We start from the raw sequence: 112621 nt of genomic DNA on the forward strand, positions 1-112621 counted from the left end.
GACCGGGTTGCGCGCCGAACACGAGGAGCAGATCGACGAGGAAGCTCGCGCAGCCTACTGCGCGAAGATCGAGCAGGCCGCCAGGTCGGCCGTGCCAATCAAGGCTTAGAGGTTGTCTCACGTGACTTGATGTTCGTGCGGCATGATGCCGGTCGTGGGTGCTGATCTATCGAAGCGTCTGGTTCCTGATGAACTCCGGGAGCTGATCGCCCCGTTGCTGCCGTCGTTCGCTGCTCGTCCGCAAGGTGGTGGGACCGCTCCGTGTGACGAGCGAAGGAGTCGAGTGCGCGCGGCAGTTCCCGGCTGCGCACGGCCGTAGCCGTCGGGGTCCGGGGCGCGGCGGGTGGCTGCGTGCGGCCCATGCCGTGCTGTGCCGAGCGGCGGCGGAAGCCAGCCAAAGCGGTAGTCGGACCTCTCATCAGCGTCTCCAGCGGCACCCCTCGGGCCCGGTGACACCCCCCAGGTCATGCGTTCGACAGGGGAACGGCCATGCCGGGCCCGGAGGCCCTCTTGCAGGACCGCGGAAAAAACATAACGGGGGAACGGGCGGCTACGCGCCATGGGCCCTTCTGGAGATCACGAAGGCGATCCTGTCCAGTGCCGGGCCCGCAACGCAGTTGTGCCCGGCGCGAATCGCCGTGGACCCGGTACTGCGTGCGTCCGGCGCGGTTCGGTAGCAGACTCGGCACGGACCGCGGTCGCAGGACCGTCGCCCGGGGGCCGTGAAGGAGGGACCATGCTCAGCACCGCCTACGTCACCGGCTCGCCGAACTGGATCGACCTCGGCACCCCCGACCTCGATGCCGCCACCTTCTTCTACGGCAGGCTGTTCGGCTGGGAGTTCGCGTCCGCCGGTCCGGACGCGGGCGGCTACGGCATGTTCCGCCTCGACGGCAGGACCGTCGCCGCCGGCATGACCGTCCCCGCCGACCGGGCGCCCGCCGGCTGGAGCGTCTACTTCCAGACACCGGACCTCGACGCGACGGCCGAGGCGGTCGAGGGCAACGGCGGCACGGTGGTGCACGCGCCGATGGACGTCTTCGACCAGGGCCGCATGGCGGTCTTCATGGACCCGTCGGGCGCGGGCTTCTCCGCCTGGCAACCGGGGAGGAACAAGGGACTCGACGTCGTGGGCCACCCCGGCACGCTGTGCTGGCTCGAGCTGTACACACCCGAGCCGGACTCCGCGCTCGCCTTCTACTCCACCGTCCTCGGGTGGGAGACGTCCACCATGCCGCTCCCGGACGGCAGCGGCGACTACACCCTGATCCGCCCGGGCGGCTCGGACCCGGAGGCGGCGTTCGCCGGAGCCGTCCCACTGACGGCGGACCCGTCGGAGAAGGACCTGAGCCCGTTCTGGCTGCCGTACTTCGAGGTCTCCGACTGCGACGCGGCCGTGACCACAGCCCAGGAACTCGGCGGCGAGATCAGGATGCCCCCGACCACGATGGAGGGCGTGGGCCGCTTCGCCCGCCTCGCGGACCCGGCGGGAGCGCGGTTCGCGGTCCTGCGGGGCGTCGAACAGCCGGGCTGAACGGAAGCGGTGGGGGTCGTTGACGCGTCATTGATCGACTGTTTATCGCCACGGGGCAAGGTGACGTGCATGGCGATCAACACCATCACCGACCCGGAACTGGCCTGGCAGGAGACGGCCCTGTGCGCCCAGGCGGGCCCGGAGTTCTTCTTCCCGGCCCCCGGATCCTCCACCCGCGAGGCGAAGCAGCTGTGCGGAGCGTGCGAGGGGAGGGTGGCGTGCCTGGAGTACGCGCTGACGCACGACGAGAGATTCGGTGTGTGGGGCGGGCTCTCGGAGAAGGAACGCCAGCGGTTGAAGCGGGGGCGTGGCTGACTGGAGGGCCGTTCAGAACCAGCGCCGCAGGTACCGGCCGTCCCTGGCCAGACCTGCGGCCTCGGCCCGTGCGTCGGCGGCCTGCACATCGGCGGACGGTTCCTCCCAGAGCGCAGGGTTGACGGCCCTGACCGGGAAGTGGCCGCCCACCGGCGACAACACGCCGCCGCATGCGGGGTCGCCCGCGAACCAGATCCTGTCGGGGTACGCGTTGTGCTTGTGCTTCAAGTCGCAGCGGAACGGGGTGGTGTGGAGCATGACTTCCTCTCCGGTCGGCAGGTGGAGTGCGATAAGGAAGTCCCTGCGTTGCCCACGCGGCTGATATCGGCAGGGGTACTCCCGCCACGGGTAGTTCCGGAGGATCCGGGTCGACCTCGGCGCCAGAGCCAACGCTGGCATGGCGATCAGGAATGCTGCCAGCGACAGGAAGAGAGCCAGGACAACGAGAGGGATGCTCCAGGTGCGGAGGGGCACGAGCCGAGCGGCGGCGAAGATCAGAAGCGGGGCCGCCGCCGAAGCCACGAGCCATGCCACGCGGCGGCGGAGCCCCTTGCTCTGGGCCGCAGCCGTGGACGGGTGGTCAAATGCAGATCCGGCCGAAGACCACGCTTCGTGGGACATCACAGTGCCAGCTCCGCAAGCCTGCTTCGTGGTGGAGCGGTGTCCGGCTGCGGAGTCGGGGGATGGAAGGCGACGGTACGCCCGACGCCGAGGAGGATCTCCGTGTAGTCGTCGCTCAGGCCAACAGCTGTCGTGGTCAGGTCGATGATGATGATCTGCGGACCAGACGGACGCGGCACGCTCAGGCGGGCCTGGAAGACACCCTGGGGCACGGGAGCGATGGCTGTCGAGTTGCCTCTCGCAGGAAACGGTGTCGGTAGCAGGCACGTCACAAGAGCCGCGCCGGCACTGCACGGCAGCTCAACCAGCTGGCGTCGCACGACGGTACCGAAATGTGTCTCTGCCAGCCGGAGCGCACTGTGAGCGCCGGCCAGTGTGCTCGTACATGCCCCGGCCGTCACCTCCGAAAGTGACAGGAGGCTAGTCGAGACACCCTCGTCATCGTCGGCATGCACTCCGAGCGCGGCGAACATCGTGCCCTGTTCACGGAGGTCGCCGAGCAGGCCAAGGGCCCTCCCGGGTTCACCGTCCAGCTGGTCCTGGAAGGCTGAGCCCGAACTGAGAACGGCCACATCGTCGCGGAGTTGCCCAGCCAGGTGTTCGAGGTCGTCGAGGTCGATATCGATGTATCCGGGCGGCAGCTGGAACCAGGTCCGGGTCATGGTTGCTCCTAGCGTGTGAGGTTCGCCCACGTGCGGGCTGCGGCGATGCCAGCTCCTGGCCCGTCGGACACGGCGAGGCGAGTGGTGTCGACTGTCGTCGCCGCATTCCTGACGCCGTCGTTGCCACTGGCCGGGGTCAGACTCACGGCAGATGTCGCAACTCCTGCGCCGGACATGCCCGCTTGTAATGGCTTTTCCAAGCGGGGGTCCGTGTGGCGAACGACCCAGTCCAGGACGGGTTTCGGAGCGTCGTTGATCTCCCTCATTGCTGCTACGGAATCCGAACGCAGGGCATTGGTGCCGCCGCGGAGCGCGGCTGACGCACCTTGCTCAGCAGCGATGCCGGACCTCGTGACGGCAGCCATTCCCTTGGCACCTTGGGCGACGGCACCCACACCAGGGAGCGCACCGAGCGCATCTCCCGTCAAGGTGACCGCGCTCGACCAGAACCGGCCGTCGAATTGCCCTGTGGTGAATCCCGCCTTGAGCGCGGCACGGTGTTGTGGGTCATTCGCGTGCGACGCGAAAGCGGCGAGGCTCAGGCCGGCAGCCGCGAAGAGCAGCGGGATCGCGAAGGGACCGGCCACAAAGATCGCGGCGAGTCCAAGCCCGGCCGACAGCAGCGCCAGCGTGTCACCCAGATGGTCGTCGACCCAGCCCAGCACCTTGTCCAACGCCCCCGGCTCGCGCGGTGCCAGTCTGTCCGTCGCCTCGTTCAGGGACTTCGCGATGCGCGCCGCCTCCGCCGCGTGTGTCGCCTCCAGTTCATGGGCCAGCGCGCGGACCGACGCCAGTGCCGTACGCGCGCGCGTCACCGCGGACGCCGCCGTGCGGAGGTCCGGTGGCGGGGCGTCCGGGGTCGCGGCGAGGGCGTCGTGGTGGGACTCCGCGCGCCGCAGTTCCGCCGCGGACAGCCGCGCCCTCGTCTCGTACGTCCGTGCCGTCGCCTGGTAGCCGACCAGGTCCTCGTGCCACGACAGCAGTCGCGCCGACGCCTTCGACACCGAGCGGTGCGCGTTCCTCAGGTACCGGGGCAGGTCGCCGTCCAGCGCGCCGCGGAAGGCCTGCGCCGCCTCGCCCCTCCAGTGCGCGCTCTCCCCGAGGAGGCGGTTCACCAGCGCGTGCGCCGTGCCCAGGGCCGTCGCCGAGGCGTGCAGTTTCCTCTGGAGCGCCGCGATCTCCGCCGGGCTGCCCGGGGCCGGGTCCCAGCCCAGGTGCGGATACTCAGCCATGCCGCGCCGCCACGGCCTTGAACGCCGCCTCGACCGCCCGCTCCACCTCCGCGAACCCGGCCCGCGTGGCCTGCACGCCGTCGCGGACGGACGTGATGCGGCCGTCGAGTTGTTCGGCGCCGTACTTCCAGCGCTTCTGGAAGCCGTCGCACGCCTCGTCGAGCGCGGCGGTGCCCAACTGGTCCGCCCGTACGTGTTCCAGCGCTCGGCGCGCCTCGCCCAGTGACGTCAGGGACTCGTCGAGGGCCCGGCAGAACCGGGCCAGCTGACGGCCGTTCACCTCGAGATCGGGATCCATGGCCGCTCACCCTGGCAGACCGTCGGCCGTCGGGGACAACTGCCGTACCCCGCACGAGTGGGGGGATATCCGGATGCCCCGATTGACGGGCTGTCGTTAGGATCACCGGACTCGGCAGGGGTGGGACGACGACATGAACGACCAGGTCACGGACGACGAGTTGGACGCCTTCGCGCTCATGGCGCGCAAGCTGCGCGCGCTGCCGCTGGGCGATCCCCGGCGGATGAGGGGCGAGTCGATCGCCGCGTCGTTCGCGCGCGAGAGCCGCAATCTGCGGCGCAAGGCCGTGCGGCGCGCCCGGTCCGAGGCCGATGCCGCACTCGCGGCCGGGACCGCCACGGGTGCCCTCGACCGGCGGGAGGACGCGCCGCTCGCGGCCGTGGAGACGGGCCGGGACGTCGAGCACTACGAGCGACCCCGGCATTGCTATGTCTGCAAGGCGCTCTACCGACAGGTCGACAGTTTCTACCACCGGCTCTGCCCGCCCTGCGCCGCCGACAACGCCGCCCGGCGCTCGCTGAGCACGGACCTGCGCGGACGGCGGGTCCTGCTCACCGGCGGCCGGGTGAAGATCGGCTTCCAGCTGGCGCTGATGATGCTGCGGGACGGTGCCGAGCTGCTGGTCACCAGCCGGTTCCCGGACGACACGCTGCGCAGGTTCCGGGCCGTGCCAGGCAGCCGCGACTGGCTCGGCCGGCTGACGGTCGTCGCCGTCGACCTGCGTGACCCGCGGCAGGTGCTGGGCCTGTGCGAGCGGCTGCGCGACAGCGGCGAGCCGTTGGACGTCCTGGTCAACAATGCCGCGCAGACGATCCGCCGCCCGCCCGAGGCGTACGCGCTGCTGGCCGCGGGGGAGAGCGGCGCCGAGCGGCCCGGCGTGCTCATGGCGCCCGGCTATGCGCCGATGGCGGCCGTGGGGGCACCGGACGGCGCCCTCTCACTCGTCCTGCCGGAGGCCGAGGCGGAGGCGTCCGAGCAGACGGGCCTGCTGCCCGACCTCGCGCCGGAGAACTCCTGGTCGGCCCGGCTCGGCGGCCTCGACCCCGCCGAGCTGCTCGAGACCCAGCTGGTCAACGCCCTGGCGCCGGCCCTGCTCGCCGACCGCCTGCTTCCGCTGCTGCTGGCCTCGCCCAGGCCGCGGCGGTACATCGTCAATGTGACGGCCGTGGAGGGCCGGTTCGCGGTGCGCAACAAGACGGCCCGCCACCCGCACACCAACATGGCCAAGGCGGCACTGAACATGCTCACGCGCACGAGCGCGGCGCAGCTCGCCGCCGAGGGCGTGCACATGTGCAGCGTCGACACCGGATGGATCACCGACGAGAACCCCGCGCCGCGCAAGGCGCGGATCGCCGCCTTCGGCACCCGCACGCCGCTCGACGTCGTCGACGGCGCGGCGCGGATCTACGATCCGATCGTGCGCGGTGAGGCGGGCGACCCGGTCGCAGGCGTGTTCCTCAAGGACTACCAGGAGGCCGCGTGGTGAGACCGGGCCCGCACTCCGGGGCCGGCCGGCCCCGGCGTCACTTCCCCGCGCGGGCCGCCATGCGGGCCTTGCGGGCGGCGAGCTTCTCGTCGAACTTCCTCGCCTCGGAGTCCAGCCCGCCCAGGTACAGGCCGAGCTCCTCCTGAGCCTTGAGGCCCTCGGGGCCCAGACCGTCGATCTCCATGATCTTCAGGAAGCGGAGCACCGGCTGGAGGACGTCGTCGTGGTGGATGCGCAGGTTGTAGATCTCGCCGATCGCCATCTGCGCGGCCGCGCGCTCGAAGCCGGGCATGCCGTGTCCGGGCATCCGGAAGTTGACCACGACGTCGCGGACGGCCTGCATGGTCAGGTCGGGGGCGAGCTCGAAGGCCGCGCTCAGCAGGTTGCGGTAGAAGACCATGTGCAGGTTCTCGTCGGTCGCGATGCGCGCCAGCATCCGGTCGCAGACGGGGTCGCCCGACTGGTGGCCGGTGTTGCGGTGCGAGACGCGGGTCGCGAGCTCCTGGAAGGCGACGTACGCGACGGAGTGCAGCATCGAGTGGCGGTTGTCCGACTCGAAGCCCTCCGCCATGTGCGCCATGCGGAACTGCTCCAGCTTGTCCGGGTCGACCGCGCGCGAGGTGAGCAGGTAGTCGCGCATGACGATGCCGTGCCGGCCCTCCTCCGCGGTCCAGCGGTGCACCCAGGTGCCCCACGCGCCGTCGCGGCCGAAGAGGGTGGCGATCTCGTGGTGGTAGCTCGGGAGGTTGTCCTCGGTCAGCAGGTTCACCACGAGGGCGATGCGGCCGATGTCGGTGACCTTGGACTGGTCCGGCTCCCAGGCCTCCCCGTCCTCGAAGAAGCCCGGGAAGTTCCGGCCGTCGCCGAAGGGCACGTATTCGTGCGGCATCCAGTCCTTGGCGACCTTGAGGTGGCGGTTGAGCTCATTCTCCACGACCTCTTCGAGTGCGTACAGCAGCCGGGCGTCGCTCCAGGCGTCCGAGCTGCCGAGGTGGGGAGAGGTGATCGTCACGAGTGCTCCTGGGGGACGGGAGAGGTACCTACGGATTCGTAGGTTACGAAACCGTAGGTTAAGCACGCGATAAGGCCTCGGCCAAGCCCGGCTCCGCAATGGCCCCTTACATACGGTTATGTGGCCAGGTGGTGCGGGGCCAGGGAGAGGCAGGTCACTTCCGGTTCCAGCCATGCCCCCTCGCACCGCGCCCTCCTCAGCCCTCCGGGAACGCCTCCGCGCCCAGCTCGTCGGCCGAGATGTCCCGCAGCCCCTCGCCGTCCAGCAGCAGCCGGCGCGTGACGCCGATCGACTCCAGGAACGTCACATCGTGGCTCGCCACGATCAGGGCGCCCTCGTAGGACTCCAGCGCCGCCGTCAGCCGCCGCACGCTCGCCATGTCGAGGTTGTTCGTCGGCTCGTCCAGCATGAGCAGCTGCGGCGCGGGCTCGGCCAGCAGCAGGGCGGCGAGGGCGGCCCTGAAGCGCTCACCGCCCGACAGCGTCCCCGCCGGCTGGTCGGCCAGCGTCCCGCGGAACAGGAAGCGCGCGAGTTTGGCCCGGATCGCGTTGTTCGTCGCGCCCGGCGCGAAGCGGGCCACGTTCTCGACCACGCTCAGGCCGTCGTCGAGCAGATCGAGACGCTGCGGCAGGAAGCGCAGCGGAACCTGTGCCACCGCCTCGCCGGCGACCGGCGCGAGCTCCCCGGTGATGGTGCGCAGCAGCGTCGTCTTGCCCGCGCCGTTGCGCCCGACCAGGGCGATGCGCTCGGGCCCGCGCACCTCCAGCTCGCCGGGGATCTCGGCGCCGTACCGCAGGCGCAGTCCGCTCAGCCGCAGCACTCCGCGCCCCGGGTGGACGGTGGTGTGCGGCAGCTCGATGCGGATCTCGTCGTCGTCGCGTACGGCTTCCGCGGCCTCGTCGAGGCGTTCCCGTGCCTCCGCGAGCCGTTCCGTGTGCATGATGCGGTGCTTGCCCGCCGACTCCTGAGCGGCGCGCTTGCGGGCGCCCATCACGATCTTGGGCTCGCGCTTGCTGTCCCACATCTTCTGTCCGTACCGCTTGCGGCGCGCCAACTTCACCTGTGCGTCGGCCAGTTCGCGCTTCTGTCGCTGCACGTCGGCCTCCGCCACACGCACCATCCTCTCCGCCGCGTCCTGTTCGACGGCGAGCGCCTGCTCGTACGCCGTGAAGTTGCCGCCGTACCAGCTCACCTCGCCGTCGCGCAGGTCGGCGATCTGGTCGACGCGTTCGAGTAGTTCGCGGTCGTGGCTGACGACCACCATGACCCCGGACCAGGCCGTGACCGCGTCGTAGAGCCTGCGGCGCGCGTACAGGTCGAGGTTGTTGGTCGGCTCGTCGAGCAGCAGTACGTCCGGCCGGGCCAGCAGCAGGGCCGCCAGCCGCAGCAGGACGCCCTCGCCGCCGGACACCTCGCCGATGGTGCGGTCCAGGCCGATGTGAGCGAGACCGAGCTGGTCGAGTGCGGCGCGTGCGCGCTCCTCCACGTCCCAGTCGTCGCCGACCGCGGTGAAGTGCTCCTCGCTCGGATCGCCGCCCTCGATGGCGTGCAGCGCCGCGCGGGTCGCGGCGATGCCCAGCACCTCGTCGACGCGCAGGCCCGTGTCGAGGACCAGGTTCTGTGGCAGGTACCCGACCTCGCCCGCGACCCGGACCGTGCCCGAGACAGGGGCGAGATCGCCGGCGATCAGCTTCAACAGGGTGGACTTTCCCGAGCCGTTGAGGCCGATCAGGCCCGTACGGCCGGGGCCGACGGCGAGGTGGAATTCGTCGAACACCTGCGTGCCGTCCGGCCAGGCGAAGCCGAGGGAGGAGCAGGTGAGGAAAGCGGGGGTGAGTGGCATACGGGTCTCCGGGTCGCGTGGAAGGGGCGGGGCAACGGTGGAGACACCGGGACACGTGGCGACGGAGCCGTACGGGAACGAGAAGAGGTCCCGGTCGGGCGGAAAGCGGACGGCAGAGCGTCGAGGTCGCACACGTGCGCGCGGGCAAAGGCCGGGCCGCACGGTGTCTCGTGACCTCAGACGAGCAACGTCCTACTCCGATCGACGACAACAGAACCGTCGTACACGGTAGGGACCGGCCCGTCGGGCTGTCAAAGCATTTACGGGCCGCCGGGCCCGCCCGCGTTGATGTCGGAAAACTGCCGGCCACCGCGGGGGAAGCACTGATTGAGTGCGGGCATGACGAACCTTCGTGACCTCGCCCGCCGCTTCCACTCCCTGCACACCACCGGCCGTCCGCTGCTGCTCCCCAACGCCTGGGACACGGCGAGCGCCCGGATCATCGAGGACGCGGGCGCCGCGGCGATCGCCACGACCAGCGCCGGCGTCGCCTGGGTCCTCGGCACCGCCGACGGCGACCGGCTGGAGGGGGCCGCGGCTCTCGCCCAGGTGGCGCGTATCGCCTCGGCCGTCGGCGTGCCGGTCACGGCGGACATCGAGGGCGGCTACGCGGCCGACGCCGACGGCGTCGCCGCCACCGTGCGCGCCGTGCTGGACGCGGGCGCCGTGGGCGTCAACATCGAGGACGGCCTGCGCCCGGCCGACGAGCACGTCCGCCGGGTCGCGGCGGCGCGGGCCGCCGCGGACGCGGCGGAGGTCCCGCTCTTCGTCAACGCCCGCATCGACGTCTACCTCGCGGGAATCGGCGCGGAGGCGGACCGGCTGGACGAGACGCTCCGGCGGGCCGCGGACTGCGTCGCCGCCGGAGCGGACGGGATCTTCGTGCCGGGCGTGGTCGACCCGGGGACCGTGGAGGCGCTGGCCAAGGGGATCGACGCGCCGCTGAACGTGATGGCGGGCCCGGGCGCGCCCGACGCCGCCGAACTGGGCCGGCTCGGGGCGGCGCGCGTCAGCGTCGGGTCGGGTATCGCGCAGGCCGCCCACGCCGTGGTGCGCCGGGCCGCCGCCGAGCTGCTGGAGACGGGCACGTACACGGCGCTGACCGGCGGCGAGGACTACGGGCGGCTCAACGCCCTGATGGGGGAGCGCCGGAGCGACCGCTAGGCCGTTTTCTGAAAGATCGCCGTCCTTCGTGATGATCTCCGCGTGGGGTGGGGAGATCTGAGGGGATCCCGCGAGGCGTGATGAGTCCTGCGGCGGTCGGCGGTCATAGTGTCGAACCAGTTCCCGAGGAGGACTTCTGATGCGCAGCGTGACCTATTCGATGGGCGTCTCACTTGACGGCTACATCGTCGGGCCGGACGGCGACTTCGACTGGACGGCGCCCGACGAGGAGGTCTTTCGCTTCTGGATCGACGAGATTCGACAGGTCGGCGTCCACCTGTTGGGACGACGGCTGTACGAGACGATGCTGTACTGGGAGACCGCCGACCAGGATCCATCGCTCGACGACTCCATGCTCGAGTGGGCCGCGCTGTGGAAGCCGCTGCCCAAGGTGGTGTTCTCCACCACGCTGTCGACGGTGCAGGGCCATGCCCGCCTGGCCTCCGGCGGCCTGGCGGAGGAGATCGAGCGGTTGCGAGCCGAGCCGGGGGAGGGCGACATCGCGATCGGCGGGGCGACTCTCGCCGCCGAGGCGGCCGCGTTGGGTCTGATCGACGAGTACCGGGCCATGGTCTACCCGGTGCTGGTCGGCGGTGGCATTCCGTTCTTTCCCCGGCGCGAGCGCCGGGTGGACCTCGAACTCGTCGAGACCCGCACTTTCGGCTCAGGAGTCGTCTACCTCCGCCACCGCGTGGCGCGCCAGGCCTTGCTTTAGCATCGGGCGGATTGCCCGCGACCGCGGCGACCTGCTAGCCCGCCACCGTCCTGGGCCGGCCTGGAACACCGACCCGTCCCCCGCGCCCGCAAGGCGTAGGGGGAGGGTCAGCGGGCGTCGCGCAGCAGCTCGGCGAGGTCGTGGTCGAGGTCCAGGTGCAGATGCTCGCTGCCCGCCGGCACCAGGGCCTGCGCCCGTTCGAGGAAGCGGAGCAGCTCACCGGTGCGGATGTGCACCACCGCGGTGCCCTCGGCTGCGTGGAACTCCAGCACCGTACGGTCGTAGCCGTACGGCCGTACGCGGACGTCCCCGACGCCGGTCGCCGCGCGGACGCCCTCGGCCAGCAGCTCGCGCGAGAAGGACCACGAGATGTCGGCGCCCTCCAGCGTCGCCGGGGCCGGGAAGTCGATACGCACGGCGAAGGGGTCCCGGCGGTCGTAGTGCAGCGTCGCCGGAACCGACTCCATGCGGGGTGCGGAGGCGACGAGGCGGGCCTGAACGGCCTGCTCGATGACGGTGGGCAAGGCCCGCTCCTTCGTGTGCGGCTCGGTCGGATCGTCCTGCCCGGGGCTCCCGGGCACCACGGAAGACGCTGGAGCAACGGAATCCGTGCATCCGGGGGGCGAGTGAGCTGTGTCACCGCCCCGGCCCCGTGCCGTACGCCGTCTCGCACTCTGGACGGCATAAGGCCCGTGGGCTAGCTTCCAGCGCCATGACGTCCAAGGGGAAGACGAGACGAATGGTGTCGGTGGGGCTGTGCGCGGCTGCGGTTTCCGCGGTGCTCGCCGTACCGGCACAGGCGGCCCGGCCGGCCGCGGAGGCGAACACGCGCGCGGCCGCGGCGACGCCCGCCTGGAAGCTGAAGGAGACCGGGGCCGACGTGCGGTTCCGGGGCCTCGCGCCGGTCAGCCGCAAGGTGGCGTGGGTGGCGGGATCCAAGGGGACGGTGCTGCGCACGGGGGACGGCGGCCGTACGTGGCTGAACGTCTCGCCGCCGGGGGCGGGGGAGCTGGAGTTCCGGGACGTCGAGGCGTTCGACGCCCGCCGGGCCGTCGTTCTCGCCATCGGCGAGGGGGAGGCGTCCCGTGTCCTGCGCACCGACGACGGCGGGGAGACCTGGACCGAGTCGTTCCGCAACACCGATCCGCGAGCCTTCTACGACTGCGTCACCTTCTTCGACCACCGCCACGGGCTCGCCATGAGCGACCCGGTCGACGGCAAGTACCGGATCCTGTCCACCGGTGACGGGGGCCGGTCCTGGAAGGTGCTGCCGAGCGACGGCATGCCGGCCGCACTGCCGGGCGAGGCGGGCTTCGCCGCGAGCGGCCAGTGCCTGGTCTCCTCCGGTCCGAAGGACGTCTGGCTGGCCACCGGGGGAGGCGCCACGGCCCGGGTCCTGCACTCCGCCGACCGCGGACTGAACTGGAGCGTCGCCGAGTTGACCGTGCCGGCCGGGGATCCCGCGCGCGGAGTCTTCGCTCTCGCCTTCCGCGACCGCGAGCAGGGCATCGCCGTCGGCGGCGACTACCGCAGCGGCGAGGCATCACCCCGGGCCGCGGCCGTCACGGCGGACGGCGGGCGCAGCTGGCGCCAGGCGGCGACACCGCCGCCCGCGTATCGCTCGGGCGTCGCGTGGCTGCCGCACCTGAAGTCGGCGGCCCTCGCCGTCGGCCCGACCGGTACGGATCTCACGGTCGACGGCGGCCGCACCTGGCGCACCGTGGACAGCGGATCGTTCGACACCGTCGACTGCACGCCGGACTTCGGGTGCTGGGCGTCGGGCGAGAAGGGCCGGGTCGCGCGCCTGGAGTTCTGACCGGGCGCCGCTACGACGGCAACTGCTGCCGGTAGGGGGCGAGTTCGGGAGCGGTCTTGGTCGCGATGAACTCCGTGATCCGGTAGGTGCACACCTCGCCCATGACGAAGGGGTCGGCCGCGGCGATCTGCTCGATCCGCTCGCGGTCGTCCCCGACGGCGAGGATCACGCCACCGTCGCGCGGGTTCTTCCGTCCGGAGGCGATGAACACGCCCTCCTCGTAGAGCGCGTCCAGCCACTCGACGTGCGCGTCGAGGAGCTCCTCGACGCGCTCGACGGGAGCGGTGTAGGTCAATTCCATTACGAACATGATCGCCAGGTTACCCGGGCGCGGCTTAGGCTGATCGGACCATGAAGATCGTCGACATTCCCGCGGGCTGGCCCGAGACCGAGGAGGCGGCCCTGGCCGTCCAGGACGAACTGCGCACGCGCGTCGTCCTCGACGAGGCCGGGCCGCCGCCCGGCACGGGGCTGGTGACCGGTGTCGACGTGGCGTACGAGGACGAGCGCGACATCGTCGCCGCGGCGGCCGTCGTGCTCGACGCCGCGACCCTGGAGGTCGTGGCGCGGTCCACGGCGATCGGCCGGGTCTCCTTTCCTTACATCCCCGGGCTGCTCGCGTTCCGAGAGATCCCGACGGTGCTGGCCGCGCTGGAGTCCCTGCCGGTGGGGCCCGGGCTGGTCGTCTGCGACGGCTACGGACGGGCCCATCCCCGGCGCTTCGGGCTCGCCAGCCACCTCGGCGTGCTGACAGGGCTGCCGGTGATCGGGGTCGCGAAGAACCCGTTCGTCTTCTCCCACGGCGAACTGGGCGACCGGCGCGGGGACTTCGCGCCGCTGCGCGCCGAGGACGGCGAGGAGGTGGGGCGGGCGCTGCGGACGCAGTCGGGTGTGAAGCCGGTGTACGTCTCGGTCGGCCACCGGGTGACGCTGGACGCGGCCTGCGCGCATGTGCTGCGCCTGGCGCCGCGCTTCCGCGTCCCGGAGACGACCCGCCACGCGGACGCGCTGTGCCGCCGGGCCTTGCGCGAGGCGACGCCGTAACTCCCGGGGGCGCTGCCCCCGTGCCCCTGCGCCTCAAGCGCCGGCGGGGCTGCGTATCGCGCGGCGACGCGCCGGCCCCGGGGCCGTCTGCCCTTTCCGGGGCTCTGTCCCGGGCCTTGCGCCTTCAATCGCCGGTGGCTGCGTGTGCGCGGCGCTCCTGTCGGGGCTCTGCCCCGAGCCCCGCGCCTCAATCGCCGGCGGGGCCGGGTGGGCCTGGGGTCCCTCCCACGGCCGCCAGGCAGTAGGGGAGTTTGAGGACACCGCGCGGAGCGCGGTACCGGGGCCGGGCGGAGCCCGGTTCAGGGAAGGGGCGGGGTGGGGAAACGGCCCCCGCGCAGCGGCCCCACCCCGCCGCGCCCCCTACCGCACCGCCGCCACGCGGAACCGCACCCCCCGCACCCGCAGCCGGTCCACCAGCGCGTCACCCATCGCCACCGCCGTCGTCAACTGGCCACCGCCCACCGTCAGTTCGTCGAAGGCGAGACACAGCGCCGACTCCGCCAGGATCTTCGCCGTCTCGTCGTACCCGGGGTCCCCGCCCGACACTTCCGTGAACACGCGGCGGCCACCGCCCTCGCCCACGAAGCGGACCGAGAACCAGCTCTTCGCGCGGCGCTGCGGGCTCGGGCCCTCGCCCGGTGCGTAGCGGCTCATCAGCCACCTGCGCGCCGCCGGGATCTGGGCGAGGGCGAAGCCCGCGCCCACCGCCGCCGGGCCGCCGAGCGCCACCGGCAGCGACGCGACCGCCGCGTAGTGGCGGTAGCGGAAGTCGGGGCCGTAACGCTCCAGCGCGCGCGCCGAACGCGCCACGATCTGCGGGTCGATCGTCGGCAGCGGCAGCGCCCACGCGCCCGTCTCCCGGTTGAAGTGCGGCGCCCCCAGCGGTGCGCGGGCGCGCCGCCCGACCAGCCGCGGCTCGTGCAGCCGGCGCTCGTGCGCGGCGCGCAGCGTCTCGCGGCCGCGCGCCATCGCCGTGAGCGCCGAGGCCATGGTCCCGCCGGAGAACATCGCGTTGGAGCTGACGAACCCGTCGACCTTCAGCGGCACTCCCTCGGGCAGCTGCCGCACCGTGAAGAAGGCGCCCAGGTCGTGCGGGACCGAGTCGAAGCCGCAGGCGTGGACGAGGCGCGCGCCGGTCTCGCGGGCGCGCGCGTCGTGGCGTACGAACATCGCGTCCACGAACTCCGGCTCGCCCGTCAGGTCCGCGTAGTCCGTCCCGGCGTCGGCGCACGCGGCCACCAGGGCCTCGCCGTACAGGACGTAGGGGCCGACCGTCGTCGCGACGACCCGTGCCGACTCGGCCAGTTCCCGCAGCGCGCGGGGATCGTCCGCGTCGGCCTCGACCAGGGGAAGGTCCGCGCATGAGGGAGCGATGACGGCGAGGCGCTCGCGCAGCCGCTCCAGCTTCGCCCGGCTTCGGCCCGCGATCGCCCACCGGCAGTCGGCCGGCGCGTACCGCGCCAGGTACTCGGCGGTGAGCTGTCCGACGAACCCGGTCGCTCCGAAGAGCACGATGTCGTACGGGCGCTGCGCGCGACCGGTCCCGTTCTGGCTGTCCAATGGCTCCTCCGCCGTCGGGGCTGTCCGGCGGATCAGGGCACGGGGCCAGAACGCCGATGTCGGTGGCTGAGGCTAGCGCGCCGCGCGGCCCCGCAGAAGAAGCGTTTCCCATCGGTAACCTGGCGTTGTCCGCGCTTCTAAGCGCTTGCTCTCCCGAAGCCCTTGTGCGGAGTGGAACACGTTCTTACCATCACTGGTGTTACATCAGTTGTGTCACACTGCTGGGGGCTGGATGACAGCGTCAATGAACGGCCCGCTGGCCGGGGTTCGTGTGGTGGAGCTGGCGGGCATCGGGCCGGGCCCGTTCGCCGCCATGCTCCTGGCCGACCTCGGGGCCGACGTCGTGCGGATCGACCGCCCCGGCGGCGCGGGACTCGGCATCGATCCGGCCTACGACCTCACCAACCGCAACAAGCGTTCGGTGCTGATCGACCTCAAGGCCGAGGACGGCCCCGGCCAGGTCCTCGACCTGGTCGAGCGGGCCGACGTGCTGATCGAGGGCTACCGCCCCGGCGTCGCCGAACGGCTCGGCGTCGGCCCGGACGTGTGCCTGGCCCGCAATCCGCGGCTGGTCTACGGGCGGATGACCGGCTGGGGACAGGACGGCCCGCTCGCCCACCGGGCCGGCCACGACATCGGCTACATCGCCCTCACCGGCACGCTCTCCATGATCGGCAAGGACGGCGAGCCGCCCGTCGTCCCGGCCAACCTGGTCGGCGACTACGCGGGCGGCTCGCTCTATCTCGTCATCGGCGTGCTCGCAGCCCTCCAGCACGCGCGCACCGAGGGCGGCACGGGCCAGGTCGTGGACGCGGCCATCGTCGACGGCGCCGCCCACCTGGCCACGATGATCCACGGCATGATGGCGGCCGGCGGCTGGCAGGACCGCCGCGGCACCAACCTGCTCGACGGCGGATGCCCCTTCTACGGCGCCTACGAGACGGCCGACGGCGGGTACATGGCGGTCGGCGCGCTGGAGCAGCGGTTCTACGACGAGTTCATCGACCTGCTCGGCATCAGGGACGAGATCCCGGCCCGCAAGGACTTCGACCGCTGGGGCGAGCTGCGCGAGGCGATCGCCGCCCGCTTCAGGACCCGTACCCGCGCCGAGTGGACCGCGGTCTTCGAGGGCTCGGACGCCTGCGTCGCGCCCGTCCTCTCGCTGCGCGAAGCCCCGGCGCACCCCCACATCGCGGCCCGCGGCACCTTCACCGACCACGGGGGCATCACCCAGCCCGCGCCCGCGCCGCGGTTCTCCGCCACGCCCGGGGCCGTGAGGCGGCCGCCGGCGATGCCCGGCGCGCACACGGCGGAGGTCGCCCGCGACTGGGACGTGACCCTGACCGATCCGCAGGAGGACCGTTGAAGCGCCAGATCTTCACCGCCGAGCACGAGGCTTTCCGCGAGACCGTCCGCACCTTCCTCGCCAAGGAGGTGCTGCCGCACTACGAGCAGTGGGAGAAGGACGGCATCGTCAGCCGGGACGCCTGGCGCGCGGCGGGCCGGCAGGGCCTCCTCGGCCTCGCCGTGCCGGAGGAGTACGGAGGCGGCGGCAACGACGACTTCCGCTACGCCGCCGTGCTGCACGAGGAGTTCACCCGCGCCGGCGCGCCCGGACTGGCGATCGGGCTGCACAACGACATCATCGGCCCGTACCTGACCTCCCTCGCCACGGACGAGCAGAAGCGCCGCTGGCTGCCCGGCTTCTGCACCGGCGAGACCATCACGGCCATCGCCATGACCGAGCCGGGCGCGGGCTCCGACCTGCAGGGCATCCGCACCACCGCCGAGGACCGCGGCGACCACTGGGTACTCAACGGCTCCAAGACCTTCATCTCCAACGGGATCCTCGCCGACCTGGTCGTCGTCGTCGCGAGGACCACCCCGGAGGGAGGTGCGCACGGCCTGTCGCTGCTCGTCGTCGAGCGCGGCATGGAGGGCTTCGAGCGCGGCCGGAACCTCGACAAGATCGGCCAGAAGTCCCAGGACACCGCCGAGCTGTTCTTCCACGACGTACGCGTCCCCAAGGAGAACCTCCTCGGCGAACTGAACGGCGCCTTCGTCCACCTGATGACCAACCTGGCGCAGGAGCGGATGGCGATAGCCGTCGCCGGGATCGCCGCCGCCGAGCACCTGCTGGAGATCACGACCGCGTACGTGAAGGAGCGGGAGGCGTTCGGACGGCCGCTCGCCAGGCTCCAGCACATCCGCTTCGAGATCGCCGAGCTCGCCACCGAATGCGCCGTCACCCGCGCTTTCCTCGACCGCTGCATCGCCGACCACGCGGCCGGCGAGCTGGACGCCGTGCACGCGTCCATGGCCAAGTGGTGGGCGACCGAGCTGCAGAAGCGCGCCGCCGACCGGTGCCTCCAGCTCCACGGCGGGTACGGCTACATGAACGAGTACCGCGTCGCCAGGGCGTTCACGGACGGCCGCATCCAGACCATCTACGGCGGGACGACCGAGATCATGAAGGAGATCATCGGCCGCTCCCTGCTCAGCTGACTCCACCTCCGCACACGGCCCACCCTCGTCGAAAGGCTCCAGACAGTGAGCACCGAAGCGTATGTGTACGACGCCATCCGTACCCCCCGGGGGCGCGGAAAGGCCAACGGCGCCCTGCACGGCACCAAGCCGATCGATCTCGTGGTCGGCCTGATCCACGAGATCGAGCGCCGGTTCCCCGGTCTCGACCCGGCCGCGATCGACGACATCGTGCTCGGCGTCGTCGGCCCGGTCGGCGACCAGGGCTCCGACATCGCCCGCATCGCGGCGATCGCCGCCGGACTGCCCGACACGGTCGCGGGCGTCCAGGAGAACCGCTTCTGCGCCTCCGGCCTCGAGGCCGTCAACATGGCCGCGATGAAGGTACGGTCCGGCTGGGAGGACCTCGTCCTCGCCGGCGGCGTCGAGTCGATGTCGCGCGTCCCCATGGCCTCCGACGGCGGGGCCTGGTTCGCCGACCCCCTGACCAACTACGACACCGGCTTCGTCCCCCAGGGCATCGGCGCCGACCTGATCGCCACCCTCGGCGGCTGGTCGCGCCGCGACGTCGACGAGTACGCCGCGCTGTCGCAGGAGCGCGCTGCCGCCGCGTGGAAGGACGGCCGCTTCGAGCGCTCGGTCGTCCCGGTCCGCGACCGCAACGGTCTCGTCGTCCTCGACCACGACGAGCACATGCGCCCCGGGACGACCGCCGACTCCCTCGCCGCGCTGAAGCCGTCCTTCGCGGACATCGGCGACCTCGGCGGCTTCGACGCCGTCGCGCTGCAGAAGTACCACTGGGTGGAGAAGATCGACCACGTCCACCACGCGGGCAACTCCTCGGGCATCGTCGACGGCGCCGCCCTCGTCACCATCGGCAGCAAGGAGGTCGGCGAGCGCTACGGCCTCACGCCGCGTGCCCGGATCGTCTCCGCCGCCGTCTCCGGCTCCGAGCCGACCATCATGCTCACCGGCCCCGCCCCCGCCACCCGCAAGGCGCTCGGCCGGGCCGGCCTGACCATCGACGACATCGACCTCGTCGAGATCAACGAGGCCTTCGCGGGCGTCGTCCTGCGCTTCGCCCAGGACATGGGCCTCTCGCTCGACAAGGTCAACGTCAACGGCGGCGCGATCGCCATGGGCCACCCGCTCGGCGCGACCGGCGCGATGATCCTCGGCACCCTCGTCGACGAACTGGAGCGCCAGGACAAGCGGTACGGCCTCGCCACCCTGTGCGTGGGCGGCGGCATGGGTATCGCCACCGTCGTCGAGCGTCTCTGACCACCCGTCCTTCCCGCCTTACGGAGCAGCCACCACCATGAGCGAGTCCACCACCATCCGCTGGGAACAGGACGAGACCGGCGTCGTCACCCTCGTCCTCGACGACCCCGACCAGTCCGCCAACACCATGAACGAGGCCTTCCGGGCCTCCATCACCGCGATCGCCGACCGCGTGGAGACCGAGCAGGACTCCATCCGCGGCATCGTCTTCACCTCCGCCAAGAAGACCTTCTTCGCCGGCGGCGACCTGAAGCTGATGATCCAGGCCGGTCCCGACGACGCGCGGTCCGTCTTCGAGGGCGGCATGGCCATCAAGCGCGCCCTGCGCCGTATCGAGACCATCGGCAAGCCCGTCGTCGCGGCCGTCAACGGCGCGGCGCTCGGCGGCGGTTACGAGATCGCCCTCGCCTGCCACCACCGCATCGCGCTCGACGTCCCCGGCTCCAAGATCGGCCTGCCCGAGGTCACCCTGGGCCTGCTGCCCGGCGGCGGCGGTGTCACCCGCACCGTACGGCTCATGGGCATCGCCGACGCCCTGCTGAAGGTGCTCATCCAGGGCACCCAGTACTCGCCGAAGCGCGCGCTGGAGAACGGCCTGGTCCACGAACTGGCCGCCACCCCCGAGGAGATGCTGGCCAAGGCGCGCGCCTTCATCGACGCCAACCCGGTCTCCCAGCAGCCGTGGGACGTCAAGGGCTACAAGATCCCCGGCGGTACCCCGTCGAACCCGAAGTTCGCCGCCAACCTGCCCGCCTTCCCCGCGAACCTGAAGAAGCAGACCGCGGGCGCCCCCTACCCGGCGCCGCGCAACATTCTCGCGGCCGCCGTCGAGGGCTCCCAGGTCGACTTCGAGACCGCGCAGGTCATCGAGTCCCGGTACTTCACCGAGCTGGTCACCGGCCAGACGTCGAAGAACATGACGCAGGCGTTCTTCTTCGACCTGCAGGCCGTCAACGCGGGCCGCAGCCGCCCCGACGGCATCGAGCCGCGCCCCGTCCGCAAGGTCGCCGTCCTCGGCGCGGGCATGATGGGCGCGGGCATCGCCTATTCCTGCGCCCTCGCCGGCATCGAGGTGGTCCTCAAGGACGTGTCGGCCGAGGCCGCCGCGAAGGGCAAGGGCTACTCGGAGAAGCTGTGCGCCAAGGCGGTGACGAGGGGCCGTACCACCCAGGAGAAGGCGGACGCGCTGCTCGCCCGCATCACGCCGACCGCGGAGGCGGCCGACCTCGCCGGCTGCGACGCCGTCATCGAGGCGGTGTTCGAGGACACGGCGCTCAAGCACAAGGTGTTCCAGGAGATCCAGGACGTCATCGAGCCCGACGCCCTCCTGTGCTCCAACACCTCCACGCTGCCCATCACCGTGCTCGCCGAAGGCGTCTCGCGTCCGGACGACTTCATCGGCCTGCACTTCTTCTCGCCGGTCGACAAGATGCCGCTCGTGGAGATCATCAAGGGCGAGCGCACCGGTGACGAGGCACTGGCCCGGGCGTTCGACCTGGTCCGCCGGATCAACAAGACGCCGATCGTCGTCAACGACTCCCGCGGTTTCTTCACCTCGCGGGTCATCGGCCAGTTCATCAACGAGGGTGTGGCGATGGTCGGAGAGGGCGTCGACCCCGTCTCCGTCGAGCAGGCCGCGGCCCAGGCCGGCTACCCGGCCAAGGTGCTCTCGCTCATGGACGAGCTGACCCTCACCCTGCCGCGCAAGATCCGCAACGAGACCAGGCGCGCGATCGAGGAGGCGGGCGGCACCTGGGCGGAGCACCCGGCGGAAGCGGTGATCGACCGGATGGTCGACGGGTTCGGCCGCACCGGCCGCAGCGGCGGCGCCGGTTTCTACGACTACGACGAGGACGGCAAGCGCACCGCGCTGTGGCCGGGCCTGCGCGAGCACTTCACCCGCGAGGACGCCGGGATCCCGTTCGAGGACATGCAGGAGCGCATGCTCTTCTCCGAGGCGCTGGACACCGTCCGCTGCCTCGAGGAGAACGTCCTCACCTCGGTCGCCGACGCCAACATCGGCTCCATCATGGGCATCGGCTTCCCGGCCTGGACGGGCGGTGTGCTGCAGTACATCAACGGCTACGAGGGGGGCCCCGCCGGCTTCGTGGCGCGCGCCCGTGAGCTGGCCGACCGGTACGGCGAGCGCTTCCAGCCGCCCGCGCTGCTGCTGGAGAAGGCGGAGCGGGGCGAGGTCTTCACCGACGCCTGACGCGCCCTGCCCCGATGAGGGCGGTGGAAGTCCTCGCCCGGCGGGTCGCGGCCACGGCTCCGACCCGCCGGGCACCGCGCCGAGGATCGTCTTCGACCGCGAGGACTGAGGACGCCGCCGACTTCACGGCCGGCGCCTCATCGTCGTGCGGTCCTGTCTGGCGTCCCCGCCGGTAGCTGCCGCCGTCCTTCGTGCGCGTCAGCAGACCCGCCAGGATCAGGTAGCGGCGCAGTCGTCGTGCACCGTCAGCAGCACGTCGTTGACCTCGCGCTCGGTGTAGTCGCGGTCCCGCTCGAAGAGCGTCTGCGCCAGGTGCGCGAGCACCTGCTCGCGCCGCGCGGCCTTGCGGGGGACGGTCGTCAGGCGACCCTCGCGGAACAGGGCGTGCACGCTGTGCGAGGTGCTGGTTCCTTGATCGGACATGCGGGGCAGCCTCGCGCACCGCCCGGCGCGCGGCAAGGCGTTTACGCGCTGCGCTCCGCGGGCCCGCCGGCGCCGAACGCCTCGCGCAGTTCCTCCCGCAGCGAGCGCTGGAACGCCGTCACCAGCGCCTGGATCACCATCGGCTGCATGTGCGCGGACAGCGACTTCATCGCGGCCACATGGTCCGGGTCCGACTCGCGCTCGCGGTAGGGGCCCCAGACCTCGTCGCGGAACAGGCGCGTCAGATCCTGTGCCGCGGCCCGGGCGTGGCCCAGCAGGACGGTGCGGGACGCGAGAATGGTCTCGTGCGCGATGGGCACGTCCAGCAGTTCGACGCCGAGGCGCAGCAGTGAGCCGTCGAGCCGGAACGCGTCCCTGTCGGTACGGTCCAGCACACCCATCGCGGCGAGCCGGTCCACGTCCTGCTCCGACAGCGGCCGGCCGGCCCGCCGCTCCAGCTCCTGCCGGGTCACCTCCTCGGCCGACTCGGGTGCCCACGAGGCGACCAGGGCGCGGTGGATGGCGAGGTCCTGGGCGCTCAGGTCGGCGGGCAACTGCTCCAGGTAGCGCTCGATGGCCGCCAGCGTCATGCCCTGGTGCTGGAGCTCCTCGATGAGAGCCAGCCGGGACAGGTGGTCGGAGCCGTAGTGCCCCACGCGGCGGGGGCCGATCACGGGCGGCGGCAGCAGACCGCGCGTGCTGTAGAAACGGATGGTGCGCACGGTGACCCCGGCGCGCGCGGCCAGTTCGTCGACGGTGAGCGTCGGCTCCTCGGTCTCGGTCGCCATGACCCTCCTTCTGCTGAACCGCACCGGTGCAACAGTATTGCTGTCTCACCATCGTTGTGAAAGCCGGGGCTTGAAGCGGGGCGTTGTCAGAGGTGCATCGTACGGTTGTGCCATGTCCGAGATCAGATACGTCCGGGGGGACGCCACCACGCCGCAGGGCAAAGGCGTCAAAGTGATCGCGCACGTGTGCAATGACATCGGGGGCTGGGGCAAGGGCTTCGTGCTCGCCCTCTCCCGCCGCTGGCCCGAGCCCGAGGCGGCCTACCGCCGCTGGCACCGGCAGCGCGCGGGAAACGACTTCGCACTGGGCGCGGCCCAGTTCGTCCAGGTCGGCCCGTACCTCTGGGTGGCCAACATGGTGGGCCAGCGGGGCGTGCGCACCGGCAGCAAAGGCGTCCCCGTGCGCTACGAGGCCATCGACACGGCGCTCGACGCCGTCGCCGGCAAGGCGCTGGAGCTGGGTGCCTCGGTCCACATGCCGCGCATCGGCTGCGGGCTGGCGGGCGGCACGTGGTCGCGGATCGAGCCGCTGATAGCCGCCCGGCTCACGGCACGGGGCATCGACGTCACCGTCTACGACCACGACTGACCGGCGGCGTCGTCCCCCGGGCGGCGATCTAGGATGGTCGGCGGCCTTCACGGGGGAGCACATGGCGACGACGACGTACTCACTGGTCAACACGGGACGGGGCGGCCTGCGGGGCGCGTACAAGGACCTGCCGCGAAGCGGCGGGCTGCCCATCATGATCGTGGCGAAGGAGGGCGGTGGCGCGCCGCGGCCTGTCGCCGTGCTGCAGCGCGACCACGGGGCGGGCGCGTTCCACGGTCACGGCACGGCACGCGAGTTCGTCCTCTGGTCCGGCGACGAGCGAGGCGAACTGCTCGCCAGGGTGACCACCGAATCCGTCACCGGCCCCCGGGCGGTCTACCGCGTCGACGACCCGGCCGGCACCGCCATCGGCCGCATCCGGATGCGCCGCGGATCACTCCTCGCGTTCCGCCGCACCCGCTGGACCGTCGAGCCCGCGAACGGCCGCCCCGCGCAGGGGGCGGCCGGGCGGCTGTTCTGGTGGGCGATGTGGTGGACGGTGTTCATGCCGTGGAACATCGTCGTGATCATCGGTTCCTTCACCGGCCTCGCCGAGGACCCGGTGACCTGCCCGCGACGGCTGACCCTGCGGGACGGGTCGGGCCGGGCTCCGCTGGTGTACCGGGGGATGCTCGACGAGTACCGGGCGGCGGCCGGCGTCTGGGACCCCCGGCTGGTGGCGGCCCTGGTGGGCATCCACCAGACGTACACCTCGGTCGCCGCGAGCGACGACACCGACTGGTACGCCAAGGGCTGAGCGTCCCGGCGCGACCCGCTCCGGACGCGATGCGGGGCGCGCCCACGGCCGGTGGGGACGCCCCGCTGTGACGAACCGAGGTCAGTAGACCGCGACCCCGTACGCGCTCAGCGCCTCGCGCACCGGCTGGTGCAGGGCCGAGCCGCTGGTGCCGGTGCAGCCGGAGCTGCCCGAGTGGATGCCCAGCGCCGTCGAGCCGGCGAAGTGGGCGCCACCGCTGTCACCGCCCGCGGAACAGGCCGTGGTGCGGACCAGGTTGTAGACCGGGCCGTCGCTGTAGTTCACGGTGACATTGACGGCGGTCACCGTGCCGCTGGTCACCTTCGTGGTGGAGCCGGACTTGCGCAGTGACTGGCCCACGATCGCGTCGGCCGCGGAGCTGATGTCCTGGTAGCTGCCGTTGTACAGGTTGACGTTCCCGGCGGGCGCCGAGCCGTCCGTGTAGCGGACGATGCCGTAGTCGTTGGCCGGGAAGCTGGTGCCCTCACGGGTGCCGATGGACGGCCCGCCGGAGGTGGCCGACCAGCTGCTCGCCGAGTTGGTGCAGTGTCCGGCCGTCAGGAAGTACCGGGTCGTCCCCTTCGAGACGTTGAAGGCCGCCGAGCAGCGGTAGCCGCCGCCGTAGATCGCGTCCCCGCCCGCCACCTCCTCGGTGAAGACGCCGGGCACACGCGTGATCCGCACACGGTCGCCGAGCGCTGCGGCGACCGTCTTCAGCCGGACCATGTCGCGCGCCGAGACCGACGAGTCGGCCTCGACCGCGACCTGGTTCGTCCGGGGGTCGATGCCCCACGAGGTGCCGGTGATCCGGGCCTTGGCCTGCAGGATGTCGATCGCGGACCGCAGCTGCGCCGCACTGCGCGAGACGAGCTCGGCGCGGGCGCCGGTCGCCCGTACCTGTTCGGCGGCCTCGGCGTCCGTCACCGTGACCACCAGTTCGCCGCTCGCGGCGTCGAGGTAGGAGCCGGCGGTGCGGTCGCCGAGGGCGCGTTCGAGCGAGCTGTGCTGGGCGTACTGGACGGCGGTCGCCGCGACGCCCGGGGCCGGACCGGCGGCCGGTACCGGGTGGTCGGCGGCCCCCGCCGTGGCGGAGCCGAGTCCGACGGCGGTGAGGGCCAGAAGGGCGGGAAGGCAGATGCGCGCGCGGAGCGTGCGTCTCATCAGGGCTTCTCCTTCTACGAGTCCGTGGGGGGCTTGCCGTGGGGACGGCAATATGGACTGGACCAGTCCGAACTGCGGACTCAATGTGGCATGGCCCTGACATCAGGACAAGGGTGCCGCCGCGCGCTTGCGCTTACTGGCTGGAGGCAGTCACCGGATAGTGGTCGGACAGGTTGGTGTACGTGTACGTGGTGCCCCAGCTGGAGACCGACCAGGGCGCACTCTCCTCCTTGATCACCTCATTGGTCCAGCCCGCGGGCCGCGCGTGCCCCGCCCGGTGCAGCACGTAGTCCAGATCCTCGCGCGGGTCGTCGGGGTAGCGTTCGGCGGCGATCGAGTTCTCCTGCGTGTCGAACGAGTACGGGTGCCCGGTCCGCGCGTCCGGCCCGGCGAAACCGCCGTCGGCGAGCATCCGCGTGTACTCCGGCGTACGGGAGTCGACGTTGAAGTCGCCTGCTATGATCACCTGTTCGGACGCCGGGATGTTCTTGGCGTCCAGGAACGCGTCCATCGCACGGAACTGACGGCTGCGCATTTCGGCCGCCTCACCCGCGTCGCACCCCGGGTCCGTCGACTGCGCGTGCGTACCCACGACGTGGACCCTCGTGCCGTTCACGTCGAGGACCGTGTAGACGAACCCCTTGTTGGAGTACCAGTCCGCACCGCAGGCGTCCTGGTAGACGTACTGCTCCTTGCGCACGATCGGCCACTTGCTCAGGACCGTGACACCGCCGTCCTCGGGCGTCGTCGCCGAGTACGCGCCGCTCGTCGCGTCCCAGCCGCCCCTGCTGCGGCCCATCACCGGCGTCTGGTGCGGATACCGGTCCGCCGCCCTGCCCTTGAGCGCGTCCGACGAGGAGTTGTCGAACGCCTCCTGGAGCACGACCACGTCGTGGCCCTGGAAGAAGGGAGCCGCGGGGACGGCGGCCGCCCGGTGGTCCTGGCCCCAGTTGGGGTAGAGCGACTTACTGAACAGGAACGTGTTGTACGTGAGCACCTTCAGTCGCGGGGTGTCCGCGGTGGGTGCGGCGACTGCCGACGGTGCGGTCGCGGCCAGGGTGGTGGCGGCGAGCACGGCGGTCAGGGCTGCGCCGGGGATGCGGCGGAGCGCGGAGTTCAGCACAGGATCTCCTGTTTCCGGTGGGGGTTCGGAGCCGGCCGTACGGCCGGCGCCGCACATCAAACCAGCAGAAGTTACCTCCAGGTAATAGGCGGGCGCCCACTTCCTTTCCCCAGGCGCAACGATTGGCTCCGTTCTCCGCTCCGTGCCCCGATCCGTACCTGGGCGCCCCGTACTTCGCTCGGTTGGCATGGCGAACGCAGGGCATGCGTCGCCAGGCATACGGCCATGCGCATCGCGCGAGCTGCTCATCACCGAGCGGCCGATCGCCCTGTCGCCCGCTCCGCAGACGAAGGCCCAGGCCAGGGAGATGATCCCCAACCTGGGCCCTCGGGGTGAAGCCGGTCATCTCCCGACGGGGAGCGGAGCGCGGCTCCGGTGTGGGCAGTCAACGCTGGGCTGTGGAGCGCGCCTTCGCCCATCTGCACTCGTTCCGCCGCCTGCGGATGCGGTGGGAGATCCGCGACGACATCCATGAAGCCTTCCTCACGCTCGGATGCGCACTGATCTGCTGGCGCCGACTGATTCAGCTGGGGCAGAGCTGTCCGTAACAGGTCTTCATCAAGGCACCCCGCCGCGCACAGCGCGGCCCGTCCGCCCGGGCCTGCGCTCCTGTCTCCGCCCCGCTCCGGGCCCCGGCTCTGTCGGCCGCGCGACTCGAAGACCGGGCCCACATCGGGCTTGAGCGGGCAGGTCATCTCTCGCCCCATGGCAGCCCCGACCGAAGCCGCTACACCGACCTCTCTGTAGAGTGCAGCGCCACGGTGACTGACGCGGACGGCGGAGCGGGGAGAAGCACGGCATTGTGGGATGACCTCGTTGCCCAGTACGCGTGGGCTGATGCAGACGAGCCGGAGGCCTACACCTTCTCCGTGATCTCGGGGAAGACCGAGGACGACGTGATCCGCGCTTTCGGCGGTGATCCGGCAGCGTCTCGGATGATGACATTCGCTGAAGCGGTCGACGAACAGGTCAGTCACCCCTACCCCGACGACGAACTACTGCGCGTCGTTACCGTCGGGAAGCACGTCATCGCCATTGAGTGGGGTTACCACGGCAGCATTCCGGAGATCGCCAGGCGAGCCTCGCTGGACGGCGGCGAGTTCTTCAGCGTGCACCGGAACATCAACGCCCGCTATCAGGTCATGCATGCAGTCGATGGCCGAGTGGACGGTATGTTCGATCCCTTTGGCCTGGAGGACGCGACCTGGATGGACCGCCAGCTGGAGGTCCCCGCCTGGGCGGAAGACGTCGCGTTTCGCATGGAGACGCTGTGCGCCGAATCCTTTGCGCTGATGGAACGCATGATGGGTGTTCCAGTCGATCCCGCTTGGATGGACGCCTCGCTCCGTTCCACCCTCCTTGCCTCACCTGACACGCTCTTCAGTGACCCGAAGGCGGCGTGGTCCCCGTGACTGCCGACGCAGCGGCGGAGCGCATGATGCTCCCGGCGGACTGCGGATGACATCAACGGCTGACACCAACGCCAGCGAATCGGAGCGTTCTCCTGCGATCACTTCCAGGTGGCGGGCCGCAGGTATCGACGGCTTCCCGTGGCGAAGCGGGGCTCTCGGACCGACCTGATAAGGATGAGGCCACAGGATCAATCCTGCGGCCGGCCAGGGGCCTCAACCTGACAGGAGGGCCTCTGGCTTGCCTGGGCCATGGAGAGTCCACCGAACTCGACACGTGGCCGCGCTCACTGGTCCACCTGCCCCCTACCAGCCGTTCGAGTTCTCCAGTAGGCCATGCCCTCCGCGCCGAAGCCGGCCACCACGAGCATGAACGCCAGCCAGAAGAGCGGCGTGCTCTGCCACTCCAAGCCACCAAGCAGCGCGGCCACACCGAGGGAAGGCAGAAAGACCGCGACAGCGGTCCACCACTGGCCCTTGCGAGCCTGGAAAATCGCAGAGACCGACGCGAGCACGAAGAGCAGCGTCGTCACTGCCGCTGGTATCCACATAGCGGCAGTCTGCCGTGCCCTGCCCTTGCCCCTCGCAAGCAATGCTCATGACCTGTGGACCGGCCTCGGGTTGGACGCCGAGGAGCATGCGGCCGCCGCGGTCGAGGCGTTCGCCAAGCAGTACGGGACGAAGCTTCCCAAGGCCGTCAGACGAACATGTCCGAACGTTCGGGCGTAAGGACGAAGGCGAACTGATCGCCGCCGCTGTTGTCGCCGAAGAACAGCAGCGGATCAAAGGGCATGTACAGGCCCGGGAAGCGTATTGGGGGACCAGAACAGGAGGTTCTGGTCCACGATCCGATCCAGGGACCAGACGACGCCGGTCCCGTACTCGCTGACTACCCCGTTCGTCTCCCTCAGCAGGGCGCTCAGTTGCGCCGGCAAGACGCGCCCAAGGCGCCGCTCCGCCTCAGCCAGAGCGGTCGCGTGCACGGGTGCCCGGAACTCGACGTCAGGCGAGGCTCCGGCAGCGGCTTCCTTCCACATAGGCGGAGCTCAGGCGGAAGGTCGGACCGCTCCGGGCGCTGGTGCTGTACAGCAGCGCCGTACCGCAGCCCCGACATCCCCCGGTCCGTTTCACGGGGTGGTGAGTCACACTGGAAGGTGACCGTCACACCGGGAAACCGGACCCCGGCACCACCTGGAGAACCCCATGAGCAGGGCCGCAGCACCCGTCGACCCGCCCCCGCCCGGCGGGGTGCTGTGGAGCCTCGCCGGGGATGTGCGGGCCCTGCTGATGCTTCCCGCCGCGCTCACGCTCCAGGTCGCTCACCCGGCCGTCGGCGCGGGCGTCGACGAGCACTCCGTCTTCCGCACCGACCCCTGGGGCCGCGGCGAACGCTCCCTGCGCTCGCTCCAGCTGTGGATCTACGGCGGCGAGGAAGCGGCCACCGAGGGCCGGCGGCTGCGCGCGCTGCACCGCACCATCCAGGGCACCGACGCCCACGGCCGCCGCTACCACGCCCTCGACCCCGCCCACTACTCCTGGGTCCACGCCACCGGCTTCCCCGTCTACCGGCACGCCGCCCGCTACCTGGTGCGCCCGCTCACCGAGGCCGAGGAGCGGCAGCTGTACGCCGAGTGGCTCCAGGTCGGCCGCGTCCTCGGCATCCACGACCGGGACATGCCGCAGAGCATCGAGGAGTTCTGGCCCTACTACCGCAAGGTGCTCGCCGACGAGCTGGAGGCGACCGTCGTCGTACGCGAACTCGTCGACGTGCACCAGCGGGTGCCGCCTCCCGACCGGGGCCCGCTGCTCCTGCGGCTCGTCCTGCGGACCCTGTGGCCCGTGCTGCTGCCGCCGCTCGCCCGCTTCCGCCGCTTCATGACCGTCGGGCTGATGCCGCCCGACGCCCGCGAGGCCATCGGCCTGGACTGGACGGACGAACAGGAGCGCGCCCTGCGCCGGTTCGGCCGCGTCGTCCGGGTCCTGGTGCCCCTGCTCCCCGAGCGGCTGCGCTACCTGCCGCTCGCCCGGCGGGCCCGGCGCGAGGTCCGCCGGGCCGGCCGGCTCAGGAGCTCAGTCCGTCGCGCGCGATGACGTCCGCGTACCAGTGCGCACTGTCCTTGAACGTGCGCCGCTGGGTCGCGAAGTCCACGTGCACGATGCCGAACCGCTTGCTGTAGCCGTAGGCCCACTCGAAGTTGTCCAGCAGCGACCACAGGAAGTAGCCCCGCACGTCGGCGCCGGCCTCGATCGCCCGGTGCACCGCGGCGAGGTGCGCGCGCAGATAGGCCACCCGCTCCGGGTCCTTGACCGCCCCGGACGGGTCGGCGTAGTCGTCGTAGGCGGCCCCGTTCTCGGTGATCACCAGCGGCACGTCCGGCAGGTCGTCGCGCAGCCGGGTCAGCAGCTCGTACAGACCCTCCGCGTCCACGGGCCAGTCCATCGCGGTGCGCGGGCCGGGCGCCGGCAGGAAGCGCACGTGCTCCTCGGCGCCCGCCCACGGCGACGGCGCCGGCGACGAACCGGCGGCGACGACGGTGGGGGAGTAGTAGTTGATGCCCAGCGAGTCGACCGGCGCCGACGCCGCCTCCAGATCCCCGTCCCGCACGAACGACCAGTCCGTGACGGGCGCGGTGTCGCGGACCAGGTCCTCAGGAAGCCGGCCGTGGAACACCGGGTCGAGGAAGATCCGGTTGCCGACCGCGTCGATCCGGCGCGCCGCGTCGGCGTCCGCGGCGGAGTCCGAAAGGGGCCGCACCGCGTGGAGGTTGAGCGTGAGCGACACCTCGCACTGCGCGGGCAGCCGGGAGCGGAGCTCCCGCACCGCCCACCCGTGCGCCAGGTTGAAGTGGTGGGCGGCGCGCAGCGAGGCGAGCGGGCTGGTGCGGCCCGGAGCGTGCACCCCGTTGCCGTATCCGAGGAAGGCGGCGCACCACGGCTCGTTGAGCGTCGTCCAGGTCGCCACCCGGTCACCGAGCGCCCCGGCGACGATCCCCGCGTACTCGCCGAAACGCTGCGCCGTCTCGCGCTGCGGCCAGCCGCCGGCGTCCTCGAGCTCCTGCGGCAGGTCCCAGTGGTAGAGCGTGGCCACCGGCCGGATGCCGGAGGCGAGCAGCTCGTCGACGAGCCTGCGGTAGAAGTCCAGCCCCTTCTGCACGGCCGGCCCGCGGCCGGTGGGCTGCACCCGCGGCCAGGCGATCGAGAAGCGGTAGTCCGTGACGCCGAGCCGTCTCATGAGCGCGATGTCCTCGCTCACGCGGTGGTAGTGGTCGGCGGCGATGTCGCCGGTGTCGCCGTTGCGAACCTTGCCCGGGATGCGGCTGAACGTGTCCCAGATGGACGGGGTGCGCCCGTCCTCGGCTGCCGCACCCTCGATCTGGTACGCCGCTGTGGCGGTGCCCCAGCGGAAGCCCGCCGGGAACCGGAGCGTCGCCGTCGTGTCGGGGCGTGCGTCGAGTGCGGTCATGAGGATGGAACTCCCAGGAGTGAGACGTCGTACGAGAGGGAAGTCGCGAGGTCAGCCCTTGACCGCGCCCTGCATGATGCCGCCGACGATCTGCCGGCCCAGGAGCCCGAAGACCAGCAGCACCGGCAGCGTGCCGAGCAGGGTGCCCGCCATGATCACGGACTGGTCGTGGACATAGCCGCCGCCGAGCTGGCGCAGCGCGACCTGGACGGTCGGCTCCTGCGAGGAGAGGGCGACGATCGGCCAGAAGAAGTCGTTCCAGGCGGCCATGAAGGTCAGCATGCCCAGCACGGCCATTCCCGGCCGGGCGACGGGCACCACGATCGACCAGAAGATCCTGGCCGTGGAGGCCCCGTCCACCCGAGCGGCCTCGATCAGCTCGTCCGGCAGGGACTGGACCAGGAACTGCCGCATGAAGAACACCCCGAAGGCGGAGACCAGTCCGGGCAGGATCACGGCCTGCAACTGGTTCACCCACTGGAGTTCGGCGATCAGCATGAACAGCGGGATGACGCCGAGCTGCGGCGGGATCATCATCGTGCCGACCGTGACGGCGAGCAGCGCCCCCCGGCCCCGGAAGCGCAGTTTGGCGAAGGCGAACCCGGCAAGCGTGCAGCACAGGACCGTGCCGACGGTGATCGAGGAGGACACGACGAAGGAGTTGATCAGCGCCTTGCCGATGTCGGCCTCCTCCATCACCGCCTCGAAGTTGTGGATCAGGCGGGAGCCGGGCAGCAGCGTCGGGGGCACCTTGGCCAGGTCGGCGTTGGACCGGCTGGCCGCGACGATGGTCCAGTAGAACGGGAAGGCGGAGACGAGGACCGCGAGGATCAGGATCGCGTGGGCGAGCTTCCCGCCGTGCATCGTGCGGCCGGCGCCGGGCCGGCCCCGCCGGCGCTTCCGCTCCCTGGGCGTCGTGGTGGCCGGCTGCTTCACCGGCGGCTCGGCGAGCGCGGTCATCGGCCGGCCTCCTTGCGGGAACGGCGGCGCGCGACCAGGGCGTTGACCCCGACCAGCACCAGGATCAGCAGGAACATCACCCAGGCGATGGCGGCGGCCCGGCCCAGGTGGAAGAAGCCCCAGCCCTGCTCGTACATGTACAGGCCGAGCGTCTGGTACTGGTGCGAGATGCCGCCGGAGACGGAGCCCTCGAACAGCAGCGGCTCGCCGAAGAGCTGGGTGGCGCCGATGGTGGAGACGATGACGGTGAAGACGATCGTGGGCCGCAGGCCCGGCAGCGTCACGTGGAAGAACTGCCGCCAGCGCGACGCCCCGTCCATCTCGGCCGCCTCGTACAGCTCGCCCGGGATGGACTGCATGCCCGCGAGGTAGATCAGCGCGTTGTAGCCCGTCCAGCGCCAGACGACGATGGTGGAGACGGCGATCTGCGAGGCGAGCGTCCCGGTCTGCCAGTCGACGGGGGAGATGCCGACGAGCCCCAGGACGTAGTTGACGAGGCCGAAGTCGCGGCCGAAGAGCTGGGCGAAGACGAGCGTGGCCGCGGCCACCGAGGTGGCGTACGGCAGGAGCATCGCCGTGCGCAGGAACGTCCGTCCGCGCAGGCGGTAGTTGAGCAGGTGCGCCAGGCCCAGGGCCATCACCAGCTGCGGCACCGTGGACAGCACCCCGATGGTGAACGTGTTGCGCAGCGAGGTCCAGAAGAACTCGTCGCCCAGCAGCGCGGTGTAGTTGCCGAGCCCGCGCCACTCCATCTCGCCGGGGGTCTGGAGCTCCACCCGGTAGAGCGACACGAACGCCGTGTAGAGGAGCGGGAAGAGGCCGAAGGCGGCGAAGAGCGTGAAGAACGGGGCGATGTAGGCGTACGGCGAGACCTTGCGCCAGGCGCGCCGCACGGCCGGCGGCCTGGGCGGCGCATACGGTTTCGCGGGAGCGGTGAGGGTCACGGTGCGGCCCTTCGGAGGGAGTCGGTACGGGGCGGGGCCCAGGGGGTGTCCGGGCCCGGTCCGGGGCGGGGGGAGGCCAGGGACCGGGCCCGGAGCTGTGGGTGTCAGCCGATGGTGTTGTCGACGCCCTTCTTCGCGTTCGACCATGCCTTGTCGGGTGAGGTGCCCTTGCGCTCGATCTCGCTCAGCGCGTTGGTGATCTGCTGGTTCACGTTCTGGTCGTGGACTCCGAGCACCTGGACCGGTGCGGCCTTCGCCGCGTCACCGAAGATCCGCCCGATGGGGGCGTCCGAGAAGTACGGGTCCTTCGCGTCGGCGACCTGGTCGATGGCGCCCGTCGCCGAGGGGAAGTTGCCCTGCTTGCGGAAGAGCTTGGCCTGCTGCTCGGGGGCGGTGAGCCACTCGATCAGCTCGTACGCCTCCTTCTTGTGCTTCGCGGCGCGCGGGATCGACAGGTAGGAGCCGCCCCAGTTGCCGGCGCCGCCGGGCAGCTTCGCGATGTCCCACTTGCCCTTGCCGCCGTCACCGGCCTGGCCCTTGATGTAGCCGAGCATCCAGGCGGGGCACGGGATGGTGGCGAAGGAACCGGCGGCGAAGGCCTGGTTCCACTGCGGGGACCACTGGTCGAGCTCGGCGCTCAGTCCGTCCTGCGCTGCCTCGACGGAGGTGTCCCAGGCGGCCTTGATGGCGGGGTTGGTCTCCCAGATCAGCTTCCCGGAGGAGTCGTAGTAACGCTCCTTCTCCTGGCCGATCATGATGGAGAACAGGCTGCCGACACTGTCCAGCCAGGCGCTCTTGGCCGGCGCCTTCTCCTTGTACTGCCGGCCCAGCTCCAGGTAGCCCTCCCACGTCGACCACTTCTTCGCGAGCTCCTCGCGATCCGTGGGCAGTCCGGCCTCGGCGAACAGGTCGGTGCGGTAGCACATGGCCTCGGGCCCGACGTCCGTGCCGAGCCCCAGCACCTGGCCGTCCTTGCCGGTCGCGGCCGCCCACTTGGCCTCGGCGAACCGGTCCTCGAGCTTGTCCGCGCCATGCCTCCTCAGGTCCTCGAACTTGTCTGCCTGCTGCTGGGTGACCGACGCGATCCGCCCCACCTCGATGCCCTGGACGTCGGCGAGACCGCCGCCGCCGGCCAGCCGGGTCTGGAGCGACTTCCAGTAGTCGGCCTCGTCCTCGGTGTCCGTCTGCTTGATCGTGACGTCCGGGTGGAGCTTCTCGTACTCGGCGTAGAGCCCGGCCTCCTTGTAGCCGAAGGATCCGAACAGGTCGACGGTGAGCGTGACCTTTCCGCCCGCGCTGTCGGCGGCGCCGTCGGACGAACCTCCGCAGGCGGCGAGCAGTGCCCCGGCGAGCGCGACCGCACCCAGTCGGACGGCGGCCCTCTTGGCGGCTCGGGCTATGGGCATGGGAAGCCTCCCTTGGCTTCGGGGTGGAGCGAGAGCGCGGGTGGTCGGTACCGCGTGAGAGCGCTCTCAGATCTGCGACTGGAGCGTGCCCGCTCCGTACTCGCCCCGTCAATAGTCGAAGGCGTAACGGCTTGGACTCGGGCCCAAGTCCCTTCTGTGTCTCATCTATTGACACGTGCGTTTCAGGAGTTTTACGTTTCGGCCACCTGAGAGCGCTCTCGGCCCCCCAATCCATGATGACGTGAGGTGCCGTCCATGCCAGCCCCCCGCACCGGACCAGCTGCCGCGCTGGTCCTGGCCACCACCCTGGCCGCCGTCGGACTCGGCCCCGCCGCCGCACCCGCGGCCGCCGCCACCGTCCCCGTAGGCTCCGGCAGTTACTCCGACACCCGCCCCGCCGGCACGTCCGGCCCCACCACCAACACCGGCACACCGGTCACCCCCAAGGTCACCGCCGCGGCCTCGGTCCGGCCGGTGCCCACCAACGACTGGTGGTCCTCCCTCGCCTTCCAGCGCTACGGCGACAACCCGTACTCGACCCCCATGTACGGCCACCCGCTCACCTACCAGGCCACCGCCGGCGGCCTGGACGTCGGCTACCCCACCGCCCCCGCGATCGTCGGCGACGGCCGCCAGTACGAGTTCGCCCACAAGCGGGACCTGACCATCGGCCTCGCCGGGCTCAACTCGCCCGACACCAAGGCCGACGACTGGTCCGACTGGACCGTGACCCCCTACTGGTCGGACGGCGCCCGCACGCTGCGCACCACCATCGGGCACGGCCTGCCCTTCGTGTACGCCAAGGGCACCGGCGCGAACGCGCAGATCACCACGGCCGCCGCCCCCACCGTCTTCGCCGACCAGGGCAACGTCCTCGGCATCACCGTCGCCGGCCACCACTACGCCCTGTTCGCGCCCACCGGCAGCGACTGGAACGTCTCCGGGTCCACGATCAGCGCGGGCCTCGGCGGCAAGGACTACTTCTCCCTCGCCGTCCTGCCCTCCACCGACGCCCTCGCGACGTACAAGAAGTACGCCTACAGCTTCGTCACCGGATCGAAGGTCGCCTGGAACTACACAGGTGGCACGGTGCGGGCCACGTACACGCTCACCACCGAGGCCAGGGAGGGCAGCGAACGCGGCACGCTCCAGGCCCTGTACCGCCACCAGTGGCTCCACACCACCGACCCGCTCACCCCGTACGCGTACGTCTCGCCGCGCGGCACCATGAAGGTCCGCGAGGGCGCGTCGTTCACCACCTCCCAGAAGGCGTCCGGGGTGCTGCCCGCCCTGCCGAAGTCCAACGGTGTGGACGCGGCACGCCTGCGTGGATACCTCCACGAGGTCGTGAACGCCTCCGACCCGTTCTCCGGGGCCACCGACACGTACTGGACCGGCAAGGCGCTCGGCCGTCTCGCCCAGCTCGTGCCGGTCGCCGACCAGATCGGCGAGAGCGCCGTCCGCGACCGGCTCATCGGCCTGATCAAGGGCAGGCTCCAGGAGTGGTTCACCACGGGCGGCGCGTCGGAGTTCTCGTACGACAGGAACTGGCGGACGCTGACCGGCTACCCGGCCTCCTACGGCAGCGACACCGAGCTCAACGACCACCACTTCCACTACGGCTACTACGTCTACGCGGCGGCCGTCGTCGCCCAGTACGACCAGGGATGGGCCGCCGACTCCGCGTGGGGCGGCATGGTGAAGACCCTGGTCCGCGACACCGCCAACCCCAGCCGCACCGACACCGCCTTCCCCTTCCTGCGCGGCTTCGACGTGTACGCGGGGCACAGCTGGGCGTCCGGCCACCAGGGCTTCGCCGCGGGCAACAACCAGGAGTCGTCCTCGGAGTCCACCAACCTCAGCGCCGCACTGGTCCTGTGGGGCTCGGCGACCGGCGACACCGCGCTGCGCGACCTCGGCACGTACCTGCTGACGACGGAGGCGGAGTCGATCGCGCAGTACTGGTTCGACGCCGACGAGCAGGTCTTTCCTGCCTCGTTCGGCCATGACACGGCCGGCATGGTGTGGGGCAGCGGCGCCGCGTACGCCACCTGGTGGACCGCGAACCCGGAGGAGATCCACGGCATCAACGTGCTGCCCGTGACCGGCGGTTCACTGCACCTGGGCGGCGAGAAGGCGGCCATCCGGCGCAACATCGCCGAGATGGAACGGGAGAACGGCGGCCCGGCCGTCGAATGGCGCGACATCCTCTGGGAGTTCCAGTCGCTCGCCGACCCGGCGGCCGCCCGGTCGAAGTGGGACGCGGGTCACGCCGGCTACACCCCCGAGCAGGGCGAGTCCAAGGCCCACACGTACCACTGGATCAGCACGCTGGACACCCTCGGCGCCCCGGACGCCACCGTGACCGGCGACATCCCGACGTCGGCCGTCTTCACCAAGGGCACGGTACGGACGTACGCGGCGCACAACCACGGGACGACGGCCCGCACCGTGACCTTCTCCGACGGCAAAACCCTGTCCGTACCGGCCCGGTCGACCGCGACCGGCACCGGGAGCGGCGGCGACCCGGATCCCCAGCCGCCCACGGGCAACACGTTCCAGCTGCGCAGCGGAGGCACCCTGACGACGGCTACCGGCGGCACGCCGGGCAGCGACACGATCGCGTCCGCGGACGGCGCCAACCACGACGGCACCCCGTACCGGCCGCTGGTCTACGAGGTCCGCGGCGTGACCGGCACGCTCAGGCCCGGCGCCTCGACCGCCTTCCGGCTGCCGGTGGACGCAGGCACCACGGTGGGCCTCGGCCAGCAGGCCCGTGTCAGCTACGACCTCACCGGTGACGGCACCTTCGAGCGGACCGAGACGTACCACTACTTCGCCACCGACCCCGTCACGGGCTGGGAGGAGTACGCGCAGTCGCGCGGGCTCAAGTCGGCTACGGGCACGCTCGGCAACCTCGCCGGCGGCACCGTACGGCTGGAGGTGTGGAGCGCGATCGGCAACGGCACGTCCAGGCTCCGGACCGGGACGGACACCTCCGTGCTGGTGATCCCCTACGGCTGACGGACCGCACGAGAGGCGGCGGGCGCCGGAGATCAGGCCGACGCCCGCCGCACCAGTGCGGTCGGCGTGATGACGGACGCGGGGGTGTCGCTCCCGCCCTCGTTCAGCAGCCGCATCAGGAGCCGGACCATCAGCCGGCCCATGCCCTCGATGTCCTGGCGCACGGTGGTCAGCGCCGGCCGGGTCGTCGCGACGACGGACTCCATGTCGTCGAAGCCGACGACCGCCACGTCCTCGGGCACCCGCACCCCCCGCTCGCGCAGCGTCCGCAGGGCGCCCGACGCCATCAGGTCGTTGGCGACGAACACGCCGTCCACGTCCGGGCGGCTGTCCAGCAGCTCGGCCATCGCGCGGGCCCCGCTCTCCTCGGTGAAGTCGCCCTGGCGGATCAGGCCGGGATCGGCGTCGACCAGCACGTCGCGGTACCCGTCGACGCGGTCGAGCGCGGAGGTCTGGTCGCGGGGGCCCGCGATGTGGGCGATGGACGTGCGCCCGAGCGAGACGAGATGGCGCACGGCCTCGCGCGCCCCGCCCCGGTTGTCGCAGTCGACGTACGGCACGTCGGGAGAGGAACCGGTGACGGGCCGGCCGCCGAAGACGGTGGGGATCCTGGCGCGGCCGATCACGGCGGGCAGCTCGTCGTCGTTGTGCAGCGAGAACGCGAGCGCGCCGTCGACATGGCCGCCGCCGAGGTAGCGGGCGATGCGGTCGTGATCGCCGGGGCCCTCCACCCACAGCAGCACGAGCTGCGAGTCGTGCGCGGTCAGCTCACGGCTGATCCCGCGCACCTGCTGCTCGAAGAACGGGTCGGAGAAGATCCGGAACTCCGGCTCCGCAATGATCACGGCCACCGCGCCGTTGCGCCGGGTGACCAGGGTGCGGGCCGCGTGGTTGGGCACGTAGCCCAGCTCCTCCACCGCCTGGCGCACCTTGTCGACCAGGGGAGCCCGCACTCCGGCACCGCCGTTGACGACCCGGGAGGCCGTGGCCCGTGAGACCCCGGCGCGCGCGGCGACGGCTTCCAGCGTGGGACGGGACCCTGCGGTCTGCTCGGGCAAGGCGGGCGCTCCTTGTGTCTGCTCCGTCGGCTGCGAGCCCTGACGCCGCTCAGGATAACTCCTGGCCCGCATGCCTGAGAGCGCTCCCACCGAGGGTCGTCCGTACGGGCCCGGCGCGGGCGTCATCGGCGGCACCAACTCCTGCGCCGACGCCGAGGACGCGCGGTCACCACCGCGCGCCGTGCCGCCTGCCCCGCCAACGCTCGACGCCGCCACGCGGTGCGCCGGCACCGGGTGCACCGCCCTGGCCGCCCGGCGCCGCCGACGGTGCACGCGGCCCGGGGGCCGGCCGGTCCCACCGGCGATGCCGCCGGAACTCCGCGCCGGCAGGCGCCCGGCACGGCCGGCGCCTGCCGGCGTCGTCGGCCCGGCCCGAACGCGCCGGTGCCCCGCGGACCGTGGGCCGCGGGGCACCGAGCCGCCACCGTCAGTGGTCGTGAGCGTGACCCTGCTCGTGCTCGTGGATCGTGTTCGTCTCCGCGATCTTCTTCCAGGACTTCGGCTGCGCCGGCCGGGCCGCGTCACCCTGAGCGATCCGCGCCCCGGCCGCCGCCCGGGCGGCCGGCTTCGCGGGCTCGTACAGCCACGTCTCGAACAGGGCGCCCAGCGGCCTGCCGGAGATCCGCTCCGCGTACGCGACGAAGTCGCCCACCTTGGCGTTGCCGTACGCACGCTCCGCCGGCCAGCCCTTGAGGATCGCGAAGAAGTCCTCGTCGCCGATCTCGTTCCGCAGCGCCTGCAGCGCCAGCGCGCCCCGGTCGTAGACGGCGATGTGGAACTGGTTGTCCGGGCCCGGGTCGCCCGGCTTCACCGTCCAGAACGGATCGTCGGCCGCCCGCGTCGCGTAGACGTGGTCCGCCAGCTCCTGCGCGGTGCCCTCACCCTCCTTCTCGGACCACAGCCACTGGCTGTAGCGGGCGAAGCCCTCGTTGACCCAGATGTCCTTCCAGCCGTCCACCGAGACGCTGTCGCCGTACCACTGGTGCGCCATCTCGTGCACGACCACGGAGACGTTGGCGCCGTTCGCGAACTGCCGCGGGCTGTAGAACGGACGGGTCTGCGTCTCCAGCGCGTAGCCGCTCTTCACGTTCGGCACGTAACCGCCGATCGCGTTGAACGGGTAGGGGCCGAAGATCTCGGTCAGCCACTCGGTGACCTCGGCGGTCCGCTCGATGCTGGCCCGTGCCGCACCCGCGTTGTCGCCGAGGTCCTTGCTGTACGCGTTGAGGACCGGCAGCCCGTCGGCGGTCTTGTCGGTCGTGATGTCGAACCTGCCGACGGCGAGCGTCGCCAGGTACGACGCCTGCGGCTTGTTGGAGCGCCAGCTGAAACGCGTCCAGCCCAGCCGCGAACTCTGCGAGACGAGAACGCCGTTGCTGATGGCCTGGGTGCCGTCCGGGACCGCGACCGAGATGTCGTACGTCGCCTTGTCCAGCGGATGGTCGTTGCTCGGGAACCACCACACCGCCGACTCGGGCTCCTGCGCGGCGACTCCGCCGTCCGGGGTGCGGTGCCAGGCGGTGTAGCCGCCGATGCTGAGCTCGGACGGCTTGCCCGCGTACCGGACGGTGACGGAGACCGGCCGGCCCTTCTCCAGCGGCGTCACCGGAGTGATCTCCAGCTCGTGGTCGCCGCTCGCCGTGAACGAGGCCTTCCTGCCGTTCACGCGCACCTCGTCGACGGACAGCCCGAAGTCGAGGTTGAAGCGGCTCAGGCGCTGCGTGGCGGTGGCGAGGATCGTCGCCGTCCCCTTCAGCAGGTCCGTCTGCGGCTGGTATGTGAGCCTCAGGTCGTAGTGGGAGACGTCGTAGCCGCCGTTCCCGGCTGCCGGGTAGTAGGGGTCGCCGATGCCCGGGGCCCCGACCGACGTGTTTGCGGCCGATGCCGGGATCGCCAGCAGAAGCGTGGCCGCGAGCGCGCTCGGGACGATGAGTCTGCGGTGCACAGGAGCTCCAAGTCGTAGGGACTAACGATCTCCTGGACTCTACGCACGGCCGGAGCCACCGGTCAGGAGCGAAGCTCGGCCTTTCATGCGACTGCCATCCGGCCGGCACACGACGGCCGGGCGCCCACCGTGCCCGGGACCGCGGCCCGCGGCCCGCGGACTGAGTATGTACAAGCACCCGATGGGCTGGCTGAACCGCGACGAGGCGCGGATCGCGCTCGGGAGTCGGGCATCGAGCCAGTGCCACATCTGCCGACCCGAGACCGGGGTGGCCTAGGCCTGTTGCGAAAGCGGATCACGGCCGTGGATGATCAGGGAATTCGACACCGAGGGGGCGACGTGCGATTTGCCGATGGTCCGAGCGTGCACTGTGATGTTCATGTCCGGGCAGCCGTGCCGCGGGTCTGGGAGCTGGTGACCGACATTCGTCTGCCTGCCCGGCTCAGCCCGGAGCTGCAGCGCGTCGCGTGGCTCGATGGCGCGGACCGGCCTCTGGTGGGTGCGCGCTTCGAGGGCTACAACCATCACCAGCAGCTCGGCGAGTGGCGGACCGTCTCCCATGTGGTCGAGCTGGACGAACAACGGGTGTTCGCCTGGGCTGTCACGGATGCGGACGGCCGGTACGGAGAACCGACGCTGGACCCGGCGAAATCCATGGCGTCCTGGCGCTACGAACTCGAGGCCGAGGACGGGGGCACCCGGCTGCGGCAGTCGGCCCTCATCGGGCCGGGCCGCAGCGGAGTCACACTGGCCCTCGATCGCCGGCCGGACCGGGAGGCGGAGATCATTGCCTTCCGCCTGAAGGAGCTGAGCGCCGGCATGGAGGCCACCCTTTGCGGCATCAAGAAGCTTGCGGAGGAAGCCGGCTGAGGACCGGTTGCGGGGTGTCACAGCCATGCGTCGATGGCAGCGACAAGGACGGTTGCCTCGTAGCGGACGCCGGCTTGTCGTACCTCGTGGCCACAGCTCGTTCCCCATTGAGGCGGTTGATGCCACACTCCACCGCGTGCCGCCTTCCACCAGCCCGTGGCAAGGTACGGGGCGAGCACGTCCAGGGCTTCATCCCGCCGGTCTTGGTCGACGAGGATGCGCACCCACGCCTGGGCACAGAACCAGTCGCCGCCACGCGCCTGAGGTTCGACTTCGCCGAGATGACCATGGTCGACGAGCCAGGAGACCAGATGAGGAGGGATCCAGCCGTCGTGCGTACGGGCTCGACGGTCAAGTTCAGCAGCGTTCACGAGGACGCACCTTATAGACCCCCGCACTTGCACCGTCGGCTGCGGCGGCATCTCCCTTTCCCCGGCCAGGAACCCGCGGGTGCGATCCGGTTCCAGTACCTGAGTCTGCTGCTCCGGCGCCATGGATTCGGTGGCTTGTGCGGCCGTCACAGCGCTCGTCTCGCCTTGGCCTCCGATCTGCCCGCATCCGTGCTTGCCGACCTCACCGGCACGAGCATCAGCAACGCCACGCGGTGAAACCGCCTACGCGAAGCGGGACTGGTTCGACTGCATCGCGTGCCGCAAGGAGATCTGAAAGGGCAGATGCCTGGAGCGCCACGACGGCACCCAGCCGACCCGAACGCTCCATCGTCGCACCCCCGGCCACACAGCGGGTCCACCCCGGCGCGGCCACGGCCGCGCACGCGGCCGGCGCCCTGATCACCCACCACGCCGGGATGCGCCTGATCCGGGCCGCCCGCGTCCTTGACCTGCAAGGAGAAACCGCATGACCGCGTACTGTGCGGATGATGTCGGCTGAACTGCCTTCGCACTGGCCGGAGCTGATGCGCAGGGCGACGACACCTGCCGCGATCGGGGCTGAGAGGCTGGTGCCGGAGACCGCGCAGCGGCCGTCGGCCCCGCATCCCAGCCGGTTGGGAAGTGTCTGGACGAAGATGTCGACGCCCGGCGCTGAAATGGTGTGCTCGATCTCCTGCGGGCCTACGGCGAAGCTGGAATTGCGCCAGGGCTGGTTGTGGACGTCCTTCGCGGTGACGGTCAGCACTTCGGGGAAACCGGCCGGCTGCCCGCCGCGGAAGTCGCCGGGACCGTTGCCGGCCGAGGCGGTTGTTACCACTCGGCCGCAGTCAGGGCACGGATGGCCTGGTGCTGGGCCTCAGTGGCGACCGGGCCGAAGGCTCATGTTGTGGTGGTACGCCTTGTCGGCCCGTACCCGGCCGGAACAGGTCATGGACCGGGCCCCACGGTCCGTAACGTTCCGGGACATCGCGCCAGGGGGGCACCGGTCCGGGTCCGCCACCGTATGTTGTCCATCAGCTGCCGCCGCGTCCACACGGGCGGACGGCCCCGGTTGATGCCCTGCGCCAGCAACGGGCGCCGGCCAGGCCCACTGGCCGTTGCAGCAGTGATCGAGAACAGCACGAGTGAGGGGGCTTTCGTGGCTGCTCCAGCCGCGCGCCAGCAGGTGCTCGCCGTACGAGCCCGCGCGGCGTCGGCTGCCTCGCCCGCGGCAGCGGCCGCATCCGTGCCGGTCGGGTTGGCCCGGAACGAGCGGCGGTTCTGCTCAGCCACGTACGCCCGCCGCGCCTCCGCTTCGGCCTCGGGCGCGGCCAAGCCACCCGACTGCCCCCTGTCGCACGGCAGTTGACCGGAGTACCTTCCGCCCCATGCCGATTCGTGTGCGGGCCACCCGCCTGACCTACAGATCGCTCGTCCTCGCGGCCTCCGCCGCCCTGCTGGCCGTGGGCATCCCCGCGGGGGCACAGGGCGCGCCGCAGGCGCGCGAGAGCAGACCCGTCCACTCCTACGAGAACGCGATCCGCGAGTCGGTCTGGGTCGACACCCGGCTCGACGGAGACGGCGACGGACGCACCGACCGGGTCGCCGTCGACATCGTCCGCCCGCGCGAGACAGCCCGTCAGGGGCGGAAGATCCCCGTGATCATGGATGCCAGCCCGTACTACTCCTGCTGCGGGCGCGGCAACGAGAGCCAGCGCAAGACGTACGACGAGAACGGCGACCCCGTCCAGTTCCCGCTCTACTACGACAACTACTTCGTCCCGCGCGGCTACGCCTTCGTCGCCGTCGACCTGGCCGGAACCAATCGGTCGGACGGCTGCGTCGACGTCGGCGGCCGCTCGGACATCCAGTCGGCCAAGGCGGTCGTCGACTGGCTGAACGGCCGCGCCCAGGGCTGGACCGGCCGCACCGGCGGCGAGCGCACCAGGGCCGACTGGACCACGGGCGCCACCGGAATGATCGGCAAGAGCTACGACGGCACCATCGCCAACGGCGTCGCCGCCACCGGCGTACGAGGACTGAAGACGATCGTCCCGATCGGCGCCATCTCCTCCTGGTACGACTACTACTTCGCCAAGGGCGCCCCCCTGTACGACTCCGGCCCGGACTGGCTCTCCGGTTACGTCGAGAGCCCCGAGGCCCGGGCGCGCTGCCAGGCCGTCCAGCAGCGCCTCGTCGACGGCGCCCCGCGCAGCGGCGACCTGACCCCGCTGTGGGCCGAACGCGACTACGTGCCGGACGCGGACAAGGTGCGGGCCAGCGTCTTCGCCGTGCACGGCATGCAGGACCTCAACGTCCGTGCCAAGCACGTCGGGCAGTGGTGGGACGCGCTCGCCGAGAACGGCGTCGAGCGCAAGATCTGGCTCTCCCAGACCGGCCACGTCGACCCGTTCGACTTCCGGCGCGGTGAGTGGGTCTCCACTCTGCACCGCTGGTTCGACCACTACCTGCTCGGATTCGACAACGGCATCGACCGCGAACCGATGGCCGACATCGAGCACGCCCCCGACCAGTGGTCCACCGACCGGGTCTGGCCGCCGCGCGGCACCGCCACGGCCTCGCTGCGCCCGGGCAACGGCAGTGCTCCCGGCGTCGGCACGCTGTCGCTGCGACCCGCGCCCCCCGGCGCGACCGAGACGTTCACCGACGACCCGGCGCTGGACGAAGGCGACTGGGCCGCCGCCGTCGACACCGGCACGGCCGCCAAGGCCGGGTTCGTCACCCGCCCGCTCGCCAGCGCTCTGCGCCTGTCGGGCACCGGCCGGGTCACCGTCACCGCCACCCCCTCGACGACGAGCGCCCATCTGACGGCCGTGCTCGTCGACCTCGGGCCGGCCACCATCCGCGACTACGCGGCGTCCGGCGAAGGCATCACCACCCTTGCCGCACGCACCTGCTGGGGCGCGAGCACCGCCGGCGACAGCTCCTGCTTCAAGGAGACGAAGGCGGACACCGCCGACGTCGGCCACACGATCTTCAGCCGCGGCTGGGCCGACCTCGGCAACCACGCCTCCGAGGCCGAAGGACGGCCGCTGACCCGCGGCAAGCCGTACACCATCACCCTCGACCTGCACGCGAGCGACCACGTGGTCCCGGCCGGGCACCGGCTCGCCCTCGTCGTCGCCGGCACGGACCGGAACCTGATCGACCCGCCGGCGAGCACCCCGCGGCTCACCCTCGATCTCGCCCGCACCACGGCGGACCTGCCCCTCGTCGGAGGAGCCGCCGCCTTCGCCCGCGCCACCGTCCCGACCGCCGACCGTCCCGGCGCGCGCGATCAGAGCTCCGAAGGCGTCGCGGGCCCGCGTCCCATCCGTCCGATCCCCGGAGGCAGCACCCGATGACACCCCGCACCCGAACCGTGCTCCGGATGCCCCGCCTGCACACCCTGCTGCTGACGGGCGTGGCGGCGGTGCTGGCCGCACCACTGGTCACCGCGCCCGCGCAGGCCGCGCCCGGCGTGCCGCGCACCGGCTTCGAGACGAGCAACGGCGCCCGCTGGACCACCCAGCCCGAGGAGCAGACACTGCTCGCGGCCGCGGACCGGGACAACCGTGCCGTGTCCGTCGAACGGATCGGCAGCACCAAGCAGGGCCGTCCCCTCCAGCTCGTCCACCTCGGCAACCGCGAAGCCGACCACACCGTGCTGCTGATCTGCAGTCAGCACGGCGACGAACCGTCCGGCCGCGAGGCGTGTCTGACCACCGTCCGCGACCTCGCGTACGGCAGGGACGAGGCGGCCCGCCGGCTGCTGTCCCGCACCCACCTCCTCGTCGTGCCCACGGCCAACCCCGACGGCCGGGCCGCCGACACGCGCGGCAACTCCGACGGCGTCGACATCAACCGCGACCACATCGCCCTGAAGACCTCCGAGGGACGCGCGATCGCCGCCGTGATCCGGGACCGGCGCCCGGACGTGGTCTACGACCTGCACGAGTACGGAGCCACGCCTCCCTACTACGACAAGGACCTGTTCGACCTCTGGCCCCGCAACCTCAACACCGACGACGCCGTCCACCGCGAGGCGCAGACGCTGTCCGCGCGCTACGTCCGCCCGGCCGCCGGACACGAGGGCTACTCGACCGGCACGTACGGCATCTGGACCGACCCGGTCACCGGGGAACCGATCAGGCAGACCGCGGGCGACGGCCAGGAGCGCATCCTGCGCAACGCGACCGGCGTCAAGAACGCGGTCGGACTGCTGATCGAGAGTCGCGTCGACCCGTTGACGCCCGAGGAGCAGGCGGACGCGGCGCTGAACAACCGCCGGCGCGTGCACAGCCAACTGGCCGCCCTCACGGGCCTGTTCGCCTTCAGTGACGAACGGCGGGGACGGATCGAGGCGGCGACCGGCGCGGCGCGGCGGGCCGGTCTCGCGGACCGCGGGCCGGTCTACCTGGGCGGCGCCGACAACGACCCGGCCGCGCCCGAGGAGACTCTCCAGGACCCGCCCTGCGCGTACCGCCTCGACACCGCCCAGTACACGGAGGTGAAGGACGAACTGGCGCTGCACGGCGTCGCGGTCAGGGCCGTCGAAGGCGGCGCCGTCGTACCGCTGCGGCAGTCCCAGCGCAAGCTGATTCCGCTGCTGCTCGATACCCGCGCGGCCTATCACCTCACGGAGGGGAAACCTGTTGACGCCTGTTGATCCCGGGAGCTGATTGCCCGGTGTGGTAGGGGGTAGCGGGGAGTGCAATCGGACTCCGGTGAACACGTGAAAGGTGCCCCGTGTCGCACGAGCAACAGAAGCCGGGCAAACGGCTGTGGTATCCGGTCAAGGCGGCCCTGCCGGGCCGCCACCCGCACGAGGACAGACCGGCCGTCACCGACCGGGTGGTGTTCGGCGTGACGGCCGTCCTCACGCTCGCCTTCGTGGTCTGGGGGTCGGCCTTCACCGAAACGCTGGAGAGCGCCTCCGACACTCTGCTGAACGGCCTGATGCACAACGGCGGCTGGGCATTCGTCCTGGCCGCCTCGGGCTTCGTCGTCTTCGCTCTGTGGCTGGCGATCAGCCGCTACGGCAGGATTCCGCTCGGCCAGGAACACGAGGGGCCCGAGTTCCGGACGGTGTCGTGGGTGGCGATGATGTTCAGCGCCGGCATGGGCATCGGCCTGATGTTCTACGGCGTCAGCGAGCCGCTCGCGCACTACACCAGCCCGCCGCCGGGCACCGATCCGGTCGACTCGGCGGACGCCATGCAGACGGCCCTGGCCACCACCCTCTTCCACTGGACCCTGCACCCGTGGGCGATCTACGCGGTGGTCGGCCTCGCCATCGCGTACAGCACCTTCCGGCGCCGCAGGCGCCAGAACATCAGCGCCGTCTTCGAGCCGCTGATGGGCAAGGAGAAGGCCAACGGCGCGCCGGGCCGCGTGATCGACGTCCTCGCGATCTTCGCCACGCTCTTCGGCTCCGCGACGTCCCTGGGCCTCGGCGCACTGCAGATCGGCAGCGGCTTCCAGGAACTGGGCTGGATGGAGAGGGCCGGGACCGGGCTGCTCATCTCCATCATCGCGGTGCTGACGGTGTGTTTCGTGTTCTCGGCGGTCTCCGGGGTCGAGCGGGGCATCCAGTGGCTGTCCAACACCAACATGGTGCTCGCGGTGGTGCTCGCCGTGTTCGTCTTCATCGCCGGGCCCACCATCCTCGTCCTCGACCTCGTGCCCACCTCGCTGGCCTCCTACGTCGGCGACCTGCCGCAGCTGGCCGGCCGTACGGAGGCGGCGACCGGCGGCGGTGACGTCGCGGACTGGCTGAGCAGTTGGACGGTCTTCTACTGGGCCTGGTGGATCTCCTGGACGCCGTTCGTCGGCATGTTCATCGCGCGCATCAGCCGCGGCCGTACGATCCGCCAGTTCGTCGGCGGCGTCATCCTCGTGCCGAGCACGGTCAGCCTGGTCTGGTTCGCCGTCTTCGGCGGCACGGCGATGAAGCTCCAGGAGGAGGGGCGGATGGCGGACGAGACGACGCCGGAGGGCCAGCTCTTCGGCGTGCTGCAGCAGTTCCCGATCGCGGGCGCGATGAGCCTGCTCGTGATGATCCTCGTCGGCATCTTCTTCGTCTCGGGCGCGGACGCCGCCTCCATCGTAATGGGCACGCTGTCCCAGAAGGGCACCTTCGAACCGGCCCGGCTCGTCGTCGTCTTCTGGGGCGTGGTGACCGGGGCCGTGGCGGCGGTGATGCTGCTCGTCGGCGAGGGCAAGGGGGACGCGCTCGCGGGCCTGCAACACCTGACGATCCTCGTGGCGGCCCCGTTCGTGCTGGTGATGATCGGCATGTGCGTGGCCCTCATGCGCGACCTGCGCCAGGACCCCCTGATCGTCCGCGGCGAGATCGCCGAGGAGGCGGTGGAATCGGCGGTGATCGCGGGCCACGAGAAGTACGCGGGCGAGTTCGAGATCCGCATCGGCCCGGGCACGGGCCCGGAGGCGGGCCGGATCCCGCCGGAGGAGGCGGAAAATGGCCCCGGAACGCCGGACACGGACACGCCCCCCGACGCGGACAAGGACCGCCCCGGGGGGAGCTGAGGGGCCGGCCCGGGCTGCCCTGGACGGGCCGAGCACATCCCTCCAGGCCGCGCTCCCAGGAGGGCCCGCCCCGCCCGGCTCGGGCGTGGTGCGGTGACGGTCGGACGCCCCCGCCGAGGCGCTCAGCCCGCCAGTGCCGCCGCCGCTCGTGCGCAGCCCCAGGCCACCGTCACGCCCGCGCCGCCGTGGCCGTAGTTGTGGATCAGGAGACCGCCGTCCGGCAGGCGTTCGGAGGTGAGGCGGACACCGCCCGTGCGGACCGGGCGAAGGCCCACCCGGTGGCCGAGGACGCGGGCGTCCCCGATGGCCGGGAGGACACGGGCGCAGCGCGCGACGATCGCCGCGGCCGTCGCCGGGTCCGGCTCCTGCGACCAGACGTCCTCGTCCGCCGTGCCGCCGAGGACGAGCCGCCCTGGCTGCGGGAAGAAGTACGTCGTCTCCGCCGAAGCCGGGTCGGCGGCGGTGAACCACTCCGTCACACCCGGGTTCTCCACCAGCACCAGCTGGCCGCGCACCGGCCGCAGGGTCGGGTCGGGCGCCAGCTCCCGCGCACCGAGACCCGTGCAGTTCACGACCACCGCGGCCCCGCTCCGGGCCTGCGCCTGCCCGAAGGAGGTCACCATGCGCCGTTCGAGCGTGCCGCCCGCCTCAGCCAGCCGCTTCTCCAGCCATCGCAGGTGAACGGGCATGTCGATCAGGGGGATCCGGGCCCGCAGCCCCGCCGGGTACCCCGCGGGCAGCTCGCCCGGCTCCGCGGTGCGCAGCCCCTCGACCTCGGCCGCCCACGCCCCGAGCCCCGCCATCCGCAGGTCCGCGTGGACTCCGGGCACGATCCGCACGCCGGTCTCCTCGGCCCGGGCCGCCAGCTCCCCGTACACCCGCAGCGATTCGAGCGCCCAGGTGCCCGCGAGGGCCTCGGGCTCGATGCGGTACGGCCACCACAGCGCCCCTGCCACCGCGGACGTGGTGGCCTCGGCCGGCTCCCGGGACCAGACCCGCACCCGCCTGCCGCTCTCGGCGAGCACCATGGCCGTCGTCAGCCCGATGACCCCACCGCCCAGCACCAGCACGTCAGCGTTCATGCCGGGACGGTAGCCCATGGCCTGTGGGTGCACGTCGGGTGTCCGTCGGGTACAGAGGCGGTGGTCGGCGACCTGGTGTTTCGGCGGGGACGAGGTGGTCTGGCGCTTGCGGGACTTGGACGCAGTGCCTGTGTACAGATCGGAGCCGGTCAGACGCTTTTCCTGGCGGGCACGGCAGAGGCATCGGTCGGGCCTGCAGTTCATGGTGTCAACCGGTCGACTCCACGGTTTCGCATCGCTCGGGGAGGCCCGGTTGCTGTTGGCCCTGGCTTCGTGACGGTAGCCGAGGTCTTCCCGCAGCCGTTCAGGCTCGAGTACGCGTGCGGCCGCTCCGAGCACACTCCGGACTTCCTCGCGCTGATGCCGGATGGTGGGAGGTGCGGCGACCAGTGAAGCGGCGGCGGCTTTGCGGCTGACCGCGGCCGCCACCACAGGGGCCGGCGCTGGGCGGACAGCTGAACTTGGCCGCGCGGCTGGAGCTCAGATCGGCGGCGATGCCTGGAAGATCGCGGAGGTGCGGCCCCAGTCCGGGCAGGTTGTCGTGACCGGACCGGGCGGGAAGGTGGAGAGCCTGTCGTTCCGGTGGCTGGTCGGTCATCCGGAGTGCTGGCCTGGAGCGACGGCCTGTGCGAAGTCCGGGGGCATTCAGCCCGGACTGCGGCGTACTTGACGGGCGCCCAGTTGAGCCGGGCCCGGATGCGAGTCGCGCTGTCCTGGAGGCGGGCTCACCGGCAGCGAAGTGACCCTCGCCCCGAGCAGCCAGCGCCTCGGCCCCTACGCCAGCGAGCCTGACAATAACAGCCCCAAGGCCCTCATTCGGAGCCGTCTCGTCCGGCCTCGCGGCTTCCCTACTACCTCGAACTCCGGATGGCCCTCGAGGACTACGCACACGCCATCGCCACCGGTGCTGACCAGTGAGCCTTTCCAGCGTTACGTCTCCAGAGGGAGGACGGCATTGGCGATGGACGTCATTCGAATTGGGGCTGCCTGTGATCTTCGGAAGATCCGCCAGAACTTCAGTCGTGCCATGCCGCGTCGACGGGTGCGCGGGAGATAGCCAGTGCCCGGTTGACCGTTGGCTGAGTCGCGGAGGTTCGCCGCCGGGCGGTCGTCTGCGTCCGGGATCGCGCGAACGAGACGGGTGGGCATGCCGACGCCATAGGCCAAACCGAACGTTTGGTATCGGTCACCGATCAGTACTGAAGGCGATGGATGACTGAGGTGTCGGACTGGGCAGGCTTATCAGACTAATCACCTTAAAACAGGCGATGAGAAATGCAGAAATATCCAGACGATGGCACATGAATCGGTCAGAGGAGTTTTCAGTCAACAGGTTCAAATTCCCTTTGCTGGCAGGAGGTGCGGACCCGTGAAGGATCTCTCCCGTTCCCGACAGGGGGAATCAGGGGAGGGAATTTCGTGAAGATTGCCGGTAGATCCGTCGCTTTCGCTATCGCGGGCGCAGCCATTGCGGCTGTAGGACTCGCGGCGCCGGCCACCGCGGACGCGTCTGCAACCGCCAGCGCCTCCGGAGCCACCGTCACCGTTCATCACCGCGGGGACGGGACCCAGCCGCCTGCAGGGCTGGGCAACCCCTCTGAATGGGGTGCGGTGACGTTCAAGATGGACGCTTCGACGGGCTCTTTTAGCCCGCAGTCGCAGGCATGCCTCAGCCCGTCCAGCGGTGGCACCTGGTGTTACGGCTGGTACGCAAGAGAGGTTAGCCCCGGGGTAGTCAATAAGTACTGCTACTCGAATTACTATCACCACACAAGGGGGCACTCGTCCACGGTGAAGCTCGCGGGCAGTACGCGTCGCGCTTGGGCCGCAGCCGGCAACACCTCTAACGCGAACCTCACTGCGGGTCTTGCCTACACCTGCTCCACCTACTACAGCGTCGATTAGGTTCTGATCACCGAACCGAGCGGTAACTCCTCGGAAGGTGCGGTAGGTTGGTGGGCCGCTCTGGGGCTGTTCGGTTGCCCGCGTAGCCCCGAGTGGCGCCACCTCCAACTCGGACTCACTCACTGAACGGGGGGAAGAGTAATCATACGATTTACGCGTGCTCGCGTTGTGCCGGTCATTGTGTCTCTCGGAGCGGGTTTGCTACTTGGCCTAGTGGGCCCCGTTGCCGGGAAATGGGATAATCCCGTTTGCGTCGCCGTGGGTATTGTTTTTTCTAGTGGTTGGCCGTGGGCCTGCTATGCATTGCTGGTGGGCTATTTTCGCCGATCTAAGATCGAGTCGGCATTGCTGGCGTCTTTGGGATTGGCCATCGGTGTAGTCACATACTACCTCTTCAAGGATATGAATCCCACCATTCCGGCCGGAATGGAACCCGCCACCTCCATTCCTGCTGGAATGGAATCTGGCGCCTCCAGCGAGGGGCAAATTCTCGTGTGGGGAATAGCGGCCTTCGTGTTTGGTGGGCCTGTGGGACTCATAGGGAACGTAGCGCGGACGCCCGGAATTGGTGGCCTTCTGTTCCGTCTGCTTGTTCCATTGATCGCCTTCTTCGAGGCGACTCGGCGATTGAGCGTAGAGGCGGACTCAGAGGGTCCGGTTTTCGCCATAACCTGGAACGTAACTCGCGTCGCAGCATGCGTCGTCGCCGTGGCTCTCATGGGACACACGTTGTGGAGCTGGCGCGTTCGGCGTAGCCGAGCCGACGGGCGAACGGAAGCTGCCGCGCCTGCACGGCGTCTCTGACGCCTCGTTATGACGTTATCCACAGGCGCGAACGTTCCGTGCTGATCCGGCTCGGTGAGCGCATCGGCGACCCACGTTTCATGGAGAACACTTACCGTGACCATCCCGACGTTGGCCCGCCAACCACCGATCAACGACCTCGCCAACTACAAATAAACGCATCGCGGCGACCAGCAATGGTCCGCTATCAAGCCGCCACCGATCAAAGTCACACCGGCGCTGGCCTAGGATCGGCCTCCTGATGACTGCCACTCTCGTCGCGAAGGACCTCGCCGCCGGCCACGGCGAGCGTTCGCTCTTCTCCGGCCTCGATCTCGTCGTCGCACCGGGCGACGTCATCGGCCTCGTCGGTGTCAACGGCGCGGGGAAGTCCACGCTCCTGCGCCTGCTCGGCGGACTCGACCGCCCCGAACAGGGCGAGCTGCGGCTCTCGCCGCCCACCGCGACCGTCGGCCACCTCCCGCAGGAGCCGGATCGCCGCGAGGGCGAGTCCGTACGGGACTTCCTCGCCCGCCGCACCGGCGTCGCCGCCGCGCAGGCCGCCATGGACGAGGCCACCCAGGGCCTCGTCGACGGGGCGCCCGGCGCGGACGACGCCTATGCGGTGAGCCTGGAGCGCTGGCTCGGCCTGGGTGGGGCAGATCTCGACGAGCGCGCCGAGGAGGTCGCCGACTCGCTCGGGCTCGCCGTCGGCCTCGACCAGCCGATGACCTCGCTCTCCGGCGGTCAGGCCGCCCGCGCCGGACTGGCGTCCCTTCTGCTGTCCCGCTACGACCTCTTCCTGCTCGACGAGCCCACCAACGACCTCGACCTGGACGGACTGGAGCGACTGGAGCGCTTCGTCCAGGGCCTGCGCGCGGGCACCGTGGTCGTGAGCCACGACCGCGAGTTCCTGACCCGCACGGTCACCAAGGTCCTCGAACTCGACCTGGCCCAGCAGCAGATCACCCTCTACGGCGGCGGTTACGCGGCCTATCTGGAGGAGCGCGAGACGGCCCGCCGTCACGCGCGCGAGGAGTACGAGGAGTACGCCGACAAGAAGGCCGCCCTGGAGGGCCGCGCCCATATGCAGCGCTCCTGGATGGACAAGGGCGTGAAGAACGCCCGCCGCAAGGCGACCGACAACGACAAGATCGGCCGCAAGATGCGCAGCGAGGCGAGCGAGAAGCAGGCGGCGAAGGCCCGCCAGACGCAGCGCATGATCGAACGGCTCGACGCGGTCGACGAGCCGCGCAAGGAGTGGGAGCTGCGGATGGAGATCGCCGCCGTGCCGCGCTCCGGTTCCGTGGTCGCGACCCTGCGCGAGGCCGAGGTCCGGCGCGGCGACTTCCGCTTCGGTCCGGCGTCCCTCCAGATCGACTGGGCCGACCGGGTCGCGATCACCGGCGCGAACGGTGCGGGCAAGTCGACGCTGCTCGCCGCGCTCCTCGGCCGCCTCGACCTCGACGCCGGGCACGCCTCGCTCGGCTCGGGTGTCGTCGTCGGCGAGGTCGACCAGACGCGGAAGCTGTTCCACGGGACGCAGTCGCTGCTGGACGCGTTCTGCGCGGCCGTCCCCGACACCGAACCGGCCGACGTCCGCACGCTGCTGGCCAAGTTCGGGCTCAAGGCCGGGCACGTGCTGCGCCCGGCGACCTCCCTCTCCCCGGGCGAACGCACCCGCGCGGCCCTGGCGCTGCTCCAGGGCCGCGGGGTCAATCTGCTGGTCCTGGACGAGCCGACCAACCACCTCGACCTGCCCGCCATCGAGCAGTTGGAGTCGGCGCTCGATTCCTACACGGGCACGCTGCTGCTGGTCACCCACGACCGACGGATGCTGGACGCCGTCCGCACCACGCGCCGCGTCGAGGTGGCCGGGGGAAAGGTGACCGAGCAGTGACCCCGGCGGCCGCGCAGGCGCACAGCGCGGCCGCCGCCCACCGGGGCACCGGCACCGTCCGGCCGCGTCAGCCCGCGGACGCCGTGCCTGCCGTTGCCCGCCACCGGTTGCCCGTCGACCCGCGTGCGGGCGGAGAGCCGCCCCGTCCCCGCGCCAGGGTGTCCGCGGCGCGATGCTGCCGCCTGCGGGATGGGGGCGTCGGCCCTACGTACCGGCCCATCCCCGCGCCAGGGTGTCCGCGGCGCGATGCTGCCGCCTGGCGGGATGGGGGCGTCGGCCCTACCGCCCCACCCCTCGGGGGTCCGCGGCGCGAAGCTGCCGCCGGGGGTCTCGGGACCTCGCCCCCACGTACCGCCCCATCCCCCGCCAGGGGGTCTGGGGCGCAGCCCCAGTTACGGGAAGGGGCGGGGCGGGGGGAGACTTCCCCCGCCCCGCCGAGCCCGCGCCCCGCGCCTCAGCCGCGCCGGCCGCCCCCGCCCTTCGGGTCCAGCAGCCCCGCCTTGCGCAGGGCGTCGGCCATCGCGCTGTTCGCCGGGGCGGGAGCCTGACGGGCGCCGCCACCGCCGTTGCCGCCCGCACCGCGGCGGTCGCGTCCGCCACCGCCCTGGCGCTGCTGCGGCGGACGCCCACCGCGCTCCCGCCTCGGCGCGCCGGCCCCGCCCGACGGAGCCGACGCGTCGTCGTCCAGCCGCAGGGTCAGCGAGATCCGCTTGCGCGGGATGTCGACGTCGAGCACCTTCACCTTGACCACGTCACCGGGCTTCACCACGTCGCGCGGGTCCTTGACGAACGTCTTCGACATCGCCGACACATGGACCAGACCGTCCTGGTGGACGCCGACGTCCACGAACGCCCCGAACGCGGCGACATTCGTGACGACGCCCTCCAGCACCATTCCGGAGGCCAGGTCGCCGATCTTCTCCACGCCCTCCTTGAACGTCGCCGTCCTGAAGGCGGGCCGCGGGTCGCGCCCCGGCTTCTCCAGCTCGCGCAGGATGTCCGTCACCGTCGGCAGACCGAAGGTCTCGTCCACGAAGTCGTCCGCCCGCAGCGACCGCAGCACACCGGTGTTGCCGATCAGGGAGGCGACCTCGCCTCCCGCCGTCTTCACCATCCGACGCACCACCGGGTACGCCTCCGGGTGGACGCTGGACGCGTCCAGCGGGTCGTCACCGCCCCGGATCCGCAGGAAGCCCGCGCACTGCTCGTACGCCTTCGGGCCGAGCCGCGCCACGTCCTTGAGCGCCTTGCGGGAACGGAAGGGACCGTGGGAGTCGCGGTGGGCCACGATGTTCTCGGCGAGGCCCGCGCCGATGCCCGAGACACGCGAAAGCAGCGGCGCGGACGCCGTGTTGACGTCGACGCCGACACCGTTCACACAGTCCTCGACCACCGTGTCCAGCGAACGCGACAGCTTCACCTCGGACAGGTCGTGCTGGTACTGTCCGACCCCGATCGACTTGGGGTCGATCTTCACCAGCTCGGCGAGCGGGTCCTGCAGCCGCCGCGCGATCGACACGGCCCCGCGCAGCGACACGTCGAGGCCGGGCAGTTCCTGGGAGGCGAACGCGGACGCCGAGTACACCGAGGCCCCGGCCTCCGAGACCATGACCTTGGTCAGGCCCAGCTCGGGGTGCCTGGCGATGAGTTCACCGGCGAGCTTGTCGGTCTCGCGGGACGCCGTGCCGTTGCCGATCGCGACCAGTTCGACCGCGTGCTCCTTCGCCAGTCGGGCCAGCTTCGCCAGAGCCTCGTCCCACTTGTTGGCCGGGACGTGCGGGTAGATCGTGTCGGTCGCCACGACCTTGCCGGTCGCGTCCACGACGGCGACCTTCACGCCGGTACGGAAGCCGGGGTCGAGCCCGAGCGTGGCGCGCGTGCCGGCGGGCGCGGCCAGCAGCAGGTCCCGCAGGTTCGCCGCGAAGACCCGCACCGCCTCGTCCTCGGCGGCCGTACGCAGCCGCAGCCGCAGGTCGATGCCGAGGTGGACGAGGATCCAGGTCCGCCAGGCCCAGCGCACGGTGTCGCCGAGCCACTTGTCACCGGGCCGCCCCTGCTGCGCGATGCCGAAGCGGGAAGCGACGATCCCCTCGTACGACGACGGGCCGTCCACCGGCTCCTCGGGTTCCAGGACGAGGTCGAGGATCTCCTCCTTCTCGCCGCGGAACATCGCGAGGATGCGGTGCGAGGGGAGCTCGGTGAACGCCTCGGCGAAGTCGAAGTAGTCGGCGAACTTGGCGCCCGCCTCCTCCTTGCCCTCGCGGACCTTCGCCGCGAGCCGGCCCCGCGTCCACATCCGCTCGCGCAGCTCACCGATCAGGTCGGCGTCCTCGGAGAAACGCTCCGTCAGGATGGCCCGCGCGCCCTCCAGCGCCGCGGCCGCATCGGCGACGCCCTTCTCCGCGTCGACGAACGCCGCGGCCGCCGCGAGCGGCTCCACGGACGGGTCGCCGAGCAGGCCCTCCGCCAGCGGTTCGAGGCCGGCCTCACGGGCAATCTGCGCCTTGGTGCGCCGCTTGGGCTTGAAGGGCAGGTAGATGTCCTCCAGCCGCGCCTTCGTGTCGGCGGCCCGGATCTGCGCCTCGACCTCGTCGGTGAGCTTCCCCTGCTCCCGGACGGACTCCAGGATCGCGGTCCGCCGCTCCTCCAGCTCCCGCAGATACCGCAGCCGCTCCTCGAGCGTGCGCAGCTGCGCGTCGTCGAGCATCTCGGTCGCTTCCTTGCGGTAGCGCGCGATGAACGGCACGGTCGACCCGCCGTCGAGCAGCTCGACGGCCGCCTTCACCTGCCGCTCGCGTACGCCGAGCTCCTCGGCGATCCTGCCTTCGATGGACGTGGTCACGGTTTCCCGACTCGCCTTCTCGTGCTGGCTGTGCTTGAGCCTGCATTGTGCCGGGTGCCGCCCTGCCGTGTCGCGCGCCGCCGCGGCGAAGAAGCACGGCCTTCGGGGCTTTCGTTCCCTTTGTCCGCTCGCTCGACCGGGGCGGACCGGCCGGTGTATACCCGAGCCGCCCTGTACCGAGTGCATTCGCTCCAGCGATGCGCGCCGACCGAAAGCCGGATTGTCATGACATCGACGCCAGTCAACGAGGAGCCCTCGTCCGCGGAGGACTCCGGGCCCGGGACGGAGACGGCCGGGAAGCCGGACCGGACGGCGGTCGTCATCGCCGCGGTGCTGATCCTCGTCTGCGGCGGACTCGTCGGCTACGGCCTGCTCGGCTCGGACGACAAGCCCGCGGCCAAGCCCGTTCCCACCGCCGAGGTCACGTACGAGGTGCAGGGCAAGGGGACGGTCGAGATCTCGTACCAGGCCCGCAGCGAGGACGGGGCGGCGACGGTCGAGAGCGACGTGGAACTGCCGTGGAAGAAGACGGTACGGGTGCCGCTCGGCAAGGACCCGTCCGTCGGCATCGTGCTGGACGAGAAGGGCGGCGAGGCGAGCTGCACGCTCGCCATTCGCGGCGAGCACGTCCAGCGCGCCACCGCTTTCGGCGAATTCGGCCGCGCGACCTGCACCGGCGCTCTCCCGGCGCCCACCCCGGCCCCCACGGACTGATCCACCGCCCGGCCCGGCAGGAGCCGGCTGCGCCCCGGCGCGGACGGAGGGCTGTCGTCCCGCCTTGCGGGGCGACAGCCCTCCGTCCGAACAGGCCCCGCGGGCAACCCCGTCGGCCCGAGGCCCCTGGCCCGGCGGCCACGCGGGCGCAGCCCCAGGGAGGTTCGGCCGGAACGGCGGTGCGGCGTCAGGCCGGCCGGCCCGTCGCGTCCGCGGGGAACGCGCCCGCAGCGAACGCCGTCATCAGGAAGCCACGGCCCAGCTCGGTCAGGCGCTCGACGGACGGCGCGCCCAGGTGTTCGTACGGTGCGAGGTCCATACGGTCCGTCTGCTCCTCGACCTCGTCGCGCAGCGCCGTGCCCGCTTCCGTCAACGCCCCCTCGGCGTCCAGCAGTCCGCGTTCCCGCAGGCGGTCCTGCGCCGACTCCCAGTCCGCGCGGCCCCAGCCGCGCGTCGCGAGGATCCAGCGCGGCGCCATGCCCTTGCCGGTCGCCGTGTGGCTCACCAGCGCCTCCAGCGGATCCAGGCCCGCGAGCAGCAGCGCGGCCAGATGGGCGTCGCCGCGGTGCTCGCGCAGCAGGGTCGCCGCGTGCCAGAACGCGAGGTGCGGTTCGGTGGGCACCGGCAGGTCGGCGTGCGCGGCGTACAGCGGCCGGGCGTACCGCGTGCACGCCTCCGTGGCGCGCAGGGCGAGTTCCGCCGCCTCGGCCAGTTCCTTCGACGCGATGACGTCCTCGCCGAGCAGCCGCCGCAGCGTCGCGTCGGCGGCGCGCAGCCGGGCCGCAAGCACCGTCTCGGGGGACGCGGTGTCCCACACCGCGGGCAGGTGCCGGGCGATCAGCTCCGGGTTGAAGTTGTAGAAGGTCGCGGCGACCGCGCCCGGCCCGACCGCGCCCAGCGCCGCGGAACGCGCCGCGAAGTAGGCCGCGGAGGCATCCTGGATGCCGACGCCGGCGAGTTCCGTGCCCAGGTCGGGCGAGAAGTACACCGTGGAGTGCAGCGGGTTCAGCGCGTTGTGGCATCGGCGTCCCGCATGCGGGGGAAGAGAGCTCATGACCGTAGGTTACCGACTGGTTGGTACGTCGGTACAGGAAGCCGTGCAGTCCCGTCTTCGATGGCAGGAAAGGTGGGACATTCGTCATTGCGGCCATCCCGGCCCCGAGCGAAGGATGGGGGCATGGCAGAGCGATCCGTCCTGGTCGTCCTCTTCGACGACGTGCAGAGCCTCGACGTGAGCGGACCGGTGGAGGTCTTCGCCGGCGCGGGCAAGGCGATCGGCGACCCGGCGGCGTACCCGATCCGTACGGCGACCCTGGACGGAGCCCCCGTCCGGACCTCCAGCGGCCTCACCCTCGTCCCGGACCTCGCTCTCGCCGACGCCCCGCGCCCGCACACCCTCCTCGTCCCCGGCGGCCAAGGAACCCGCCGCCCCGACGGACGGGTGATCGACTGGCTCCGTGAGCACGGGGCGCGCGCCGAACGGCTGGTCTCCGTGTGCACGGGCGCCCTGCTCCTCGCCGAGGCGGGACTGCTCGACGGGCGGCGCGCCACCACCCACTGGACCGCCTGCGACCACTTCGCCCGCGCCCACCCGGCGGTCGAGGTCGACCCCGACCCGATCTTCGTCCGCGACGGCCGGGTGTCCACCTCCGCCGGTGTCACGGCGGGAATCGACCTGGCCCTCGCGCTCGTGGAGGAGGACCTCGGACGGGACGTGGCACTCACCGTGGCGCGCCACCTCGTCGTGTTCCTGCGCCGGCCGGGCGGCCAGGCGCAGTTCAGCGCCCAGCTCGCCGCCCAGACCGCCCGGCGCGAACCGCTGCGCGAGGTCCAGCACTGGGTCACCGAGCACCCCGCGGCCGACCTGTCGGTGGAGGCGCTCGCGGGCCGGGCACGCCTGTCGCCGCGCCACTTCGCGCGCGCCTTCCAGGCCGAGACCGGCATGACCCCCGGCCGCTACGTCGAACGCGTACGCCTCGAACACGCCCGGCGGCTCCTGGAGGACACCGGGGACGGGGTCGCGCTCGTCTCGCGCGCCTGCGGCTACGGCACCCCCGAGGCCATGCGCCGGGCCTTCGTCAAGGCGCTCGGCGTCGCGCCCGCCGAGTACCGCCGCCGTTTCCGCGCGGCGGGCGCGCCCGCCGCCTGAACCGTCGCGCCACCTGAACCACCGGGCCCGCGCATCACCGGGCCCGCGCATCACTGGGCCCGTGCACGAGCGCGCCCGCGCGCCGTCGACCCGCCCCACCCCGCCCACCGAAGGGACCCTTCCATGCAGATCGCCTTCCTGCTCTTCGACCGCTTCACGGCCCTCGACGCCGTCGGCCCCTACGAGGTGCTCTGCCGCCTCCCCGGCGCGGAGGTCGTCTTCGTCGCCGAGCGCCCCGGCCTCGTGGCGAACGACCGGGGGCAGCTGTCCCTCGTCGCCACGAAGAGCTTCGACGAGGTGCCCGCCCCGGACGTCGTCGTCGTACCCGGCGGGCCCGGCCAGAGCGACCAGATGGAGAACGAGGCACTGCTCGGCTGGCTGCGCACCGCCGACGCGACCTCCACGTGGACCACCTCCGTGTGCACGGGCTCGCTGCTGCTGGCCGCGGCCGGGCTGCTGAAGGGGCGCGAGGCGACCTCGCACTGGCTCGCGCTCGACATGCTCAGGTCGTTCGGCGCCGAGCCCACCGGCCGCCGCGTCGTGACCGACGGCAAGTACGTCACGGCCGCCGGGGTGTCCTCGGGCATCGACATGGGTCTGACCCTGGTCGGCAGGCTGGCCGGTGACGAGCACGCGCAGGCCGTGCAGCTGCTGACCGAGTACGACCCCCAGCCGCCCTACGACGCCGGATCGCCGGAGAAGGCGCCCGCCCACCTCGTGGAGGAGTTCCGCACCAAGAGCCGGTTCATCCTCCGGTAGGACCCGGCGCCCAGCCGAAGCGCGGTGCCCTGCGCTCCAGGAAGGCGGCGACGCCCTCGGCGGTGTCGCCGCTCCCGCGCGCCTGCTCCGCCCAGTACGCGTCCCGGTCGGTGCGGCCGGCGGCGAACTCCTTGGCGGCGCACTGCGTCAGCTGCGAACGCGAGGCGAGGACGCGGGTGAACCCGGCCGCACGCCGGCCCAGTTCGCCCTCGGACAGCACCTCGTCCACCAGCCCGGTGCGCAGTGCCCGGTCCGCGTCGATCAACTCACCCGAGAACAAGAGGTACTTGGCTGCCGCCGGGCCCACCAGTGAGGCCAGCCGACGGGTGGAGGCCGCCGGGTAGACGATGCCGAGCTTCGAGGGCGTCACACCGAACTGCGCGTCGTCCGCGGCGAACCGCAGGTCGCACGCGGCGGCGAGCTGGCAGCCGCCGCCCACACAGTACCCGCGCACCACGGCGAGCGTCGGCTTGGGGAAGGCGGCGAGCGCCTCCTCCGCGCGGACCGCGAGCGCCTGCGGGTCCTCGCCGGGTTCGCGCAGCGAGGAGATGTCCGCGCCCGCGCAGAAGGTCTTGCCCTCTCCGGTCAGCACCAGCGTCCGCACAACGGGGTCGCCGGCCAGTTCGTCGAGCAGTTCGGGCAGGGCGCGCCACATCCCGGCGGTCATCGCGTTGCGCTTGGCGGGATTGCTGATCACGACGGTGGCGACACCGTCCTCGACGGTGTGCGTCAGTTGCGGCTGCGGGGACTGGGACGGCTCCATGCGCCGGATGCTATCCGCCCGGGTGGGCGGGGCTCACGGCGGGGAAAAGACTGCTGAAACGATCGGCCGGGCGAACCGCGCAGAAGGAGCTCCGGACCAGTCGCACAACTGACGCTGTCATACGCAATCGGTCAGAAGACGCTGAAAGGTGATCAGTTCTGTTCAGCTGCTCGGCGCTCACCGACTGACCTCCAACACTTATTAACTCGATGGTCAGTGGCAAACGAGCCGAGGGTGAAACTATGGAGAGCCGCGGGAGCGTGCCCGCCCGGCCGCTGTCGTACGAGGGGGTCTGGCGCTTCACCGCTCCGGCGGTCGACGTCTCCGTCCCGCAGGCCCGCCGCGCGGTGCGGGACCTGCTGGCACGTCAGGGGGTCCCGGTCGCGGACGAGGTGGTGCACGGACTCCTGCTGATCGTCTCCGAGCTGGTCACCAACGCCGTACGGCACGCGGCCCTGCTCTCGCCCGAGGTCGCCGTCGAGGTCGCCGTCGGCGCCCAGTGGGTCCGCGTGTCCGTCGAGGACAACCATCCCTACCGGCCCAAGGCACTGGAGGCCGACTCCGCGCAGACGGGCGGCCGGGGCCTGCTGCTCGTACGGGAGATCACCCGTGAAGCGGGCGGCCTGTGCGACGTCGAGCACACCGCGAGCGGAGGCAAGATCATCTGGGCCGAGCTGCCGCTGGTCCCGGTGCTGAACGGTGAGGCCACCCCGATCTAGTCCGCGACCGCGCGGGTGCGGCCCGCACCCGGGCCGCGTCACCCGCACGTCTCACCAGCCGCCGGACGGCCCCGTCAGTTCCCTGACCGCCGGGCGCGCGGCGTCCAGCACCGTCATGAACCACGCCGAGAACGTGGCCCGGCCGTGCAGCTCCTTCAGCTCGGCGGGCGTCACGAACGCCGTCTCGCCGACCTCCTCGGGGTCCGGCCGGAGCGCGGACTGCACCATGCCGACGAAGAGGTGGTTGTACTCCTGCTCCACCAGCCCCGACGCCGGGTCGGGATGGTTGTAGCGCACCGTGCCGGCCTCCGCGAGCAGGGACGGCGAGACCCCGAGCTCCTCGTACGTACGCCGGGCGGCGGCCGCGAACGGCGCCTCACCGGGGTAGGGGTGTCCGCAGCAGGTGTTCGACCAGACACCGGGGGAGTGGTACTTGGTGAGCGCGCGGCGCTGGAGCAGCAGCCGGCCGTGCTCGTCGAAGAGGAAAACGGAGAACGCGCGGTGCAGCCGGCCGGGCGGCTGATGGGCGGAGAGCTTCTCCGCGGTGCCGATGGTATGGCCCTGTTCGTCGACCAGTTCGAGCAGGATCGCTGGTGATGTGCCGTTCGACGAACTGTTCGCCGCAGTGGCTGGTGTGATCGGCATGACCATCCTTCGCATCGTTCCTCGGCCCCGGGAGTCTGCCCAGTCTGCCGCAAAAACGGTGCTTGTCCGCACTTCGGCGGCCTGGCATGTCCGCCCCGCGGCGCGGTGCGCACGGCGGGGCGGACGGACGTGTCAGACCCCGAAGGCCGCCGGGTAGCGGATCTCACCGCGCGGAACCGCGGCCGATCCGTCCAGCATCAGCGCCATCACGGCCTCGTCCGGCACCTCGAAACCTGGCCTGATTCCGTACCGGGACGCGCGCTCGAAACCGAACCGCGGGTAGTACTCCGGATGCCCGAGCACCACCACCAGGCCCTCACCGCGCGCCCGCGCCGCGTCCAGCACGGCCCGCACCACAGCCTGCCCCGCGCCCTGACGCCAGTACCGGGGCGCGGTCGCCACCGGGGCCAGCGCGAGCGCGGGCGCGTCGCCCACACGGCACCGCGTGAGCAGCGCGTACGCCGCGGGGGAGCTTCCCCCACAGCCTCCGGCGTGGGAGGTACCCCCGGCGGCCTCCGCGATGTACGACAGTCCCAGCCACGCCTCGCCGTCCTTGCGGAGCGCGTCCACCAGGGCCGCCTCGTCCGGCGTGGGGAAGGCGGCCGTGTTCAGCTCGCGGACCGCGTCGGCGTCGGCCGCCGTCTCGGGGCGGGTGCGCCAGCGGGGGTCGGCAGGACGCAGCACATAGCCGGTGTAGCCGTACTCCGCGCCGTGCTCGCGGCGCATGGCGATCTCCTCGCGCGTGGCGGCGAGGGCCTCGGCCATGCCGGGCGCCGCGGGATCCGCGGCGTCGGCCCGCGCGGCCGGCGGGCCGTAGTACTCGTCCCAGTCGGTCTCCGGCTGGCGGTGCACCGAGAGGATCGCGTATCCGGCGGCGGACGCCGCAGCGCAGTTTCCGGCGGTCGTACGCAGCCGGTGGTGCCGGTCCCAGAAGGCGCGGGCGGCGGCCGAGGGCTCGGCCGTCCACTCGCACTCGGTCAGGACGAGGGAACCGCCCGGGGCGAGCAGCCGCCGCCACGCGGCGAGGGCCGTGTCGAAGCCGATGGAGTAGGCGGAGCTCTCCGCCCAGACGAGATCGAACGACCCGTCAGGGAAGGGGAGGTCGCCCATGTCGGCGCCGACGGTACGGATGGCGTCACCGAGCCCGCGGGCGTCGGCGGACTGCCGCAGTTCGTCGAGGAACGGCTGGTGCAGGTCGACCGCGGTCACCTGTGCGCCGGCCTCGGCGGCCAGCAGCAGTGCGGAACGGCCCGGGCCGCAGCCCAGGTCGAGCACCCGCGGACGCGCGGGCAGCGGTCCCGCGGCGGCGAGCAGCCGCAGCGAGGTGGCGTCGGAACCGGGGCCCTGCCGCGGAAGACCGTGGTGCAGGGCGAAGAAGGCGTCGTGCGATGCGTTGTCGGACAACGAAGAAACCCTTGTGTGTGAAAGGGCTCCGGCCGACGGCACGACCGGGTCCGGTGGACGGACCGGGTCGGATCAGTGGTGGCCGGGAGCCCGGAAGCGGATGACGGACCGGGCGTGCGCAGGGACGGGGGTACCACCACGCCGCCAGGCGTAGGGGGACTCCATTGCGGCAGTCATCAACCTCAGCTCCTCTCAAAGGTTCGGCCGGGGCGCGATCGCCCCGGCCGAACGCCAACAACAAGGCGCCCGCTCAGTGACAGAGTTTCGCCTCGTGCTCCGCGTGCCCGACGGGCTCCAGCTGGAACGTGCAGTGCTCGACGTCGAAGTGGTCGCCGATGCAGCCCTGGAGTTCGTGGAGGAGCTTCTCGTACCCCACCGCGTCCAGCACGTCCTGGGTCACCACCACATGGGCGGAGAGCACCGGCATGCCCGAGGTGATCGTCCAGGCGTGCAGGTCGTGCACGTCCTCCACGCCCGGCAGCGCCAGCATGTGCGCCCGGACCTCGCCCATGTCGACGCCCTTGGGCGCCGCCTCGAGCAGCACGTTGAGCGTCTCGCGCAGCAGCCGCAGCGTGCGCGGGACGATCATGAGGCCGATGACGAGGGACGCGATCGGGTCGGCGTACTGCCAGCCCGTGCCCAGGATGATGCCGGCCGACACCAGCACGGTGACCGAGCCGAGCGCGTCGGCGAGCACCTCCAGGTAGGCGCCGCGGACGTTCAGGCTCTCCTTCTGGCCGCGTACCAGGAGGGAGAGCGAGATCATGTTGGCGACCAGGCCGACGAGGGCGAACGCGACGGTCAGGCCGCCGCGGGTCTCGGCCGGTGTGATGAAGCGCTCGACCGCCTCGAACAGCAGGTAGCCGCCGACGCCGAGCAGCAGCAGGCAGTTGGCGAGCGCGGCGAGGATCTCCGCCCTCGCGAAGCCGAAGGTGCGGTTCAGCCCGGCCGGACGGTTGGCGAAGTGGATGGCGAGCAGGGCCATGGCCAGTCCGACGGCGTCCGTCGCCATGTGGGCGGCGTCCGCGATCAAGGCGAGCGAGCCGGACAGCACACCACCGACGATCTCGAGAACCATCACGCCCAGCGTGATGGAGAGGGCGATGCGAAGCCGTCCCTTGTAGGCGGCGGCCGCGGTCCCCGTCGGCGGCGGCCCGCCGTGCGTATGCCCGTGGTCGTGCCCAGCCCCCATGAGGATGCCTCCAAGCCGGTGTCGGCGGTGTCGTCCAGGCCTCAGTGAACTACGGGTGGGGGGTATGGTCAACACGGCACTGAACACCGTTGTCATGTGCCCTGACCTGCGGAAATGTGTGCAGGTCAGACGCTTGTGCGATCAGCGGGCCGCGGCTTCGGGGTGCCGACGGAGCCAGCCCTCCCAGGCGGACTCGACCATCTCCCGTACCCCGTACGAGGCCGTCCAGCCCAGTTCCTTGGTGATCAGATCGACCGAGGCGACCGCCTTCGCGGCGTCCCCGGGCCGGCGCTCCTCCACGACGGGGACGAAGGGCCGGCCGGTGACCTCGCCCACCAGATCGGCGAGCTCGCGCACCGAGACCCCCACACCGCGTCCGATGTTCACCGTCAGATCGCCGGCGGCGTCCGGTTCGGCCAGCCGCCGGGCCACGGCCAGATGCGCGTCGGCCAGGTCCGCGACGTGGATGTAGTCGCGGATGCACGTGCCGTCCGGTGTCGGATAGTCCGCACCGAAGATGCGCGGGGCCTCGCCCCGCGTGATCCGGTCGAAGAACATCGGGATGATGTTGAACGCGCCCGTGTCCGACAGCGCGGGCGCGGCAGAGCCCGCCACGTTGAAGTACCGCAGGCAGGCCGTGGCCAGGCCGTGAGCGCGGCCCGCCGCCCGCACCAGCCACTCACCGGTGAGCTTCGTCTCCCCGTACGGATTAATCGGCGCACAGGGCGCGCTCTCCGGGACGAGGTCCGTCTCCGGCATCCCGTACACGGCCGCCGACGACGAGAACAGGAACCGCCGCACCCCCGCCGCGACGACCGCCTCCAGCAGGACCGTCAGGCCGTGCACGTTCTCCCGGTAGTAGCGCAACGGCTGCTCGACGGACTCCCCGACCTGCTTCTTCGCCGCGAGATGGACGACGCCGGTGACCCCGTGGTCGGCGAGTGTGCGGGCCACGAGCTCCTGGTCGAGCACGGAACCGCGTACCAGCGGGACGCTCTCCGGCAGACGCTCACGAATGCCCGAGGACAGGTCGTCGAGCACCACGACCCGCTCACCGGCAGCCGTCATGGCATGCGCCACATGCGCGCCGATATAACCCGCTCCACCTGTGATCAGCCAAGTCATGACGGCCACCCTAGGCCGTGTCCCCGGTGCCCCGTCCCCGCACGCGGTGTCCGCCGCCGTGTCCCGTTCCCTTCAGGCCCCCTGGCCCTGCCCCGGCGTCCGGCCGCGGTTTGTCCGGCGAGGCGGTGATCGACCATGATGATCCCGGCGGGCCTCCGAGGCGTGAACGGCCGATGAATTCCCGCTCCGCTTCATCCGATAGCCTCAGCCGACGTGCCGCCGCCCGGGGACCGGGCCGAGCCGCCGTGCCAGTGCATCGTCAGCTCCAAGGAGTGAGTTCGTCTGTCGACCGCCATCCTCACCGGTCCGCCGGTACCCGGATCGCCGCTCGAAGGCGATCTGCGGTCGCTGGGCTTCGACGTGCACGTCGCCAACGGTCCCGAGCACACCGCCGCGCTCGTCGCGGACGTGCCGGGAGCCGAGCGTGTCGCCCTGGTCGACCCCCGCTTCGTCGGGCACGTGCACGCCCTGCGGCTGGCCCTGACCGACCCCCGCTTCCCTGCCGCCGCCGTCACCGGGGCGCTGACCGCCCAGCCGGCCGCCCGCGCCGCGCTGACCGCGGCCGTGCGCACGGTCACGGCGACCGTGCCCGCCGGGGCGGCCGCCGTCACCGGGGCCGGGCTGGTGGACGACGTCGCCACCGCCCTCGAAGCCGGGGGCGCCACCGTGCACCGTCCCGAGCTGGGCTCCCTGGTCGCCGAGGTGCCCACGGAGGCGGAGCAGAGGCACCGGGTCCGCGCGGCGGTCGAGGCCGTCGACGACGAGGCCGTCCGCCTGCGCTCCGCCGTCAAGGCGCGCGACGGCTTCTTCACGACCTTCTGCATCAGCCCGTACTCCCGCTACATCGCCCGCTGGTGCGCCCGCCGCGGACTGACTCCGAACCAGGTCACCACCGCCTCGCTGCTCACCGCGCTGATCGCCGCCGGATGCGCGGCGACCGGCACCCGCCCGGGCTTCGTCGCGGCCGGAGTGCTGCTGCTCGTCTCCTTCGTCCTGGACTGCACCGACGGCCAGCTCGCCCGCTACTCGCTGCAGTACTCGACGATGGGCGCCTGGCTGGACGCCACCTTCGACCGCGCCAAGGAATACGCCTATTACGCCGGTCTCGCCCTCGGCGCCGCACGCGCCGGCGGCGACGACGTATGGGCGCTCGCGCTCGGCGCGATGGTCCTGCAGACCTGCCGGCACGTCGTCGACTTCTCGTTCAACGAGGCCAACCACGACGCCACAGCGAACACGAGTCCCACGGCAGCCCTGTCGGACAGGCTCGACAGCGTCGGCTGGACGGTGTGGGTGCGCCGGATGATAGTGCTGCCGATCGGCGAGCGCTGGGCCATGATCGCGGTGCTCACCGCCGTCACCACCCCCCGGATCGTCTTCTGGGCCCTGCTGGTCGGCTGCTCCCTCGCCGCCTGCTACACCACCGCCGGCCGCGTGCTGCGCTCCCTGACCCGCAGGGCGCACCGAACCGACCGCGCCGCCCGGGCGCTCGCGGACCTCGCCGACTCCGGTCCGCTGGCCCAGGCGGTGGCGCGTGCCGCCGCGAAGAGCGTGCGCGACCTCCCCGGGCTCATACCGCTCGCGGCCGCCGTCACCGGTGCCGCCGCGGTCGTGGCCACAGCCGCCTTCACCGGTTTCGGCTCCGGGTGGACCGTCGTGGCGGCCGCCGGTTACGCGGTCACCTCCGGCATCGCGGTCGCGCGGCCCCTCAAGGGCGCCCTCGACTGGCTGGTGCCCCCGGTGTTCCGGGCCGCCGAGTACGGCACCGTCCTCGTCCTCGCCGCTCACGCGGAGGTGAACGGGGCGCTACCGGCAGCTTTCGGGCTGGTGGCGGCAGTCGCCTACCATCACTACGACACGGTGTACCGCATACGCGGCGGTACGGGCGCGCCCCCGCACTGGCTGGTGCGGGTGATCGGCGGGCACGAGGGGCGGGTCCTGGCGGTCGCGCTGGCGGCCTTCCTGCTGAACGGCACGGACTTCACCATCGCGCTGACGGTCATCGCCGTGGCTGTCGCGCTCGTGGTGCCGGCCGAGAGCATCCGCTTCTGGGTGTCCTCAGGCGCACCCGCAGTACATGACGAAGGAGAACCCGCATGATCGGCCTCGTACTGGCAGCCGGTGCCGGAAGGCGTCTTCGCCCCTACACCGACACGCTCCCGAAGGCCCTCGTGCCTGTGGACGGCGACACCACCGTCCTGGACCTCACCCTCGGCAACTTCGCCGAGATCGGGCTCACCGAGGCCGCGATCGTCGTCGGCTACCGCAAGGAGGCCGTCTACGAGCGCAAGGCGGCGCTCGAGGCGAAGTACGGTCTGAAGCTCACTCTCGTCGACAACGACAAGGCCGAGGAGTGGAACAACGCCTACTCCCTGTGGTGCGCCCGTGACGTCCTCGCCGAGGGCGTCATCCTCGCCAACGGCGACACCGTGCACCCCGTGTCGGTCGAGAAGACGCTCCTCGCCGCCCGCGGAAACGGCCGGCGGATCATTCTCGCCCTCGACACGGTGAAGAACCTCGCCGACGAGGAGATGAAGGTCGTCACGGCCGACGGCAAGGGCGTCCGGCGGATCACCAAGCTCATGGACCCCGCCGACGCCACCGGTGAGTACATCGGTGTCACCCTCATCGAGCCCGAGGCCGCCGCCGACCTCGCCGACGCGCTGAAGGCCACCTTCGAGCGTGACCCGGACCTCTACTACGAGGACGGCTACCAGGAGCTCGTCCATCGCGGTTTCACGATCGACGTGGCCCCGATCGGGGACGTCAGGTGGGTCGAGATCGACAACCACGACGACCTCGCGAAGGGCCGTGAGATCGCGTGCCTGTACTGACCCGGCTCATCCCTTCCCCGGTCGTCGTCGACATCCGCGCGGGAGCCCTGGACGATCTGGCCGCGCTCCTTGCGGACCAGCGCATCTCCGCGTCCGGCAAGCTCGCCTTCGCCGTCAGCGGCGGCTCCGGGCAGGCGCTGCGCGAGCGTCTGGCGCCCGCGCTGCCGGGCGCCGACTGGTACGAGGTCTGCGACGGCACCATCGACTCCGCGGTCAAGCTCGCCGACGACATAAAGGGCAGCCGGTACGACGCGGTCGTCGGCCTCGGCGGCGGCAAGATCATCGACGTGGCGAAGTACGCCGCGGCCCGGGTCGGGCTTCCGCTCGTCGCCGTAGCGACCAACCTGGCGCACGACGGCCTGTGCTCGCCGATCTCCATCCTGGACAACGACAACGGCCGCGGCTCCTACGGCGTGCCCTCGCCGATCGCCATGGTCATCGACCTCGACGTGGTCCGCGACGCTCCCGTGCGCTTCGTCCGCTCCGGCATCGGCGACGCGATCTCCAACATCTCGGCGATCGCCGACTGGGAGCTCTCCCACCGCGTCAACGGCGAGCCGGTGGACGGCCTCGCCGCGGCCATGGCCCGCACCGCCGGTGAGGCCGTGCTGCGCCACCCCGGCGGCGTCGGCGACGACGAGTTCCTCACCGTCCTCGCCGAGGCCCTGGTGCTCTCCGGCATCGCCATGTCGATCAGCGGCGACTCCCGGCCTTCGTCCGGCGCCTGCCACGAGATCAGCCACGCCTTCGACCTCCTCTACCCCAAGCGGGCCGCCAGCCACGGCGAGCAGGTCGGCCTCGGCGCCGCGTTCGCGATGCACCTGCGCGGTGCGCGCGAGGACGCGGCGCTGTTCGCCGCGGCACTGCGCCGGCACGGGCTGCCGGTGCTGCCGGAGGAGATCGGGTTCTCCACGGAGGAGTTCGTCCGCGCCGTGGAGTACGCACCGCAGACCCGCCCGGGACGGTTCACCGTCCTCGAGCACCTCGACCTCACCACCGACCAGATCAGGGACGCGTACGCCGACTATGCCAAGACCATCCGTAGCTGAACTGCGTCCGGTCGTTCACCCGGCGGGTGTGAAGGACCGGCGCAGCGGAGAGCACTGGGGCGGGCGCCTGTACATGCGGGAGATCTCGCTGCGCGTCACCCGCTCCCTGGTGAACACCCGGGTCACGCCGAACCAGCTGACCTACCTGATGACTCTCGCGGGCGTCCTCGCCGCTCCGGCGCTGCTGGTGCCGGGGATCTGGGGTGCGGTCCTCGGCGTGGTGGCGGTCCAGCTGTACCTGCTGCTCGACTGCGTCGACGGTGAGGTGGCCCGCTGGAAGAAGCAGTTCTCGCTGTCCGGCGTGTACCTGGACCGGGTCGGCGCCTACCTGTGCGACGCGGCGGTCCTGGTGGGCTTCGGCCTGCGCGCCGCGGACCTGTGGGGCAGCGGGCGGATCGACTGGCTGTGGGCCTTCCTCGGCACGCTCGCCGCGCTCGGCGCGATCCTGATCAAGGCGGAGACCGACCTGGTCGGTGTCGCCCGCCACCAGGGCGGGCTGCCCCCGGTCAAGGAGGCGGCGGCCGAGCCGCGCTCCTCCGGCATGGCGCTCGCCCGCCGGGCCGCCGCCGCGCTGAAGTTCCACCGGCTGGTCCTCGGCATCGAGGCGTCCCTGCTCATCCTGGTACTGGCCGTCCTGGACCAGCTGCGGGGCGACCTGTTCTTCTCGCGCCTCGGCGTCGCCGTGCTGGCCGGCATCGCGCTGCTGCAGACGGTGCTGCACCTGGTCTCGATCCTGGCGTCGAGCAGGCTCAGATGACGGCTCCGCTCAAGCTGGGCGCGGTCGTCATCACCATGGGGAACCGCCCCGACGAACTGCGCGCGCTCCTCGACTCGGTCGCCAAGCAGCACGGCGACCGGATCGAGGTCGTCGTCGTCGGCAACGGCGCCCCCGTGCTCGACGTCCCCGAAGGCGTGCGGACCGTGGACCTGCCCGAGAACCTCGGCATCCCGGGCGGACGCAACGTGGGCATCGAGGCGTTCGGCCCGTCCGGCAGGGACGTCGACGTCCTGCTCTTCCTCGACGACGACGGCCTGCTGCCGGGCGCCGACACCGGCGAACTGGTGCGCGAGGCCTTCGACGCCGACCCGCGGCTCGGCATCATCAGCTTCCGCATCGCCGACCCGGAGACCGGGCTCACCCAGCGCCGCCACGTCCCGCGGCTGCGCGCCTCCGACCCGATGCGCTCCTCGCGCGTGACGACCTTCCTCGGCGGCGCCAACGCTGTGCGGACCGAGGTCATCGAGGAGGTCGGCGGGCTGCCCGACGAGTTCTTCTACGCCCACGAGGAGACCGACCTCGCCTGGCGCGCGCTCGACGCGGGCTGGGCCATCGACTACCGCGCGGACATCGTCCTGCTCCACCCCACGATGCCGCCCTCGCGGCACGCGGTCTACCACCGCATGGTGGCCCGCAACCGCGTATGGGTGGCCCGCCGCAATCTGCCCGCGCCGCTCATCCCCGTCTACCTGGGCGTCTGGGTGCTGCTCACGCTGCTGCGCCGGCCCACGGTGCCCGCGCTGAAGGCGTGGTTCGGGGGCTTCGCGGAGGGGTGGCGGACCCCCTGCGGACCGCGCCGTCCCATGAAGTGGCGTACTGTGTGGCGGCTCACCAAGCTGGGCCGACCTCCTGTCGTCTGACAAGCTCGGTTCTGAGAGCATCTGGGCCGAAGGACACACAGAGCCCCGATCAGCCCCGCATCGTGAACACGGAAGTTTCAACTTGTGAGTGACACAACCCATGACGGTGCCGTCGCGATGAGCCCCACGCCGTCGCCCGACGACGGCCTCTCGCCGGCTCAGCTCGCCGCCAAGTACGGACTGTCGGTCTCCGGCGCCCGTCCCGGCCTGGCCGAGTACGTCAGGCAGCTGTGGGGGCGGCGCCACTTCATCCTGGCCTTCTCGCAGGCCAAGCTCACGGCCCAGTACAGCCAGGCGAAGCTCGGCCAGCTGTGGCAGGTGGCGACCCCGCTGCTCAACGCGCTGGTCTACTTCCTGATCTTCGGTCTGATCCTGAAGGCCAGCCGGGGCATGCCGGTCGAGGTCTATGTGCCGTTCCTGGTGACCGGTGTGTTCGTGTTCACGTTCACGCAGAGCTCGGTGATGGCTGGCGTCCGCGCGATCTCGTCCAACCTGGGCCTGGTCCGCGCCCTGCACTTCCCGCGCGCCTCGCTGCCGATCTCCTTCGCGCTCCAGCAGCTCCAGCAGCTGCTGTTCTCGATGATCGTGCTGGTCGCCATCGTCGTGGCGTTCGGCAGCTATCCGACCTGGTCGTGGTTCCTGGTGCTCCCGGCGCTGGCCCTGCAGTTCCTGTTCAACACCGGCCTGGCCATGATCATGGCGCGGCTCGGTTCGAAGACCCCGGACCTGGCCCAGCTCATGCCGTTCGTCATGCGGACGTGGATGTACGCGTCGGGTGTGATGTTCTCCATCCCGATCATGCTCGCCGACCGGCCGGCCTGGATCGCCGACGTCCTGATGTACAACCCGGCAGCGCTCTACATGGACCTGGTCCGTTTCGCACTGATCGACGGCTACGGTTCCGAGAACCTGCCGTCGCACGTGTGGGCGTCGGCCGTCGGCTGGGCCGTCGTGACCGGCTTCGCGGGCTTCGTGTACTTCTGGAAGGCTGAGGAGCGGTACGGCCGTGGCTGACGACAAGAACGACAACAGGTCCACCGCACGCGTGCCGACCGTCATCGCGGACGATGTCCACATCGTCTACCGCGTCAACGCGGGCGGCGGTGGCAGGGGGAGCGCCACCGCGGCCCTGAGCCGGATCCTGCGCCGCGACAAGGGCGAGTCCCGCGGGGTGCGCAAGGTGCACGCCGTACGCGGTGTGTCCTTCACCGCCTACCGCGGCGAGGCCATCGGCCTCATCGGCACCAACGGCTCCGGCAAGTCGACCCTCCTGCGGGCGATCGCCGGCCTGCTGCCCGCCGAGAGCGGCAGGGTCTACACCGACGGACAGCCCTCGCTGCTCGGCGTCAACGCCGCGCTGATGAACGACCTCACGGGTGAGCGCAACGTCATACTCGGCGGCCTGGCCATGGGCATGTCGCGTGAGGAGATCCGCGAGCGCTACCAGGACATCGTCGACTTCTCCGGCATCAACGAGAAGGGCGACTTCATCACCCTGCCCATGCGCACGTACTCCTCCGGCATGGCGGCCAGGCTCCGTTTCTCCATCGCCGCCGCCAAGGACCACGACGTCCTGATGATCGACGAGGCACTGGCCACCGGCGACCGCCGCTTCCAGATCCGCTCCGAGGAGCGCATCCGCGAGCTCCGCAAGGAGGCCGGCACGGTCTTCCTGGTCAGCCACAGCAACAAGTCGATCAGGGACACCTGCGACCGGGTCCTGTGGCTGGAGAAGGGCGAGCTGCTGATGGACGGCCCGACCGACGAGGTCATCAAGGCGTACGAGAAGGAGACCGGCAAGTAGCCGTCACGACGTCCCGGGCCCCTGCCGCAGGCCGAGCGGCGGGGGCCCTCGTGCCCCGGTCGCGTCCTCTCGCCGTGCCCCTCCGGATGCGCACGGACCACGACAATGGTCAAGTTCCCTACGTCCGGGGAAGGTTGGGGCGAATCGGGCCGTTGGCCCCCGGGTGCGCGGCACCCTGGAGCCGCGTCGTGCGTTGTACAACGTAAGCTGTAGCGGTGCGGAATCGCGGCAAGTGGGGGGATTTATCCCTTCCGCCTCAGGGGTCGGGCGGTCACCGGAGGTCAGGATGGGCGGCGGCGTGTCCGAAATAGGATGTATTGGGTCGGCAGTGTAGAACGGGAGATGTGACGGCCATGACGGAATCTCTCCAGCTCCGCCACGCCTGTGCCGTCCCCCTCGTACCGGGCAGTGCGCGGTGACGGCCGCCCGGGAGGCGCGTGAGGCCTCCGCCCGCGCGACCCTCGACAAGGCCGCCCACGAGAACTTCCCCGTCGCCCCCTTCTTCCTCCCACGTGACTGGCGCGACGACCTCATGGCCGTCTACGGATTCGCCCGCCTCGTCGACGACATCGGTGACGGCGACCTCGCCCCCGGCGGCGCCGACGCCCGCAGCCTCGGTGTCGGCCCCGCCGAGGCCGACGACCCGCTCGTCCTCCTGGACGCCTTCGAGGCCGACCTGCGCCGCGTCTTCGACCCGGCCGGCGACACCCCGCGTCATCCGCTGCTGCGCGCCCTGCGGCCCACCGTCCGCCGCCGCTCGCTCACCCCCGAGCCCTTCCTCGGCCTCATCGCCGCCAACCGGCAGGATCAGCTCGTCCGCCGCTACGAGACCTGGGACGACCTGCGCGCCTACTGCGAGCTGTCGGCCACCACCGTCGGCCGGATGGTCCTCGCGATCACCGGCACGTCGAGCCCCGAGCGCATCCGCCGTTCCGATGCCGTGTGCACCGCGCTGCAGATCGTCGAGCACCTCCAGGACGTCGCCGAGGACCTGGCCCGCGACCGCGTCTACCTGCCCGCCGAGGACCTCGAGCGCTTCCGCGTCACCGAGGAGGACCTCGCCGCCCCCACGGCGAACGCCTCGGTGCGGGCACTGATCGCCTACGAGTCCCGGCGGGCCCGCGACCTCCTCGACGAGGGCACGGCGCTCGTGGGCAGCGTGCACGGCAGGCTGCGGCTGCTCCTCGCCGGATTCGTCGGCGGTGGGCGCGCCGCCCTCGCCGCGATCGCCACGGCCGGACATGATGTGCTGCCCGGACCGCCCAAAGCCGCGAAGGCCCACGTGCTGCGCGAAACGGGAGCGGTCTTGCGAAGAGCACGCAGGAAGGGATGAGCCGGACGATGGAGGGATCGCGCCAGACGCCCGCGCCGGTACAGGCCGCGTACCGCTACTGCGAGGCCGTGACCGGGCAGCAGGCCCGCAACTTCGCCTACGGAATCCGGCTGCTGCCGGCCGACAAGCGCCAGGCCATGTCGGCGCTGTACGCGTTCTCCCGGCGGGTCGACGACATCGGTGACGGTGCGCTGACCCCCGAGGCCAAGTACGCCCGGCTGGAGGACACCCGGCAACTGCTCGACCGCGTCCGTAAGGGCGCCGTCGACGACGACGACACCGACCCCGTCGCCGTCGCGCTCGCCGACGCGGCACAGCGCTTCCCCCTGCCGCTGGACGGGCTCGACGAACTCATCGACGGCGTCCTGATGGACGTGCGCGGCAAGACGTACGAGACCTGGGACGACCTCAAGGTCTACTGCCGCTGTGTCGCGGGCGCGATCGGCCGGCTCTCGCTCGGCGTGTTCGGCACCCAGCCCGGCGCACGCGGCACCGACCGCGCCGCCGAGTACGCCGATACGCTCGGCCTCGCCCTGCAACTGACCAACATCCTCCGCGACGTTCGCGAGGACGCCGCCAACGGGCGCAGCTACCTGCCCGCCGACGACCTCGCGAGGTTCGGCTGCTCCGCGGGCTTCCACAGCACCACCCCGCCGCCGGGGGCCGACTTCGTGGGCCTGGTCCACTTCGAAGCGCGCCGCGCCCGGGCGCTGTTCGCCGAGGGCTACCGGCTGCTGCCCATGCTCGACCGCCGCAGCGGCGCCTGCGTCGCCGCCATGGCGGGCATCTACCGCCGTCTGCTCGACCGCATCGAGCGCGACCCCGAGGCGGTGCTGCGCGGCCGGGTATCCCTGCCCGGCCACGAGAAGGCGTACGTGGCGGTCCGCGGCCTCTCGGGTCTCGACGCCCGCCACATCGGCCGCCGCACGCAGGGGGGCCGCGCGTGAGGCCGCTCGCGGTCGCGGCCCCGCGAGGGCCGCTCGTCACTGCCGTCCGCCCCGTACGCGGAACGGTGGCCGCGCACCCGCACCCGCAGCCGCTGCCCAGGACACAGGCGACTGCGTGCCCGCGCGGGGCGGAGCCCGTGGCAGCGCAGCGCACGGTGCCCGTGCCCGTAAGGCACTCGCCCGCGCGCGCCGCGGGTCCGGGCGGGTGCCCGTACCCGTACCGCTGGCTCGGGAGCGGTGGCCCCCGAACGGCCCTTCGGCGGAGCCGAATCCTTCGGACAGTGCCCGTGCCGCGTCCGCGCGGGGCCGCAGCGGCGGCCGCGTCCGTGACGCCTCGGAGGAGGGAGAGCCGATGACGGGCGACGACACCCTGGGGCCGCACGCCGTGGTCGTCGGCGGCGGTATCGCCGGAGTCACCGCCGCTCTGCAACTCGCCGAGGCCGGGCTCGAGGTCACCCTTCTCGAGGGGCGGCCCCGCCTCGGCGGACTCGCCTTCTCCTTCCGCCGCGGTGACCTCACCGTCGACAACGGCCAGCACGTCCACCTGCGCTGCTGCACCGCCTACCGCTGGTTCCTCGACCGCATCGACGCCGCCCGGCTGGCGCCCGTGCAGGACCGGCTGGACGTCCCCGTGCTCGACGTGGCGGCTCCCGGCGGACCGCGGCTCGGCCGGCTGCGGCGTACCGCCCTGCCCGTACCGCTGCACCTCGCGGGCGGGCTCGCCGCCTACCCGCACCTCTCGCTCGCCGAGCGCGTCGGCGTCGCACGCGCCGCGATGGCGCTGGGCAGGCTCGACCCCGCCGACCCCGCGCTCGACGGCATCGACTTCGCCACCTGGCTCGGCCGGCACGGCCAGTCGCCGCGCGCCGTCGCCGCCTTGTGGGACCTCGTCGGCGTCGCGACCCTCAACTCCCGTGCACCGCACGCCTCCATGGGCCTCGCCGCCATGGTCTTCAAGACCGGGCTGCTCTCCGAGCCCGGCGCCGCCGACATCGGCTGGGCCCGCGTACCCCTCGGCGAGCTGCACGACACCCTCGCCCGCAAGGCGCTCGACGCGGCCGGTGTGCGCACCGGACTCTCCACCCGCGTGCGGGGCATCACCCGTGCCGAAGGCGGCCGTTGGCAGGTGGCGGCCGGCGGCGAGACGCTGCACGCCGACGCCGTCGTCCTCGCCGTGGCGCAGCGCGAGGCGCACGCCCTGCTGCCGGAAGGGGCCGTGGACGACCCCGGCCGGCTGCTGGACATCGGCACCGCCCCGATCCTCAACGTCCATGTCGTGTACGACCGCAAGGTGCTGCGCCGCCCGTTCTTCGCCGCGCTCGGCACCCCCGTGCAGTGGGTCTTCGACCGCACCCAGGCCTCCGGGTGCACCGAGGGCCAGTACCTGGCGCTGTCGCAGTCGGCGGCGGAGGACGAGATCGACGATCCGGTCGCCGTGCTGCGCGAGCGCTACCTGCCCGAACTGGAACGGCTGTTGCCCGCCGCGCGCGGCGCACGCGTCCGCGACTTCTTCGTCACACGGGAGCGCACGGCGACGTTCGCGCCCGCCCCCGGCGTCGGCCGTCTGCGGCCGGGCGCGCGCACGCGCGCCCCCGGCCTGTACCTTGCTGGCGCGTGGACTGCCACCGGCTGGCCCGCGACCATGGAGGGCGCCGTGCGCAGCGGGTTCAGTGCCGCCGGTGCTGCGCTCTCCGCGCTCGGCCGTCGCCATGAACATCCGCTCAAGGAGGCGGCGTGAGCACCAGTACTGGAACAAGAGGAGTAAGCGTGCCGACAGTGCCCTCGGCGAACCCGGCTGAAGACACCGCACAGACCGCCCCGGCCGTGGAAGCCACGGACATCGCCGCGCTGCTGGAGCGCGGCCGCACCCTGTCCACGCCGGTGCTGCGCGCCGCTGTGAACCGGCTCGCCCCGCCCATGGACACCGTGGCCGCCTACCACTTCGGCTGGATCGACGCCGAGGGCCGCCCCTCGGACGGCGACGGCGGCAAGGCGGTGCGCCCGGCGCTCGCGCTGCTGTCCGCCGAGGCGGCCGGGGCCGCGCCCGAGGTCGGCATTCCGGGCGCGGTCGCGGTCGAGCTCGTGCACAACTTCTCGCTCCTGCACGACGACCTGATGGACGGCGACGAGCAGCGCAGGCACCGCGACACGGTGTGGAAGGTGCACGGCCCCGCGCAGGCCATCCTCGTCGGCGACGCACTCTTCGCGCTGGCCAACGAACTCCTGCTGGAGATCGGCACCGTGGAGGCGGGCCGCGCCACCCGCCGCCTGACCACCGCGACGCGCAAGCTCATCGACGGCCAGGCCCAGGACATCTCCTACGAGCACCGGGAGCGGGTCACCGTCGAGGAGTGCCTGGAGATGGAGGGCAACAAGACCGGCGCGCTGCTGGCCTGCGCCGTCTCCATCGGCGCGGTCCTCGGCGGTGCCGACGACCGTACGGCCGACACCCTGGAGGCGTACGGCTACCACCTCGGGCTGGCCTTCCAGGCCGTCGACGACCTGCTCGGCATCTGGGGCGACCCCGTCGCCACCGGCAAGCAGACGTGGAGCGACCTGCGCCAGCGCAAGAAGTCCCTGCCGGTCGTCGCCGCGCTCGCCGCCGGCGGCCCGGCCTCCGAGCGCCTTGGCGCGCTGCTCGCGGCCGACGCCAAGAGCAACGACTTCGACAGCTTCTCCGAGGAGGAGTTCGCCGCCAGGGCCGCCCTGATCGAGGAGGCGGGCGGCCGCGAGTGGACCTCCCAGGAGGCCCGCCGCCAGCACGCCGTCGCGATCGAGGCCCTCGACGGCGTCGACATGCCGGAACGGATCCGCGCGCAGCTCGTGGCGCTCGCGGACTTCGTCGTCGTACGGAAGAGATGATCACCATCACGCGCAGCACGAGGCGGAGCGTCAGCCGCGCCATATGAATCGCGTCGCCGGCCGGTGACGCCGAGCGTCACCGGCCGACGGAGACCCCAGCACAGCAGAGGACCACTGCAACGAAGGGGAAGCCATGACAGCGACGACCGACGGAGGCAACGGGCCCCTGCGGGCCTCGGGTGCCGCTGCCGGCAACACGACCGCCCCCGCCCCCGGCACAGCCACGACGGCCACGGGGCCGAAGGCCCCCGCGGACGTCCGCGAGGCCGCCGGGAAGGCGGTGGAACGGGCGGTCGACCATCTGCTCCGACGCCAGGACGCCCAGGGCTGGTGGAAGGGCGACCTCGAGACCAACGTGACGATGGACGCGGAGGATCTGCTGCTGCGGCAGTTCCTCGGCATCCAGGACGAGCGGACCACCGAGGCGTCCGCCCGATTCGTGCGCGGGCAGCAGCGCGAGGACGGCACCTGGGCGACGTTCTACGGCGGCCCCGGTGAACTGTCCACCACCATCGAGGCGTACGTCGCCCTGCGGCTCGCCGGGGACCGGCCCGACGACCCGCACATGCTGCGCGCGGCGGCGTGGATCCGCTCGCGGGGCGGCATCGCCGCGAGCCGCGTCTTCACCCGGATCTGGCTCGCCCTGTTCGGCTGGTGGAAGTGGGAGGACCTGCCCGAGCTCCCGCCGGAACTGATCTTCCTGCCCCCGTGGTTCCCGCTGAACATCTACGACTTCGGCCAGTGGGCCCGGCAGACGATCGTCCCGCTCACCGTCGTGTCCGCCAAGCGGCCCGTGCGCCCGGCGCCTTTCCCGCTGGAGGAGCTGCACACCGATCCGGACAACCCCTGCCCGCCCAAAGCGCTTGCCCCCGCGAGGAGTTGGGAGGGGTTCTTCCAGCGCGCCGACAAGGCGCTGCACCTGTACCACAAGGTCGCCCCACGCCGTCTGCGCCGTACCGCCATGAACAGCGCGGCCCGCTGGATCATCGAGCGCCAGGAGAACGACGGCTGCTGGGGCGGCATCCAGCCCCCCGCCGTGTACTCCGTGATCGCGCTGTACCTGCTCGGCTACGACCTGGAACACCCCGTGATGCGGGCCGGCCTGGAGTCGCTGGTCCGGTTCGCCGTCTGGTACGAGCAGGACGGGCTGCCCGTCCGCATGATCGAGGCGTGCCAGTCGCCGGTCTGGGACACCTGCCTCGCCACCATCGCGCTGGCCGACGCGGGCCTGCCCGCCGACCACCCGGCGCTGGTCAGGGCCGCCGACTGGATGCTCAGCGAGCAGGTCGTACGGCCCGGGGACTGGTCCGTGCGCAGGCCCGGACTGACGCCCGGTGGCTGGGCGTTCGAGTTCCACAACGACAACTACCCCGACATCGACGACACCGCCGAGGTCATCCTCGCCCTGCGCCGGGTGAGGCATCCCGACCCGGAGCGTCTGGACGCGGCCGTCGAGCGCGGCGTCCGCTGGAGCCTCGGCATGCAGTCGGGGAACGGCGCCTGGGGCGCGTTCGACGCCGACAACACCAGCGCGTTCCCCAACCGGCTGCCGTTCTGCGACTTCGGCGAGGTGATCGACCCGCCGTCGGCGGACGTCACCGCGCACGTCGTGGAGATGCTGGCCTACGAGGGCAAGGCGGGACACCCGCGGACCCGCCGGGCGATCGAGTGGCTGCTCGCCGAACAGGAGCCGAACGGCGCCTGGTTCGGCCGCTGGGGCGTCAACTACCTCTACGGGACGGGATCCGTGGTTCCCGCGCTCACCGCGGCCGGACTGCCCGGATCCCACCCGGCCGTGCGCCGGGCGGTCGCCTGGCTGGAGTCGGTGCAGAACGACGACGGCGGCTGGGGCGAGGACCTGCGCTCCTACCGCGAGGAGAAGTGGATCGGACACGGGCCCTCCACCGCCTCCCAGACGGCCTGGGCGCTGCTGGCGCTGATCGCGGCGGGGGAGCAGGACGGCAAGGCCGCCCGGCGGGGCGTCGCCTGGCTCGCCGGCGCCCAGCGCGCGGACGGCTCCTGGGACGAGCCGCAGTTCACCGGGACCGGCTTCCCCTGGGACTTCTCCATCAACTACCACCTGTACCGGCAGGTCTTCCCGCTCACCGCGCTGGGCCGCTTCGTGCACGGCGAACCCCCCGCCGCCCGCGCGCACACCCGCAAGGGGGGATGATGGCCCGTCCCCCGGAGCCGGCCGGCTCCGCCGCACGGCTGCTGATCGCCTGTGCGCTCGGTATCGAGAAGGCCGCCCTGCGCAGCGGTGTCCGCGCCCTGGACGCGGACGGCCGGGCCGGGGACGTCACGGTGCTGCGTACCGGGATGGGTCCGGTCAACGCGGAACGGGCCGTGCTCGCCGCCTGCGCGAGCGGCCCACTGCGCGAGGCCGCCGTCGTCGCCTCCGGCTTCTGCGCGGGGCTCGCCCCGGGCATGCACCCCGGTGACCTCGTCGTCGCGGACGAGACCCGCTTCGACGAGGTCACCACCGCGTGCCCGGCTGCCGGACTACTGCGCCAGGCGGTGGCCAGGGCCGTACCGGGGCGCACCGTGCACGGCGGCCTGCTGACGGGCGTCGACCATGTGGTGCGGGGCAGCGAGCGCGCCCGGCTGGAGGCCACCGGGGCGATCGCCGTCGACATGGAGTCCGCGGCCACGCTGAGCAGCGCGCTGCGCGCCGGCCCCCGCCCGGTTGCGGCCGTCCGGGTGGTCGTGGATGCTCCGGAGCACGAACTGGTCCGAATCAGTACGGTACGCGGTGGAATATCGGCTTTCCGTGTTCTTCGTGCCGTCCTTCCTGCTTTCTACGAATGGCACCGTTCTTTGCTGCTCCCCAGGAGGTGAGCCAGATGGCCATGCCGCTCCGCCAGACCATCAGGGTCGGGACGTATCTCTTCGAACAGAAGCTCCGCAGGCGTGAGAAGTTCCCCCTCATCGTTGAACTCGAACCACTGTTCGCCTGCAATCTCGCGTGCGAAGGGTGCGGCAAGATCCAGCATCCCGCCGGCGTGCTCAAGCAGCGGATGCCGGTGGCGCAGGCGGTCGGGGCGGTGCTGGAGTCCGGGGCCCCGATGGTCTCCATCGCCGGCGGCGAGCCGCTGATGCATCCTCAGATCGGCGAGATCGTCCGCCAGTTGGTGTCCCGGAAGAAGTACGTCTTTCTCTGCACGAACGCGCTGCTGCTGCGCAAGAAGATCGAGAATTTTGAACCGTCACCCTTCTTCGCCTTCGCCGTGCACATCGACGGACTGCGCGAGCGGCACGACGAGTCGGTCGCCAAGGAGGGGGTGTTCGACGAGGCAGTGGAGGCGATCAAGGAAGCCAAGCGCCGCGGCTTCCGTGTCACCACCAACTCGACCTTCTTCAACACCGACACCCCTCAGACCGTCATCGAGGTCCTGAACTACCTCAACGACGACCTCGAGGTCGACGAGATGATGATCTCGCCCGCGTACGCCTACGAGAAGGCGCCCGACCAGGAGCACTTCCTCGGTGTCGAGCAGACGCGTGAGCTGTTCAGGAAGGCCTTCGCCGGCGGCAACCGGCGGCGCTGGCGGCTCAACCACTCCCCGCTCTTCCTCGACTTCCTCGAAGGCAAGGCTGACTTCCCCTGCACGGCCTGGGCCATCCCCAACTACTCGCTGTTCGGCTGGCAGCGCCCCTGCTACCTGATGAGCGACGGCTACGTCCCCACCTACCGCGAGCTCATCGAGGACACCGACTGGAGCAAGTACGGACGGGGCAAGGACCCGCGCTGCGCCAACTGCATGGCGCACTGCGGCTACGAACCGACCGCCGTGCTCGCCACCATGGGTTCGCTCAAGGAATCCCTGCGCGCCGCCCGCGAGACGGTCAGCGGCAGCCGGTGATCCGACGGGGACGGCGAGCGGCGGTCCGCCGGACCGGCCGCCGCGGCCCGGAGCCGTCCAGCACGCGTGAAGGGGCAGACATGTCGATCCGCGAACACATCCGGGGGCCTCGGGACCTCACGGCGCTCACCGGGCCCGACCTCGGTCCGGCGCCCGCCATGGCAGCCCAGGACCGGCCTGCCGAGGGCCCAGGCAAGGAGAACTGAGTGATGACCGAGGCGTCCAAGGGCTTCGACCTGGCGACACTGCTGGCCCGGCGCGGGGCCGAACGCTACGAGCTGCACGCCCGTCACCTCAACCACCAGCTTCCGCGCATGCTGCACACCATCGGCTTCGACAAGATCTACGAGCGGGCCGAGGGCGCGTACTTCTGGGACGCCGACGGACACGAGTACCTGGACATGCTCGCCGGGTTCGGCGTCATGGGCCTCGGGCGTCACCATCCGGTCGTACGCAAGGCCCTGCACGACGTGCTCGACGCCTCCCTGCCGGACCTCACCCGCTTCGACTGCGCTCCGCTGCCGGGCCTGCTGGCGGAGAAGCTGCTCGCCCACACCCCGCACCTGGACCGCGTGTTCTTCGGCAACAGCGGAACGGAGGCGGTGGAGACGGCGCTGAAGTTCGCCCGGTACGCCACCGGCCGGCCGCGGATGCTCTACTGCACGCACGCCTTCCACGGGCTGACCACGGGGTCCCTCTCGGTCAACGGCGAGCCCGGATTCCGGCAGGGCTTCGAGCCGCTGCTGCCCGACTCGGCGATCGCGCCCGGTGATCTGGACGCCCTGGAACGCGAGTTGCGGAGCGGCGACGTCGCGGGTCTGATCGTCGAGCCCATCCAGGGCAAGGGGGTGCTGCCGAGCCCGCCGGGATTCCTGCGGGCCGCACAGGAGCTGCTGCACCGGCACAAGGCGCTGCTGATCGCCGACGAGGTGCAGACGGGCATCGGGCGCACCGGCGACTTCTACGCCTTCCAGTACGAGGCGGGCGTCGAGCCCGACATAATCTGCCTCGCCAAGGCCCTGTCCGGCGGCTACATCCCCATCGGGGCGACGCTCGCCAAGGACTGGATCTTCAAGAAGGTCTACTCGTCCATGGACCGGGTGCTGGCGCACTCCGCCAGCTTCGGATGCAACGCCCAGGCGATGGCCGCGGGCCTGGCCGTCCTGTCGGTGCTGGAGGACGAGCAGGTCGTGGCGAACGCCCGGGTGACGGGCGAGCTGCTGCGGGCGCGGCTCGCCGCGCTCGTGGACCGCTACGAGCTGATGCGGGAGGTCCGCGGCCGCGGCCTGATGATCGGGATCGAGTTCGGACGCCCGGAGTCGATGCGGCTGCGCAGCCGGTGGGCCATGCTGCAGGCCGCCCGGAAGGGACTGTTCGCGCAGATGGTCGTGGTCCCGTTGCTGCAGAGGCACCGGATCCTCACCCAGGTCGCCGGGGACCACATGGAAGTGATCAAGCTGATCCCGCCGCTGATCATCGGCGCGCCCGAGGTGGACCGGTTCGTGGCGGCGTTCACGGCGGTCATGGACGACGCCCACAACGGCGGCGCCCTGATGTGGGACTTCGGCAAGACACTGGTCAAGCAGGCCGTGGCCAACCGCTGAGCCGTCCCCCGGGGCTCTTTGCCCGTGAGGCAAGAAACTTGCCTCACGGGCAAGAGCCTGGCGCAATGGACACATGACCACTTCCGCCGCACCGACGGGCGAGGGAATCCACCACGTCGCGCCGCGGCTGCGCGAGCTGCGCCGCCGGCGCGGGCTGACCCTCGAGGCCGCCGCCCAGCGCGCCGGGCTGTCCCCGGCCCACCTGTCCCGGCTCGAGACCGGGAACCGTCAGCCCTCGCTGCCGATGCTTCTCGCCCTCGCCAGGATCTACGGTACGACGGTCGCCGAGGTCCTCGGCGAGCTTCCGCCCGAGCGCGAGCCGGTCATCCGGGCCGGCCGCCGTGAACCGGCGTCCGCCGACGGCTGGACGTACCACCAGGTCGGCGCTCCCGGCCGGGCCATGCAGGCCCTGCGGGTGGTCGTCCCGTACGGAGCCCAGGGCGATCTGATCAGGGTGCATCCGGGCGAGGAATGGCTGTACGTCCTCGGCGGACGGCTCCGTCTCGGCCTCGGGGACGCCGTCCACGAGCTGGCGCCCGGGGACAGCGCGCACTTCGACTCGCTCACGCCGCACCGCATCGCGGCCGCCACGCCCGAGGGCGCGGAGCTGCTCTTCATGCACACCCTGCTGCAGAGTCCCGATCCGCACCCGCACGTCTGACCCCGGAGGCTGTGATGACGCCCACATGGGACCCCCTGGACAAGCCCCTGCCGGACACGCCCGAGAACAGGCGTGAGGACCGCTTCCCGCGCGGCCTGGTCATCCGGCTGTTCGCCTACCTCGTGGCGGGGCACCTCGTCGCCGCGTTCCTCTACCTGCTGTTCCTCGTGGGCGGCCAGAACCCGTAGGCGGCCCTGACCCCGGGCTCAGCCCTCGTCGACGAGCCGTTCGCGCAGCCGCTCACGGGTCGTCGCGGAGAGCCCGAGCCCCTTCGCGAGGTACTGCTCGGTGCCGCCCCACGTCTCCTCGATGGTCTCGAACGCGGCGGACAGATAGGTGGCGCGGGCGTCGAACAGCGGGCTCAGCAGCTCCATGACCTGCGCCGACATGGCCTCGGGGGAGTCGTCGCCGCGCTTGATCTTGTAGCGGCGGTGCGGGTCGTTCGACTTCAGGTAGTCCGCCTCGATCGCCTCGCGCTCCACGCCGACGGCGAGCAGGGTCACCGCGATCGACAGGCCGGCGCGGTCCTTGCCGGCCGCGCAGTGCATCAGCGCCGGGACGCTGTCCTCGGCCAGTGCGTGCAGGACGCGGCTGTGCTCGGCGGTCCGCTCCTTGATGATCATCCGGTAGGAGGCGATCATCCGGGCGGCGCCCTTGCCGTCGGCCAGGATCGACTTCAGCTGGTCGAGGTTGCCGTCCCGGACCATCTTCCAGAACTCCGCGCCGTCGGCCGGGTCGCTCAGCGGGAGATTCACGTTCCGCACGCCCGGGAGCTCGACGTCCGGGCCTTCCAGCCGCTGGTCCGCCGCATTGCGGAAGTCGAAGATCGTGTGCAGCCCGAGGGACGCGAGGAAGGCGGCGTCGCCCTCGGTGGCGTGCGCGAGGTGCCCGCTGCGGTAGAGCCTGCCGTGCCGCACGCGCCCGCCGTCCACGGTCGGCAGTCCGCCCACGTCCCGGAAGTTTCGCACTCCGGCCAGCCGGGGTTCGGTCGACGGGGCCTGCGGCAGCTGCTGCGTCACGTGGACTCCTTCAGGCGACGGCCGTCGGCGCCGGTCGCCGACGATGGCGCGATCCGACGATACGGCACAGGTTCATCAGGCAATCATGTCGGTCGTGATGCGTTCCGTGCCCGCGGGCGTGGCGGGGGCGGCCGCCCCGGCACTGTCATGAGGGCCGGGGCCCGCGGGCGCACCCCCGCACGACGCACCCGGGCTCCGCGTGAATGGCAGGCGCCGTGATCGAAAACCGATGAGTGGGGCGGCCCGATTCCCTTTGGGTGAAAGGGGCCTGCCGTCATTCGCGTGGTGTTTCTCCGGGATGCGACTGGCTGAATTCAGGCTGACCGGAAGCGGGCGGTGAGGAGCTCCGTCGCCGGCCGCGCGGCGGCAGGGGACGAAGTCGGGCGTTGCGGACGGTGCTTGGTGCCCAAGTGCACGCTTAGGCGATTATTTGTGCCTTCTGTCCGAATTGAGCCCTTGCGGATAACGTGCCCCGTCTACGGGGGAGATGGGGTACGGCTCGTGAGCAGGATCATATTCGTGACGGAACGTGCCTGCTTTCCCCGTGTCAATTCCGTGGTCAGCAAGGGAATTGACTGTCACTCGTCCACGGAGGGTGACGAGTGGGGCGGCCCGGAAATCGCGACCGGGAAAGCCGGGGGAAATTCGCGGCTTGTTCCGCCCGGTGTACTCGCCTACGGTCACGCTCAATCCGGACGGACCGCCTAATCCTGCCGCCGACCGGACTTCGAACCCACCCACGCGTGGCAGGAGCGGGGGACCCAGGTAGTACGCCGTATCCGGAGAATCCGGACGGCTCGGGGTTAATTCGCGCAACCAGCGCGAACGGGCATCTCCAGCCCGAACCCGACAGCTCACCTCGCAGGCGCCGGAGAGGAATGCGCCATGCCCGGAAAGGGTAAGCACCGCCGTCCCAAGGCCAACCCCGTCAGCCGCGGCCTCGTCGCCGCCGGTACGGGCAGCGCCGCCATAGCCCTGCCGCTGCTCGGCGCAACCGGCGCCAACGCCGCGACCCCCGCCGCCGCTCCCCAGAAGGCCGCTCCGGCCTCGGCCGCCGCGGCCGCTCCGACCGCGGCGAAGGCTCCGAAGACGTACACCGTCGTCGCCGGCGACTACCTTGCCAAGATCGCCGACGAGCAGAACGTCCGCGGCGGCTGGAAGAAGCTCTACAACGACAACCGCCGTGCCATCGGTGCGGACCCGGCGCTGATCCACCCGGGTCTTGAACTGACCATCAACGCGAAGTCGAAGGCGAAGAAGGACCCCGGGCCGCGCTCCGAGTCCACGTCCCGGTCCTCGCGCGACGCCTCGCGTGCCGCGGCGCCCGCCCCTGCGGCTCCCGCCACAAAGGCCCCCGCCACAAAGGCCCCCGCCACAAAGGCCCCCGCCACAAAGGCTCCCGCCGAGAAGGCCGCCCCGGCGTCCTCCGGCTGGACCGCCCCCGTCGGCGGCGGTGTCTCCACGCCGTACCGCGCGTCCGGTGCCATGTGGTCCAGTGGCTACCACACCGGCGTCGACTTCATCGCCGGCAGCGGCACGAGCGTGAAGTCCGTCGGTCCGGGCACCGTCGTCTCGGCCGGCTGGAGCGGCTCGTACGGCAACGAGGTCGTCATCCAGCACGGCGACGGCACCTACTCGCAGTACGCCCACCTCTCGTCCCTGTCCGTCTCCAGCGGTCAGAGCGTTGCGGGCGGCGAGCAGATCGGTCTGTCCGGTTCCACCGGCAACTCCACCGGTCCGCACCTGCACTTCGAGATCCGTACCAGCCCGTCGTACGGCTCCGACATCGACCCGCTGGCCTACCTGCGCCAGCACGGCGTCTCCATCTGACGTACACCGGCGGCCCGTTGGGCCGCCGGCCGCGCATCCCTCGTTCCGTCCGGCGGCGGAGCGGGGGATTCCGCGTATTCCGGCTTGACGGAAACTTGACAGGTGGCATAGATCACCTCCCGTCAACCCCTCCTTACGGTCGCGTAGGTCACATCCGTAAAGGAAAGATGTGCTCCCGTGGCAGACGATTCGAGAACAGAGAACAAGGGCTCATTCGGGTCGTACGCGGCGATCGGTGACAGCTTCACCGAGGGCGTGGGAGACCCCGGCCCCGACGGGACGTACGTCGGCTGGGCGGACCGGTTCGCGGTACTGCTCGCCGACCTGACGCCGGAGCACACCTTCCGGTACGCCAACCTCGCCGTACGCGGCCGCCTCCTCGACCAGATCGTCGACGAGCAGGTCCCGAGGGCCAAGCAACTCGCCCCCGACCTGGTGACGTTCTGCGCGGGAGGCAACGACATCATCCGGCCGGGCAGCGACCCGGACGACGTGGCCGAGCGGCTCGAGCGGGCGGTCGCCGACCTCAAGAACTCGGTCGGAACGGTCATGGTGACCACCGGCTTCGACACCCGGGACGTGCCGGTCCTGCGTCATCTGCGCGGAAAGATCGCCACGTACACCGCGCACGTGCGGGCCATCGCCGACCGCCACGACTGCCCCGTCCTCGACCTGTGGTCGCTCAAATCCGTTCAGGACCGGCGTGCGTGGGACGCGGACCGACTGCACCTGTCACCCGAGGGCCACACCCGCGTCGCCCTGCGCGCCGCCCAGGTGCTCGGTCTCGACGTGCCCGCCGACCCCGACCAGCCCTGGCCGCCGCTCCCGCCGCGCGGTGCCTTCGAGGTGCGGCGCGACGACATCCAGTGGGCGCGTGAGCACCTGGTGCCGTGGATCGGCCGGCGGCTGCGGGGTGAGAGCTCCGGCGACCACGTGGAGGCCAAGCGCCCGGACCTCCTGCCGCTCTGAGCCGAGGCGGCACAGTGCCCGGGGCACGCGCCCCGGGCGCCGGCGCCCCGGCTAGCGGGACGCCGTGAGCGCCTCGCGGTCCACCCCCAGCTCGCGGGCCAGCGCCTCGTCCGTCCACTGCAGCATCGCCGCACGGGTCAGCGAACCCGCGTACGACGTCATCTGCACGGCGAGCCCGTCGAGGAACGCCGTCAGACGCCAGGCCGCGGCCGCCGGGTCCTCGCACGGGAACTCCCCGGCCTCCGCGCCCTCCGCGATCACCTCGGCCAGCGCCGCCTTCCACTGCTGGTCGAGGGCGCGGGCGACCTCGCGCAGGGTCGGATCCCGCAGGGAGGCGGCCCAGGCGTCGATCCACAGCCGCCAGCCCTTGGCCTGGCCGGTCGGGGCGTACCAGCGGACGGCCGTCCGCAGCCGGCGCAGCGCGGAGGTGCGCCGCCCGAGGATTTTGCGCAGGTGGGCCAGGTCGGCGTCGGCGGCATGCGTGAACGCCGCGGCGACCAGCTGTTCCTTGGACGAGAAGTGGTAGAGCACCAGGGCGCTGGAGACGCCGAGGGACGAGGCGACATCGGCGATCCGCACGGCCGCCACGCCCCGCTGCTCGATCTGCTCGACAGCCGCGTTCAGCAGTTCCTCACGCCGCTCCGACACTTTCAACCGAATCCTGGCCACGGCGTCACCCTACACAGCCGATCTTGGGCGGGATCCCCTTCCTGCCGAGGTGGAAGGGGTCCCGGCGGTTCGGGCTCAGGCCGCCGTTCCGGTGGTGGACCGTGCGGCGGCCGGGATCTCGCAGTGGTCCTTGAAACCCTGGCTGGTCAGGCCGAGTGCCGCATTGATGCGCGAACGCAGGTTCTCCACCGCCACCATCGCCGTCAGCTCCACGAACGCCTCCTCGCCCAGCGCCGCGAGCAGGCGCCCGGTCAGCTCGTCGGTCACCTCCGGCGGATTCGCGGTCATCGCCTCGGCGTACTCCATGACGTCCCGCTCCAGCGGGGAGTACACGTCGCTGTTCCGCCACACGGGGACGTCCTGCACCTTGCGCGCGTCCATCCCGCGCGTCCGGTTCTCCCAGTGGCCGAAGTCCATGCACCAGCTGCAGCCGATCGACGCCGCGGACGCCATCGTGGCCAGCGCCTTGAGGTCCGTGTCGAGCGCCTTCCACCTGGCGACCGACATCTCCAGCCTCAGGTCGGTGAACAGCACCCGCCGGTTGTGCCCCAGTGCCCGCAGCGGGTCGAGGGCCTTGCCGAACCTGCGCCGGGTGTACCACTCGGTGAAGCGCAGGAACAGGGTGCGGCGCGGTGCGAGGGAGATACGGGCCATGACGGGCCTCCTGGGGGCGTCGTGCGAGGCTCCGTACCCGTCGTACGGGGCCTTGCGGTGTCCTTTCGCCGGTACGACGGACGGGGGCCGCCGGAATGTGACATCGCGCCGGCAGTCTCCGCTCCCCGGGGACTCACGGGAGTCGAGGGGTTCAGCGGCTGGGCCCGATGAACTCGGGCTGGTCGAGCAGGCGCAGCCAGCTGCCGTCGGGCTGGCGCCGGACGACCTGCGCCCGGGCGCCGGCCCCGTCCTTCGGCGGGGTCGAAGTGAGGGCGATGTCGCCGCTGACCAGCGTCGGCAGCGGCTGTTCCGGCTCGAAGCGGGGACGGTTGGTCAGCACCTTCTCCCACAGTGCACGAATCGCCTCCCGTCCGACCGTCAGCTCGCCGGGCGGGTAGGCCACCACCGCATCCTCTTCGTAGAGCGCGGCGACCCCGGCCGCGTCACCGGCGTTGGACCGCTCGACGAACAAGCGAGTGATGTCCTCGGGCCGCAGGGCCTTCTCGTACTCCGGCATGCATTCCTCCTGACGTCTGGCTTCCGTGCTCCCAGCGTGGTCGCCCGCCGATCAGAAGTCCAACAGATGGATTTTCTGGAAGCTAGAATCTGCAGTCATGGAACTGAGGCAGCTGGAATACTTCGTCGCAGTCGCCGAAGAGCAGAACTTCACCCGGGCGGCCGAGCGAGTGCACATCAGCCAGTCCGGCGTCAGCGCCCAGATCCGCCGGCTGGAACGTGAACTCGGTGCCGAACTGTTCGACCGGTCGGCGCGCACCGCCGTCCTTACTGTCGCGGGAAAGGCCGCGCTCGAACACGCCCGCGCCGCACTTGCCGCAGCTGAGGGGGTCGGCCAGGCAGTGGGGCAGGTGACCGGGCTGATCCGGGGTCGGCTCACGGTCGGGATGGTCATGGGCTGCACGCTCACCCCGCTGTTCGACGCCCTCGCCGCGTTCCACGGGGCGCATCCCGGCGTGGAGATCTCACTGCTGGAGGACAACTCCGACCGGCTCGTCGAGGGGGTGCGCGCCGGCACCATCGACCTGGCTCTCGTCGGGACCGCAACCGCCACCCCGGACGGGCTGGACGCGCTGAGCATCATCAGCGAGCGCCTTGTCGCGGCCGTTCCGGCCGGACACCCCATGGCGAAACAGCGGCGGGTCACTCTGCGCGACGTGGCAGCGCACCCCATCATCTGCATGCCGCCCGGCACCGGTCTGCGCACGGTATTCGACCGTGCCTGCGCCGCACAGAGCCTCCAACCGGCGATCACCCTGCAAGCCAGCGCCGCGGACGCCATCGCCGACCTCGCCGCCCGCGGGCTCGGCATCGCCGTCCTCAGCGACTCGATGGCTGCGGGCCACCGCGACCGGCTCACTGCCCGCACCATCGATGACGTCGAAACACCGGCATTGCTCTCCCTGATCTGGAAGAACACGCACAACCCTTCGGTGCGCGAGTTGCTCGTGCACAGCCGGAAAGCATTCGCCAAGCCCTGACACGAGGTGAAAGAGCCCGGGTTCCTGCCGAGTTGCCATCAGTCCTCGCGAAGTCGAAAGCCCCGGGGGAGGGGGGCAGGAACACCGGCGCCGGGGTGCGCGTTGCCCGTCATGACGGATCGGACGCAGCGCAGGACACCCGGCGTGACGTGCGTGCCCGCACATAATGAAGAAGCCCCCGATCATCAGGAGGTGTCGTGACCGGCGCTGGTTCCCCCCACTCGCTGAGAGCCCGGCTGCGTTCACTCAGGCCGGTCGCCTTCGGAGCCGACCCGGCCGGGGAGCGGATGGCGAGAATCCGCCGCTCTCCGAACTTCTCCGACGGCGTCTTCCGCAACCCGGTGGGCGCGCGCACCAGGCCCTCCGGCGGTTCCATGGTCGAATTCGCCAAGATCTACTTCGAGAAGGAGGCGCGGGCCCGCCGGACCCCGGTCGGTCATGTGCCCGTGCACCCCACCACCGTCGCCGATCTCGCCGAGCCGCCCCGCTCCGGGCTGCGGCTGACCTGGATGGGCCACTCCAGCGTCCTGGCGGAGACAGACGGCCGCCGGATCCTCTTCGACCCCGTCTGGGGCGAGCGCTGCTCCCCCTTCGCCTTCGCCGGGCCCAAGCGGCTGCATCCCGTGCCCGCGTCGCTCGCCGCTCTCGGCACCGTCGACGTCGTGGTGATCTCCCACGACCACTACGACCACCTCGACCTGCCCACCATCAGGGCACTCGCCGGCACGGACACCGTGTTCGCGGTCCCGCTCGGTGTGGGCGCCCACCTGGAGCGCTGGGGCGTGGCCCCGGACCGGCTGCGCGAGCTCGACTGGAACGAATCGGCCGAGGTCCACGGCATCCGGCTGACCGCCACACCGGCCCGCCACTTCTGCGGGCGCGGACTGCGCAACCAGCAGCACACCCTCTGGGCCTCCTGGGTGGTGGCGGGCCCCGAGCACCGGATCTACCACAGCGGCGACACGGGATACTTCCCCGGCTTCACGGACATCGGGGCGGAGCACGGACCGTTCGACGCGACCATGATCCAGATCGGCGCCTACTCCGAGTACTGGCCCGACATCCACATGACACCGGCCGAGGGCATGCGGGCCCACCTGGACCTCCAGGGCGGTACGCCGTCCGGTGTGATGCTGCCGATCCACTGGGGCACGTTCAACCTGGCGCCGCACCCGTGGGCCGAGCCCGCCGAGGGCACCGTCACGGCCGCGGCCGGCGCCGGAGCCGCCGTCGCGCTGCCCCGTCCGGGTGAGCCCTTCGAGCCGACCGCGGCGAACGTGCCGTCCGCGCTGTGGTGGCGCGCGGTGGCGGCCACTCCAGCCGGAGGCTGGACCGCGGCGACGGACGCCGCCGCGGTCACGGCATCGGCCGTCACGGCCCCGCAGGCGCCTCCCGCGGCCGACAAGGACCCGGGCGGCACCCCCGAGGCCGCGCCCTCCCGCTGACGGGAATCGCATCGAGCCGGAGCCGGAGCCGGAGCCGGAGCGGGACCGGAGCCGGCCCGCGCCGCACGGCATCCGTCGGCCGCACCCTGCGGCGGCCGGATCGGAACGGCCGGATCCAGCCTTGATCGTCACTGTCGACCCCGTTGCCGCCCCGCGGCAGCGGGGTCGACGCGTGTTTTCGGGCTGGCGTACGAGCCCTCATACCAGAGCGGGACGCACAGCGGGGAAGTTTCCCAACTGCCCGCCGTACGCGGCTGCTCCGCGACTACCGTGTGTGGCCGGTGATCCACGGTGGGCTTCCCCTCGTGTGCCCTCGGCCCGCCGCGCACCGACGTCGCCCAACCGCAGTACGCCGATTCCTGGGGCCCACGTACCAAGGACGCTGATGTCTCAACTACGCGCACCCGCCGCGCGGTCCGACCGCCGAGAGGGCGGGCGTCACGGCCGGCCAGGCGCCCGCACCCTGTCCTCGCCGGGGCGGTCGCGGACCTCGACGCCGCCGGAAACCCGCATAAGACCCCAACTCCTGCGCTCCGCAGTCCTGCCCACCGTAGCCGCCGCCCTCAGCGGCGCGGCAGCGGTGCTGTTCACCCTGCGTGTCGCGTCCCCCGAACCGACCCTCGCCCTGTGGGCCGTGCTCCTGGGCATGGCCGCACTCGCCGTGACGGCCGTGGCAGCGGCCGCCGTGGGCGCCGACCGCACGGCCAAGTCCCTGCTCGACCGCGCCTCCACGCTGCGCCGCACCACCGCGCGCGGACAGGCGGAACTGCGCACCGTCGTCGACGGCCTTCGCCGCGGCGAAGGCCCCCCGCCCCGCCGTGCCCCCGCGCCCCCGGCGCCCGGGGCGGACGAATTTCACCTGCTGGCAGACGAGTTGGCTCGCTCGCACGACGCCGCCGTCGCGGCGGTCGTCGAGGCGTCCCGACTCTCCAGCAGCGTCGGCAACGAGCAGAAGGTCGAGGTCTTCGTCAACCTCGCCCGGCGGCTCCAGTCGCTCGTCCACCGCGAGATCCAGCTGCTCGACGAGCTGGAGAACGAGGTCGAGGACCCCGAGCTGCTCAAGGGGCTTTTCCACGTCGACCACCTCGCGACCCGCATCCGCCGGCACGCCGAGAACCTGGCCGTCCTCGGCGGCGCCATCTCCCGCCGCCAGTGGTCGAACCCGGTCACCATGACCGAGGTGCTCCGGTCCGCGATCGCCGAGGTCGAGCAGTACCCGCGGGTCAAGCTGGTACCGCCGGTCGACGGCACGCTGCGCGGGCACGCGGTCGCCGACGTGATCCACCTCCTCGCCGAACTCGTCGAGAACGCCACCCTGTTCTCCGCGCCGCACACCCAGGTCCTGCTGCGTGCCCAGCGCGTCACGGCCGGGCTCGCCGTCGAGGTGGAGGACCGCGGCCTCGGCATGCCCCTCGGTGAACAGGACAAGATGAACGCCCTGCTCACCGACCCCGACCAGGTCAACGTCGCGCACCTGCTGCAGGACGGGCGGATCGGGCTGTTCGTGGTCTCCGCGCTGGCCCGCCGGCACGGCATCGCCGTACGGCTGCAGTCCAACATCTACGGCGGGGTGCAGGCCGTCCTCGTCCTGCCACAGGGCCTGCTCGGCGCCGAACCGGGCGGACTCGCGCAGAACGAGGGCGAGCAGACCTCCGCCGGGCCCCGCATCGCGGCCACCTCACCGCCTCAGCTCCCGCAGTCCCCGGCGATCCCTCGGCCGCAGCCCGCCCGGACCGACGCCCAACCGCCGGCTGATCCGCATCCGCGGACACGGTTCCCGTCCGAACCGCACCCACAGCCCCGGACACAACCGCAGCCGATGCCCGCCCAGCGCGAGCCGGTCCGGGTCTCGGACCGGCTCGAACCCCTCCCCGTACGCGGCGAGCACGGCGAGCGACCCCACCCGGCCGCCGCCCAGCCCGGTTACGGCCCCACGCCGTCCCACCAGGAACCGGCCGCGGACCCCCGGCAGACCGACGTCGACCCGCTGCGCCCCCACACGGTGCGCGACACCATGGGCCGCCCCCAACTCCCCAAGCGCCGCAGTCAGGAGCACCTGGTCCCGCAACTGCGCGACGCCCCCGCGCCGCGCAAGGAGGACGAGCAGGCCCTCCACGACCCGGGACTGATGGCCGCCTTCCAGCGCGGCATCGGCCTCGCCGCTTCGCAGCCGCCGACCACCCCGGCACGATCCGACCTGCACCCACAGGACACCACCACCAAGGAGTAGATGCACCATGGCGAGCGATGTGCCGTCCGGCCACGTCTCGGACCTCGACTGGCTGCTCAGCGGCCTCGTACAGCGTGTGCCGTACACCCGCAACGCTGTACTGCTCTCCTCCGACGGCCTGGTCAAATCCGTGCACGGCCTGGACCACGACAGCGCGGACCACATGGCCGCCCTCGCCTCCGGCCTCTACTCGCTGGGCCGCAGCGCCGGCGCCCGCTTCGGCGACGGCGGCGAGGTGCGCCAGGTGGTCGTGGAACTCGACTCCACCCTGCTGTTCGTCTCCACGGCCGGCTCCGGCACCTGTCTGGCCGTGCTCGCCGGACGCGAGGCCGACGCCGCCGTGCTCGGGTACGAGATGGCGATGCTGGTCAAGAGCGTACGGCCGTACCTGGTCACGCCGGCCAGAACGGCAGCGGGGGTGCAGAGCACTGCGGGGCAGTGACATGCCCGCGCCCAAGGAGGGGCCGCTGCTGGACGACGCGGCCGGCCGGCTGATCCGTCCGTACACGGTCAGCGGCGGCCGCACCCGGCCGACGACGGCGCTGGATCTGCTCAGTCTGGTGATGGCCACCGGATCGGCGCCGCAGGGACACCTCGGCCCCGAACACACCATGGCACTCGGACTGTGTCACGGGCCGACGTCGGTCGCCGAGATCTCCGCGCACCTGAGACTGCCGGCCGTCGTCACCAAGGTGCTCCTGTCCGACCTCGTGGACTGCGGCGCCGTCACCGCGCGGGCGCCGCGCACGCATGACACACCTACGGACCGATCACTCCTGGAGGCGGTGCTCGATGGCCTACGACGACGGCTCTGAAGCCGCCGACCTGTTTCCGACCGCGCTCAAGATCCTGGTCGCGGGCGGTTTCGGAGTGGGCAAGACGACGTTCGTCGGAGCGGTCAGCGAGATCGACCCGCTCAGCACGGAGGAGCTGCTCACCCAGGTCAGCGCCGTGACGGACAGCCTGGACGGCATCGAGGCCAAGACGACGACCACGGTCGCCATGGACTTCGGCCGGATCACCCTGGACGCCCGCCATGTGCTCTACCTCTTCGGCACACCGGGCCAGGAGCGCTTCTGGTTCATGTGGGACGAGCTCTCCGAGGGCGCGCTCGGAGCGGTCGTCCTGGCGGACACCCGCCGCCTGGAGGAGTCCTTCTCCGCGGTGGATTTCTTCGAGCGGCGCGGCATCGGGTTCGTCGTCGCCGTCAACGAGTTCGACGGTGCGTACCGCTACGAGCCCGACGAGGTGCGGGCGGCGATCGACCTCAAGCCGGAGGTGCCGGTCGTGCTGTGCGACGCGCGGGTCGCCGGCTCCGGGATCGCGACCCTGGTCACCCTCGTCCGGCATCTGCTCACCACCACCGCCCAGCCCGCCCCGGCACCGAGCTATGGAGCACCGACATGACGTACGACCCCACCGGCCATCTGCTGCTGACCCCGGTCGACCGCGAGGCACCCGCCCGCGTGCAGCGCCTGCGCCAGCTCGGGTTCGGGGAACGGCCCGACCCCGCCTTCGACGACTTCGCCCACAAGCTCGCGGAGGTGACCCGCGCGCCGTACTCGATGGTCAACTTCATCGACGAGAAACGGCAGTTCTTCGCCGGGCTGCACACACCGGGCGGCACGCACAGCGGCACCGACCTGGGCGCGGCCGCGACGGGCGGGGAGGTCAGCCGCTTCATGGCGCGGGACCACGGCTACTGCCCGCATGTGGTCGTACGGCGCAAGGCGCTCGTCCTGGAGGACGTCTGCGACTACCCGCGTTTCGCGGGCAATCCGGTCGTCGACGAGATCGGCATCCGCTCCTATCTGGGCGCGCCGCTGATCGACCGCACGGGGATCGCCCTGGGCACGATCTGCGTGGTGGACACCGAACCGCGTCCGTGGGGCAGGGCGGGGCTCGAGACGATCAAGTCCCTGGCGGCGGAGCTGGTCGAGCAGATCCACCGGCGGGAGGACGGGAGCATCTGAGGCGCGCCCCCGGGGCGTGCGGGGCGCCCCGGGGCGTGTCGCCCCCAGGAACTGTCCTCCGCGCTGTCGCTCGCGCGCGCCTCAGCCGGTGGGCGCCATCCGTACAGCGTCCGACAGCCGTTGCGACCACTGGCCCTTCGCCGTGCCGAGCGCGACCTCGGCCAGGCGGAGCAGCTGGACGTCGGAGGTGCCGGCGGGCGCGAACATGTGAAGGGCGTCCCGCATGTAGCGCTCGATGGGTCGGTCCGTGAACAGCCCGGCGGCGGCGTGGATCTCCATGGCGTTGCGGGCGGAGTCGATCGCCGACTCCACGTTCACCAGCTTGGCGTTCATCAGCTCGGCGTCGCAGGACATGCCCGCGTCGAGCAGGTGGACCGCGTGGTACGCGGCGAGCCGTGAGGTCATCAGCCGCGACTGCATCGTGCCCAACTTCAGCTTGACGGACGGAAGTTCGTGCAGCGGCCTGCCGTAACGGTGGCGCTGCTCGCAGAAGCGCGTGGTCTCCTCCAGGATCGCCTGGTGGATGCCGAGGGACACGGCGGTGAGGTTGGCGCGCCCGTACAGCACGCTGGAGGAGTACGCGACGGACAGTCCGTCGCCCTCCTCGCCGAGGCGGTTCGCGGCGGGGACGCGGCAGTTGTCGAAGAACAGCTCGCCGAAGCTGAAGCCGTGCAGTCCCATCGTCGGCTTCTGCTCGCCGATGCGGAACCCCGGCCGGCCGGACTCGACGAGGAAGGCGGTCAGCCCGTGCGAGCCCGGACCGGTGCGGACCACGACGCCGTGCAGATCACCGACATGACTGTTGCCCACATATACTTTCCGGCCATTGAGGACGTAGTCGTCGCCGTCGCGCACGGCGGTGGCGCTCATGCCGAGCACGTGTCCGCCGGACTCCGGCTCGGTGACGGCGATGGTCGGCAGGCATTCGCCGGCGGCTATCGCGGGCAGCCAGGTCTTCTTCTGCTCGTCGTCGCCGAAATGGACAATCTTGGCGACGCCGAGCTGCGACGCCTGCACCATGGCGCCCATCGCTCCGCTGACCCGTGACAGCTCCTCGATGATGAGGGTCTTGGCGAGGTGGCCGAGGGCCATGCCGCCGAAGTCGGCGCCGATCGTGACGCCGAGCCAGCCCTGCCGGGCGATCAGCAGGGAGAGGTTCCTGTCGACCGCGCGAGTCGCCTCCATGGCCGGAATACGCGGGCGCACCTCCCGTTCGGCGAAATCCCTCACCTGGGCGCGCAGCTGGTGATGCAGTCGACTGGCGAAATAACCGTCCATCGCGAGCTCCCCTCCGCGTAACGCCTGTTCGCGCAGTTGTGCGAGCAGGTGGTGCATCGGCAGTGGCCCCGTCCCGAACAGGCCGACCACTTCAGCCTGTTGACCCTTCCCGACGGGAACAAGGCCGATACCAAGTTTGGCCGAAATTCAGAGCGTTGACGTTTGATTGGAGATATGAGCTGTGTGGGTACAGCCCCTCTCCGTCGCTGCTCGGGACCATTCCCCCTGGTCCTTTTCCTGCCACATGCCAGCGGCAAAAGACGTGGAGGCGGGGGCTGAAATCGCCGTGGGGGACACCTCGGATTGCGCAGGAGTGCTATCGGTGAACATCCGCACGATCAATACAGCGCCCAACGGGACCGAAAACTGACCTTGTCCGTTACGGGTTTTGCTGTGGCGCCGGAATTCCACAGTGCCGTGCCGTGAGTTTCGATCACCACGCAACGGTGCTCGGCCTTGCCCGCGGCCGATACCTCACTCCGCGGGGCCGCCGGGCGGATCTGTTGCGACCGGGCCGCCGCGGTCCCAGCCCGGGCTGCGCACCGTCAGGCGCAGGTCGTCCGGGGAGACCTCGGCACCGCAGTGGCGGCAGCTGTGGACCATGTCCAGTTCCTCGCCGCAGGAGTGGGTGAAGACGGCGGGCGGCTCGTCCACGAGCCAGCGGTCGCCCCAGTCGCGCAGCGCCGTCAGCACGATCAGCAGGTCGCGGCCCGCGTCGGTGAGGTGGTACTCGAACCGGGGCGGGTGCTCGCTGTACCGGCGGCGGGTGAGGACGCCCACCGCCTCCAGGTGACGCAGGCGTGCGGTCAGGACATCGCGCGGGGCGCCGGTGTTGCGGGCGATCGCACCGAAGCGGTGGTTGCCGAAGCTGATCTCCCGGACCGCGAGCAGCGCCCACTTCTCTCCGACCGCCTGGAGCGAGACGGCGATCGAGCAGGGCCTGCCGCGCGAGTCCATGGTGAGTGCGGCGGCCGGTCCGTCCTCGGGCGTCGGTGCCTTCATGCTCCTAGGTTGCCACATCCAACTCACTCCCCTGGCGTCACACCCGTCGGCGGCGACAGGGGCGTGGCTCCTGCGGCGGCACCCCCGCCCGGCGGCGGGCTCCGGCGCCTGAGTGCCGCCGACGAGGGCGTCGGTCGGGCGGGGGACAATCGCCGTATGGACGAGCAGCGCAGTGCCGGGCCCCGCCGCGACCGCGACGCCGAGGGCCGCGCCCGCAGTGCCCGGCCCCGCGACGGTCTCGGGCGCCCCCTCCCGTACGGCGCCCCGGGGGTGGAGCGACAGCCCGAGGGCGTGCGGCGCACCGGCCCCGAGACAGTGGCCGAGGCGCAGCGGCTGCTGGACGGGGGTATGCCGTTCCACGCCCACGAGGTCTTCGAGGACGCCTGGAAGTCGGGCCCTGTCGCTGAACGGGAGCTGTGGCGGGGGCTCGCCCAACTGGCGGTCGGCCTCACGCACGCCGCCCGCGGCAACACCACGGGCGGCGCGCGGCTGCTGCTGCGCGGAGCGGAGCGGATCACGCCGTACCAGGGACCGTACGGGATCGACGTTCCGGGCCTGGCTCGGTGGGCCCGGGAGCTGGCGGACGCCCTTACGGGCCCGGTGGACCCGGTGGCCGAGGCCCCGCAACTGACAGGTGGTCCGGCGGACCGGGTGCCGCGCCCCGGCACGTGACGTACGCGGCCCGGCACCGCGATGGGTTGGGCCGGGCGCGGTGCGGTCAGCCGCACGGGCCGGGGTGCTGTACGGGCCGGCGTGGGTGATGCGGGCTAGCGGCGCCCGCGGAGCAGGCGCAGCAGCACCGACGCATGGCTGACGTCCGGGTCCTTGGCCGCCGTGAGCAGGGTCAGCGGTCCGTCGGCCGCGAGGCCCCTGAGCCGTTCCAGGGCCTCGGCCGCCTCGGGCTCGGCGAGTTCCTCCTCGTAGCGCCTGCAGAACTCCTCGTACGTCCCGTCCGGGCCGTGGTACCAGCGGCGCAGTTCCGTCGACGGGGTAAGCGCCTTGGGCCATTCGTCGACGCGCGCCTCGGTCTGGGCCAGTCCGCGTGGCCAGAGCCGGTCGACGAGTACGCGCACGCCGTCGTCCGGGTCGGGCGTCTCGTAGACCCGGCGGACCTTCACCCTGTCGGAGCGTCGCTGCATTCCTCCAGGGTCACCGCTCGGCCGCCAGGACGCAGCGGAACGTGGCCGTACGGTCCACGCCGGATCCGCGCCGATCCCGAGCGCGGGAAACAGCACCGTCTCGACGCCCGCCGCACTCCGCCCCGCCGCACCGGCCCCGCCCGTCGAACGCGCCCCGGCGCCGCCGTCCGCCCGGCGCCCCTTGCGTCAGGCGGGCTCCTCGGCGTGTGTGTCCGGCAGCCGCAGCAGGCACAGCAGGCTCACCAGGCACACCCCCACGAGGTAGGCCGCCACCGCCCACGGCACGCCGTCGCCCGTCGTCTGCGCCAGCCTGCTGTTGATCAGGGGCGTGAGCGCTCCGCCGAGCACGGCCCCCAGGTTGTACGAGACCGCCGTCCCCGACGTACGCAGCCCTGGTGCGAACAGCTCCGGGATGTACGCGCCCTGCACGCCGAGCATGGTGATCAGGGCGAGGAGCATCACCGTCGTGCAGGCCCACAGGGCCGGCAGGCCGCCGGTTCCCAGCAGCGCCAGATAGGGCACGGCTGTGACGCCCATGGCCACACAGCCGGCGATGCTCAGGGGTGCGCCTGCCGTAGCGGTCGCCGAGCGCGGCGGCGACGGGAGTGGCGGCGGCCATCACGGTCATCCCGCCATCAGGCACAGCAGCGTCCCTGTGGCGGTGAAGCCCGGGCGGCCCGCGAGGTGGGACATCGCCCAGACCGTGGCCGTGTAGTGCACCGCGTACGTGCACGTGACCGCGCCCGCCACGAGCAGGACGCGTCCCCGGTGCCGCCGCAGGACGGTCCGCAGCGGGGAGCGGGCGAGGGCGTCGTCGCGCGCGAGCCCCTGGAAGACCGGCGTCTCGGCGATCCTGGACCGCAGGAGGAAGCCGATCAGGGTGAGGAGCCCCGCGCACCAGAACGGCACGCGCCAGCCCCAGGCCAGGAACTGCCCCTCGGTGAGAGCCGCCGAGAGCGCGAGAACGCAGCCGTTGGCGAGCAGGAAGCCGATCGCCGGGCCGGTCTGGGGGTACGAGGCCCACAGCCCGCGGCGGCCGGCCGGCGCGTGCTCGCCGGCGAGCAGGACCGCCCCCGTCCATTCGCCTCCGATCCCCAGCCCCTGGACGAAGCGGAGGACGACGAGGCAGACGGGCGCGGCGACACCCAGCTCCCGGTAGCCGGGCAACGGTCCGATGGCGAACGTGGCGAGACCGGTGACCAGCACCGTGGACTGCAGGACGACGCGCCGGCCCAGCCGGTCGCCGATGTGGCCGAAGAGGACCGAGCCGAGCGGGCGCGCCACGAAGCCGGTGGCGAAGGTCCCGAACGCGGCCAGCGTCGCCGCCGCCGGCGCGAAGCCGGGGAAGAAGACGGGGCCGAACACGATCGCGGCGGCGGTGGCGTAGAGCGCGAAGTCGTAGAACTCGATGACCGTGCCGACGAGTGCCGCGCTCGTGACCCGGTTGACGGATGCCGGTGTCCGTACCGGGCGCTCGGTCGGCTGCCGGATGCTCACACGTCCTCCTCGGCCGTCCACAGCCGCACGCGTTCCTCGAGCTCGACGGCGGCCTGCACCCTGCGCTGCCGGTACGGGGCCAGCTCGCGCCGCATTCCGGCGACCGCGCGCGTGACGCGGGTGGAGCGCACCCCGTCCATCAGCTGCAGCGCCTGATCCCAGGTGGCGCACGCCTGCTCCACCAGGCCCTGCCGGCACTGCATCCTCCCGGCGTGCGCGACGCTGAGCGCGGTGATGCGCCGGTGATCGCCGCCGGGGCGGCTCCACACGGACTGGCTGAAGTGGCGTTCGGCGACGTCGTAGGAGCCGAGGTGCTCGGCTGCCTTGGCCGTGTGGTTGCCCACGCAGGCGCTCGCCGATCCCCACAGCGCCGCCCAGAACGGCATCTCCCGCTCGTCCGCGCCGTCCACGAGCCGGGCCGCGCGCGCCGCCTCCGCGACGGCCTCCTTGCCCCGGCCGGCCATGGCGAGCGCGCGGGCGCGCGTGGCGACGTACAGGGACTCGGTCGCCGGGTCCGTACGGCCCCGCACGCGCCGGAGCGCTTCGTCGAGGAGGTCGAGCGAGTGCTCCGGGCGGCCCACCTCCATGCCGTGGTGGGCGAGGACGCGCAGGACGAACGCGCCGTGCAGCTCGTCGTCCGCCTCGTGGGTGAGGGCGTACGCCTGGAGGTAGTAGCGCTGGGCGAGTCCCTGTTCACCGGCGTCGTACGCCTTCCAGTCGGCCAGGTAGGCCGCGCACGCCCCGGCCGACAGCATCTGCCGCTTGAGTTCCCCGGTCCGGAAGCGGGCGCGGCACAGCGCGGCGACGTCGCTTCTGAGGTACTGCACCAGCGCCGCGCGTCCGTGCTGCCCGCCGAAGCGCTCGTCGACGACGGTGAACAGCCGGGTCATCTCGCGCACGGCAGCTACCTCCGTCTCTCCGGCGGTGCCCGTGCCGTGCCCCGCGTCTCCCGGCTCCGTGCGGGGTGCGCCCGCTGCCAGGGGAAGGGCGGCGGCGACGACGCTGTAGGGGACGGTGCGGGACCAGGGGCTGCGGTCGATGTCCGCCGCGGTGAGGGCGTCGAGGACCTCCAGCGGGTCGCGGTCGTCACCGGGCCGCGGAAGGGGGTCGTCGTCGGCCTCGGGCGAGGTCAGCAGGCCGAGCTGGACCGGTGACACCGGCAGCGGCAGCCGCCGCGACAGCGCCTCGGCGATGAGCTGGGCGGTGGCGCGTCCCGGTCGGGTGCCGGCGATCCAGTGGGCGACGGCGGAGGAGTTCGTGCGTACGGGGGTGCCGTTCTCGGCGGCGAGGGCGCGGATCTGGCGGGCGAGCTCGGCGTAGCTGTAGCCGGACTCGCGCACGGCGCGTGCCAGCCGCTCGTTCTTGGGGCGCACACGGCACTCCGTTCTGCTCCGGGTCCGGTTTAAGCGGTCTAAGCGACCCTGCCGCCGACGGACGCTATCCAGGGCGCGTGCGGTGCCGTTGATTCCTCGTCAGAAGACCGCACGCATGGGTGAGGAGCTCGCCAAGTGCCTGCACGCACGGTTTCCGGGAGGATGCGCCGGATGCGCGCACGGTCGTGGAGCGCGAGCTGGAGTTCGAGCTCGTGCTCGGCGCCCGGCCGGCCGCGCGCACGCCGGTGACCGTACCGACCCGACTGGTCTACCGCGTCAGTGATCCGTACGCCGTGCACATCGCCTTCCACATCGACACGCCCGACCCCGTCAGCTGGACGTTCGGGCGGGACCTGCTCATCGACGGGGTGTACCGGCCGAGCGGCGAGGGCGACGTGCGGATCTGGCCCGCCACCGTCCACGAGGAGCGCAGCGCGATCTGCCTCTTGCTGTCGGCGCCGGACGGGAACACCGTGCTGCGGGCTCCCGCCGTGGCGCTGACGGCCTGGCTGGAGCGGACGATGCGGCTGGTGCCGCCCGGCGACGAGCGGCTGGTCGTCCCGGCAACCCCCTGAACCACCGCCATCGCGGCATTACCTCCACAGGTGGATCTTTCGCTCACTTGTCCAAGGACGGCTGCCGTCGGCCGCCCGCGCGGGCATCATTCAGTCCCTGCTCCTTGGTCCTGACGCCTGACTAGCTGCGAACGTCCGGTGAACGGCAGCATGGGAGAGAGGGCGACGCCTGTCCGCGTACGGAGGCGGTACAAACTTTGACAAGGCAAGACTTTGCGTTCCGCGGGGCCGAGCTGGCAGCTGTCTACGTGCTGGCCGAGGAGGGCGACGGCCTGCGCCTGGCCGAGGTCGCCGGGGACCGCGGTGGGACGCACGGGCTGCCGACGCACGTCCCTCTGACCGGCCGCTCCCCGGCGGCGGACGCCTTTCGCGCGGGCCGGCCGCTGTGGCTCGGGCCCTCGGACGTCGCCGCGTACGGGGTGGGCGGGGACGCGCCCCTCCTCCACCCCGGATCGGGCACCTCTCCCCGCCCGCTGTCGCTGGGGGCCCTGCCGCTGGGCCGCGGCGCCACGGAGCTCGGGTGCCTCGTGGTCGCCGGGGACGTCGGCGGCGGCTTCGACGCCGACAGCCGCACACTGCTGGAGCTCTACGCCGACCAGGTCGCGGCCGGGCTCGAATCGGCCGCGGCACGCTCCTCCGGCCGCGCCCCGCACCCGCGCTCGCACGGCCCCTCCCTGGTGCCGCCGCAGGGCGGTGCGTTCACGCTGACGCTGAGCACGGGCGCGATGGACGCGGATCCCCAGATGCTGAGACTGCTCGGCATGGCGCCCGAGCGGTTCGACGGACGGGCGGAGACGTTGCTGGCCTGCGCGGTGCCGGACGACGTGCCGGCGCTGATGGACATCGTGGAGCCGGGCCGACTGGCCGAGGCGGGGGGCCAATTGGCGTTCCGTGTCCGGCGCCCGGGTGGCGAGCTGCGCTGGCTGGGACTGCGGTGCCGGCTGCGGTTCGGCCCCGACGGAACACCCGAGCGCATACTCGGCGTGGTGGCCGACGCGGCCTACCTGCGGCCCACCGCCGACGAGGTGGCCGTCGTGCAGGAGCTGTCGGCGAAGCTGGCGGGAGCCACGACCGTACGGGAGGTCAGCCGGCTCGTGGTCTCGGCGCTGAGCGGCCCGCTGCGCGCGGACCGGATCGCGATGGCCGAGCTGGAGGGCGACCGGCTCTTCGTCACCGTCCTCGACCCGCCGGACCACCATGCCTGGCCGCAGGTGTGGCAGTCCGAATGGCGCTCCGAGTGGCCGGACGCGTCGTGCCACGCCCTGCCCACCCTGCAGAACGCGCTGCGCGACGGCCACGTGAGCCTGTGGACCTCGGGCACCGGTCTGGAGCCGGGTCTGGCCGGAATCGGTCCGGGCGGTCTGGCGGTGCTGCCGCTTCCCGCGGACGGGCGCATGGTCGGGGTCTGCCTGGTGGGGTGGGGCGCGCCGCACGAGTTCGGCCCGGAGGAACGGTCGCTGCTGACGGCCGTCGCGGGCCTGGTGGGCCAGGCCCTGACCCGCGCGCACGCCCTGGACGCGGGCCACGAGCTGGCGACGATGCTCCAGCGCAGTCTGCTGCCGCGGAAGCTTCCGGCACTGGCCGGCGGGGTCGCCGTCGCCCGCTACCTGCCCGCCACGGTCGGACTCGAGGTGGGCGGCGACTGGTACGACGTGATCCCGCTGAGCGACGAGCACGTGGCCCTGGTCATCGGCGACGTCCAGGGCCACAGCGCCGGTGCCGCGACGATCATGGGCCAGATGCGCACGGCCGTGCGCGCGTACGCGGTGGAGGGGCATCCGCCCGACGTGGTGGTCGCCCGCGCCAACCGGCTGCTCGTGGGCATGGAGACGGACCTGTTCGCCACCTGCCTCTACGCGGACCTGGACATGGAGGAGGGCATCGCCCGGTTCGTACGGGCGGGGCACCTGCCGCCCGTGCTGCGCCACCCCGACGGGACGACACAGGAGCTCGCGGTCGAGGGAGGGCCTCCGCTGGGGGTGCTGGCGGACTCCGAATTCCCCATGACCGAGGCCGGGTTGGCCCCGGGGACGCTCCTGACGATGCTGACGGACGGACTCGTCGAGTCGGCGCATCTCGCGCTCGAGGACGGCATGCTGCGGGTGCGCGAGGTCCTCGCGGACGCCGACCCCGCCGACACGGGGCGGGTCGCGGACCGGCTGCTCGGCAGCGCCGACGGCCGCGACGACGACGTGGCCGTGCTGTTGCTGCGCTACGACGGCACCCGCGCCCGGCCCCGGCGGACCCACTGGACGGTGTGGCGGCTGCCGGACGCGGTGATGCACGCGCGCCGCTTCACGGCGCGGACGCTGAGGTCGTGGGATGTGCGGGACGAGGTGGACGTGGCCCTGCTGGTGGTGTCCGAGCTGGTCACGAACGCGATCGCGCACACCAGGGGCGAGGTACGGCTCAATCTGACACTGTCGGCGGACCGGCTCCGTATCGCGGTGAACGACGCGTCGCCGCGCAGTCCGGTCAAGCCGGCCAACGTGGACTGGGAGGCGACCGGCGGCCGGGGCCTGCTCATCGTCGAGGCGATGTCGGCGGCCTGGGGCTCCGTACCGCTCAGCGGCGGCAAGCAGGTCTGGGCGGAGATCCCGGTGACGCCGGCGGACGCCTGAGGGCGGCGCGTGGGGGCCGGAGGCGCCTGGGCTGATCCGCCGGACTCCCCCCAGCCGTCGGCGGCGGCCAGACCGTCGAGCAACCCATCCACTCCGGCGGTGAGTTGCTCCTCTCCGCCTCGGTCGGCCAGTTCCTGCCGCATGCAGCAGCACGAGCAGGCGCTCGTGCATCCGCAGCACCGCATGGGGCCGGCACGTCAGAGGGGTCGTCAGCGTTCGCGCCGCGTACAGGGACACGACGTTCGGATGCACGACCGCGACGCATTCCCCGGACCCGGTTCGGATCACATGTCTGCCATCAGTCCGTGGTCCGAGACCAGGGCCGGCGGACCCACCCGACCGCGCTGCGAGCCCGTACTGGCCGCTTGGAGCCCCCCGGCGCACCCGGTGAGGAGCGGGCCGCCCCACCGCAGGCGACGGCCAACGCGGCGAGCGCGTACGCGATCGTGCCGGGGTCGGGGACCGCCCGGGCGGTCAGGTAGGCGGCGGCGCCGGCGACGGCGATGCCCAGCCACTCCCACCGGCCGTCGAGCGCGACGAGGGCGACCAGCAGCAGGGCGTACCAGGAGTAGCCGGGGGTCGTCAGGAGGAAGGCGGTTCCGGTGACCAGGAGGGCTCCGCTCCAGGGGCGCCCGGGGTCGCCGCGGCGGATCGCGTACAGGCTCACGGCGAGCATGACGGTGATCACTGCGGGCACGGACCAGGAGTCGGGCAGGACCAGGCGCAGGAGGGCGTAGCGGTTGTCGGCGGAGGCGTCCTGGTAGCCCTCTTCCTCGGCGTAGCCGCCGAGATAGCCGAGGACGGAGGAGTGGGAGAGGAGGACGTACGGGAGGTAGAGCGCGGCGAGCACGGCGGCGGCGGGGAGCAGGGTCGCGGCGGCGTCGCGCCCGCGGCGTACACCGGACAGGGCGCCGGGGATCAGGATGGCCGGCAGGAGTTTCGCGGCCGTGGCCAGGCCCAGGAGAGCGCCTCCGACGGCACGGTGGCGGACTGTCAGGCCGAGTGCGGCGGCGCAGAGCAGGACCGCGAGGGCGTCGGCGTGGGCGTTGTTGACGGCTTCGACGGGAACAGCCGGGCACCAGGCCCAGTAAGCGGCGTTGCGCGGGTCCCCCCTGCGGCGCAGGATCCGTAGCAGCACCAGGGTGGTGGCGAGAGCCAGGACCGCTCCGCCGGTCTGGAATGCCTTGTGGCGGACGCCGTCCGGGGAGACGGCGTGTACGAGGAAGAAGTAGAGCTCGCCGGCCGGGGGATAGACGGTGTGGACCTGGGGGCGGTTGATGCGGGTGCACACGCCGTCGGAGACAGCGGCGAGGTCCGGCTTTCCGCAGTCGGGCCCCGTGGGGAAGAGCCAGGTGTCGCGGAGCGGCACGAGCGCGGGATCGGCGGGGGCGTGGTCGTAGGGGGAGATGCCCGCGGCCTGCACCCGGCCGTCCCAGGCATAGCGGAACGAGTCGGTACTCGTCCGGGGCGCGGCCGCGAGTCCGGTGGCGGCCACCGCGATGCCACCGGCGACGACGAGGGCGACGGTGTGCCGGGCGGGCGCCCTGCGGAAGGTCCAGGCGGCCGCCGCGAACAGGGCCCAGGAGGCGGCGTACCACCAGGACAGGCCGGCCAGGCCGGCGAAGTAGCCGTCCTTGCGGACGGTGAGGACGAGCACGGCGGCGAGCATGGCGAGGAGCACGATGGTGGCCACCGTGGCCCGGGGGGTGGTGGCAGGCGGGTGGGTCACGCGTTCACCCTGGCAGCGCGCGGGCCGTCGCCGACGGTGGCACGGCAGGGCGTCCGTATTTCGTAAGGTGTCGGACCCGTCCGCGCGACCGGTGGGCGCGGTTGCATGAGTGCATGGGATCCCGAATCGGCCGGTACCGGAACCTTCCGGCCTTCAGACTGCCCGCACTCCGGCTGCCTCACGTGCGCCTGCCCGCCTTCCGCCCACCGGTCTTCTCGGGGCGTCTGCATGATCCGCGCACCGCCACGGCGCTCGGGCGGTGGCTCGGCGTGGCGCTCGCCGTGTGCTTCCTGACGGGGCTGATCAGTCACTTCCTGCAGAGCCCACCGGTCTGGCTCGCCGATCACCTGCCCTCGCGGCCGGTGTGGGGGTACCGGCTGACGCAGGGGCTGCACGTCGGTGTGGGGCTGGCGGCGATCGTGCTGCTGCTGGCGAAACTGTGGGCGGTCTACCCCCGGCTGTTCGTGTGGCCGCCGGTCCGGTCGGTGCGGCACGCTCTGGAGCGGCTGTCGGTGGCGGTGCTGGTGGCCTCGGGCGTGTTCCAGGTGCTGACCGGCCTGTTGAACATCGCCGAGTGGTACCCGTGGCCGTTCTCCTTCGTGCCGGTCCACTATGCCGTGGCCTGGGTCGTGGCCGGGTCCGTGCTGCTGCATCTCGCGGTCAAGGCACCCGAGATCAGGGCCCATTGGAGCAGGCGGTCCGCGGGAACGCTCGCGCTGCCGGACGAGGAACAGGACGGCCCTGACCGCAGGGCGTTGCTGCTCGGGGTCGGGGCGGCCGTGGGCGCCATGACCGTCACGACGGTCGGCCAGTCCTTCACCCCGCTGGCCTCCGTCGATCTGCTGGCGCCCCGTCATCCCGGTCACGGGCCCCAGGGCCTGCCGGTCAACCGGACGGCGGCCGCCGCCGGGGTGACGGACGCCGCGGTCCGGGACTGGTCCCTGGAGGTGCTGGGGCCCCGGCCGTACCGGTTGACCCTTGCCGAACTGGGCCAACTGCCCCCGTTCCGGGCGCGGCTGCCGATCGCGTGCGTGGAGGGCTGGAGCGTGGACGCCTGGTGGAGCGGTGTACGGATCCGGGACCTGATCGAGCGGGCGGGAGCCCTGCCGGACGCCGGGGTGCGCGTGGTGTCCCTCGAAGTGCGGGGGGCGTACCGGGTGATGGACATGGGACGGGAGTACGCGCAGGACCCGCTGACGCTGCTGGCGCTGCGGCTGAACGGCGAAGTGCTGTCGGCCGATCACGGCTTTCCCGCGCGGATCATCGCGCCGAACCGGCCCGGTGTGCTGCAGACGAAGTGGGTCACCCGGCTGGAGGTGCTGTGAGGTCCGTGTCCGTGGTCCGTTACGCGCTGGGCGCGCTGGGCCTGCTGCTCATCGGGATCGGCGGCCGGCACCTGGCGGCTCGGCCCGACCCGTACGACGTCCTGCTGTGGATGGCGGGCGCGCTGGTGCTGCACGACGGTGTGCTCGCGCCGGTGGTGCTCGCCGTCGGGCTGCTGGTCGCGGCGGTACCGGCGCGCCCCGTCGTGCGCGGCGCGCTCGTGACCGGCGGGGCGCTGGTGCTGGTCACCCTGCCGCTGCTGCTGCGGCCGGGAGCTCCGCCCAACCCTTCGGCCCTGCCCCTGCCCTACGTACGCAATCTGCTGCTCGTCCTGGCGGTGGTCGCGGGGGTCGCGCTGGCCTGGGTGGGCCTGACCCGCCTGCGGCGGCGGGTCAGGACGTCCCGGGCCGGCCCTCAGGCCCCGCCGGAGGGCTGAGGGCAGGGCACGAGTTCGGCGAAGTGCCGACCCGCCGCCGTCCAGACGTGGGCGGCTGCCCACCCTGCCCTGCCGACATGGCGGAGCAGGGCATCGGGGCCGACTCGGGCCCAGGGAAAACGGGTGCCGAGGCCGCCGCGCCCGTCGTCCAGCCGCACCTCGCAGCGCTCGTCCACCTCGACGGCGGCGGCCTCGGCTATGAGCCGCCCATGGGGAGCGAGGATCCCTGCGGTCCGCCGCAGCAGGGCCACGGGGTCTCCGCCGATGCCGATGTTGCCGTCGACGAGCAGGGCCGTGGTCCAGCGGCGTTCGCCGGGCAGGGGCTCGAAGACGGACCGGCACAGGGCCATGCCGCCGCGGCGTACGGTCCGTCTCACCGCGGCCGGACTCACGTCCACCCCGAGCGCCCTGTGGCCTCGCTCGGCCAGCGCGGTCACGAGCCGGCCCGGACCGCAGCCGATGTCCAGAACCGCGCCGCTGCACCGGGCGAGGACGCTCTCGTCGGCGGTGTCCGCGTCGGCGCACCAGCGTTCGACCTCCAGGGGCAACAGCCAGCCGTCGTCGCGGCGCAGGAAGAGCGGGCCGTGCCCTGCGCGCAGCGCGCAGGCGTAGGGCTCGTCCCGCCAGGCAGGAGCGGGTGTTGTGCCGGTCCTGTCGCCCGCGGCGGCGGGGGCCCTCATCGCACGGTCCGCGGGGCTCCGGTCAGCCGGTGATGCACGGCGGCGAACCGTCCGGTGGGGGCCTCGCCGGCCACCGCGGCCGCGTCGGCGGCGGTGTCCACGTCCCGCAGGCGTGGCAGGAGCCCGGTCCTCAGCCCGGCCGCACGCAGGCGCTCGTACTGCACCGCGCCGGTCTCCGGTACGGACATCGGTACGCCGAGAAGCAGCGCGGGGTCGGGCGTGGCCAGGCCCAGGGCCCAGAACCCACCGTCGGCGGCCGGGCCGAACCAGGCGTCGTGACCGCCGAAGTCCAGGGCGGGGGTGAGGAGGCCGGGTGTGACCTGCGGGGTGTCCATGCCGATCAGCAGCGCCGGGCCGGTGCAGGCGGCGTAGGCGGCGGCGAGCCGCTCGTCGAGGCCGCCGGCGCACTGGGGCAGGACCTCGAAGCCGGGCGGCAGCCAGGGGCCCGGGGAGCCGTCCAGGACCAGGACGTGCCGGTCGGCGGGGGTGACGGCCACTGCCGCAAGGGTGTCGGTGAGGGCGGCTTCGGCCAGGGCCGCCGCCTCCTCGGCGGTGAACGGCGGGGTGAGACGGGTCTTCACCCGGCCGGGCAGGGGTTGCTTGGCGATCACGAGCAGGGTGGTCACCGGACGCCTCCGAGGGCGGTGGTGTGCGGGGGCTCGGCGAGGACCGCGCGCATGTCGCGGACCGCCTGCCACGTGCCCCGCCAGGTGCCGGTCACCTTGGACTTCCCGGTGCGGGGCAGGTAGGGCACGTCCTGCTCCCGGACCCGCCAGCCCGCATCAGCGGCCCGGACGACCATCTGGAGCGGGTATCCGGAACGCCGGTCGGTCAGGTCCAGGCCGAGGAGGGCCTCGCGGCGCGCCGCTCGCACAGGGCCGAGGTCGTGCAACCGCAGCGCGGTGCGGCGGCGCAGCATCCGGGTCAGGGCGAGATTTCCGGCGCGGGCGTGCAGCGGCCAGGCACCCCTGCTCCGGGGCCGCCGGCGGCCGAGCACGAGATCCGCCTCACCCGCGGCGACGGTCCGGACGAAGCCGGGCAGCAGGCCGGGGTCGAGGGAGGCGTCGCAGTCGCAGAAGCAGACGAACTCGGCCTCGGCGGCCAGCAGTCCGGCATGGCAGGCCGCGCCGAAGCCGCGCCGGGGCTCCGGAACGACGGTGGCTCCGAGGGAGCGGGCGATGCCGGCCGATCCGTCGGTGGACCCGTTGTCCACCACCAGGGCCCGCCAGCCGGCCGGGATGCGGGCGAGGACCCAGGGCAGGGCCCCGGCCTCGTTCAGACAGGGAAGGACGACGTCCACGGTGTCAGCGGTCACGACTGCCACCGTAGGAACTCCCGGCAGACATAGCGGACATCGACTCCTTACGAAAAACGGACACGTCCGTACGGCGTGATCCCGGAGAGGACACCGGGAGGCAGCCGGTGCAAGGCTGGATGCCATGAGTACGCGAACGCCGCCCGCCCGGATCCTCGTCGTCGACGACGATCCGACCGTCGCCGAGGTCGTCACCGGCTACCTGCACCGCGCCGGCCACAGCGTCGACCACGCCGCCGACGGCCCCACCGCCCTCGACCGGGCGGCCCGCCACCCGCACGACCTGGTCGTCCTCGACCTCATGCTGCCCGGCATCGACGGACTGGAGGTCTGCCGCCGCCTGCGCGCCGACCGTCCCGTTCCGGTGATCATGCTGACGGCCCGCGGAGACGAGGACGACCGGATCGCGGGCCTGGAACTGGGCGCGGACGACTACGTCACCAAGCCGTTCAGCCCGCGCGAACTGGTCCTGCGGGTCGAGTCCGTGCTGCGCCGCAGCCGCACCGCGGCAGCGGCAGGGGGCGGCGGGCAGCCGGTGCCGCGCCGGGCCGGGATCCAGCTGGATCCGGAGACCCGGCGCGCCACCAAGGACGGGCAGCCGCTCACCCTCACCCTGCGGGAGTTCGATCTGCTCGCGCACTTCCTCACCCACCCCGGGCGCGCGCACAGCCG

100 protein-coding genes, 5 pseudogenes and 1 riboswitch (2 of these 106 only partly in view) are annotated in these 112621 nt (G+C 71.8%); of the genes and pseudogenes, 61 read left to right on the top strand and 44 right to left on the bottom strand.

Annotated features, from left to right (window positions below; genetic code table 11):
- From ACWD0A_RS10520 to ACWD0A_RS10530, 3 genes are all read left to right on the top strand, one after another.
- On the top strand, window positions 1-109 hold the 3' end of the coding sequence (locus ACWD0A_RS10520; RefSeq protein ID WP_451296584.1) for a DinB family protein. Its footprint begins 476 nt before the window's first position; only the last 109 of its 585 coding nucleotides appear in the window; the start codon falls outside the window, past its left edge; the stop codon is at window positions 107-109.
- 627 nt (window positions 110-736) lie between these two features.
- On the top strand, window positions 737-1534 hold the full coding sequence (locus ACWD0A_RS10525; RefSeq protein WP_451296586.1) for a VOC family protein: 798 nt from the start codon (window positions 737-739) through the stop codon (window positions 1532-1534).
- Between the two features lie 69 nt (window positions 1535-1603).
- The gene (locus ACWD0A_RS10530; RefSeq protein WP_177147492.1) at window positions 1604-1849 is read left to right on the top strand and encodes a WhiB family transcriptional regulator; all 246 of its coding nucleotides are present in this window, start codon (window positions 1604-1606) and stop codon (window positions 1847-1849) included.
- A gap of 12 nt (window positions 1850-1861) precedes the next feature.
- Here the strand turns inward: ACWD0A_RS10530 and ACWD0A_RS10535 are convergent, their stop codons facing one another.
- The 4 genes from ACWD0A_RS10535 to ACWD0A_RS10550 all read right to left on the bottom strand — a co-directional run bounded on the left by ACWD0A_RS10535 (window position 1862) and on the right by ACWD0A_RS10550 (window position 4662).
- The gene (locus tag ACWD0A_RS10535; protein WP_451296588.1) at window positions 1862-2107 is read right to left on the bottom strand and encodes a hypothetical protein; all 246 of its coding nucleotides are present in this window, start codon (window positions 2105-2107) and stop codon (window positions 1862-1864) included.
- A gap of 362 nt (window positions 2108-2469) precedes the next feature.
- On the bottom strand, window positions 2470-3132 hold the full coding sequence (locus ACWD0A_RS10540; RefSeq protein WP_451296590.1) for a hypothetical protein: 663 nt from the start codon (window positions 3130-3132) through the stop codon (window positions 2470-2472).
- An 8-nt stretch (window positions 3133-3140) separates the two neighbouring features.
- Window positions 3141-4364, bottom strand: coding sequence for a hypothetical protein (locus tag ACWD0A_RS10545; RefSeq protein ID WP_451296592.1), 1224 nt, complete (start codon window positions 4362-4364; stop codon window positions 3141-3143).
- Entirely contained in the window at window positions 4357-4662 is a 306-nt protein-coding gene (locus ACWD0A_RS10550; RefSeq protein WP_451296594.1) for a hypothetical protein, read from the bottom strand. Before ACWD0A_RS10550 ends, ACWD0A_RS10545 begins: the two co-directional genes overlap by 8 nt.
- 133 nt (window positions 4663-4795) lie before the next feature.
- Between ACWD0A_RS10550 and ACWD0A_RS10555 the strand changes: the two genes are divergently transcribed.
- Entirely contained in the window at window positions 4796-6148 is a 1353-nt protein-coding gene (locus ACWD0A_RS10555; protein ID WP_451296596.1) for an SDR family oxidoreductase, read from the top strand.
- 37 nt (window positions 6149-6185) lie between these two features.
- Here ACWD0A_RS10555 and ACWD0A_RS10560 read toward each other — a convergent pair whose 3' ends face one another.
- A complete protein-coding gene (locus ACWD0A_RS10560) occupies window positions 6186-7160 on the bottom strand; it encodes an acyl-ACP desaturase (RefSeq protein ID WP_451296598.1) in 975 nt (324 codons plus the stop codon).
- Between the two features lie 196 nt (window positions 7161-7356).
- A complete protein-coding gene (locus ACWD0A_RS10565) occupies window positions 7357-9003 on the bottom strand; it encodes an ABC-F family ATP-binding cassette domain-containing protein (RefSeq protein ID WP_451296600.1) in 1647 nt (548 codons plus the stop codon).
- A 339-nt stretch (window positions 9004-9342) separates the two neighbouring features.
- Between ACWD0A_RS10565 and ACWD0A_RS10570 the strand changes: the two genes are divergently transcribed.
- Both ACWD0A_RS10570 and ACWD0A_RS10575 read left to right on the top strand, forming a co-directional pair.
- Window positions 9343-10167 (top strand): isocitrate lyase/PEP mutase family protein, encoded by an 825-nt coding sequence (locus ACWD0A_RS10570; protein ID WP_451296602.1) that lies wholly within the window; start codon window positions 9343-9345, stop codon window positions 10165-10167.
- 139 nt (window positions 10168-10306) lie between these two features.
- Window positions 10307-10882 carry a dihydrofolate reductase family protein gene (locus ACWD0A_RS10575; protein ID WP_451296604.1) on the top strand — a complete coding sequence of 192 codons (576 nt, stop codon included), beginning with the start codon at window positions 10307-10309 and terminating at the stop codon, window positions 10880-10882.
- A 107-nt stretch (window positions 10883-10989) separates the two neighbouring features.
- On the opposite strand, the gene ACWD0A_RS10580 is transcribed toward ACWD0A_RS10575, so the two are convergent.
- Complete coding sequence (locus ACWD0A_RS10580; RefSeq protein ID WP_451296606.1) at window positions 10990-11406, bottom strand: SsgA family sporulation/cell division regulator; 417 nt, start codon at window positions 11404-11406, stop codon at window positions 10990-10992.
- A 188-nt stretch (window positions 11407-11594) separates the two neighbouring features.
- Here ACWD0A_RS10580 and ACWD0A_RS10585 point away from each other — a divergent pair, with 188 nt between their 5' ends.
- Window positions 11595-12698, top strand: a complete 1104-nt coding sequence (locus ACWD0A_RS10585) for a WD40/YVTN/BNR-like repeat-containing protein (RefSeq protein WP_451296608.1) — start codon at window positions 11595-11597, stop codon at window positions 12696-12698.
- Window positions 12699-12708: 10 nt separating this feature from the next.
- Here the strand turns inward: ACWD0A_RS10585 and ACWD0A_RS10590 are convergent, their stop codons facing one another.
- Window positions 12709-13008: a YciI family protein gene (locus tag ACWD0A_RS10590; protein ID WP_451296610.1), complete on the bottom strand. Its 300-nt coding sequence runs from the start codon at window positions 13006-13008 to the stop codon at window positions 12709-12711.
- Window positions 13009-13049: 41 nt separating this feature from the next.
- Between ACWD0A_RS10590 and ACWD0A_RS10595 the strand changes: the two genes are divergently transcribed.
- Complete coding sequence (locus ACWD0A_RS10595) at window positions 13050-13742, top strand: endonuclease V (RefSeq protein ID WP_451296612.1); 693 nt, start codon at window positions 13050-13052, stop codon at window positions 13740-13742.
- 360 nt (window positions 13743-14102) lie between these two features.
- On the opposite strand, the gene ACWD0A_RS10600 is transcribed toward ACWD0A_RS10595, so the two are convergent.
- Complete coding sequence (locus ACWD0A_RS10600) at window positions 14103-15302, bottom strand: saccharopine dehydrogenase family protein (protein ID WP_451296614.1); 1200 nt, start codon at window positions 15300-15302, stop codon at window positions 14103-14105.
- A 232-nt stretch (window positions 15303-15534) separates the two neighbouring features.
- Here ACWD0A_RS10600 and ACWD0A_RS10605 point away from each other — a divergent pair, with 232 nt between their 5' ends.
- Genes ACWD0A_RS10605 through ACWD0A_RS10620 form a run of 4 tightly spaced genes read left to right on the top strand, consistent with a single transcriptional unit; the run spans window position 15535 to window position 21279 of the window.
- Entirely contained in the window at window positions 15535-16668 is a 1134-nt protein-coding gene (locus ACWD0A_RS10605; protein ID WP_451296616.1) for a CaiB/BaiF CoA transferase family protein, read from the top strand.
- Window positions 16665-17807 carry an acyl-CoA dehydrogenase family protein gene (locus ACWD0A_RS10610; RefSeq protein WP_307712431.1) on the top strand — a complete coding sequence of 381 codons (1143 nt, stop codon included), beginning with the start codon at window positions 16665-16667 and terminating at the stop codon, window positions 17805-17807. Before ACWD0A_RS10605 ends, ACWD0A_RS10610 begins: the two co-directional genes overlap by 4 nt.
- A gap of 45 nt (window positions 17808-17852) precedes the next feature.
- Complete coding sequence (locus ACWD0A_RS10615) at window positions 17853-19067, top strand: acetyl-CoA C-acetyltransferase (RefSeq protein WP_451296619.1); 1215 nt, start codon at window positions 17853-17855, stop codon at window positions 19065-19067.
- Window positions 19068-19104: 37 nt separating this feature from the next.
- Window positions 19105-21279 carry a 3-hydroxyacyl-CoA dehydrogenase NAD-binding domain-containing protein gene (locus ACWD0A_RS10620; protein WP_451296621.1) on the top strand — a complete coding sequence of 725 codons (2175 nt, stop codon included), beginning with the start codon at window positions 19105-19107 and terminating at the stop codon, window positions 21277-21279.
- Between the two features lie 160 nt (window positions 21280-21439).
- Here the strand turns inward: ACWD0A_RS10620 and ACWD0A_RS10625 are convergent.
- Both ACWD0A_RS10625 and ACWD0A_RS10630 read right to left on the bottom strand, forming a co-directional pair.
- A pseudogene (locus tag ACWD0A_RS10625) lies at window positions 21440-21702 on the bottom strand (DUF2087 domain-containing protein); the annotation flags it as partial.
- 41 nt (window positions 21703-21743) lie between these two features.
- The gene (locus ACWD0A_RS10630) at window positions 21744-22490 is read right to left on the bottom strand and encodes a MerR family transcriptional regulator (RefSeq protein ID WP_451296623.1); all 747 of its coding nucleotides are present in this window, start codon (window positions 22488-22490) and stop codon (window positions 21744-21746) included.
- Between the two features lie 112 nt (window positions 22491-22602).
- Between ACWD0A_RS10630 and ACWD0A_RS10635 the strand changes: the two genes are divergently transcribed.
- Together ACWD0A_RS10635 and ACWD0A_RS10640 are read left to right on the top strand one after the other, a co-directional pair.
- The gene (locus ACWD0A_RS10635) at window positions 22603-23079 is read left to right on the top strand and encodes a macro domain-containing protein (protein ID WP_451296625.1); all 477 of its coding nucleotides are present in this window, start codon (window positions 22603-22605) and stop codon (window positions 23077-23079) included.
- A gap of 61 nt (window positions 23080-23140) precedes the next feature.
- A complete protein-coding gene (locus tag ACWD0A_RS10640) occupies window positions 23141-23836 on the top strand; it encodes a hypothetical protein (protein WP_451296627.1) in 696 nt (231 codons plus the stop codon).
- A gap of 81 nt (window positions 23837-23917) precedes the next feature.
- Here ACWD0A_RS10640 and ACWD0A_RS10645 read toward each other — a convergent pair whose 3' ends face one another.
- Window positions 23918-24997: a S1 family peptidase gene (locus tag ACWD0A_RS10645; protein ID WP_451296629.1), complete on the bottom strand. Its 1080-nt coding sequence runs from the start codon at window positions 24995-24997 to the stop codon at window positions 23918-23920.
- 133 nt (window positions 24998-25130) lie between these two features.
- The gene (sph, locus tag ACWD0A_RS10650; RefSeq protein WP_451296631.1) at window positions 25131-26120 is read right to left on the bottom strand and encodes a sphingomyelin phosphodiesterase; all 990 of its coding nucleotides are present in this window, start codon (window positions 26118-26120) and stop codon (window positions 25131-25133) included.
- A 329-nt stretch (window positions 26121-26449) separates the two neighbouring features.
- On the opposite strand from sph, the pseudogene ACWD0A_RS10655 reads away from it, so the two are divergent.
- Window positions 26450-26668: pseudogene (locus ACWD0A_RS10655) on the top strand (transposase); the annotation flags it as partial.
- 213 nt (window positions 26669-26881) lie between these two features.
- Window positions 26882-27532 carry a DUF6461 domain-containing protein gene (locus ACWD0A_RS10660; RefSeq protein ID WP_451296633.1) on the top strand — a complete coding sequence of 217 codons (651 nt, stop codon included), beginning with the start codon at window positions 26882-26884 and terminating at the stop codon, window positions 27530-27532.
- A 284-nt stretch (window positions 27533-27816) separates the two neighbouring features.
- Here the strand turns inward: ACWD0A_RS10660 and ACWD0A_RS10665 are convergent, their stop codons facing one another.
- Window positions 27817-28062: a hypothetical protein gene (locus ACWD0A_RS10665; RefSeq protein WP_451296635.1), complete on the bottom strand. Its 246-nt coding sequence runs from the start codon at window positions 28060-28062 to the stop codon at window positions 27817-27819.
- A 670-nt stretch (window positions 28063-28732) separates the two neighbouring features.
- On the opposite strand from ACWD0A_RS10665, the gene ACWD0A_RS10670 reads away from it, so the two are divergent.
- Window positions 28733-29620: an oxygenase MpaB family protein gene (locus ACWD0A_RS10670; protein WP_451296637.1), complete on the top strand. Its 888-nt coding sequence runs from the start codon at window positions 28733-28735 to the stop codon at window positions 29618-29620.
- On the opposite strand, the gene ACWD0A_RS10675 is transcribed toward ACWD0A_RS10670, so the two are convergent.
- The 4 genes from ACWD0A_RS10675 to ACWD0A_RS10690 all read right to left on the bottom strand — a co-directional run bounded on the left by ACWD0A_RS10675 (window position 29592) and on the right by ACWD0A_RS10690 (window position 34302).
- Window positions 29592-30992, bottom strand: coding sequence for a GH1 family beta-glucosidase (locus ACWD0A_RS10675; RefSeq protein ID WP_451296639.1), 1401 nt, complete (start codon window positions 30990-30992; stop codon window positions 29592-29594). The two genes, ACWD0A_RS10670 and ACWD0A_RS10675, sit on opposite strands and share 29 nt — an antisense overlap.
- Window positions 30993-31043: 51 nt before the next feature.
- Window positions 31044-31952 carry a carbohydrate ABC transporter permease gene (locus ACWD0A_RS10680; RefSeq protein WP_451296641.1) on the bottom strand — a complete coding sequence of 303 codons (909 nt, stop codon included), beginning with the start codon at window positions 31950-31952 and terminating at the stop codon, window positions 31044-31046.
- Window positions 31949-32896, bottom strand: coding sequence for a carbohydrate ABC transporter permease (locus ACWD0A_RS10685; protein WP_451296643.1), 948 nt, complete (start codon window positions 32894-32896; stop codon window positions 31949-31951). The genes ACWD0A_RS10680 and ACWD0A_RS10685 overlap by 4 nt, the downstream gene beginning before the upstream one ends.
- A 104-nt stretch (window positions 32897-33000) precedes the next feature.
- Window positions 33001-34302, bottom strand: a complete 1302-nt coding sequence (locus tag ACWD0A_RS10690) for an ABC transporter substrate-binding protein (protein ID WP_451296645.1) — start codon at window positions 34300-34302, stop codon at window positions 33001-33003.
- A 255-nt stretch (window positions 34303-34557) separates the two neighbouring features.
- Here ACWD0A_RS10690 and ACWD0A_RS10695 point away from each other — a divergent pair, with 255 nt between their 5' ends.
- On the top strand, window positions 34558-37326 hold the full coding sequence (locus ACWD0A_RS10695) for a glycosyl hydrolase (RefSeq protein ID WP_451296647.1): 2769 nt from the start codon (window positions 34558-34560) through the stop codon (window positions 37324-37326).
- Between the two features lie 32 nt (window positions 37327-37358).
- Here the strand turns inward: ACWD0A_RS10695 and ACWD0A_RS10700 are convergent, their stop codons facing one another.
- A complete protein-coding gene (locus ACWD0A_RS10700) occupies window positions 37359-38384 on the bottom strand; it encodes a LacI family DNA-binding transcriptional regulator (RefSeq protein WP_451296649.1) in 1026 nt (341 codons plus the stop codon).
- A 427-nt stretch (window positions 38385-38811) separates the two neighbouring features.
- The gene (locus ACWD0A_RS10705; RefSeq protein ID WP_451296651.1) at window positions 38812-40329 is read right to left on the bottom strand and encodes a M1 family metallopeptidase; all 1518 of its coding nucleotides are present in this window, start codon (window positions 40327-40329) and stop codon (window positions 38812-38814) included.
- Between the two features lie 303 nt (window positions 40330-40632).
- Between ACWD0A_RS10705 and ACWD0A_RS10710 the strand changes: the two genes are divergently transcribed.
- Window positions 40633-41199, top strand: coding sequence for an SRPBCC family protein (locus ACWD0A_RS10710; protein ID WP_451296653.1), 567 nt, complete (start codon window positions 40633-40635; stop codon window positions 41197-41199).
- Window positions 41200-41216: 17 nt separating this feature from the next.
- Here ACWD0A_RS10710 and ACWD0A_RS10715 read toward each other — a convergent pair.
- Window positions 41217-41341: pseudogene (locus ACWD0A_RS10715) on the bottom strand (IS5 family transposase); the annotation flags it as partial.
- 446 nt (window positions 41342-41787) lie between these two features.
- The gene (locus ACWD0A_RS10720; protein ID WP_451296655.1) at window positions 41788-42408 is read right to left on the bottom strand and encodes a S8 family serine peptidase; all 621 of its coding nucleotides are present in this window, start codon (window positions 42406-42408) and stop codon (window positions 41788-41790) included.
- A 550-nt stretch (window positions 42409-42958) separates the two neighbouring features.
- On the opposite strand from ACWD0A_RS10720, the gene ACWD0A_RS10725 reads away from it, so the two are divergent.
- The 3 genes from ACWD0A_RS10725 to ACWD0A_RS10735 all read left to right on the top strand — a co-directional run bounded on the left by ACWD0A_RS10725 (window position 42959) and on the right by ACWD0A_RS10735 (window position 48119).
- A complete protein-coding gene (locus ACWD0A_RS10725) occupies window positions 42959-44935 on the top strand; it encodes a Xaa-Pro dipeptidyl-peptidase (RefSeq protein WP_451296657.1) in 1977 nt (658 codons plus the stop codon).
- 26 nt (window positions 44936-44961) lie between these two features.
- Entirely contained in the window at window positions 44962-46239 is a 1278-nt protein-coding gene (locus tag ACWD0A_RS10730; RefSeq protein WP_451296659.1) for a M14 family metallopeptidase, read from the top strand.
- An 80-nt stretch (window positions 46240-46319) separates the two neighbouring features.
- Window positions 46320-48119, top strand: a complete 1800-nt coding sequence (locus tag ACWD0A_RS10735; protein ID WP_451296661.1) for a BCCT family transporter — start codon at window positions 46320-46322, stop codon at window positions 48117-48119.
- A gap of 122 nt (window positions 48120-48241) precedes the next feature.
- On the opposite strand, the gene ACWD0A_RS10740 is transcribed toward ACWD0A_RS10735, so the two are convergent.
- Entirely contained in the window at window positions 48242-49201 is a 960-nt protein-coding gene (locus tag ACWD0A_RS10740; protein WP_451296663.1) for an FAD-dependent oxidoreductase, read from the bottom strand.
- 930 nt (window positions 49202-50131) lie between these two features.
- Window positions 50132-50286 (bottom strand): annotated as a pseudogene (locus tag ACWD0A_RS10745) (IS5/IS1182 family transposase); the annotation flags it as partial.
- A 538-nt stretch (window positions 50287-50824) separates the two neighbouring features.
- Between ACWD0A_RS10745 and ACWD0A_RS10750 the strand changes: the two are divergent.
- Together ACWD0A_RS10750 and ACWD0A_RS10755 are read left to right on the top strand one after the other, a co-directional pair.
- Window positions 50825-51106: a lactococcin 972 family bacteriocin gene (locus ACWD0A_RS10750; RefSeq protein WP_451296803.1), complete on the top strand. Its 282-nt coding sequence runs from the start codon at window positions 50825-50827 to the stop codon at window positions 51104-51106.
- 1045 nt (window positions 51107-52151) lie between these two features.
- The gene (locus ACWD0A_RS10755) at window positions 52152-53789 is read left to right on the top strand and encodes an ABC-F family ATP-binding cassette domain-containing protein (protein ID WP_451296665.1); all 1638 of its coding nucleotides are present in this window, start codon (window positions 52152-52154) and stop codon (window positions 53787-53789) included.
- Window positions 53790-54243: 454 nt separating this feature from the next.
- Here the strand turns inward: ACWD0A_RS10755 and ACWD0A_RS10760 are convergent, their stop codons facing one another.
- Window positions 54244-56631: a Tex family protein gene (locus ACWD0A_RS10760; protein ID WP_451296667.1), complete on the bottom strand. Its 2388-nt coding sequence runs from the start codon at window positions 56629-56631 to the stop codon at window positions 54244-54246.
- A 225-nt stretch (window positions 56632-56856) separates the two neighbouring features.
- Between ACWD0A_RS10760 and ACWD0A_RS10765 the strand changes: the two genes are divergently transcribed.
- Entirely contained in the window at window positions 56857-57345 is a 489-nt protein-coding gene (locus tag ACWD0A_RS10765; protein ID WP_451296669.1) for a hypothetical protein, read from the top strand.
- A gap of 187 nt (window positions 57346-57532) precedes the next feature.
- On the opposite strand, the gene ACWD0A_RS10770 is transcribed toward ACWD0A_RS10765, so the two are convergent.
- Window positions 57533-58399: an SCO6745 family protein gene (locus tag ACWD0A_RS10770; protein WP_451296671.1), complete on the bottom strand. Its 867-nt coding sequence runs from the start codon at window positions 58397-58399 to the stop codon at window positions 57533-57535.
- Window positions 58400-58522: 123 nt separating this feature from the next.
- Here ACWD0A_RS10770 and ACWD0A_RS10775 point away from each other — a divergent pair, with 123 nt between their 5' ends.
- Both ACWD0A_RS10775 and ACWD0A_RS10780 read left to right on the top strand, forming a co-directional pair.
- Window positions 58523-59494 carry a GlxA family transcriptional regulator gene (locus ACWD0A_RS10775; RefSeq protein WP_451296673.1) on the top strand — a complete coding sequence of 324 codons (972 nt, stop codon included), beginning with the start codon at window positions 58523-58525 and terminating at the stop codon, window positions 59492-59494.
- A 123-nt stretch (window positions 59495-59617) separates the two neighbouring features.
- Window positions 59618-60253: a DJ-1/PfpI family protein gene (locus ACWD0A_RS10780; protein ID WP_451296675.1), complete on the top strand. Its 636-nt coding sequence runs from the start codon at window positions 59618-59620 to the stop codon at window positions 60251-60253.
- Here the strand turns inward: ACWD0A_RS10780 and ACWD0A_RS10785 are convergent.
- Complete coding sequence (locus tag ACWD0A_RS10785) at window positions 60240-61016, bottom strand: enoyl-CoA hydratase/isomerase family protein (protein ID WP_451296677.1); 777 nt, start codon at window positions 61014-61016, stop codon at window positions 60240-60242. The genes ACWD0A_RS10780 and ACWD0A_RS10785 overlap by 14 nt on opposite strands.
- A 242-nt stretch (window positions 61017-61258) precedes the next feature.
- Between ACWD0A_RS10785 and ACWD0A_RS10790 the strand changes: the two genes are divergently transcribed.
- Window positions 61259-61735: an ATP-binding protein gene (locus ACWD0A_RS10790; protein ID WP_451296678.1), complete on the top strand. Its 477-nt coding sequence runs from the start codon at window positions 61259-61261 to the stop codon at window positions 61733-61735.
- A 51-nt stretch (window positions 61736-61786) separates the two neighbouring features.
- Here the strand turns inward: ACWD0A_RS10790 and idi are convergent, their stop codons facing one another.
- The 4 genes from idi to galE form a co-directional block, all read right to left on the bottom strand.
- The gene (gene idi, locus ACWD0A_RS10795) at window positions 61787-62380 is read right to left on the bottom strand and encodes an isopentenyl-diphosphate Delta-isomerase (RefSeq protein WP_451296680.1); all 594 of its coding nucleotides are present in this window, start codon (window positions 62378-62380) and stop codon (window positions 61787-61789) included.
- Between the two features lie 132 nt (window positions 62381-62512).
- Entirely contained in the window at window positions 62513-63784 is a 1272-nt protein-coding gene (locus ACWD0A_RS10800; protein WP_451296682.1) for a GNAT family N-acetyltransferase, read from the bottom strand.
- A gap of 250 nt (window positions 63785-64034) precedes the next feature.
- Entirely contained in the window at window positions 64035-64976 is a 942-nt protein-coding gene (locus tag ACWD0A_RS10805; RefSeq protein ID WP_451296684.1) for a cation diffusion facilitator family transporter, read from the bottom strand.
- Between the two features lie 141 nt (window positions 64977-65117).
- Window positions 65118-66101: a UDP-glucose 4-epimerase GalE gene (gene galE / locus ACWD0A_RS10810; protein ID WP_451296686.1), complete on the bottom strand. Its 984-nt coding sequence runs from the start codon at window positions 66099-66101 to the stop codon at window positions 65118-65120.
- 282 nt (window positions 66102-66383) lie between these two features.
- Here galE and ACWD0A_RS10815 point away from each other — a divergent pair, with 282 nt between their 5' ends.
- The 18 genes from ACWD0A_RS10815 to ACWD0A_RS10900 all read left to right on the top strand — a co-directional run bounded on the left by ACWD0A_RS10815 (window position 66384) and on the right by ACWD0A_RS10900 (window position 84884).
- Entirely contained in the window at window positions 66384-68201 is a 1818-nt protein-coding gene (locus ACWD0A_RS10815; RefSeq protein ID WP_451296805.1) for a DUF5941 domain-containing protein, read from the top strand.
- Window positions 68198-68935, top strand: a complete 738-nt coding sequence (locus tag ACWD0A_RS10820; protein WP_451296688.1) for a phosphocholine cytidylyltransferase family protein — start codon at window positions 68198-68200, stop codon at window positions 68933-68935. The genes ACWD0A_RS10815 and ACWD0A_RS10820 overlap by 4 nt, the downstream gene beginning before the upstream one ends.
- Window positions 68923-69984, top strand: a complete 1062-nt coding sequence (locus ACWD0A_RS10825) for an iron-containing alcohol dehydrogenase family protein (protein ID WP_451296690.1) — start codon at window positions 68923-68925, stop codon at window positions 69982-69984. Before ACWD0A_RS10820 ends, ACWD0A_RS10825 begins: the two co-directional genes overlap by 13 nt.
- Entirely contained in the window at window positions 69962-70741 is a 780-nt protein-coding gene (locus ACWD0A_RS10830; RefSeq protein ID WP_451296692.1) for a CDP-alcohol phosphatidyltransferase family protein, read from the top strand. The genes ACWD0A_RS10825 and ACWD0A_RS10830 overlap by 23 nt, the downstream gene beginning before the upstream one ends.
- Window positions 70738-71622: a glycosyltransferase family 2 protein gene (locus ACWD0A_RS10835; RefSeq protein ID WP_451296694.1), complete on the top strand. Its 885-nt coding sequence runs from the start codon at window positions 70738-70740 to the stop codon at window positions 71620-71622. The genes ACWD0A_RS10830 and ACWD0A_RS10835 overlap by 4 nt, the downstream gene beginning before the upstream one ends.
- Before the next feature lie 84 nt (window positions 71623-71706).
- Window positions 71707-72636 carry an ABC transporter permease gene (locus tag ACWD0A_RS10840; RefSeq protein WP_307712348.1) on the top strand — a complete coding sequence of 310 codons (930 nt, stop codon included), beginning with the start codon at window positions 71707-71709 and terminating at the stop codon, window positions 72634-72636.
- Window positions 72629-73426: an ABC transporter ATP-binding protein gene (locus ACWD0A_RS10845; RefSeq protein WP_307712347.1), complete on the top strand. Its 798-nt coding sequence runs from the start codon at window positions 72629-72631 to the stop codon at window positions 73424-73426. Before ACWD0A_RS10840 ends, ACWD0A_RS10845 begins: the two co-directional genes overlap by 8 nt.
- Before the next feature lie 415 nt (window positions 73427-73841).
- A complete protein-coding gene (gene hpnC / locus ACWD0A_RS10850) occupies window positions 73842-74759 on the top strand; it encodes a squalene synthase HpnC (protein WP_451296697.1) in 918 nt (305 codons plus the stop codon).
- The gene (gene hpnD, locus ACWD0A_RS10855; RefSeq protein WP_451296699.1) at window positions 74756-75706 is read left to right on the top strand and encodes a presqualene diphosphate synthase HpnD; all 951 of its coding nucleotides are present in this window, start codon (window positions 74756-74758) and stop codon (window positions 75704-75706) included. Before hpnC ends, hpnD begins: the two co-directional genes overlap by 4 nt.
- A gap of 352 nt (window positions 75707-76058) precedes the next feature.
- Complete coding sequence (gene hpnE, locus ACWD0A_RS10860) at window positions 76059-77444, top strand: hydroxysqualene dehydroxylase HpnE (protein ID WP_451296701.1); 1386 nt, start codon at window positions 76059-76061, stop codon at window positions 77442-77444.
- Window positions 77445-77482: 38 nt separating this feature from the next.
- Window positions 77483-78568, top strand: a complete 1086-nt coding sequence (locus tag ACWD0A_RS10865) for a polyprenyl synthetase family protein (protein ID WP_451296807.1) — start codon at window positions 77483-77485, stop codon at window positions 78566-78568.
- Window positions 78569-78701: 133 nt separating this feature from the next.
- Entirely contained in the window at window positions 78702-80741 is a 2040-nt protein-coding gene (gene shc, locus ACWD0A_RS10870) for a squalene--hopene cyclase (protein ID WP_451296703.1), read from the top strand.
- Window positions 80741-81406: a phosphorylase family protein gene (locus ACWD0A_RS10875; RefSeq protein ID WP_451296705.1), complete on the top strand. Its 666-nt coding sequence runs from the start codon at window positions 80741-80743 to the stop codon at window positions 81404-81406. Before shc ends, ACWD0A_RS10875 begins: the two co-directional genes overlap by 1 nt.
- 5 nt (window positions 81407-81411) lie before the next feature.
- Complete coding sequence (hpnH, locus tag ACWD0A_RS10880; protein ID WP_307712341.1) at window positions 81412-82431, top strand: adenosyl-hopene transferase HpnH; 1020 nt, start codon at window positions 81412-81414, stop codon at window positions 82429-82431.
- An 80-nt stretch (window positions 82432-82511) separates the two neighbouring features.
- A complete protein-coding gene (locus ACWD0A_RS10885; RefSeq protein WP_451296707.1) occupies window positions 82512-82637 on the top strand; it encodes a hypothetical protein in 126 nt (41 codons plus the stop codon).
- Window positions 82638-82640: 3 nt separating this feature from the next.
- Window positions 82641-84035 (top strand): aspartate aminotransferase family protein, encoded by a 1395-nt coding sequence (locus ACWD0A_RS10890; RefSeq protein WP_451296709.1) that lies wholly within the window; start codon window positions 82641-82643, stop codon window positions 84033-84035.
- Window positions 84036-84108: 73 nt separating this feature from the next.
- The gene (locus tag ACWD0A_RS10895) at window positions 84109-84696 is read left to right on the top strand and encodes a helix-turn-helix domain-containing protein (RefSeq protein WP_307712338.1); all 588 of its coding nucleotides are present in this window, start codon (window positions 84109-84111) and stop codon (window positions 84694-84696) included.
- 14 nt (window positions 84697-84710) lie between these two features.
- On the top strand, window positions 84711-84884 hold the full coding sequence (locus ACWD0A_RS10900) for a DUF6126 family protein (protein ID WP_451296711.1): 174 nt from the start codon (window positions 84711-84713) through the stop codon (window positions 84882-84884).
- An 18-nt stretch (window positions 84885-84902) separates the two neighbouring features.
- Here the strand turns inward: ACWD0A_RS10900 and ACWD0A_RS10905 are convergent, their stop codons facing one another.
- Window positions 84903-85715: a tyrosine-protein phosphatase gene (locus ACWD0A_RS10905; RefSeq protein WP_451296713.1), complete on the bottom strand. Its 813-nt coding sequence runs from the start codon at window positions 85713-85715 to the stop codon at window positions 84903-84905.
- A gap of 724 nt (window positions 85716-86439) precedes the next feature.
- Window positions 86440-86598, top strand: a riboswitch (cyclic di-AMP (ydaO/yuaA leader).
- A 2-nt stretch (window positions 86599-86600) separates the two neighbouring features.
- Here ACWD0A_RS10905 and ACWD0A_RS10910 point away from each other — a divergent pair.
- Together ACWD0A_RS10910 and ACWD0A_RS10915 are read left to right on the top strand one after the other, a co-directional pair.
- Window positions 86601-87545: a M23 family metallopeptidase gene (locus ACWD0A_RS10910; RefSeq protein WP_451296715.1), complete on the top strand. Its 945-nt coding sequence runs from the start codon at window positions 86601-86603 to the stop codon at window positions 87543-87545.
- Between the two features lie 177 nt (window positions 87546-87722).
- Window positions 87723-88514 (top strand): SGNH/GDSL hydrolase family protein, encoded by a 792-nt coding sequence (locus ACWD0A_RS10915; protein ID WP_451296717.1) that lies wholly within the window; start codon window positions 87723-87725, stop codon window positions 88512-88514.
- Between the two features lie 51 nt (window positions 88515-88565).
- Here the strand turns inward: ACWD0A_RS10915 and ACWD0A_RS10920 are convergent, their stop codons facing one another.
- The 3 genes from ACWD0A_RS10920 to ACWD0A_RS10930 form a co-directional block, all read right to left on the bottom strand.
- Window positions 88566-89183 carry a TetR/AcrR family transcriptional regulator gene (locus tag ACWD0A_RS10920; RefSeq protein WP_451296719.1) on the bottom strand — a complete coding sequence of 206 codons (618 nt, stop codon included), beginning with the start codon at window positions 89181-89183 and terminating at the stop codon, window positions 88566-88568.
- A gap of 75 nt (window positions 89184-89258) precedes the next feature.
- Window positions 89259-89837, bottom strand: a complete 579-nt coding sequence (locus ACWD0A_RS10925; RefSeq protein ID WP_451296721.1) for a carboxymuconolactone decarboxylase family protein — start codon at window positions 89835-89837, stop codon at window positions 89259-89261.
- Between the two features lie 151 nt (window positions 89838-89988).
- Window positions 89989-90354, bottom strand: a complete 366-nt coding sequence (locus tag ACWD0A_RS10930) for a YybH family protein (RefSeq protein WP_451296723.1) — start codon at window positions 90352-90354, stop codon at window positions 89989-89991.
- A 97-nt stretch (window positions 90355-90451) separates the two neighbouring features.
- Here ACWD0A_RS10930 and ACWD0A_RS10935 point away from each other — a divergent pair, with 97 nt between their 5' ends.
- From ACWD0A_RS10935 to ACWD0A_RS10965, 7 genes are all read left to right on the top strand, one after another.
- Window positions 90452-91333, top strand: coding sequence for a LysR family transcriptional regulator (locus ACWD0A_RS10935; protein ID WP_451296725.1), 882 nt, complete (start codon window positions 90452-90454; stop codon window positions 91331-91333).
- Window positions 91334-91530: 197 nt separating this feature from the next.
- Window positions 91531-92778 (top strand): MBL fold metallo-hydrolase, encoded by a 1248-nt coding sequence (locus ACWD0A_RS10940; protein WP_451296727.1) that lies wholly within the window; start codon window positions 91531-91533, stop codon window positions 92776-92778.
- Between the two features lie 385 nt (window positions 92779-93163).
- Window positions 93164-95008 (top strand): ATP-binding protein, encoded by a 1845-nt coding sequence (locus tag ACWD0A_RS10945; RefSeq protein ID WP_451296729.1) that lies wholly within the window; start codon window positions 93164-93166, stop codon window positions 95006-95008.
- Between the two features lie 7 nt (window positions 95009-95015).
- Complete coding sequence (locus ACWD0A_RS10950) at window positions 95016-95450, top strand: roadblock/LC7 domain-containing protein (RefSeq protein ID WP_451296731.1); 435 nt, start codon at window positions 95016-95018, stop codon at window positions 95448-95450.
- Window position 95451: 1 nt separating this feature from the next.
- The gene (locus ACWD0A_RS10955; protein ID WP_451296733.1) at window positions 95452-95823 is read left to right on the top strand and encodes a DUF742 domain-containing protein; all 372 of its coding nucleotides are present in this window, start codon (window positions 95452-95454) and stop codon (window positions 95821-95823) included.
- Window positions 95801-96415 carry a GTP-binding protein gene (locus tag ACWD0A_RS10960; RefSeq protein WP_451296735.1) on the top strand — a complete coding sequence of 205 codons (615 nt, stop codon included), beginning with the start codon at window positions 95801-95803 and terminating at the stop codon, window positions 96413-96415. The genes ACWD0A_RS10955 and ACWD0A_RS10960 overlap by 23 nt, the downstream gene beginning before the upstream one ends.
- The gene (locus ACWD0A_RS10965; RefSeq protein ID WP_451296737.1) at window positions 96412-96981 is read left to right on the top strand and encodes a GAF domain-containing protein; all 570 of its coding nucleotides are present in this window, start codon (window positions 96412-96414) and stop codon (window positions 96979-96981) included. The genes ACWD0A_RS10960 and ACWD0A_RS10965 overlap by 4 nt, the downstream gene beginning before the upstream one ends.
- Window positions 96982-97062: 81 nt before the next feature.
- Here the strand turns inward: ACWD0A_RS10965 and ACWD0A_RS10970 are convergent, their stop codons facing one another.
- Together ACWD0A_RS10970 and ACWD0A_RS10975 are read right to left on the bottom strand one after the other, a co-directional pair.
- Window positions 97063-98259 carry an acyl-CoA dehydrogenase family protein gene (locus ACWD0A_RS10970; RefSeq protein WP_451296809.1) on the bottom strand — a complete coding sequence of 399 codons (1197 nt, stop codon included), beginning with the start codon at window positions 98257-98259 and terminating at the stop codon, window positions 97063-97065.
- Between the two features lie 474 nt (window positions 98260-98733).
- Entirely contained in the window at window positions 98734-99261 is a 528-nt protein-coding gene (locus ACWD0A_RS10975; RefSeq protein ID WP_451296739.1) for a winged helix-turn-helix transcriptional regulator, read from the bottom strand.
- 156 nt (window positions 99262-99417) lie between these two features.
- On the opposite strand from ACWD0A_RS10975, the gene ACWD0A_RS10980 reads away from it, so the two are divergent.
- Window positions 99418-99933: a DUF309 domain-containing protein gene (locus ACWD0A_RS10980; protein WP_451296741.1), complete on the top strand. Its 516-nt coding sequence runs from the start codon at window positions 99418-99420 to the stop codon at window positions 99931-99933.
- A 95-nt stretch (window positions 99934-100028) separates the two neighbouring features.
- Here the strand turns inward: ACWD0A_RS10980 and ACWD0A_RS10985 are convergent, their stop codons facing one another.
- From ACWD0A_RS10985 to ACWD0A_RS10995, 3 genes and pseudogenes are all read right to left on the bottom strand, one after another.
- Window positions 100029-100400: a DUF488 domain-containing protein gene (locus ACWD0A_RS10985; protein ID WP_451296743.1), complete on the bottom strand. Its 372-nt coding sequence runs from the start codon at window positions 100398-100400 to the stop codon at window positions 100029-100031.
- Window positions 100401-100586: 186 nt separating this feature from the next.
- Window positions 100587-101891: pseudogene (locus tag ACWD0A_RS10990) on the bottom strand (MFS transporter).
- Between the two features lie 2 nt (window positions 101892-101893).
- Window positions 101894-103270, bottom strand: coding sequence for a hypothetical protein (locus ACWD0A_RS10995; protein WP_451296745.1), 1377 nt, complete (start codon window positions 103268-103270; stop codon window positions 101894-101896).
- Between the two features lie 185 nt (window positions 103271-103455).
- On the opposite strand from ACWD0A_RS10995, the gene ACWD0A_RS11000 reads away from it, so the two are divergent.
- Together ACWD0A_RS11000 and ACWD0A_RS11005 are read left to right on the top strand one after the other, a co-directional pair.
- Entirely contained in the window at window positions 103456-103845 is a 390-nt protein-coding gene (locus tag ACWD0A_RS11000) for an SsgA family sporulation/cell division regulator (RefSeq protein WP_451296747.1), read from the top strand.
- A gap of 197 nt (window positions 103846-104042) precedes the next feature.
- Window positions 104043-106466, top strand: a complete 2424-nt coding sequence (locus ACWD0A_RS11005) for a SpoIIE family protein phosphatase (RefSeq protein WP_451296749.1) — start codon at window positions 104043-104045, stop codon at window positions 106464-106466.
- A 298-nt stretch (window positions 106467-106764) separates the two neighbouring features.
- On the opposite strand, the gene ACWD0A_RS11010 is transcribed toward ACWD0A_RS11005, so the two are convergent.
- Entirely contained in the window at window positions 106765-108135 is a 1371-nt protein-coding gene (locus ACWD0A_RS11010; protein WP_451296811.1) for a glycosyltransferase 87 family protein, read from the bottom strand.
- 173 nt (window positions 108136-108308) lie between these two features.
- On the opposite strand from ACWD0A_RS11010, the gene ACWD0A_RS11015 reads away from it, so the two are divergent.
- Window positions 108309-109520: a molybdopterin-dependent oxidoreductase gene (locus ACWD0A_RS11015; RefSeq protein WP_451296751.1), complete on the top strand. Its 1212-nt coding sequence runs from the start codon at window positions 108309-108311 to the stop codon at window positions 109518-109520.
- Window positions 109521-109525: 5 nt separating this feature from the next.
- Complete coding sequence (locus ACWD0A_RS11020) at window positions 109526-109954, top strand: hypothetical protein (protein WP_451296753.1); 429 nt, start codon at window positions 109526-109528, stop codon at window positions 109952-109954.
- Here the strand turns inward: ACWD0A_RS11020 and ACWD0A_RS11025 are convergent.
- Genes ACWD0A_RS11025 through ACWD0A_RS11035 form a run of 3 tightly spaced genes read right to left on the bottom strand, consistent with a single transcriptional unit; the run spans window position 109933 to window position 111958 of the window.
- Window positions 109933-110634, bottom strand: coding sequence for a class I SAM-dependent methyltransferase (locus tag ACWD0A_RS11025; protein WP_451296755.1), 702 nt, complete (start codon window positions 110632-110634; stop codon window positions 109933-109935). The two genes, ACWD0A_RS11020 and ACWD0A_RS11025, sit on opposite strands and share 22 nt — an antisense overlap.
- Entirely contained in the window at window positions 110631-111260 is a 630-nt protein-coding gene (locus tag ACWD0A_RS11030; RefSeq protein WP_451296757.1) for a TIGR04282 family arsenosugar biosynthesis glycosyltransferase, read from the bottom strand. The genes ACWD0A_RS11025 and ACWD0A_RS11030 overlap by 4 nt, the downstream gene beginning before the upstream one ends.
- Complete coding sequence (locus ACWD0A_RS11035; protein ID WP_451296759.1) at window positions 111257-111958, bottom strand: glycosyltransferase family 2 protein; 702 nt, start codon at window positions 111956-111958, stop codon at window positions 111257-111259. Before ACWD0A_RS11035 ends, ACWD0A_RS11030 begins: the two co-directional genes overlap by 4 nt.
- Window positions 111959-112073: 115 nt before the next feature.
- Here ACWD0A_RS11035 and ACWD0A_RS11040 point away from each other — a divergent pair, with 115 nt between their 5' ends.
- On the top strand, window positions 112074-112621 hold the 5' portion of the coding sequence (locus ACWD0A_RS11040) for a response regulator transcription factor (protein ID WP_451296761.1). Its footprint extends 175 nt past the window's final position; only the first 548 of its 723 coding nucleotides appear in the window; the start codon lies at window positions 112074-112076; its stop codon lies off the right edge, out of view.

Source organism: Streptomyces sp. NPDC002867 (assembly GCF_053591895.1).

What these genes read in the sequence shown, in the direction of transcription:
- ACWD0A_RS10525 (WP_451296586.1), top strand. Translation starts at nt 737, where the DNA reads ATGCTCAGCACCGCCTACGTCACCGGCTCGCCGAACTGGATCGACCTC.
- ACWD0A_RS10530 (WP_177147492.1), top strand. Translation starts at nt 1,604, where the DNA reads ATGGCGATCAACACCATCACCGACCCGGAACTGGCCTGGCAGGAGACG.
- ACWD0A_RS10535 (WP_451296588.1), bottom strand. Translation starts at nt 2,107, where the DNA reads ATGCTCCACACCACCCCGTTCCGCTGCGACTTGAAGCACAAGCACAAC.
- ACWD0A_RS10540 (WP_451296590.1), bottom strand. Translation starts at nt 3,132, where the DNA reads ATGACCCGGACCTGGTTCCAGCTGCCGCCCGGATACATCGATATCGAC.
- ACWD0A_RS10545 (WP_451296592.1), bottom strand. Translation starts at nt 4,364, where the DNA reads ATGGCTGAGTATCCGCACCTGGGCTGGGACCCGGCCCCGGGCAGCCCG.
- ACWD0A_RS10550 (WP_451296594.1), bottom strand. Translation starts at nt 4,662, where the DNA reads ATGGATCCCGATCTCGAGGTGAACGGCCGTCAGCTGGCCCGGTTCTGC.
- ACWD0A_RS10555 (WP_451296596.1), top strand. Translation starts at nt 4,796, where the DNA reads ATGAACGACCAGGTCACGGACGACGAGTTGGACGCCTTCGCGCTCATG.
- ACWD0A_RS10565 (WP_451296600.1), bottom strand. Translation starts at nt 9,003, where the DNA reads ATGCCACTCACCCCCGCTTTCCTCACCTGCTCCTCCCTCGGCTTCGCC.
- ACWD0A_RS10570 (WP_451296602.1), top strand. Translation starts at nt 9,343, where the DNA reads ATGACGAACCTTCGTGACCTCGCCCGCCGCTTCCACTCCCTGCACACC.
- ACWD0A_RS10575 (WP_451296604.1), top strand. Translation starts at nt 10,307, where the DNA reads ATGCGCAGCGTGACCTATTCGATGGGCGTCTCACTTGACGGCTACATC.
- ACWD0A_RS10585 (WP_451296608.1), top strand. Translation starts at nt 11,595, where the DNA reads ATGACGTCCAAGGGGAAGACGAGACGAATGGTGTCGGTGGGGCTGTGC.
- ACWD0A_RS10590 (WP_451296610.1), bottom strand. Translation starts at nt 13,008, where the DNA reads ATGTTCGTAATGGAATTGACCTACACCGCTCCCGTCGAGCGCGTCGAG.
- ACWD0A_RS10595 (WP_451296612.1), top strand. Translation starts at nt 13,050, where the DNA reads ATGAAGATCGTCGACATTCCCGCGGGCTGGCCCGAGACCGAGGAGGCG.
- ACWD0A_RS10605 (WP_451296616.1), top strand. Translation starts at nt 15,535, where the DNA reads ATGACAGCGTCAATGAACGGCCCGCTGGCCGGGGTTCGTGTGGTGGAG.
- ACWD0A_RS10620 (WP_451296621.1), top strand. Translation starts at nt 19,105, where the DNA reads ATGAGCGAGTCCACCACCATCCGCTGGGAACAGGACGAGACCGGCGTC.
- ACWD0A_RS10630 (WP_451296623.1), bottom strand. Translation starts at nt 22,490, where the DNA reads ATGGCGACCGAGACCGAGGAGCCGACGCTCACCGTCGACGAACTGGCC.
- ACWD0A_RS10635 (WP_451296625.1), top strand. Translation starts at nt 22,603, where the DNA reads ATGTCCGAGATCAGATACGTCCGGGGGGACGCCACCACGCCGCAGGGC.
- ACWD0A_RS10640 (WP_451296627.1), top strand. Translation starts at nt 23,141, where the DNA reads ATGGCGACGACGACGTACTCACTGGTCAACACGGGACGGGGCGGCCTG.
- ACWD0A_RS10645 (WP_451296629.1), bottom strand. Translation starts at nt 24,997, where the DNA reads ATGAGACGCACGCTCCGCGCGCGCATCTGCCTTCCCGCCCTTCTGGCC.
- ACWD0A_RS10670 (WP_451296637.1), top strand. Translation starts at nt 28,733, where the DNA reads ATGAGCAGGGCCGCAGCACCCGTCGACCCGCCCCCGCCCGGCGGGGTG.
- ACWD0A_RS10675 (WP_451296639.1), bottom strand. Translation starts at nt 30,992, where the DNA reads ATGACCGCACTCGACGCACGCCCCGACACGACGGCGACGCTCCGGTTC.
- ACWD0A_RS10680 (WP_451296641.1), bottom strand. Translation starts at nt 31,952, where the DNA reads ATGACCGCGCTCGCCGAGCCGCCGGTGAAGCAGCCGGCCACCACGACG.
- ACWD0A_RS10690 (WP_451296645.1), bottom strand. Translation starts at nt 34,302, where the DNA reads ATGCCCATAGCCCGAGCCGCCAAGAGGGCCGCCGTCCGACTGGGTGCG.
- ACWD0A_RS10695 (WP_451296647.1), top strand. Translation starts at nt 34,558, where the DNA reads ATGCCAGCCCCCCGCACCGGACCAGCTGCCGCGCTGGTCCTGGCCACC.
- ACWD0A_RS10725 (WP_451296657.1), top strand. Translation starts at nt 42,959, where the DNA reads ATGCCGATTCGTGTGCGGGCCACCCGCCTGACCTACAGATCGCTCGTC.
- ACWD0A_RS10730 (WP_451296659.1), top strand. Translation starts at nt 44,962, where the DNA reads ATGCCCCGCCTGCACACCCTGCTGCTGACGGGCGTGGCGGCGGTGCTG.
- ACWD0A_RS10740 (WP_451296663.1), bottom strand. Translation starts at nt 49,201, where the DNA reads ATGAACGCTGACGTGCTGGTGCTGGGCGGTGGGGTCATCGGGCTGACG.
- ACWD0A_RS10750 (WP_451296803.1), top strand. Translation starts at nt 50,825, where the DNA reads ATGGACGCTTCGACGGGCTCTTTTAGCCCGCAGTCGCAGGCATGCCTC.
- ACWD0A_RS10755 (WP_451296665.1), top strand. Translation starts at nt 52,152, where the DNA reads ATGACTGCCACTCTCGTCGCGAAGGACCTCGCCGCCGGCCACGGCGAG.
- ACWD0A_RS10765 (WP_451296669.1), top strand. Translation starts at nt 56,857, where the DNA reads ATGACATCGACGCCAGTCAACGAGGAGCCCTCGTCCGCGGAGGACTCC.
- ACWD0A_RS10770 (WP_451296671.1), bottom strand. Translation starts at nt 58,399, where the DNA reads ATGAGCTCTCTTCCCCCGCATGCGGGACGCCGATGCCACAACGCGCTG.
- ACWD0A_RS10775 (WP_451296673.1), top strand. Translation starts at nt 58,523, where the DNA reads ATGGCAGAGCGATCCGTCCTGGTCGTCCTCTTCGACGACGTGCAGAGC.
- ACWD0A_RS10780 (WP_451296675.1), top strand. Translation starts at nt 59,618, where the DNA reads ATGCAGATCGCCTTCCTGCTCTTCGACCGCTTCACGGCCCTCGACGCC.
- ACWD0A_RS10785 (WP_451296677.1), bottom strand. Translation starts at nt 61,016, where the DNA reads ATGGAGCCGTCCCAGTCCCCGCAGCCGCAACTGACGCACACCGTCGAG.
- ACWD0A_RS10790 (WP_451296678.1), top strand. Translation starts at nt 61,259, where the DNA reads ATGGAGAGCCGCGGGAGCGTGCCCGCCCGGCCGCTGTCGTACGAGGGG.
- idi (WP_451296680.1), bottom strand. Translation starts at nt 62,380, where the DNA reads ATGCCGATCACACCAGCCACTGCGGCGAACAGTTCGTCGAACGGCACA.
- ACWD0A_RS10805 (WP_451296684.1), bottom strand. Translation starts at nt 64,976, where the DNA reads ATGGGGGCTGGGCACGACCACGGGCATACGCACGGCGGGCCGCCGCCG.
- galE (WP_451296686.1), bottom strand. Translation starts at nt 66,101, where the DNA reads ATGACTTGGCTGATCACAGGTGGAGCGGGTTATATCGGCGCGCATGTG.
- ACWD0A_RS10820 (WP_451296688.1), top strand. Translation starts at nt 68,198, where the DNA reads ATGATCGGCCTCGTACTGGCAGCCGGTGCCGGAAGGCGTCTTCGCCCC.
- ACWD0A_RS10830 (WP_451296692.1), top strand. Translation starts at nt 69,962, where the DNA reads ATGCCAAGACCATCCGTAGCTGAACTGCGTCCGGTCGTTCACCCGGCG.
- ACWD0A_RS10835 (WP_451296694.1), top strand. Translation starts at nt 70,738, where the DNA reads ATGACGGCTCCGCTCAAGCTGGGCGCGGTCGTCATCACCATGGGGAAC.
- hpnD (WP_451296699.1), top strand. Translation starts at nt 74,756, where the DNA reads ATGAGCCGGACGATGGAGGGATCGCGCCAGACGCCCGCGCCGGTACAG.
- hpnE (WP_451296701.1), top strand. Translation starts at nt 76,059, where the DNA reads ATGACGGGCGACGACACCCTGGGGCCGCACGCCGTGGTCGTCGGCGGC.
- shc (WP_451296703.1), top strand. Translation starts at nt 78,702, where the DNA reads ATGACAGCGACGACCGACGGAGGCAACGGGCCCCTGCGGGCCTCGGGT.
- ACWD0A_RS10875 (WP_451296705.1), top strand. Translation starts at nt 80,741, where the DNA reads ATGGCCCGTCCCCCGGAGCCGGCCGGCTCCGCCGCACGGCTGCTGATC.
- hpnH (WP_307712341.1), top strand. Translation starts at nt 81,412, where the DNA reads ATGGCCATGCCGCTCCGCCAGACCATCAGGGTCGGGACGTATCTCTTC.
- ACWD0A_RS10885 (WP_451296707.1), top strand. Translation starts at nt 82,512, where the DNA reads ATGTCGATCCGCGAACACATCCGGGGGCCTCGGGACCTCACGGCGCTC.
- ACWD0A_RS10890 (WP_451296709.1), top strand. Translation starts at nt 82,641, where the DNA reads ATGACCGAGGCGTCCAAGGGCTTCGACCTGGCGACACTGCTGGCCCGG.
- ACWD0A_RS10895 (WP_307712338.1), top strand. Translation starts at nt 84,109, where the DNA reads ATGACCACTTCCGCCGCACCGACGGGCGAGGGAATCCACCACGTCGCG.
- ACWD0A_RS10900 (WP_451296711.1), top strand. Translation starts at nt 84,711, where the DNA reads ATGACGCCCACATGGGACCCCCTGGACAAGCCCCTGCCGGACACGCCC.
- ACWD0A_RS10910 (WP_451296715.1), top strand. Translation starts at nt 86,601, where the DNA reads ATGCCCGGAAAGGGTAAGCACCGCCGTCCCAAGGCCAACCCCGTCAGC.
- ACWD0A_RS10925 (WP_451296721.1), bottom strand. Translation starts at nt 89,837, where the DNA reads ATGGCCCGTATCTCCCTCGCACCGCGCCGCACCCTGTTCCTGCGCTTC.
- ACWD0A_RS10930 (WP_451296723.1), bottom strand. Translation starts at nt 90,354, where the DNA reads ATGCCGGAGTACGAGAAGGCCCTGCGGCCCGAGGACATCACTCGCTTG.
- ACWD0A_RS10935 (WP_451296725.1), top strand. Translation starts at nt 90,452, where the DNA reads ATGGAACTGAGGCAGCTGGAATACTTCGTCGCAGTCGCCGAAGAGCAG.
- ACWD0A_RS10945 (WP_451296729.1), top strand. Translation starts at nt 93,164, where the DNA reads ATGTCTCAACTACGCGCACCCGCCGCGCGGTCCGACCGCCGAGAGGGC.
- ACWD0A_RS10950 (WP_451296731.1), top strand. Translation starts at nt 95,016, where the DNA reads ATGGCGAGCGATGTGCCGTCCGGCCACGTCTCGGACCTCGACTGGCTG.
- ACWD0A_RS10955 (WP_451296733.1), top strand. Translation starts at nt 95,452, where the DNA reads ATGCCCGCGCCCAAGGAGGGGCCGCTGCTGGACGACGCGGCCGGCCGG.
- ACWD0A_RS10960 (WP_451296735.1), top strand. Translation starts at nt 95,801, where the DNA reads ATGGCCTACGACGACGGCTCTGAAGCCGCCGACCTGTTTCCGACCGCG.
- ACWD0A_RS10965 (WP_451296737.1), top strand. Translation starts at nt 96,412, where the DNA reads ATGACGTACGACCCCACCGGCCATCTGCTGCTGACCCCGGTCGACCGC.
- ACWD0A_RS10970 (WP_451296809.1), bottom strand. Translation starts at nt 98,259, where the DNA reads ATGGACGGTTATTTCGCCAGTCGACTGCATCACCAGCTGCGCGCCCAG.
- ACWD0A_RS10975 (WP_451296739.1), bottom strand. Translation starts at nt 99,261, where the DNA reads ATGAAGGCACCGACGCCCGAGGACGGACCGGCCGCCGCACTCACCATG.
- ACWD0A_RS10980 (WP_451296741.1), top strand. Translation starts at nt 99,418, where the DNA reads ATGGACGAGCAGCGCAGTGCCGGGCCCCGCCGCGACCGCGACGCCGAG.
- ACWD0A_RS10985 (WP_451296743.1), bottom strand. Translation starts at nt 100,400, where the DNA reads ATGCAGCGACGCTCCGACAGGGTGAAGGTCCGCCGGGTCTACGAGACG.
- ACWD0A_RS11010 (WP_451296811.1), bottom strand. Translation starts at nt 108,135, where the DNA reads ATGCTCGCCGCCGTGCTCGTCCTCACCGTCCGCAAGGACGGCTACTTC.
- ACWD0A_RS11015 (WP_451296751.1), top strand. Translation starts at nt 108,309, where the DNA reads ATGGGATCCCGAATCGGCCGGTACCGGAACCTTCCGGCCTTCAGACTG.
- ACWD0A_RS11025 (WP_451296755.1), bottom strand. Translation starts at nt 110,634, where the DNA reads ATGAGGGCCCCCGCCGCCGCGGGCGACAGGACCGGCACAACACCCGCT.